Below are 113,501 nucleotides of genomic sequence, written 5' to 3'. Positions count from 1 at the left end.
CCCTCTTCTCCCGCCAGCGTTTTCGCCACTTCGGCAATCATCTGCCGCTGCGGCGGGCGCGGAATAAAGTCCGGGATCTGCTGCTGTAGCGCCTTATACCAGGCGGCGATTTGCGCTTTTTGCGCCGGGGACAAAGCCATGAGCACCACTTCTACTGTATAAACAGCCACTATTGTCCCACTTTTCATCCGCGGACGGCATTATTTTTTGTTTTTAAGTCATCCACCCGGCCTTGACCAATGACAAAGCGGCGGCGCGCGGCCTCTCCCTATAATCACCCGTCTCTCTTCCCACTGGTACAAAACTATGGCTTATCAACTCGCCCTCGACTGGCAAGAATTTCTGGAAAAATACTGGCAAAAGAAGCCGGTTGTCTTAAAGCAGGCGTTCCCGGGTTTTGTCGATCCTATTACGCCGGATGAACTGGCAGGCCTGGCCATGGAGCCCGAAGTGGACAGCCGCCTGGTCAGCCATAGCGCAGACGGGCAGTGGCACGCCAGCAACGGGCCCTTTGCGGATTTCGATAACCTGGGCGAAAAGGGCTGGTCGCTGCTGGCGCAGGCCGTCAACCACTGGCATGAGCCGTCTGCCGAATTAGTACGCCCTTTCCGCGTGCTGCCGGACTGGCGTCTGGACGATCTGATGATCTCCTTCTCCGTGCCGGGCGGCGGCGTTGGGCCGCATATCGACCAGTACGATGTGTTTATTATCCAGGGCATGGGCAGCCGCCGCTGGCGCGTGGGCGATAAGCTGCCGATGCGTCAGTTCTGCCCGCATCCGGCGCTGTTGCACGTCGATCCCTTTACGCCGATCATCGATGAAGATCTTGCGCCGGGCGACATTTTGTATATCCCGCCGGGCTTCCCTCACGACGGCTTTACCCATGAAACCGCCCTTAACTACTCCGTTGGTTTCCGCGGGCCAAACGGCCGCGACTTAATCAGCAGCTTCGCCGACTACGCGCTGGAAAACGATCTGGGCAACGAGCATTACAGCGACCCTGATTTAACCCTGCGCGATCATCCGGGCAAAGTGGAAGACTACGAGCTTGACCGCCTGCGCGGCATGATGATGGAGATGATTAACCAGCCGGAGGATTTCAGGCAGTGGTTCGGACGCTTCGCCACGACGCCGCGACACGAGCTGGATATCGCCCCTGCCGAGCCGCCCTATGAGCCGGCGGAAATTCGCGATGCCCTGATGCAGGGCGATAGCCTGACCCGCCTGAACGGCCTGCGCGTACTGAACGTTGGCGACAGCTTCTTCGTCAACAGCGAGCCGCTCGCCGCGGCGAACCTGAACGCCGCCGACGCGCTTTGCCGGTATACGACAATCGGCCGGCAGGAGCTGGGTTCGGCGCTGCAGGACGAAGTCTTTATGGCAGAGCTGACCGGCCTGGTAAACCAGGGTTACTGGTATTTCGAAGGCTGATCCGGCCGCTTTTCGGGCGGGGCGCGGCGGCGCCCTGCCCTGTCCGAAAAATCCCCCCTGCAGAATTGTTCAAAAAAAATCAGCAAAACTTCCCACAGTCAGGCGCACTGTCTACAGTTATACGGGGACTTTAAGACTGGCTTTGGGGACATCATGGCGCTTTATTCCATCGGCGAAGTGGCTGCGCTCTGCGATATTAATCCCGTGACGCTGCGTGCCTGGCAAAGGCGCTACGGACTCCTTAAACCACAACGTACCGACGGCGGGCATCGCCTGTTTGACGATGCCGATATCGATCGTATCCGCGAGATAAAACGCTGGATTGAAAATGGCGTCCAGGTCAGCAAGGTCAAAGCGCTGCTCAGCGGCGAAGAGAAGGATCTGGATACGGGCTGGCGCGAGCGGCAGGAAATATTGCTGCGCCATCTGCAGGGCGGCAATCCCAACCGGCTACGCGCCTGGGTGGCCGATATGGGGCGCGATTATCCCGCCGAAACGCTTGTCATGCAGCTCTACATCCCGCTGCGTCGCCGCCTGCAATGCCAGCAGATTACGCTCAATACGCTGCTCGGGCTGCTCGATGGTGTTCTGATTAGCTATATTGCGCAGTGCCTCGCCTCGGCGCGCAAACACAGCGGCAAAGATGCGCTGCTGATAGGCTGGAACACGCCGGACACCACGCGTTTGTGGATGGCGGCCTGGATGGCGGTTCAACAAGGCTGGCGCGTCGATATTCTGGCCCACTCGCTCACCTGCGTGCGTCCCGAACTCTTCCCGCAGCAAACGATTCTGGTGTGGTGCGGCGAAACGCCGACCGATCAGCAGCTTAATCAGCTGGAGCAGTGGCGCTGCGCCGGGCTGCCCATTTTTCCGCTCAACGGCGACGGCCGCGAAGCCTCCCGCGGCGCATAAGGCATTTAAAGGTTCATTAACAAGCCTGCTTCGTCTTATAATCGCCCCCGTAACATTGGGAGCGAAACATGAAATTATCTAAAATTGCCGTCGTCGGCGGCATGCTGGTGATGGCCATCGGCGGAATCAGCGGCCTGATGCTGGTAGGCTATATCGTTATCCTTCATGGCGCGTGATATAGCGTAACAGGCGTTCAAACAGGCGGTCGGTGACTATCGCCGCCAGCGCCACCAGGATGGCCCCCTGAATCACATAGGCGGTATTAAAGCCGCTCAGGCCGATGATTATCGGCGAGCCGAGCGTGCTGGCGCCTACCGTTGAGGCGATGGTCGCCGTGCCGATATTAATAATCACCGAAGTTCTCACCCCCGCCAGGATCACCGGGGCCGCCAGCGGCAGCTCAACTTTGCGCAGCGCCTGCCAGCGGCTCATTCCCGCCCCTAAGGCAATTTCACGCGTGGCTTGCGGCACCGCGCCGATGCCGGCAAGGGTGCCCTGCAAAATGGGCAGCAGGCCGTAAAGCACCAGCGCGATAATCGCGGGCTGCTGCCCGAAGCCCATAACCGGCACGGCAATCGCCAGCACGGCAACGGGCGGAAAGGTCTGGCCTGCGGCGGTGATGGTTTCCACCAGCGAGCGAAACTCCAGCCCCGCCGGACGCGTTACGGCGATGCCCAGCCCCACGCCGATAACTATCGCCACGAGGCTTGAAACCGCCACCAGCGTCAGGTGGGCCAGCGCCAGAGACGTAAAGCTGTCCTGCTGATATATCGGCCTTGCAAGCTCCGGGAACAGCCAGCTAAACAGCGGGCCGCTATAGGGCATCAAAAAAAGCAGCGCGATAAACAGCGCCAGCAGCCACAGCAGCGGATCAAAGACCAGACGCATGCTCACCCCGCACCAGATCGCTGAAATGCAGCACGCCGCACGGCGCGCCCTGTTCATCAACCACCGGTAGCTGCTGGCACTGCCGGTCAACAAACAGCGACAGCGCCTCGCGCAGGCTAAGATCGGCCTTAATAGGTTCGCCTTCGATACGTTCGTCGGCGCGCAGGCTGTTGGCAACCTGTCTTAACGACAGCAGCCGCAGGCCAAGCTCGCTGCGGCCAAAGAAATCCCGCGCAAACTCATTGGCCGGGTTAGTCAGCAACGCCAGCGGCGTTCCCTGCTGAACAATCCGCCCGCCGTCCATAAGAACGATGCGATCCGCCAGCCGTAGCGCCTCTTCAATGTCGTGGGTAACCAGCACGATGGTGCGCCCCAGCAAATTATGAATGCGCACAATTTCCTGCTGGAGCGCCGCGCGGGTGACAGGATCGAGCGCGCCGAAGGGCTCGTCCATCAGCAGAACTTCCGGGTCGGCCGCCAGCGCGCGCGCCACGCCGACCCGCTGCTGCTGCCCGCCGGAAAGCTGATGCGGGTAGCGCTCGCGAAATTGCGCGGCCTCAAGGCCGAGCAAATCCAGCAGCTCATCAATGCGCGCGTCGATCTTCGCCTTCGGCCATTTCAGCAGTTGCGGCACGGTGGCGATATTCTGCGCCACGTTCCAGTGGGGAAACAGGCCGATGGACTGAATCGCGTATCCCATACGGCGGCGCAACGCTTTGGCGTCAAAATTACGGATTTCCTCGCCGGCGAAGCGAATTCGTCCTTCGTCGTGCTCCACCAGCCGGTTAATCATTTTCAGGGTGGTGGATTTTCCCGAGCCGGAGGTGCCGATCAGCACCGTGAACTCCCCTTCCCGGATGGTCAACGACAGATCTTTGACCGCCGCTTCCCCCTGGAAGTATTTACTGACATGGTCAAATTCGATCATGGCCGTTTCGCCTCAAGCAATGAGATTAACAGTTTAAAAAGCGCATCCAGCATCACGGCCAGCGCAATCACCGGGATCACCCCCAGCAGCACCAGGTCCAGCGCGCTGCTCAGCAGCCCCTGGAAGATGATCGCGCCAAAACCTCCGGCGCCGATGAGCGCGGCGATAACCGCCATGCCTATAGTCTGTACGCAAACCACGCGCAGGCTGCGCAGCAGAACGGGCGTCGCCAGGGGCACTTCGGCCCGCCAGAATATCTGCCGCCGCGACATGCCCATCCCTTCGGCGCTTTCAATAATATTACGCGGGATCTGCTGCAGGCCTGCGACAACGCCGCGCACCAGCGGCAGCAAAGCGTAAAGCACCAGCGCGATAAGCGCGGGCGTCATGCCAATGCCGCTTACGCCCAGCGCGCCAAGCCAGGGAAATAATTTCGCAAGGCCCGCCAGCGGCGCGATCAGCAGGCCGAAAAGCGCCACGGAGGGAACGGTCTGAATCACGTTAAGCACGGAAAATACCGAGGATTGCCAGGCGGGACGCTGATAGCACAACACGCCGAGCGGCACGCCAATTAGCAGCGCCGGAACAAGCGTCCCGGCCAGCAGAAGCAGATGGCGGCTTAAGGCGTCGTCGAAAACGTCCTGCCGGTTGGCGTACTCCTTAAGTAAAGACAGCTCCGAGAAGAAGCCGCCCAGCAGCAGGGCAACGGGCACTATCCAGATTTGCAGATTAAGCAGCAGACGCCAGAGCGCTTTCGGGGTCAGACGATTAATCGCATCGGCGCAGATGAGCAGGCAGAGCGCAAGCGTCAGCCACAGGCCGCCGCCGGGCGAGGTGCGGGCGACCATGCTTCCTTCCCGGGCGAAATACTCCGCCGTTTTGCCCATCACGACCAGCGCGGCGATAAACATCGCTTCGCCGACAAGCAGCGTCAGAAAAAGCGGGAGCCGACGCGTGGGGGTCAAGGTCAGACCGGCAAGGACGAGCGTAGGGAGGGCGAGCAGTAAAAACGCATGATCAGGTAACTGGCTCAGCGCCAGGGGTTCCCCCGATACCAGCCGGTTTGCGGCGTGATTAATAAAAGGCAGCAATCCGCCCGCCGCCGCCAGCAAAAGCACCAGCAGCAGCAGTACTCGGTTATGGATCTTCAACAAACGTACGTCCTGTCGTTATTGTCGGGCGGCGCGGCGCTCGCCCGACCTACGGAACTTATCTTCGCGGGGGGGAGAAGCGCATGCGCCATCCACCGCCCGGGTTGACCGCGCTTACTTAACAAAGCCTTTTTGTTTCAGGTAATCAGCCGCCACCTTTTTCGCGTCCAGCCCTTCCACCGCAATGCTGGCGTTCAGCTGCTGCAGGGTTTTCTCATCCAGCGACGCAAAGACAGGTTTTAGCCATTCGTCCAGCTGCGGATAGGCTTTCAGCACCGCCTCGCGCACCACCGGCGCAGGGGCGTAAATCGGCTGCACGCCTTTCGGATCGCTCAGCGTCTGCAGGCCGAGAGCCGCCACCGGGCCGTCGGTACCGTAAGCCATCGCCGCGTTTACGCCCGAGGTTTGCTGGGCCGCCGCTTTGATGGTTACCGCCGTGTCGCCGCCCGCCAGCGAAAGCAGCTGTTTTTGATCCAGATTAAAGCCGTAGGCCTTTTCAAAAGCCGGCAGCGCGTCCGGACGCTCGATAAATTCAGCGGAGGCCGCAAGCTTAAACTCGCCGCCTTTTTTCAGGTATGCGCTGAGATCCTCAAGAGAGGCGAGCTTGTTTTTTTCCGCCAGATCTTTGCGAACCGCGATGGTCCAGGTGTTGTTCGCAGGCGCCGGCGTCAGCCATACAAGCTTGTTTTTCTCCGCATCCAGCTGCTTCACCTTGTCATAGCCCTTTTGCGCGTTTTTCCACACCGGATCGTTGTCATCTTTAAAGAAGAAGGCGCCGTTGCCGGTGTACTCCGGATAGATATCCAGCTCGCCCGAGGTGATGGCGCCGCGTACTACGGGCGTGGTGCCCAGCTGCACTTTATTGACGGTTTTTACGCCGTGGCTTTCGAGCACCTGTAAAATGATATTGCCCAGTAAAGAGCCTTCGGTATCAATTTTAGAGCCAACCTTTACCGGCTCGGCCGCCTGTGCCCCCGCCGCGAGCATCAGTAATCCTGCCACGCCCCAACGCGCTGATAAATTCATGGTGATTCCTCATTGTTGTTCTTTGCTTAAAAATCAGGGAGTCACAAGAGTTTAGCTGAGTTTTGCAGCCTTGGGTAAACGAGAGGGGAAGAATAAAAAAAGAGCCGGAAATCCGGCTCTTTAGGCTGAGAATATTATTTCAGTTCAAACTCGCCGCGCTTGACGCGGGCGGAATCGAGGCCGACAAAGACGTTAAATTTACCCGGCTCGGCGTCGTAGCGCATTTCGGCATTCCAGAATTTCAGCCCTTCGATATCAATCGGGAAGCTGACGGTCTGGGTTTCGCCCGGCTTGAGCATCACTTTCTTAAAGCCTTTCAGCTCCTTAATCGGACGGCTCATTGACGCCGTAACGTCCTGCAGATACATCTGCACCACGGTTTCGCCTTCGCGATCGCCGGTGTTTTTCACTTCTACCGAAGCCTCCACCTTGCCGTCGCGCGTCATGGATGGCGCAGACATTTTCACGTCGGAGACGGTAAAGGTGGTATAGCTCAACCCGTAGCCAAACGGATAAAGCGGGCCGTTGGCCTCATCGAAGTAGCGGGAGGTGTATTTGTTTGGTTTTTCCGGGTTATACGGACGACCGGTGTTCAGGTGGCTGTAGTAGGTGGGGATCTGGCCTACGGAGCGCGGGAAGGACATCGGCAGCTTGCCGGACGGGTTGTAGTCGCCAAACAGCACGTCGGCGATGGCGTTGCCGCCTTCGGTACCCGCATACCAGGCCTCAAGCAGCGCATCAGCCTGCTGGTCTTCTTTGACCAGCGCCAGCGGACGGCCGTTCATCAGCACCAGTACCAGCGGTTTGCCGGTCGCCTTCAGCGCGGCAATCAGATCGCGCTGGCTTTGCGGCAGCACCAGATCGGTACGGCTTGATGCCTCGTGGGCCATTCCCTGCGCCTCGCCGACGACGGCGATCACAACGTCGGAGCTTTTCGCCGCGCTAACCGCCTCATCGATCATCTCTTTCGGCGTGCGCGGATCGACCTGCACCGCCGGTTCGTACTGGTTCAGGAAATCGACGATATCTTTCTGGTCGGTAACGTTCGCGCCTTTAACGTGCACGATTTTAGCCCGATCGCCCACGGCGTTCTGAATGCCCTGCAGGACGGTGACGGTCTGATCTGCCACGCCCGCCGCAGACCAGCTGCCCATCACGTCACGCTTGCTGTCCGCCAGCGGACCTACCACGGCAAGGGTGCCGGACTTTTTCAGCGGCAGCGTTTGCAGACGGTTTTTCAGCAGCACCAGGCTTTCGCGCGCCACTTCGCGAGCCTCTTTGCGATGCAGACGGCTTTCGGCATTGGTGTCTTCCGGGTCGGATTCCTTCGGCCCTAAGTGGCTGTACGGATCGTTAAACAGCCCCATGTCATACTTCACGTTCAGCACATGGCGGGCGGCGTCATCCAGCTCCTCTTGCGGAACGGCGCCGCTTTTCACCAGCTCCGGCAGGTACTTGCTGTAGAACTCGTCGCTCATGCTCATGTTGATGCCGGAGTTTAACGCAATGCGCACCGCATCTTGCGGATCGCTTGCCACGCCGTGTTTGATCAGCTCTTTAATCGCGCCGTGGTCGGAAATGGTGATGCCTTTAAACTTCCATTCGTCACGCAGCAGGTTTTTGAGCAGCCAGCTGTTGGAGGAGGCAGGCGTACCGTTAATGGAGTTCAGCGCCACCATCACCCCGCCGCTGCCCGCATCCAGTGCGGCTTTATACGGAGGCATATAGTCGTTAAACAGGCGCTGCGGGCTCATATCCACGGTGTTGTACTCTTTGCCCCCTTCAACCGCGCCATAGGCCGCGAAGTGTTTCACGCTGGTCATCACCGAGTAGCGGTCCGCCGGGCTTTTGCCCTGCATCGCCTCAACCATCGTGCGGCCCATGATCGACGTCAGATAAGTATCTTCGCCAAAGCCTTCAGACACGCGTCCCCAGCGCGGATCGCGGGACACGTCCACCATCGGCGCCCAGGTCATATTCAGGCCGTCGTCCGCGGCTTCATAAGCGGAAATGCGCCCGACCGTTTTCACCGCTTCCAGGTTAAACGAAGAGGCCAGGCCAAGGCTGATAGGGAACACGGTGCGCTGGCCGTGGACCACGTCGTAGGCGAAGAACAGAGGAATTTTCAGGCGGCTGAGATCCATCACCTGATCTTGCATAATGCGGATATCGTGGCGGGTCACGGTGTTGAAAATCGCCCCGACCTGGCCGTTTTTGATCATCTCGCGAATGGCTTCTTTCGGGTTATCCGGCCCGACGCTGATTAAACGCAGCTGGCCGATTTTCTCGTCGTTGGTCATTTTGGTCAGCAAGTCAGTGACGAACGCATCGCGCGCTTCCGGCGTCAGCGGATGGGGGCCAAACATCTCTTCAGCCAGCGCCGGCTGCAGGGCAAGGCTAACCGCGATACCTACAGAACAAAGCCATTTCATGGGGTTTACTCTCTTGCTCAGGCCGCCCGCCCGGGGCAGCACATTATGATAAGAAGAGCAGTGTGCCACATCGTTACGCGGGTAAGAAGAGCGGCCCCGGTGTTAAATGCTGATTTTTCGAACATTTCAGAGTATTGACAGGGGTTTTGCGAGCTATCATTGAAAGCGAGAATTTTTGTGCCATCACAAGGAGTGGGACCATGTCCGTATCTGCACATGCTGATAATCAAACCTTTATAAATGAGTTGCACCGCCTGCTGGGCAGCCAGCACGTTCTGACAGACGCGGCAAAAACCGCGCGCTACCGCAAAGGTTTCCGTTCCGGCCAGGGAGAAGCGCTGGCCGTGGTGTTTCCCGGCTCGCTTAGCGAACTGTGGCGCGTGCTAAGCGCCTGCGTGGCCGCCGATAAAATTATTCTGATGCAGGCGGCCAATACCGGCCTCACCGAAGGCTCAACGCCGAGCGGCAACGACTACGATCGCGATATCGTTATCATCAGCACCCTGCGGCTCGACAAACTGCAGCTGCTGGATAACGGAAAGCAGGTGCTGGCCTTCCCCGGCAGCACCCTTTATCAGCTTGAGAAGGCGCTTAAGCCTTTAGGACGCGAGCCCCACTCGGTGATAGGTTCTTCGTGCATCGGCGCTTCGGTAATCGGCGGCATCTGCAACAACTCCGGCGGTTCGCTGGTGCAGCGCGGCCCGGCCTATACGGAGATGGCGCTTTATGCGCGTATCGACGAACAGGGTAAGCTGACGCTGGTTAACCATCTGGGCATCGATCTGGGCGCCACGCCTGAACAGATCCTCAGCAAGCTCGATGACGAACGCATCAGGCCGGAGGATATCCTGCACGACAACCGTCAGGCTTCCGACCACGACTACGCCGAGCGCGTGCGCGACGTCAACGCCGACACCCCTTCGCGTTTTAACGCCGACCCAAGCCGCCTGTTTGAGGCCTCCGGCTGCGCGGGCAAGCTTGCGGTATTTGCCGTGCGCCTTGATACCTTTGTCGCGGAAAAGCAAAACGAAGTGTTTTACATCGGCACCAATAAACCCGAGGTGCTGACCGAAATCCGCCGTCATATCCTGGCGAACTTCCGCAACCTGCCGGTGGCGGGCGAATACATGCACCGTGATATTTACGACATCGCCGAAGTCTACGGCAAAGACACCTTTATGATGATCGACAGGCTCGGCACCGACAAAATGCCGTTCTTCTTTACCGTCAAAGGGCGCGTGGACGCGGCGCTGGAAAAAGTGCCTTTTATTAAACCGCACTTTACCGACCGCGCGCTGCAGCGCTTCAGTGCCCTCTTCCCAAGCCACCTGCCGCCGCGGATGAAATCCTGGCGCGACAAATACGAGCATCATCTGCTGTTGAAAATGTCCGGCGAGGGCATTGCGGAAGCCCGCGAGTGGCTGGAGAGCTATTTCAAAGAGGCGGAAGGCGCTTTCTTCGCCTGCACGCCTGCTGAAGGAGCGAAAGCATTTCTGCATCGCTTTGCCGCCGCGGGCGCCGCCGTGCGCTACCATGCCGTACACGCCAACGAAGTGGAGGATATCCTCGCGCTGGATATCGCTCTGCGCCGTAACGATCGGGAATGGTTTGAGCAGCTGCCGCCGGAAATCAGCAGCCAGATCAGCCACAGCCTCTATTACGGCCACTTTATGTGTCACGTCTTCCATCAGGATTACATCGTGAAGAAAGGCGTGGACGTGCATGCGCTTAAAGAGCAAATGCTTGAATTGCTTCGTTTACGCGGCGCGCAGTATCCGGCGGAACATAACGTCGGCCATTTATACGAAGCGCCAGAAACGTTAAAACGATTTTATAAGGCAAATGACCCGACAAACAGTATGAATCCGGGCATTGGCAAGACAACCAAGCATAAGTGGTGGGATGAGAGCGTTTGCAGCCATACACATCAACATGATCCGCATTAAAACGCGCTGTCAACTGCCAGAACAGGGGCTATTTTTCGCTCATTTTTAGTACTAAATTAGCGTGAAATAAGGGTGGGGAAACCCTTTCCCACCCGTCTCCCAGCGCAGAGGTTCGAAAATGTCAGTGGTCGAAACATTACCGTTAGCGCGGCTAGATGTTCGGGAAGCTACGCTCGACGATATTCCTGCTATTACCGCCATTTATGAATGGCATGTCCTGCACGGCCGCGGTTCTTTTGAGGAAACGCCCCCTGACGAACTGCAGATGAGAGAACGCTTACACCTCATACAGGAACAGGGGTTACCCTGGCTGGTCGCCCGCTATGGCGGCATTGTGGTGGGCTACTGCTACGCCACCGTTTATCGCTCTCGCCCCGCCTATCGCTATACCATTGAGGATTCCGTTTATATCGACGCCAGCATGACGGGCCACGGTATCGGCGCCGAGCTGTTAAGCGCGCTGATCGCCCGCTGCGAAGAAGGCCCCTGGCGGCAGATGATTGCGGTTATCGGCGACGGAGAGAAAAACACCGGCTCTTACCGCCTGCATAAGCAGTTCGGCTTTGAAACGGTAGGAAATTTGCGCAGCGTGGGGTTCAAGCTGGGAGACTGGCGCGATACGTTAATTATGCAGCGCCCGCTTAACGAGGGAGAGTGGACGCTGCCCAATTAATTTTTTAATCGTCCTGGGCGTTGCCCGCTACGGCATTGCTGGCCATCTGCGCCGCCTTTTGCTTTTTGTAGCTGAGGGCGGATGACGGCACCGGGGTGATTTTACCGGTTTCCATCCAGTTGCGCAGGCGGTTGGCATCCGCGAAGTGGGTGTATTTGCCGAACGCATCCAGCACCACCAGCGACACCGGACGGTTATTAATCATCGTGCGCATCACCAGGCAGTGGCCGGCGTTATTGGTAAAGCCGGTTTTCGTCAGCTGAATATCCCAGTTATTGCGATACACCAGATGGTTGGTGTTGCGGAACGGCAAGGTGTATGGCGGGTTGCTGAAGGTCGCCATATCTTCTTTCGTGGTGCTCAGCTGGCCGAGCAGCGGGTACTGTTTCGAGGCGATGAGCATTTTGGTGAGATCGCGCGCGGTGGAAACGTTTTCTATCGACAGCCCGGTCGGCTCCACGTAGCGGGTGTGGGTCATGCCAAGAGATTTCGCCTTCGCATTCATCGCGCGAATAAACGCGTCGTAGCCGCCCGGGTAATGGTGGGCGAGGCTTGCCGCCGCGCGGTTTTCCGAAGACATCAGCGCCAGCAGCATCATATTTTTACGGCTGATTTTACTGTTCAGGCGCACGCGGGAGTAGACGCCTTTCATCTCCGGCGTGTGGCTGATATCCACGCTCAGCATCTCATCCATCGGTAAATGCGCATCCAGCACCACCATCACGGTCATCAGCTTGGTGATGGAGGCGATGGGGCGCACCAGATCCGGGTGGCTGGAGTACAAAACCTTGTTGGTCTGCAGATCGACAATCATGGCGCTGCCGGATGCGATCTCTTGCCCGGTGCTGGCGGGCGTTACGGTTTTGCTCGCAAGAGCCTGCGGTGCCAGCGGCACGGTTAACATCAGCGCGAGGCTGAACAACGATAGACGAATTTTTGTCGGCATGGTGACACTTCTGTAATTATTTCGGAGTGTGATGTTTTCCACCACTCACGTTCACATGATGAATGAAATAAGTGAGGCGCCAGCATAATACTCTGGCGCCTCGGGAAAGGGCTACTGCAGAATCGTAATCATTTATATGAACAGCCCGGTGCGGGATGCATCAGAACAGCCTGTATCCATAACCCCACAAAATAACCGCCAGCGCCAGCAGCACTTCCAGCACCAGCACGCCGATGGCGAGCGTAGAGCTGGAGAAGCTCATGCCCTCCTCGCTGTTGATGTTCAGGAAGTCAGGAATGCCAACGTAAAGCAGATAGCCGGTATAGACCAGCGCCACGGCGCCCACCGCGACGCACAGCCAGACCAGCGGATAAAGCGCGACCACGCCGCTCAGGAACAGCGGCGTCGCCACATAGCCGGCAAACACCATACAGCGGCTAAGGGAGGGACGCTGAGGATAATTTCTTGCCATCCACCAGATAACGCGGCCCATCACGGCCACGCCCGCCAGCATCAGCGCGTAGAACACTATCCCCAGAGAAAGGCCGGTAAGCCACGAGAGCTGAACGAAGGTACCATCGCCGAAATTCCAGCCGATTTGCGTGGTGCCGATAAAGGCGCAAATGACCGGGATGGCCGCCATAAACAAAACATGGTGCGTGTAGTGATGCGAGACGGTTTCGTTCTCGCGCTTAATTTCCTGCATTTCACGATTGGGATGGGATAGCAATCCCCAGACATGGTTCATAGGGCCTCCTGTCATGCAGATCCAAAGTGTAAGCAGCCCTCTAATTATAATGCACGCCGGTAGATTGTTTTTTAATCGCCATAATTTATCTGCCCGTTTAGCTGCGCGCGAGCCGTGGGGTTGTATGCTTTAAGGGTGTTAACAATAAGGAGAAAAACCTGACCTGATGGATATCAATAATTTAATTGAGCATTACGGCTATGCGGCGCTGGTTTTAGGCAGCATGGCGGAGGGAGAAACCATTACGCTGCTCGGCGGGGTGGCGGCGCATCAGGGACTGCTGAAATTCTCTCTGGTCGTCGTTTCCGTGGCGCTGGGCGGCATGATTGGCGACCAGCTGCTGTATCTCGTCGGCAGGCGCTTTGGCGATTCGCTACTGGCGCGCTTCAAAAAGCATCAGAAAAAAATCACCAAAGCCCAGAAGCTTATCAATCGCCATCCCTATCTTTTTGTCATCGGCACGCGCTTTATGTACGGCTTTCGCGTTATCGGACCGATATTGATCGGCGCAAGCCGCCTGCCGCCGAAAATCTTTCTGCCGCTCAATATCGCGGGCGCGCTGATTTGGGCCACGTTATTCACCTCGCTGGGCTACGTCGGTGGCGAGGTGATCGGCCCCTGGCTGCACAGCTTCGACCAGCACGTTAAGCGCTGGCTGTGGCTGGTGATTGTCGTCGCCCTGGTCTGGCTCGCCCGCTACTGGTTTAAACGGCGTGAAAGCAAGCGGCAGGACTAGCTTTTCGGTTTGAACTGCGGGTTGGCCAGCATAAAGCCCCCGTCAACGATAAAAGACTGTCCGGTGGTGTAGCTGGCGCTGTCCGAGCATAGCCAGGCGACGAGGCTTGCTATCTCCTCCGTCTCGCCAAACCTGCCCAGCGGCACCTCCGGCAGCGCAACGTTTTTGCCCTCCCCCTCCTGCATGTCATTCATCGGGGTGGCAATCGCGCCGGGGGCTACGGCGTTAACCAGAATATTATGCTGTACCAGCTCCAGGGCCATTGATTTGGTCAGCCCGCCCAGCGCGTGTTTGGCGGCGGTGTAGGCGCAGGCTTCCGGCAGCGGCGTATGCTCATGAACGGAGGTGATATTGACGATTTTCCCTCCGCTTCCCTGCCGGACCATGGCTTTCGCCGCCTTCTGGGAACATAAAAACGCGCCGTCCACGTCGACGGTGAACAGCTTGCGCCATTCATCGAGCGTGACGTCAAGAAAAGAACTTTTGCTCATGGCGCCGGCGTTATTCACCAGCGCATCGACTCTCCCGAAGCGGCTTATCAGCTCGTCAATACCCGCCGCGCCGTCCGGAAGCTGCCCTAAGTCGAGCTGCACGGTCTCAGCTCGCCGGCCCAGCCCTCTGACCTGGCGCGCCGTCTCTTGCGCGCCCTGTTCATCGGAATGCCAGGTGATCCCCACGTCATAGCCCTGCTCCGCCAGCATCAGCGCGCATTTTTGGCCGATGCCAGAATCCGACGCCGTTACGATAACCACTTTGTTAGCTGCACTCATCCTCACCTCCTGGACAAAATTAAAAGCCGAAAGCTAAGTATAGGAGGAGATTTATACGCCGACGCCGCGCCTTTACGGCCGAAGCGCGAGGGTTTTAAGGCCGCAACAGCGCAACCAGCGCGTCATGTAATACCGTTAGCGCCGCCTGCGGATTTTCCTCGCGCTGCGCCTTTACGATGGCGCCGTCGATAAGCATGGAGATCGCGGCCGCCTGCCGTTCGCCGCTCTCCCCTTGCGGCAGCCAGGCCGTCAGAGCGTCCGTCATGTCCTGTTTGTGGCTTCTGGCAACGCTGAGGCTTTCAGGCAGCGCATCGGCAAGCTCAACGGCGGTATTGATAAAGGCGCAGCCACGAAAGGAGTCGCTCGCAAACCATTCAGCGAGCGCCGTGCATAAAGCCGCTGCAAGGTCGTTTTTTGCCGACATTTCACGCGACAGCGCGGCGCGGAACCACTTAATCCAGCGTTCGTGTCGATAGCTGAGAAAAGCGCGGATCAAATCGTCTTTTGCCGGAAAGTGACGGTAAAAAGTTACTTTTGTGACTCCCGCTGCTTTAATAATTTTATCAATGCCCGTCGCGCGCACGCCGTCGCGATAAAACAGATCGTGGGCGGCGTGCAAAATGCGGTCGTGGGCGGTGGGCTGAGTGGTCGACATGGTTCCTCCTGGCTGAAGGCCATCATGCCGCATGTAGACAACTCTGTCTACATGGTTTAGGGTAGACATGTAGACAGACCTGTCTACTTACACTCCGGAGACCGACATGACTATTAAAGCCCCCGTCCCGCCCTTTACCCGCGACACCGCCCGCGAGAAGGTTCGTCTTGCTGAAGATGCCTGGAACAGCCGCGATCCGGCGCGCGTTTCGCAGGTCTATTCCCTGGATACCCACTGGCGCAACCGCGCGGAGTTTGTTGACGGGCGCGAAGCCGTAACGGAATTTCTGCAGCGCAAATGGCAGCGCGAACTGGATTACCGGCTGATCAAGGAGCTGTGGGCTTTCGACGGCGCCCGCATCGCGGTACGTTTCGCCTATGAGTGGCACGATGACTCAGGCAGCTGGTATCGCAGCTTCGGCAATGAAAACTGGGAGTTTAACGAGCAGGGGTTAATGATAAACCGCCATGCCAGCATCAACGACCGCCCGATTAACATTGAGGAGCGCGCCTTCTTCTGGCCGCTGGGCCGCCGCCCGGACGATCATCCTGAGCTAAGCAGTTTTGGCTTCTGAGGCAGCAAATCGCCCAAAAAACGGCAGCGGCTGAAGAAAAAGAGCGGGCGATGATTTTCCCGCTCGTCGCCCGTAAACCCTGGGCTGGCTTACGGTAACCCCTTTCTTTATCTCTGCTTTTTGTCCTAAATTCCGTTTACCGGGCGGCAACTTTCCCCGCTTCACCTATCCTTGCCTATACTGATAAAACATCAGCTACAAGACAGGGAGCATTTATGAAAATTATTCTTTGGGCAATTTTAATCATCTTTATTATTGGGTTACTGGTCGTTACCGGCGTATTCAAAATGATTTTCTGATCGTCAGGCGGGTGGCGCAACGCTTACCCGCCCTGCGTCAGCCCGCAGCTGGCGTTATTGCGCTTTAGCGCTGTAGTTAACCGGCACCCAGCGGTATCCGTTTCCTTCCTGCTTCACATGGCCGATGCCCGGGAATGAAATATGCGCCGCCGCGACCCAGTCTCCTTCCTGCGCTACCTGCCTGAGCACCCTTTCTCTGGTTATCACGGCCTGTTTCTGGTCGACGTCAAAATGTATCGCCACCTGCGGATCCGGCATCTGCACCGCCCTGGCGTGAATAATATCGCCCCACAGCATCATGGTTTGCCCGCCGTTGCTGACGCGATAAATAACGCTGCCCGGCGTGTGGCCTGCGGCGGGTACGGCTTCGATACCCGGAACGATTTCCGCTGGCGCATGAAAAGCCTGTAATTTCCCCGCGTCGATAACCGGACGCAGAGACCGCAAAGACTCGGCAAAGGTGTGACGCTGGCTTTCCTCCACCTTGTTGATGTTGGCCGGATTCAGCCACCAGTCGACGTCTTTTTGCTCCACGCGCACCCAGGCATTGGGGAAAGCGGGCCTGCCGTTATGCTGCACGCCGCCGGAGTGGTCGCCGTGAATATGCGTCAGCAGCACCAGGTCGATACTTTCCGGCGGAAAGCCCGCCGCGCGCAGGTTATCGAGCAAATGCCCGCCCGCGTCGCCAAACAGCGGCCCTGCGCCGGTATCCACCAGAATCACCTGCTTGCCGGTATTAATGACAAAGGCGTTGATAGAGGTTTCCGCAGCCGGGGTCATGGCATCGTCCGCCATGCGTTGCTTTAATTTTTGCCCGGAGATGTGGGTCAGCAGCTTATCGAGGGGGACCACCAGGGTGCCGTCGGACACGGCGGTGATCTGCCAGTTTCCCAGCATCATGCGATAGTAGCCTGGCGCCTGCTGCTGGCTGAACGGCAGCGGTTCGGCAAGCGCATCTGTCGTCAGCAAGCGGCCGGCCAGCAGCGCTAAAATTGTCAGGGCTGTTTTCATCTTGTCCTCAGAAGGGTGGTTCAACTTGCGGACAGTATCGGCCAGGCGTTACTATCACTCCAATTGATTGGAGAAATAATGACTATCAAAGAAAATGATTTCCGCAAAATCGATCTCAACCTGCTGATCGCTTTTGCGGTGCTGTTTCGCGAGCAGAGCGTTTCGCTGGCGGCGGATAAGCTGCATCTTGGCCAGCCGGCGGTAAGCGGCGCGCTGGCCCGCCTGCGCGAAATGTTCGACGACCCGCTATTTATCCGCAGCGGCCACCGCATGCAGCCCACCGCCCGCGCCGCTGAACTGCACGCCGAGCTGATGCCGCTGCTCGAACAGCTGCAAAGCGCGCTTTTCCAGCAGGCGGAGTTTAACCCGGCCAGCGCCAAAGCCACCGTCACCCTCGGCATGACGGACTGGGTGGAAATGTGGCTGATGCCGCGTCTGGTTCCCGCTTTGCGCGAGCAGGCGCCGGGCGTGCGCCTGAATATCGTCGCAAGCGACCCCTTCACCGATGCGCAGCGTCTGGAAGGCGGCGAGCTGGATATGGCGATTAGCGTGGCAAACCAGTCCGCGCGCTGGATGGAGCGCGAAATTCTCACGCCGATGGAGTTCGTCACCCTCTGGCATCCGGCGCGGCTGCAGCTTAAAGCGCCGCTAACGCCGGAAAGCTACGCCGCGCAGCAGCACGTGCTGGTAAGCTACCGCGAAGCCACCAGCAGCCATATCGATACCCTGCTGGCAAAGCTTGGGCACCGGCGTGAGATCTGCTACACCACGCCGCACTTCGCCGCCCTGCCCGGCCTGCTGCTGCAGATGCCCGCCCTTGCCACCGTGCCGCAGGGGCTGAGCGATAGCTGGCAGAAGACGTGGGGCTTACAAAGCAGCCCGGTGCCCCTTCAGGTCGCCCCGTTTGAGGTGGCATTGCTGTGGCATCAGCGCCATAACAGCGATGCGGCGCTGATGTGGGTGCGGGGATTTATTAAGCGCCTGCTGCAGTGAACCTGTCCGACCCGGTGACAACGCTTACAGCCCGGGTGGATAAGCGTTAGCGCCATCCACTACCAGGCCGGACGGCGCGGGTTTACTGCTTAAGGCTTGCGCCACGGGTGGCAATCACCTCTTTGTACCAGTAGAAGCTTTTCTTGGGCGTTCTCGCCAGCGTGCCGTTGCCCTGGTCGTCACGGTCAACGTAGATAAAGCCGTAACGTTTGGACAGCTCCGCTTTTGACGCGCTCACCAGATCTATCGGCCCCCAGCAGGTGTAACCGAGCACCTCGACGCCGTCTTCAATGGCCTCTCCCACCTGCACTAAATGGTCGTTCAAATAGTTGATGCGGTAGTCGTCGTGCACCGTGCCGTCTGCTTCCAGCCTGTCTTTCGCGCCCAGCCCGTTCTCCACAATGAACAGCGGTTTCTGATAGCGATCCCACAGCTCGTTGAGCAAAATGCGCAGGCCCGTCGGGTCAATCTGCCAGCCCCACTCGGAGCTTGCCAGATACGGGTTCGGCACCATGCTCAGGATGTTGCCGCGCGCCTTCGCGTTTACCTCTTCATCCGCCGTCACGCAGCCGGTCAGGTAATAGCTAAAAGAGATAAAATCGACGGTATTTTTCAGCGCCTCGCGGTCGGCGTCGGTCATTTTCACCTCGATGCCGTTATCGCGGAAATAACGCAGCATATAGCCGGGATAAACGCCGCGGCACTGCACGTCGCCAAAGAATAACCAGCTGCGGTTCTCCTGCATTGTCTTGAGCACGTCCTGCGGTTTGCAGGTCAGCGGGTACATCAGGCCGCCCAGCAGCATATTGCCGATGCGCGCGTCCGGGACGATCTCGCGGCAGGCTTTTACCACCAGCGCGCTTGCCACCAGCTGGTGATGAATCGCCTGGTAGATCTCTGTTTTCGAGCTGTCCTCCGCCAGCCCTACACCGGTCATCGGCGCGTGAAGCGACATATTGATTTCGTTAAAGGTCAGCCACAGCTTCACTTTGTTTTTAAAGCGCGTGAAGACCGAACGGGCGTAGCGCTCAAAGAAAGTAATCAGCTCGCGACTGCCCCAGCCGCCGTAATTTTTTACCAGCTCCCAGGGCATCTCGTAATGGGACAGCGTCACCATCGGCTTAATGCCGTGCTTCGCCAGCTCGTCAAACAGCCGGTCGTAATACGCAAGCCCCGCTTCGTTCGGCTCCTGCTCGTCCCCCCGCGGGAAGATGCGCGTCCAGGCAATGGAGACGCGCAGGCAGCCAAACCCCATTTCGGCGAACAGCGCGATATCCTGCGGATAGCGGTGATAAAAATCGATGGCCACGTCTTTGATGCCGAAGTCGCCCGGCCTGCGTTCCACCACCTCGCCGAATACGCCCTGCGGCTGCACATCGGAGGTGGAAACGCCCTTGCCGTCCTCCTGCCATGCGCCTTCCACCTGATTTGCGGCAAGCGCGCCGCCCCACAGAAACTTCTCAGGAAATGCTTTCATGTATTTCTCCTTTGCTTAACGGCGTACCGTTAAAAACGGCATGCCAGAACTGATGGTGTGCCCGTCCGTGACGCGCTCGACCGCCGCGTACTCATCGCTATTGCTGATAATGACCGGCGTGGCCAGATCGTACCCCGCCTGCAGAATCGCCTGGCGGTCGAACTCGATAAGCGGGTCGCCGGGCTTAATTTTGTCGCCGACCTTTACGTGGGCGGTGAAGTGCTGGCCGTCAAGCTTTACCGTATCGATGCCGATATGAATCAGGACCTCAATGCCGCTGTCGCTAAGCAGGCCGATGGCGTGGCGCGTTTGAAACAGGGAGGCGACCTCGCCGTGGAAGGGAGCAGTCACCAGATTTGACAGCGGAATAATCGCCGCGCCCTGCCCCAGCAGGCCGCTTGCAAAGGTGGAGTCCGGCACCTGATCCATCGCCAGCAGGGTGCCGCTCATCGGCGCGAGGATGTCGTCTTCGCCCGCCGGCGTCTGCGCCTGGGATGCATTCGCCTGTTTGCGCGGCATGCCCGCGATAAAAGACATCATACAGGCGAGGGAAAAGGCCAGCCCCGTGCCGATAATGGCGCCCCAGACCGTCGCATCCACCCCGCCGGGCGGGATCACCTGGGCGAAGGTGAAAACGCTGACCAGGCCGAAGGAATAGACGCTGGTCTGGCAGTAACCGATAATCACGCCGCCCAGCGCGCCCGCGACGCAGCCAAAGATAAACGGACGGCGGTTGGGTAGCGTCACGCCATACACGGCGGGTTCCGTAATACCGAAGATCCCGGCGGTGAACGCCGAGCCGGCCAGCACCTTAAGCTTCTTATCGCGCGCCCGCAGCAGGATACCCAGCGTCGCCCCCACCTGCCCCATAACGGCAGGCAGCAGCAGGGGCACCAGCGTGTCATGCCCGAGCACGCTCAGATTGTTGATCATCAGCGGCACCAGCCCCCAGTGCAGCCCGAAGATGACGCACACCTGCCAGACCGCGCCCATCAATCCGCCCGCAAGCCAGGGCACCAGGGCGTAAATGGCCTGATAGCCGTGCGCCAGCTGCTGGCTTAGCCAGGTGGCCGCCGGGCCAATCAGCAGGAACGTCAGCGGCACGGTGATGGCAAGGCAGAACAGCGGCGTAAAGAAGTTGCGCACCGCGGAAGGCAGGAGTTTATTGAAATGCTTCTCCAGCCAGCAGCTCACCCAGGCGGCGAAAATAATGGGGATCACCGACGAGCTGTAGTTAATAAAGGTAATGGGGATACCCAGAAAATGCTCGCCGGGCGCGCCGGGCTGGCTGGCCGCCTCAAACGCCTGCAGCGCGACGGGATGGGTAAGCGCGCCGCCAATCGCCATAGTGACAAAAGGGCTGCCGCCGAATTTCTTCCCCGCCGTGTAGCCAAGCACCAAAGGGAAGAAATAAAACAGCCCGTCGCTGGCCGCGAACCAAAGTTTGTAGGTCCCGCCTTCGGTTGCAAGCCAGCCGCAAACCACCGCCAGCGCCAGCAAACCTTTGAGAATACCGGAGGCGGCCATCACCCCAAGGAAGGGGGTGAAAATCGCCGAAACGATATCGATAAGCCGCCCCAGCACGCCGCTCTTCTCCTCCGCCTGCGGCGTTTGCTGCGCGCGATCGTCGCTCAGGGCCCGCCTCGTCGCATACCGCGTTGTAGACGTCGTGAACGTGATTGCCTATCACCACCTGAAACTGGCCGCCGCTTTCCACCACCATGATCACGCCCGGATTTTTCTTCAGCGCCGCCGCGTCCGCAAGCGTCCGGTCCTTCAGCCTGAAACGCAGCCTGGTAGCGCAGTGCACCAGGCCCGCTATATTTTCTCGCCCGCCCGTATGGGCCAGAATATCCTGCGCAAGTTCTTGATACTCCATAAATCATTCCTTTCACTTTTCGCCCGCAGGCGATGTGCGACTGAGTAAAATGCAAAAAAACCTGAGGCCGGCTTCCCGATGGGGAAACCAACGCTCAGGTTTTGCCTGCCGAAGCAGTAGCAATCCTTTTTTAAGAAGCCCTGCGGCCTTCTTTACGCACGCGTTCGATATGAATCGCGAGGAACATAATTTCTTCGGTCGTCAGCTCGCGCTGATATTCGGCGACCAGATGGCGGCCGATCTTTTCAGCGCAGCGCCAGGCGTGCGGGTAGTTATCCTTCACCGCGGCGTGCAGCGTGGCGTCATCGTCCGCCACGACGCGGCGGCTGAGCATTCGCTGGGCGAAAAACTTCAGGTGGGTGACAAACCGCTGATAGCTCAGGCTCTCCTCATCGTATTCAAGCGTAAGCTGGTACTTCACGATAGTGAGAATTTCCTGCATCACGCGCGTCACGTGCATCACTTCGGGCATTTCGCCGTCGAGCTGGGCGGTGACAAGATGCAGGGCGATAAAGCCCGCCTCATCTTCCGCCAGCCGCACGCCGAGGCGCTTTTCGATAATTACCCGCGCCTCCTGCCCCAGCAAAAACTCTTTCGGGTAAAGGCGCTTAATCTCCCACAGCAGCACGTTACGAACCGCCACGCCTTTTTTTTGCCGCTCGATGGCGAAGTGACAGTGGTCGGTCAGGGTGATGTACAGACTCTCCTGCAGCTTGCCCAGCCGCTGGCGCGACAGGTCAATAATGCGATCGCAGGTGGTCATCACCTCCAGCGGGATCTGGCTGAGCAGCTCGCTCAGGCGCGCGACCAGCTCATCGCTTTGCAGGGCAAAGACCTTCTCGATTTTGTCCCTTTCCAGGCTATCGCCGACGCGCCGCTGAAAGCCCAGCCCGCGCCCCATCACCACCTGTTCGCGCTGCTGCTCGTCCAGAATCACCACCACGTTGTTATTGAGTATTTTGGCGATTTTCATGGCTACCCCAGAAACAAAAAAACCTGACCTCCGGCAAGCGCCAGAAAATCAGGTTTTGCCTGCCACAGGCAGTAACAATCCAGTCAGGTGAAGCTATCATAAAGCTTGTATCGCTCAAGCCACGAAGGCGGAAAGCGTGACGGCGATCGCTTCCTTAATGGCCTATCTGGTCGCTGACTGTCCGGCAAAAAGCTGGCGATAGCGATCCTCAAACTGCGGGGCGTTCCATTCGCCGTCAAAAATCGTCCAGGTTATATATCCCCGGTTTAGCCAGCCCGTGTCGGTATCCGTATCCACCGGCGTCAGCACTTTCTCGCTCATGATTTGCTGCGCTTTGCCGTCCGGCAGAAGCCTATAGTAGTGCTGGGGCAGCGGATTACGCTCGTTTTCAACGAATTTTGTGCCGCGAACGTCGCTTTTTGCCAGCGCCGGATAGTTGATGCTTAATCCCGAGCCGGCGGGCATAACCGGCTCTCCCGGGCGCCAGTTTTTAGCCAGCGTATCCACCAGCCCGGCGACATAGTTTACGGAATCCGGCCAGTATTTGTGGGTAGAGGGCCAGCCCGCCTTCATCTCTTCTTCACTAAGGATGTAGCCGATGCTGGCGGCGATCGCCGGATAGCCGTAGCGCACCGCGCGGGCCGCCGCGCCGATGGTGCCGGAGTTAAGCTGCGCCACGCCGGTATTAGGGCCATCGTTTACGCCGGAGATAACCAGATCCACAGGCTGGTCTTTAAGGATGCCGAGCAGGCCGAAATCAACGGCATCCGCAGGCGTGCCCGGGAAGCAATAGCGCTTTTCCGCCACCTTTTTCACATCGAAAATCTTGTTCGGCTTAAAGGTTATCGCCGAACCGATGCCGCTTTGGTTGGTGGCCGGCGCCACCATCCACACGTCGTAGCCTTTCGCCGCGAGCTTATCCTGCAAGGAGGTGGTGCCCACGGATTCGCAGCCGTCGTCGTTGACCAGCAGAATACGCATCGCCCGCTCCGCCGCCTGGGCTCCTGTGGCGCTTAACAGTGCAACCAGCGCTACGGTAAGTTGTTTTTTCATGATTTCGACTCCCTATTATTATCATCAGAACAAGTTAAATTTATATTCCACGCGCACCGCCGCCCCTATGCCCTTAGCGCGATGAAAGGTTCGTTTATCATCCGTAAGCGACGGCGTTTTTTGCGAAGTTAATTTCCAGCCGTAGCTTGGTCCAAAGCCGGCAAAAATATTCAAGCCTTTAATCTGCGCAGGATCCCATGAAAAATAACCGCCATATTCCCATTCGGTTAACGGCACCTTTTCAAATTCCATACCAAAACCGTAATTGCCATAGACGCCCAGTGCTAAATCAGGCGATACGCGATACTGACTGTATAAATAAAGCATCTGCTCGCCGTCGTTGATATAGTCGTTGCCTTCGCCATCTGCCGGACTATTAAAAGCGCCGCGGGTATTCTTGCCTAAATGCCAGTAAAAATGTCCCAGGCCGTTATTAAGGTGCGCCTTCGTTTTTGACCAGCCTAGTCCTGATTCCGCAGCGCCGTACTGATAACCGACGAGCGCGTAAATATGCTGCGCATGGTCGGAATAACCGCGCGCGCCCTCCCATTCGCTGAGCCCTTTATTGTAATAGTACGCGCCGCGCGTCAGCAGGTTGAACTCCTCGGTTAAAGGCCAGGCCGCCGCGGCCTCAAGCCCATGGCGTAAGATATAGTCTTTGCTTTCCCCGGCAAACCAGGTGATTTTGCTGCCCTTAGCGGGCGTCCAGCTGAGTTCCCCGGTCGTAATATAATCAATCTTTTTATTGCTTTTGAGCGTCATAAAGCGGCGCTTTTCCGGTTCGTCCCGCTCCGAGAAACGGTTCACTATCGCGGCCCTGGCTCTGAAGCTGTCCCAGGCCAGCTCCGAGCTGATGCCTTCCCAGCTACTGGGCGCGGCGCGGCTGCGCGTGACGTTCAGGGCGCCGAATTTATAAAGCTGCTTCCAGCCGGCCCACAGGTAGAGATAGCGTTTCTCATCCCCCCAGCGGGCCTTGCCATAAAGCTGGCCGACCTTGTTGAACCCTTCGGCACGGCCGCGGTTGTCGCGCAACAGATCCCTGCCGTAGAAGGCCTCGTTAGCGTAGAGTTTAGCGACCCCGTACCAGGAGGCGTCGAGCCCCACCCGATCCCAGGCCCAGCCGCTTTGCCAGTCAAGGTGCATTGACTGGGCCCAGGCGTTCTGGTCGCCCACGCCCTGGTCGGCAAGCTGATCGGAGGTCATCAGCATCCAGACGTTTTTTAAGGTGAGATCCATGCGGCTGTTTTCCAGCAGGCCGCCGGTAGAAAAGCTCTTTGCGTCCGCAGTTGAAATAACCCCGCCGACGGTGGTTAATATAATCAGAGGTAAGAGTCTGGCGTATGAAAACATAATAAACGTCCTGTTGTTATCGCCCGCCGGTAAATAAAGCACCGGCATTAGCGCCGTCTTATTAGCGGTTCCCTTTACAGCATCACGCGATAAGAAAACTTATCGCTGAAAACAAGAGCCCTGCGCCGTTGGCGTAGTTTGTGAAAAGCAAAAAAAAACCTAACCCTCTTAGACCTTATAAGGTCCGTGAGAATTAGGTTTTGCCTGTTTATACAGTAACAACCCTGGATTTAATTTACCTGCACACCCTAACATCGGGATTATTAGTTAGCCAGTACGAAAAGCGCCCCGCTTCGCAAAATGTGAGCGATTTAACATCCAACGGTAATATTTTTGCCGTGTGTAATTAATTAATCTAACCCATCGCGAATAAATCGGCGCCGATGGGTAAGCTATTATCCTTTCGCTTAATTATAGTGCGGCTATTGCGCGCGCAATCTCGGACGAGGTTTTATAGGCTCTGATCTCGGCGAAGAGATCCGTCGCCTCGGCGTACTCTTTGCGTAAATAGCCAAGCCACTGTTTGATCCGCGCTACGTGGTACATGCCGGTATCGCCCTGCTTTTCGAGCCGGCTGTATTTTTGCAGCAGTCTAACCACCTCCGGCCACGGCATGCGCGGTTCGTTGTATTTAATGACCCTGCTCAGGTTCGGCACGTTCAGCGCGCCGCGCCCGATCATCACTGAATCACAACCGGTTGCCGCAAGGCAGTCCTGCGCGCTTTGCCAGTCCCAGATTTCACCGTTGGCGATCACCGGAATGGACAGCCGCTGGCGGATTTCGCCGATGGCCGCCCAGTTGATAAGCTCGGCCTTATAGCCGTCTTCTTTCGTGCGCCCGTGAACGACCAGCTCGGTGGCCCCGGCCTGCTGTACGGCATCGGCTATTTCAAACTGCCGCGTGCAGCACGCCCAGCCGAGGCGTATTTTTACCGTTACCGGCAGCTGCGCCGGCACGGCTTCACGCATGGCTTTAGCGCCGCGGTAAATCAGCTCCGGATCTTTAAGAAGCGTCGCCCCGCCGCCGCTGCCGTTCACCAGTTTGGACGGACAGCCGCAGTTGAGATCCACGCCCCATGAACCAAGCTCCACGGCGCGCGCGGCGTTTTCGGCCAGCCATTGCGGATACTGGCCGAGAAGCTGTACGCGCACCAGGGTTCCGGACGGCGTGCGGCTGCCGTGCAGCAGCTCCGGGCAGAGCTTATGGAAAGATTTTACCGGCAAAAGCTGGTCGACCACGCGCAGAAATTCGGTGATGCACAGGTCGTAGTCGTTCACTTCGGTAAGCAGTTCACGAACTAAAGAGTCGAGAACGCCTTCCATCGGCGCGAGGAGCACACGCATGAGTTATTCCGGTAAAAAAAAGAGGCGCTATGTTAGCGCCTCAATTTAAGTTGGCAAAGGTTTAGTTAGCCGCGGCGGGCTTGCGAGGCGGGCGACGACGACCGTTCGCACCGGCCGGCTTAGCTGCGCCATCGCCCTGAGGACGAGACTGACGACGCGGCGCGCTGCTGCGTTCGGACGGCGCGCTGCTGCCGTTGCCGCTGCGGCGTTGTCCCTGGCCCTGACCACCGCGACCGCCGCCGCGCTGCTGCTGGCGACCGTTGACGATAGGCTCGGCGGGAATCGACGGATCGACTTCGTAGCCCGGGATCGCCATACGCGGAACTTCGCGCTTCAGCAGACGTTCGATATCGCGCAGCAGCTTGTGCTCGTCAACGCAAACCAGCGACAGCGCCTGGCCCGTTGCAGCGGCGCGGCCGGTACGGCCGATGCGGTGCACGTAATCTTCCGGCACGTTCGGCAGCTCGTAGTTCACCACGTGCGGCAGCTCTTCGATATCCAGACCACGGGCCGCGATATCCGTTGCTACCAGCACGCGAATGCCGCCGTTTTTAAAATCGGCAAGAGCGCGGGTACGCGCGCCCTGGCTTTTGTTGCCGTGGATAGCGGCGGCGGTGATGCCGTCTTTACCCAGCTGTTCAGCCAGATGGTTGGCGCCGTGTTTGGTGCGCGTAAAGACCAGCACCTGCTGCCAGTTGCCCTCGCCTATCATCTGCGACAGCAGCTCTCTTTTACGTTTTTTATCAACGAAGTGAACGTGCTGGGTAATCTGTTCAGAGGCGGTGTTGCGGCGCGCCACCGACACTTCTTCCGGGTTATGCAGCAGCTTTTCCGCCAGGCCTTTGATTTCGTCGGAGAAGGTAGCGGAGAACAGCAGGTTCTGACGGCGGGCGGGCAGTTTGGCCAGCACGCGACGAATATCGTGGATAAAGCCCATATCCAGCATGCGGTCGGCTTCATCAAGCACCAGGATTTCGACCTGGTCGAGCTTCACGGCGTTCTGGTGTTCCAGATCCAGCAGGCGGCCGGGGGTTGCCACCAGCACGTCTACGCCGCTGCGCAGTTTCATCATCTGCGGGTTAATGCTTACGCCGCCGAAAACCACCAGCGAGCGGATATCTAAATATTTGCTGTAATCACGCACGTTTTCGCCGATCTGCGCGGCCAGCTCGCGGGTTGGCGTCAGGATCAGGGCGCGCACCGGGCGGCGGCCTTTGCCATGCGGCTGTTTGTCGACCAGATGCTGCAACAGCGGCAGGGTAAAGCCTGCGGTTTTGCCGGTGCCGGTCTGGGCGCTGGCCATCAGGTCGCGGCCTGCTAACACTACCGGGATCGCCTGGCGCTGGATGGGGGTAGGCTCACGATAGCCCTGCTCTTCCACCGCACGGAGAATATCAGCATTCAGGCCGAGAGAATCAAAAGACATAGGTACTCCAGAATCGCCCTGACCGCGAGGCGCGGTGTAGTTTCCAGGGGTTCATATGACGCCAGTCTCCTGGCGAGTAGAGGGGCACAAACCACGGTGCCGTAAGGGGCGCAGTGTAACATCTTTTGTGATGCTCCGCACAAATTCTCTTTTTTCCTCCGCTTCGCAGGATAAAGCCTTGGCTCTGGACAGGACTATGGTTGCCGCCTACTCTTAGTCAATCGATTGATTAACTTTTTTCAGAGGGCGATATGAACGCCACCCCTGCCCCCGTCACCTCCCGCGGTGAACAGGCTAAAAATACCCTGATTCAGGCCGCCATCGCTCAGTTCGGCGAATACGGGCTGCACGCCACCACGCGGGATATCGCCGCGCAGGCCGGGCAAAACATCGCCGCCATTACCTACTACTTCGGCTCGAAAGAAGAGCTGTATATGGCCTGCGCCCGGTGGATTGCGGATTTTATCAACCACAACTTTCAGCCGCACGTGCAAAGCGCCGAGGCGATTCTTAAACAGCCGCAGCCGGACCGGGCGCAGATCCGCGCGCTTATCCACACGGCCTGCGAACACCTGATTACCCTGCTTACCGCCGATGAAACGCTAAACCTGAGCAAATTCATCTCCCGCGAGCAGCTTTCGCCCACGCCCGCCTACCAGCTTATTCACGACCTGGTGATCGCCCCGATGCATACTCACCTCACCTGCCTGGTGGGCCGCTATAGCGGACGCGATCCCTTTGATACCGAAACCATTTTGCATACCCACGCCCTGTTAGGGCAGGTGCTCGCCTTCCGGCTGGGGCGCGAGACTATTTTATTACGCACGGGCTGGACGACCTTCGATAAGGCCTGCGTGCGGCAAATCAGCGACGTGGTGCTAAGCCAGGTCGATTTTATCCTGCAGGGATTATCCGTTGAGCGAGGGAGAACCTGAGATGAAAAACAAAAGGCCGGTTGTGGTCGGCATAGTGGTTATCGCGCTGCTGGCCGCCTGCGTCGGCGGCTGGCTGTGGTATCAAAGCGAGCGGGAAAAGCCGCTGACCCTCTACGGCAATGTGGACATCCGCACCGTGAATATGAGCTTCCGCGTCGGCGGGCGCCTGGCCGCGCTTGCGGTGGATGAAGGCGACGCCATCAAAGCCGGCGCAACGCTCGGCGAGCTGGATAAGGGCCCGTACCAGAACGCGCTGCAGCAGGCGGAAGCCAACGTGGCGGCGGCGCAGGCGAAGTTCGATCTGGTAATTGCCGGCTACCGCGACGAAGAGATCGCTCAGGCCGCAGCCCAGGTCAATCAGGCGCAGGCGGCATACGACTACGCGCAGAATTTCTATCAGCGGCAGCAGGGCCTGTGGGCGCGACGCGTTATTTCCGCCAACGATCTGGAAAACGCACGCTCTGCCAGCATCCAGGCAAAAGCCACGCTGAAAGCGGCGCAGGACAAGCTCAGCCAGTACCGCACCGGCAACCGGCCGCAGGAGATAGCCCAGGCGCAGGCCAGCCTGCAACAGGCCAAAGCGCAGCTCGCCCAGGCGCGGCTGGATTTACAGGACACCACGCTTATCGCTCCTTCCGACGGTACGCTGCTGACCCGCGCCGTCGAGCCCGGCAGCATGCTCAACGCCGGAAGCACGGTGCTGACGCTGTCTTTGACCCGCCCGGTTTGGGTACGCGCTTACGTCAACGAAGCCAGCCTGGGCCAGGCGCAGCCCGGCGCCGAAGTATGGATTTATACCGACGGCCGGCCGGATAAACCCTACCGCGGCAAAATCGGCTTCGTCTCCCCTACCGCCGAATTCACGCCTAAAACGGTTGAAACGCCCGACCTGCGCACCGACCTGGTCTACCGTTTGCGCATTATAGTCACCGACGCAGACGACTCGCTGCGCCAGGGCATGCCGGTCACCGTCAGCTTTAACGATGGGCGCCAGCATGAGCAGCAATGACGGCATCATCCGCCTGCACGGGCTGATGAAAAGCTTCCCGACGCTGGATAAGCCTGCGGTAGCAAGCCTGGACTGTGAAATTCGCGCGGGGGAAGTGACGGGCCTGGTTGGGCCGGACGGCGCAGGTAAAACCACGTTGATGCGCATGCTGGCGGGCCTGCTTAAGCCCAGCGAGGGAAGCGCGGAGGTTATCGGCCTGGATCCGATTAAAGACGACCGCGCCCTGCACGCCGTTTTGGGCTATATGCCGCAAAAATTCGGGCTGTATGAAGACTTAACGGTGATGGAAAACCTCACGCTGTACGCCGATCTGCGCGGCGTGACGGGCGAAGAGCGCGAAACGACGTTCAGGCGCCTGCTGGAGTTTACCTCTCTGGGGCCTTTCACCTCGCGTCTTGCCGGGAAGCTGTCCGGCGGCATGAAGCAAAAACTCGGCCTCGCCTGTACGCTGGTCGGCCAGCCAAAAGTTCTGCTGCTTGATGAGCCGGGCGTCGGCGTAGACCCGATTTCGCGCCGCGAGCTTTGGCAGATGGTGCACGAGCTGGCGGGCGAAGGGATGCTGATTTTGTGGAGCACCTCGTATCTTGACGAAGCCGAACAGTGCCGCGACGTGCTGCTGATGAACGAAGGCGAGCTGCTTTATCACGGCGCGCCGAAGGAGCTTACGCAAAAAATGGCCGGTCGTTCGCTGCTGGTAAGCCACGGCGAGGAAAACAACCGTAAGCTGCTGCAGCGGGCGCTGAAGCTGCCGCAGGTCAGCGACGGCGTGATTCAGGGGCGTTCGGTACGTTTAATCCTCGCCAAAGACGCCCGCCTCGCAGAGCTGGCCGAAGCGCTGGATTTATCTGCTGAACATATCGTCCAGACCGAGCCGCGATTTGAAGATGCCTTTATCGACCTGCTGGGCGGCGCGGGGGAGCAGGAGTCGCCGCTCGGCGCAATTCTGCATAGCGTGGAAGGCAGCCACGATGAAACGGTGATTGAAGCCAGACAGCTGACCAAAAAATTCGGTGATTTTGCCGCAACCGACCACGTCGATTTTACCGTGCAGCGCGGCGAAATCTTCGGGCTGCTTGGGCCAAACGGCGCGGGGAAATCCACCACCTTCAAAATGATGTGCGGGCTGCTGGTGCCAACCTCCGGTAAAGCGCTGGTGCTGGATATGGATTTAAAAACCAGCTCGGGCAAAGCGCGCCAGCACCTTGGCTATATGGCGCAAAAATTTTCCCTCTACGGCAACCTGACGGTTGAGCAGAACCTGCGGTTTTTCTCCGGCGTGTACGGCCTGCGGGGCAAGGCGCAGGAAGAGAAAATTAGCCGCATGAGCGAGGCGTTTAACCTGCGGCCGATTTTTAACAGCCAGACGGACTCCCTGCCGCTCGGCTTTAAGCAGCGCCTGGCGCTCGCCTGCTCGCTGATGCACGAGCCGGATATCCTGTTCCTTGATGAGCCCACCTCGGGCGTTGACCCCATTACCCGCCGCGAATTCTGGCTGCATATCAACAGCATGGTGGAAAAAGGCGTTACCGTGATGGTCACCACGCACTTTATGGACGAGGCGGAGTACTGCGACCGCATCGGGCTGGTCTATCGCGGAAAGCTTATCGCCAGCGGCACGCCGGACGATCTTAAACGGCAGGCGGCGGGCGACGAGCAGGCCGACCCGACCATGGAGCAGGCGTTTATCACCCTGATAAACCAGTGGGATAAGGAGCATGACCATGAGCGGGCATAATCCTTTTGTTTCATGGCGGCGCGTGCGCGCGCTGTGCGTGAAGGAAACGCGTCAGATTGTGCGCGATCCGAGCAGCTGGCTGATTGCGGTAGTGATCCCCCTGCTGCTGCTGTTTATTTTCGGCTACGGCATCAACCTGGATTCCAGCCGCCTGCACGTTGGCGTACTGCTGGAGCAGCAAAGCGAGGAGGCGCTGGACTTCGCCCATGCCGTCAGCGCCTCGCCCTATATTCAGCCGACCATCAGCGATAATCGCCATGAGCTGATTCAGCTGATGCAGGCGGGAAAAATTCGCGGCATGGTGGTTATCCCCACCGATTTTGCGCAGAACATGGCGCGCGCGGGGGCGACGGCGCCGGTTCAGATTATTACCGACGGCAGCGAACCGAACACCGCCAACTTTGTGCAGGGCTATATGGAAGGCATCTGGCAAATCTGGCAGCAGCAGCGTGCGGAAGACCGGGGAGAAAGCTTTGCGCCGCCGATCGACGTGCAGCTGCGCTACTGGTTTAACCCCGCGGCCATCAGCCAGCATTTTATTATTCCAGGGGCGATAACCATCATTATGACGGTGATCGGCGCCATCCTCACCTCGCTGGTCGTCGCCCGCGAATGGGAGCGCGGCACCATGGAGGCCCTGCTCTCCACCCAGATAACGCGCACCGAACTATTGCTGTGCAAGCTGCTGCCGTATTACGTGCTCGGCATGCTGGCGATGCTGCTGTGTATGCTGGTGTCGGTGTTTATTTTAGGCGTGCCCTACCGCGGCTCGCTGCTGCTTTTGTTTCTTATCACCAGCCTGTTTTTGCTCAGCACGCTCGGCATGGGGCTGCTGATTTCCACCATTACCCGTAACCAGTTTAACGCCGCCCAGGTGGCGTTAAACGCCGCGTTTCTGCCGTCGATTATGCTGTCGGGCTTTATCTTCCAGATTGACAGCATGCCCGCAATTATTCGCGCGGTGACCTATGTTATCCCCGCGCGCTACTTCGTCAGCACGCTGCAAAGCCTGTTCCTCGCGGGAAATATCGCCGCCGTGCTGGTGGTCAACGTGCTGTTTTTGATTGCCTCGGCGGTGATGTTTATCGGCCTGACGGCCATAAAAACCCGGCGTCGCCTCGATTAAGGGAAAGCTATGTTTCATCGACTATGGACCTTGATTCGCAAAGAGCTGCAGTCCCTGCTCAGAGAACCGCAGACCCGCGCCATTCTGATTCTGCCGGTGGTGCTGCAGGTGGTGCTGTTTCCCTTTGCCGCAACGCTTGAAGTCACCAACGCCACCATTGCGATTTACAACGAGGACAACGGCAGCCACTCCGTCGAGCTGACGCAGCGCTTTGCGCGCGCAAAAGCCTTTAAGCACGTGCTGCTGTTAAAGAGCCCGCAGGAAATACAGCCGACCATCGACAACCAGAAAGCGCTGCTGCTGATTCGCTTCCCGGCGGATTTCTCACGCAATCTTGTGGCGGGCCAGCCCGCAAAACTGCAGATTATTTTAGACGGGCGCAACTCCAACAGCGCCCAGATTGCCGCCAATTATCTGCAGCAGGTGGTGAAGAACTACCAGCAGGAGCTGATGACCGGGCGGCCGTCGCCGAACAACAGCGAGCTGGTGGTGCGCAACTGGTATAACCCAAATCTGGATTACAAATGGTTCGTGGTGCCGTCGCTTATCGCCATGATCACCACCATCGGCGTGATGATTGTGACGTCGCTGTCCGTTGCCCGCGAGCGCGAGCAGGGCACGCTCGATCAGCTTCTGGTCTCGCCCCTTGCCACCTGGCAAATCTTTGTCGGCAAAGCCGTGCCCGCGCAGATTGTCGCCATCGGGCAGGCCACTATCGTGCTGGGGGTAGGCATCTGGGGGTATCACATCCCGTTTTCCGGCTCGGTGCTGCTGTTTTACTTCACCATGCTGATTTACGGGCTGTCGCTGGTTGGCTTTGGGCTGCTGATCTCAGCGCTGTGCTCAACGCAGCAGCAGGCTTTTATCGGGGTATTCGTCTTTATGATGCCGGCGATACTGCTGTCGGGCTACGTATCGCCGGTGGAGAACATGCCGGTATGGCTGCAGGATTTAACCTGGATAAACCCCATCCGGCATTTCACCGACATTACGAAACAGATTTACCTGAAGGATGCGAGTTTTGACATCGTCTGGGGAAGCGTGTGGCCGCTGCTGGTCATCGCGGCCGTCACCCTGTCAGCGGCGTACTGGATGTTTCGACGCAAAATTGCCTGATTTATCTTTGGCAAGCAGGGAGTAGATGGCGGGTCCGGCAATCATCACCAGGCCTGCCGCGGCGATCAGCAGATTGCTTTGCACCACGCGCGAAAGCAGCCACAGGGCGATCATCGCCGATCCGAAGTACCAGGTGGTGGTCAGCTCTTCAAGGAAGTCGCCGATATCGCGCAGCCTGCCGCTGTGGAAACGCTGCAGGACGAACATGGCAATCACCGTCACCACATAAAGCAGACACAGGCCCACGCCGACCGGGATAAGAGCCTTCATTTTCCAGCCTGCCAGCAAAGCAACCACGACCATAAAATGCAGCATAATCTGCCAACAAGTCAGGCCGGTTGTCACCTGTACGCGCTGTTGCCACCTCATGTTTTCACTCCTGGCATATTTTTTCCTGTCTTTGAGAGTACGCCAGTGTACGGAAAATTCCGCAAGCCGCCCTCTTTTTGTGACAAAGACTACACTTTATTTTCATCAGGATAACTAAAAGACCGGGAGCGGCATGGCACATCAGACTCCGCGCTTTTCCTTTAAAGTGCTTACGATAAATACACACAAAGGCTTCACCACCTTTAACCGACGTTTTATTTTGCCAGAGCTTCGCGATGCGGTGCGTACGGTAGCGGCAGATATCGTCTGCCTGCAGGAAGTGATGGGCGCGCACGAGGCCCCATTCCGTACGCTTCGAAAACTGGCCGCAGACCAGCCACTATGAATTTCTGGCCGATACGGTATGGAACGATTTCGCCTATGGGCGCAACGCCGTTTATCCGGAGGGGCATCACGGCAACGCCGTGCTTTCCCGTTTCCCTATCACCCAGTTTGATAATCGCGACATCTCCGTGGAAGGCCATGAAAAACGAGGCATGCTGCATTGCCAGATGACGGTGCCGGAGCAGGATATCCACGTGCACGTGATTTGCGTACACCTTGGGCTGCGCGAGGAGCACCGTCAGGAGCAGCTCAACATGCTGTGCGATCTGGTAAACAATTTGCCCGCAGGCGATCCTGTAGTAGTGGCGGGCGATTTCAACGACTGGCGGCAAAAGGCTAATCGCCTGCTGAAAAAAGAAGCCGGCCTCGATGAGGTCTTTACCCGCGCCTACGGCCGCCCCGCGCGTACTTTTCCGGCCGGGCTGCCGCTTTTACGCCTGGACAGAATTTACGTCAAACACGCTCACGTCAGCGCGCCTTCGACCCTCAACCTGCGTCAATGGCGCCACCTGTCCGATCATGCCCCGCTCGCCGTGGAGATACATATATGAAAAATAACTGGCGCGACGGCAACCGCATTGAACTGCTGGAAAACGGCGATCGGTTTTTCCCGGCGGTTTTCGAAGCGATTAGCAATGCCCGCAGCAAAGTGATTCTGGAAACGTTCATCTGGTTTGAAGATGAGGTAGGCAAGCAGCTTCATAAAGCGATCCTCGACGCCGCGCGACGCGGCGTCAGCATCGAGGTGCTGCTTGACGGCTACGGCTCGCCGGATCTCAGCGAGAGCTTTGTCAGCGAACTGACCACCGCCGGGGTAATGTTCCGTTACTACGATCCGCGCCCGCCGCTTTTTGGCATGCGCACCAACGTGTTCCGCCGCATGCACCGCAAAATCGTGGTGGTGGATGGCGAAATAGCCTTCGTGGGCGGAATTAACTACTCCGCCGAGCACATGATTGATTACGGTCCGCAGGCCAAACAGGACTACGCCGTAAAAGTTGAAGGCCCGGTAGTCGAAGATATCTATCAGTACGTGATTTCCAACCTGCCGGGGCACGAAGAGCCCGGAAGCTGGTGGAGACGACGTCGCAACCGGGCGCATGAGAACCTCACGCCGGGTGAAGCGCAGGCGCTGTTCGTCTGGCGCGATAACAACCAGCATCGCGACGATATTGAGCGCTATTACCTGAAGATGCTCAGCAATGCGAAGCAGGAAGTGATTATCGCCAACGCCTATTTCTTCCCCGGCTATCGCCTGCTGCACGCCATGCGCAGCGCCGCGCGCCGTGGGGTAAAAGTGAAGCTGGTGGTGCAGGGCGAGCCGGATATGCCGATTGTGCGAGTCGGCGCGCGCCTGCTGTACAACTATCTGGTGAAATCCGGCGTGGAGGTTTATGAATACACCCGCCGGCCGCTGCACGGCAAAGTGGCCATTATGGATGACCACTGGGCCACCGTCGGCTCCAGCAACCTCGACCCGCTCAGCCTGTCGCTGAACCTTGAGGCGAACCTGATTATTTACGACCAGCAGTTCAATACCACTTTACGCGACAACCTTAACGGCCTTATCGCCCACGACTGCCAGCAGGTGGACGAGTCCATGCTGCCAAAACGCACCTGGTGGAATCTGGGAAAAAGCGTTCTCGCGTTCCACTTCTTACGCCACTTCCCGGCACTCGTGGGCTGGCTGCCCGCGCATACCCCTCGGCTGTCGCAGGTTTTGCCTCCCGTGCAGCCAGAAATCGAGACGCAGGACAGGGTTGAAACGGATAATCAGGGAGTGAAATTCTGATGGCACATGCGCATCCTAAATGGCGAAAAGCCAGGAAGATCCTCACCTGGCTGTTTTTTATCGCCGTCATCGTCCTGCTGGTGGTTTACGCCACCAGGGTTGACTGGGAAGAGGTCTGGAAGGTTATCAGCAACTACAACCGTCTGGTGCTGTTTAGCTGCATCGGGCTGGTGATTTTAAGCTACCTGATTTACGGCTGTTACGATCTGCTGGCGCGCTCTTATTGCGGGCATAAGCTGGCGAAGCGGCAGGTGATGCTGGTGTCCTTTATCTGCTACGCCTTTAACCTGACGCTCAGCACCTGGGTTGGCGGCATCGGCATGCGCTACCGCCTTTACTCACGGCTGGGGCTACCAGGCAGCACCATTACGCGCATTTTTTCCCTCAGTATCTCAACCAACTGGCTTGGGTATATTCTGCTGGCGGGGGTGATTTTCACCATCGGCGTGGTGCAGCTGCCGGAGCACTGGTATATCGATGAAGGCACCCTGCGCATTCTGGGCGTCGTTCTGCTGGCCATCATCGCGGTGTATTTGTGGTTCTGCGCCTTCGCCAAACATCGCCACGCCACCATTCGCGGACAGCGCCTGGTGCTGCCATCGTTTAAATTCGCGCTTGCGCAGATGGCTATCTCCAGCGCCAACTGGATGGTGATGGGGGCGATTATCTGGCTGCTGCTGGGCCAGGAGGTAAACTATTTCTTTGTGCTCGGCGTCCTGCTGGTCAGCAGCATCGCCGGGGTTATCGTGCATATCCCCGCGGGGATTGGCGTGCTGGAGGCGGTCTTTATCGCGCTGCTGGCAGGAGAACATGTCAGTCACGGCACTATTATTGCCGCCCTTCTGGCCTACCGCCTGCTGTATTTTATCGCCCCGCTGCTGCTGGCGATCCTGTGCTACCTGTGGCTGGAGAGCCGGGCGAAGAAGCTGCGGGCGAAAAATGAGAAGACGATGGAGATGAATTAATTTTTCCCCTGATTCTATCTGATACGGTTTTCACTCTGGTTAACATAGCCAGAGTGAAAACAAACAGGTTAAAAATGTTTTTTTCATCGGGTAATACTTACCCCTTCCTGTTTAAAAACATAAATTTTCTTTATTCACTTATCAAATAACAACCTGCGGAGAATATAGCTTTTTTCCCTATTTACGCTTTAAATGACAGCCTGTTGGATCACGCAAGCGTTGAGAATGTCAGCCACTACCTGTGGGCGCACTGCGGTAGATCTGCACCACTACGCTATCTGGCAAAGCGTATGCAGCTAACGTCACAACATCCTTCGAATTCTCAATTCGCCAGCATTCTGCTTCAGCATCACATTGCGCCTGTGGTTTATATCCCACAGAAATCAGATAGTCGCGAATCTTACGGGTATCGGTAGTGCCATAAAATTTCACGGTAAAGACATGAGCCTGTGGGCCGCTGATATTTCCGAACTCAAAAGTATAGTTTTTGGTGATGCGCGGCATTTTTTTTAGCAGTTCGGGCGTGTAATGCTCATACTCCCTTTTATCCTGTTGGGTGTAATGCGCGCTGCTGGCGAATTCCATTTTCAGGTACGGCCCACGCAAAAAAGAACGCCGCGCTAATGACGATAACCGCACAAGCCAGCATCCTGAGAAACTTTTTCAACATCCTGCCCTGCCATTACCCGCGCCAGAGATGACAATTGCTTTATCACGCCCGGGACCAATTATGCTTTCGGGTATATCAACCACTTCGTTGTTCAGGAAAACGGCTTGAGAACCATCCTGTATTTTCCCACCTTTACTCATCCTGAATATCCCTCCATTTCAATAAATAAGCCCAATACCTGGCTAAGAGCGCAGGCTGGCTGCCTCTGAATATGTTTTTATTTGATGAACTTGTAAACAGCGCAAAGGGAGGATCAATCTTAAAATTGCTGGCGGCGCAAGAAGGGAATAAACACCGGGGAAACGGCCTTCATCCTGCGCCCGCTGTGGGAGCAGGATGAAGACGAAATGAAATTAACGACGGTTGCCGAAAATACGCAGCAGCATCAGGAACAGGTTGATAAAGTCCAGATACAGCGTCAGCGCGCCAAGGATGGAGTACTTACGCATATTTTGCGTATCGCGCGCGTCGATCTGCTCGCCGATATTTTTCAGCTTCTGCGTGTCGTAAGCCGTCAGGCCAACGAACACAATCACGCCGATATAGGTTACCGCCCACATCAGCGCGGTGCTTTTCAGCCAGATATTCACCAGCGAAGCCAGCACGATGCCGATTAACGCCATAAACAGCATATTGCCGAAACCGCTCAGGTCACGCTTGGTGGTGTAGCCATACAGGCTCATGGCGCCGAACATGCCGCCCGCCACCACGAAGGTGCTGGCAATGGACGAGTAGGTATAGACGATAAAGATGCTGGAAAGGGTCAGCCCCGTCAGCGCGGAGTAAAGCATAAACAGCGTGGTCGCCATGCCGGCGCTTAGCCTTTGCACCAAGCCGGAGAGCACAAATACCAGCGCCAGCTGGGCGATGATCAGCCCAAAGAAGGTGATTTTGCTGGAGAAGACAAACTCCATCACCGCCGGTGTGTTAGCGGCGTACCAGGCGACAAACGCGGTCAGCAACAGCCCGCAGGTCATCCAGCCGTAAACCTGCGCCATGTATGCCTGCAGGCCGGTACGCGCCTGCTGCACGATTGTGTCATTGGAGCGGGGGAATCGATCCATGATGCTACCTCTGTTAAGTGCGTTAACCTGATTTCAGGCTTAAAAGCCTACCATGCTTAAGATTAACACAACTCCATGAGGGTGCCTCCTACCAGCGTTTAGCCGCCTGCTTATCGCTTTCCCGCGCTTCCACCCAGCGTTCCCCTTCCGGCGTGGCTTCGCGCTTCCAGAACGGCGCGCGCGTTTTCAGATAATCCATAATAAACTGCGCGGCTTCAAACGCCGAACTGCGGTGCGCGCCGGTGACGCCGACAAAAACGATTTCATCCCCCGGCCACAGTTCACCGATGCGATGAATAACCGAAACACGCTGCAGCGGCCAGCGGGCGCGAGCCTCGCCGATGATTTCCGCCAGCGCTTTCTCCGTCATTCCCGGATAGTGTTCAAGGGTAAGCGCGCTGACGCTGTCGCCAAGGTTGTGATTGCGAACCTTGCCGGTAAAAGTGACCACCGCGCCGTCCTCATCGCACTGCGACAGCCAGAGGTACTCATCGCCCACGTTGAAATTTTCATGGCTTACGCGAATACGGGTGTTTTCCATCTCGTCAGCCTCCGGTAACCGGTGGAAAGAAAGCGACCTCGTCGCCGTCCGTCAGAGGATGATCGAAGCTCACCAGCGTCTGGTTAACCGCGGCGAGCAGTTTGCCGGACTCAAGCGCCAGCGCCCAGCGATCGCTTTTAGCCGCCAGCCCGCTACGCAGTTGCTCAACGTTGGCGTATGCCGCGTCGAGCTGCAGGCTGTCGCAGCCCACCAGCTCACGCACCTGGGCGAAAAACAGAACGTTAATCATCGGTTTGCACCTTAAAATCGCCAGATTTGCCGCCGCTTTTCGCCAGCAGGCGAACCGGGCCAATCACCATATCCTTCTGCACGGCTTTGCACATATCGTAGATGGTTAACGCCGCAACGGACGCGGCCGTCAGCGCCTCCATTTCGACGCCGGTTTTGCCCGTCAGGCGGCAGACGGCCTCAATGCGCACGCGATTGTGCTGCGGCTCGGCTTCAAGGGTGACTTCAACTTTGCTCAGCAGCAGCGGATGGCACAGCGGGATCAGCTCCCAGGTACGTTTCGCCGCCTGAATGCCGGCGATGCGCGCGGTGGCGAAAACGTCGCCTTTATGATGGCTGCCCTCGACGATCATCGCGAGGGTTTGCGCCTGCATGGTGACAAAGGCTTCCGCACGGGCTTCACGGACGGTTTCAGTTTTGGCTGAGACATCCACCATGTGCGCTTCGCCGGCGGCGTTAATATGGGTCAGTTGCGACATAGTTTATTTCTTGATGTGTGGATAGAAGTTACAGGGGCGCTGGCGCGCGTCCAGCTGCTGCACGATGATATTTTCCCAGGCGGTGCGGCAGGCTTTCGTCGAGCCGGGCATGGCGAAAATCAGCGTGCGGTTGGCAAGGCCCGCGACCGCACGGGACTGCAGCGTGGAAGTGCCGATCTCTTCATAAGAGAGCATGCGGAACAGCTCGCCAAAGCCTTCGATTTCGCGGTCAAACAGCGGCAGCAGCGCTTCCGGAACCTGATCGCCTTCGGTAAAGCCGGTGCCGCCGTTGATCAACACGACCTGCACTTCCTCGCTTGCGATCCATTGGGAAACCCGGGCGCGGATCGCATAGCGGTTTTCTTTTACGATGGCTTTATCCACCACCTCATGACCCGCTTCGGTTGCGCAGTCACGCAGGTAGTGGCCAGAGGTGTCTTCGTCTTCGCCACGACGGCTGGAGACGGTCAAAATGGCAATACGTGCCGGGATAAACGTTTCGCTTACCTGACTCATACTTTTTCTCCTTGTTGTTGACGCTATCCACCAATATAGGACAGGTTCCGGGTGATGCCGGTATGACCGTCATGCAGGAAATGGGTTTGTTTCTTCCGGGCGAGCGCCGAGGAAATACGCGCTTTGAGCTCTTCACCTTGTTCATCGTTCGCCAGCAAATCACGCAGCGAGATGCCGCCGTCGCCGAACAGGCACAGATGAAGGTTGCCTACGGACGACACGCGCAGGCGATTACAGCTTGCGCAGAAGTCTTTTTCATACGGCATGATAAGGCCGATTTCGCCTTCGTAGTCCGGGTGGCAAAAGACCTGCGCCGGGCCATCGCTGCGGCCACGAAGCTTGTGCACCCAGCCGCGCCGCACAAGCTGGTCGCGGATGGTGGTGCCGGAAATATGGTATTTACGGAAGAGTTCGCCGCCGTCGCCGGTTTCCATCAGCTCGATAAAGCGCAGTTGGACAGGACGAGGCTTGATCCATGCAAGGAAGGTGTCCAGCTCATGGCTGTTAACGCCGCGCATCAGCACCGTATTGACCTTAACGCGCTCAAAACCGGCGGCGAAAGCGGCGTCGATGCCGTCCATTACCTGGCGGAATTTATCCTGGCCGGTGATGGCGTGAAACTGACGGGCGTCCAGGCTGTCAACGCTGACGTTCACCGCGCTAAGGGCCCGCCTCCTTCCACTGCTGAATATCTCTTGCCAGGCGGTAGCCGTTCGTCGTTACGGCAAGCTGGCGAATCGCCGGGTTTTCACGCACGGCGGCGATGATTTCCGTAAAGTCGCGGCGCAAAGAGGGCTCGCCGCCGGTCAGGCGTACCTTTTCGGTGCCCAGAGCGGCAAAGGCGCGGGTAACGCGGCGAATTTCATCGACGTTAAGGAAGCTTTTGTTCGCCACGCCGTGCGGTTTATAGCCATCCGGCAGGCAATAGTTACAGCGAAAATTGCAAACGTCGGTGATCGACAGGCGCAGATAGAAAAACTTGCGTGCGAACGCATCGGTCAGTTGAGGAGCCATATACACCTTTCCAAATACGGGAGATGCAGGCATTTCTTTCTGCACCCTGGTGACCGGGAGGGTCACGGCCAAAGCACCCTATCTTGCGACTTAGGTCCGAAGGCTTAGTGTGTGTTCGAACGATAGTAGCGCGTGATGGCAGCGCACGCCATAGCAGCTTTCGTTATATAAATCTATACATAACGAACTAATCGCTCAATTTCGCCACAGAGTACGCGAAAAGCGAACTTTTACCTTGATATATATCATTATCGCCGGTCCCCGCATCGTCTTTTCGGCGCTTTTACGCTACCTTAAGCCGGAAAGTTCGTCATAAGGAATAGCTATGCGCAGTCGCACCTTTGCGGATCTCGATCGGGTGGTGGCCCTCGGCGGCGGCCACGGTCTCGGCCGGGTCATGTCTTCCCTCTCCTCTTTAGGATCCCGCCTGACAGGCATCGTGACCACGACCGATAACGGCGGGTCGACCGGCCGTATTCGGCGTTCTGAAGGCGGCATCGCCTGGGGGGATATGCGTAATTGTTTAAACCAGTTAATTACCGAGCCCAGCGTCGCTTCGGCCATGTTTGAGTACCGTTTCGGCGGTAACGGCGAACTTTCCGGGCATAACCTTGGAAATCTGATGTTAAAGGCGTTGGATCACCTGAGCGTGCGGCCGCTGGAAGCCATTAATCTGATTCGTAACCTGCTGAAAGTCGACGCGCTGCTTATTCCCATGTCGGAGCAGCCGGTCGATTTGATGGCCACCGACGCAGACGGCCATTTTATCTACGGAGAGGTCAACATCGACCAGCTTTCCTCTCCGCCTCAGGAGCTGATGCTGTATCCGAAAGCCCCCGCCACCCGCGAAGCGGTGGAAGCCATTGCCGAAGCGGATCTTATTCTGATTGGCCCGGGCAGCTTTTACACCAGCCTGATGCCGCTTCTGCTGCTGGAAGATATGGATCAGGCGCTCAGGCGCACGCCGGCGCCGGTGGTTTACATCGGCAACCTGGGGCGTGAGCTTAGCGTAGCCGCAGCCAGCCTGACGCTAAAAGAGAAGCTGGAAATCATGGAGCAACGGGTGGGAAAAAGAATTATCGATGCGGTAGTGGTAGGCCCCCACGTTGATGTTTCAAGCGTTATCGGGGATCGGGTGGTGATTCAGGAGCAGCTGGAGGCCAGCGATATTCCCTATCGCCATGATCGGGTCCTGCTGCGCCAGGCGCTGGAAAAAGCGGTGCAGAAACTGGGTTAACGGAAGGGAAAGCCCGTGGAGGGGGACAGGCGGAGGGCGCTTATCCCCTACAAGAGCTTTCACTTCGGTAATAATTGCGCAGGTCGGGTAAGCGCCCGCGTCCAGGCCTACGACGCGGCGATAAACAAGTCGCGCAGCTGGTGCAGCTGGTCGCGAACCAGCGCGGCCTGTTCGAACTCCAGGTTCTGGGCATGCTCCAGCATCTTCGCTTCCAGCTGATGAATTTTCTGCTGCAGCGCTTTGGGCGTAAGCAGCACTTCATCTTCCTCAACGATTTTCGCCTTGCCGCGGCCTTTGGTTTTCATTTTCGAGACCGACTCGCCCAGCGCCAGAATATCGACCACCTTCTTGTTCAGGCCCTGCGGAGTAATGCCGTTCTCTTCGTTATAGCGCTGCTGCTTCTCGCGGCGACGCTCCGTTTCGCCAATCGCTTTCGCCATTGACGGCGTAATTTTGTCGCCGTACAGAATGGCTTTACCGTTCACGTTACGCGCCGCACGGCCGATGGTCTGAATCAGCGAACGTTCGGAACGCAGGAAGCCCTCTTTGTCGGCGTCCAGAATCGCCACCAGCGAGACTTCAGGCATATCCAGCCCTTCGCGCAGCAGGTTAATGCCCACCAGCACGTCGAACTCGCCAAGGCGCAAATCGCGGATGATTTCCATACGCTCTACCGTGTCGATATCCGAGTGCAGATAGCGCACCCGCTCGCCGTGCTCTTCGAGGTATTCCGTAAGATCCTCGGCCATGCGTTTGGTCAGCGTCGTCACCAGCACGCGCTCGTTGATTTCGACGCGTTTACGGATCTCGGAAAGCAGATCGTCAACCTGGGTGCCGACGGGGCGCACTTCGATTATCGGATCCAGCAGGGCCCGTTGGGCGCACGACCTGATCGACGATGTCGCCGCCGGATTTTTCCAGCTCGTAATTGCCAGGCGTCGCCGAAACATAAATCGTCTGCGGCGCCAGCGCTTCGAACTCTTCGAACTTCAGCGGGCGGTTGTCCAGCGCGGAAGGAAGACGGAAACCGTACTCCACCAGCGTCTCTTTACGCGCCCGGTCGCCGCGATACATGCCGCCTATCTGCGGAATGGTGACGTGGGATTCGTCCACCACCAGCAGCCCGTCCGCCGGCAGGTAATCAAACAGCGTCGGCGGCGGCTCGCCCGGCCCGCGGCCGGAGAGGAAGCGCGAGTAGTTTTCCACCCCCGAGCAGTAGCCCAGCTCGTTCATCATCTCTAAATCGAACTGCGTACGCTGGGTTAAGCGTTGCTCTTCGAGCAGTTTGTTGTTGGCCAGCAGGATTTTTCGCCTGTCCGCCAGCTCGTCTTTGATCTCTTCCATCGCCTGCAGAATGCGTTCGCGCGGCGTAACGTAGTGCGTTTTCGGGTAGACGGTGAAGCGCTGGATAGCCTGATCGACCTGGCCGGTCAGCGGATCGAACAGCGACAGCCGCTCCACCTCTTCGTCAAACAGCTCCACGCGCAGCGCCATATCGTCCGACTCCGCCGGGAAGATATCGATGACTTCGCCGCGCACGCGGAAGGTGCCGCGCTGGAATGCCTGATCGTTGCGGGTATATTGCAGTTCGGTAAGGCGACGCAGAATGGAGCGCTGATCGATAATCATCCCCTTGGTGAGATGCAGCATCATTTTCAGATACAGATCGGGGTCGCCCAGGCCATAGATCGCGGACACCGACGCCACGACGATAACGTCGCGGCGCTCAAGCAGCGCCTTGGTGGCCGACAAACGCATCTGTTCAATATGTTCGTTAACCGAGGAGTCCTTTTCGATAAAGGTATCGGAGCTGGGTACGTACGCTTCCGGCTGATAGTAGTCGTAGTAAGAGACAAAAAATTCCACCGCGTTGTCAGGGAAGAACTCTTTCATTTCGCCGTAAAGCTGCGCCGCAAGCGTTTTGTTCGGCGCCAGCACCATGGTCGGGCGCTGCAAATCCGCAATCACGTTTGCCACGGTAAAGGTCTTACCTGACCCGGTCACCCCCAGTAACGTCTGATGGGCAAGTCCGTCTTCCAGACCCTCTTCAAGACGCCGTATGGCATCGGGCTGATCGCCGGAGGGTTTGAATGCAGAATTAAGTTTGAACGCTTTACTCATTGAGTTGCTACCTGAGGAAGAAACTAGCGGGCCGGAGGATAATTTTACTCCGCACGGGGATTTTTGCCAGTAAATAATACTGGATGAAAAACCAGTATGTTATAAACTGACGGTGGTTATCGACCAAAATCTCGCGCTGGCCTGCGCGCAATTTCGCCAAAGACGGAATTAAACGCCAGGTGCTGGCGGTTATCCCCAGATTTTTTTGGTTCTTTAACTTTGTCAAGCAGCGTAATGAAAGTGAGACATTCTTCTGTGTCACTTTCATTACACGGATTGATTTTATTTAACTAACTAATTTAAAAGGGATATTTCCAAAAGACCGGTTTCGCGTCAATTTGCGCGCAGGCCGCGCCCGCTCTCGCTTACGGTTAGTTTTCTAACTCTAATGCACAAGGTTATCCACAGGAATAGTGGATAAGTGCATCCAGCCCTTGAGGGTCGCCGCCCGCAAATAACCCCTTTTTTAATATGCGCGCCCTGAAAAAAATTTTTCCCATCTATTTTTGATTTTTATCGCCTTATTCTGCTTTGTCCCGGCAAGGGTGAAGACGCTCACAAAACGGTCATTTTCCCCGGCTTTTTTGCCGTTTTGTGCACCAAAAACGCGAGCGCAAAAGCACTGACAAAGTGCAGCGCGGCGGCAAAGCTGTGCGTATCAGATTTTTTTCATGCTTATTTATGAGGCTATTCTCAAATTTGCCATCTTCCTGCTACCTGTGCATGAGATGGCAAGGGAATTGCACAATCCCTCAGAAGAACCTCGCCCCGGTGTCGGGAGCAGGCTGGATGCCGCAGCGAATGGGGGTTTATTGCAGGCAAAAGCGCGCAAAGTGGCTTCAGATATTTAACCCTGTCGTGAGGAGAGGACATATGTTGAGTTTACGCGCCGTGAACCAGTTTTATGGTGAGAGCCATATTTTATGGAACCTCGATCTGGAACTGAAGAAAGGAGAATGCACCTGCATCCTGGGGGCGCCGGGCATGGGCAAAACCACGCTGGTGAACTGCATTACCGGCTACCTGCCCGTGCAAAGCGGCAGCATGATCTGGAACGAAGCCGGCCGCCCGCCGCAGAATTTACTCACCAGGGCCGTTGAAGATCGCGCCGCGCTGGGGATGAGCTACGTCGCGCAGGAACGGCGTATCTTTTCCCAGCTTACCGTTGAAGAAAACCTCCAGATCGCCCTGCTGGCCGGGAACGAACGGGCGCGGGCCATTCCCGCCATGGTATACGACCTGTTTCCGGCGCTGTACTCCCTGCGGCACGCGCGCGGCGGCGAACTCACCGGCGATATTCAGCAGCAGCTGGCGCTGGCCAGAGCGCTGGTCACCGAACCCAAACTGCTGATCCTTGATGAGCCAACGCTTGGCAGCGGGCAGCGTTTTATCCATGATATGGGAAATATTATCCGCCGCCTGAACCGTGATTTTGGCCTCACGATCTTACTGGTCGAACAGCGGCTGTCCTTCATCCGCCGCGTGGCGGACCGTTTTTGTCTGCTGCACCGTGGACGTAACGTCGCGCAGGGAAAGGTGGATCTGCTCGACGACAAGCTGATAGCAAACTGGATGACGCCATGAATTTATCTACGGTGGCGGCCAGTTTTTGACCGTCACGCTACCGCAGTTGCCCAATCTGCTTTTGCAGCTCGCTGTCCAGCGCCGCCAGCTCGCGTTGCAGATTACATTGTCTCGTCACCGCCGAAAGCTCCAGCAGCGGTAAAGGGACTTTGCTTACTCCCGTCTCACGCAGCCAGCGCAGCACAGATTCAAGATGCCAGATAGCCGTTTTACCCTCATGCACCGGGGCGGGAAAAGCCTGACGGCTCACCATTAATTTGCGCATATATTGCCGGGAAAACCCCATTAATTCGGCTATATCCGTTAACCCAACCAAATCTGGCGTGACCTCCACGAGACCCGCGCCGGGAATAATTCGTTTAACATCCTGAATGGCGGAAACCACAGCCTGTCTCGCGGTTTGCGCTTCACGGATAAAATGCAGCGCGATTCTGCCCGTTACGCCTGTGCCCGCCAGCGCATCATCGCAGCCATTTTCGCCCAGCGCCTGAAGCCAAAGCGCCGGATCCTGGCGGCTTTGCGGCAAGGTGAATATCAGGGTGAAGCTAAATTCCGACATACCCTCCTCCTTACTTAATGTCGCCCCGGCCCGGCCGTATTCTGATAGCAGCCGTCTACCACGCGTCTTATCTGTCTTGCGTGATTCCCTGCATTGCGTGGCGTATTCCAGATGCAGCTGATACAGAATTCGCCGCATCGGCAGGCTTTGTCATTCCACGGGCAATACATTTTTCCCCAGCACTGGGAACCAGCGGATTTTATCTGCCAGCCCTGGCATTCCGCATAGCTCAACGCGGCTTCAATCTCCTTATCCGGATGCACTCGGCGCACCATAAATCCTCCTGATTATCCTTTCACAAAGGGTTGTCATGTGACAACAAAAGGTGCGGATAATTTAGCCTGTATTGAAGCATTGCGACAGGGTTTGCTTTAACGAATGCGTCGTTATGGAAAAACGCCCGAAGTAAATTTCGGGCGTTGCAGTTATGCAGAGAAAAAACGCGGCCTAAGCCGCAAGACGGGATAAATCGAGATAGCTACCGAGTAAGGTTTTTTCGTCCAGCTCCGGCAGCCAGGGAATTTCGCCGAGCATCGGCGCGGGCAGCACTTTCCTGAGCGTCGCGATATATTCAGCGTGCCGTTTGCCCGGCGGCAGAACGTCGTTTGCGATCCAACCCGCCAGCGGCAGGCCGGCGCTTTTTACCGCCTGCGCCGTCAGCATCGCGTGGTTAATGCAGCCCAGCTTAACGCCCACCACCAGAATGACCGGCAGCTTTTCGGCCGCCGCCCAGTCGGCAAAGGTGGAGGATTCGGAAAGCGGGGTAAACCAGCCGCCGGCGCCTTCCACCTGAATCCAGTCTCCGTACTGCGAAAGGGCCGCCAGGCCCGCAGAGAGCGTTGCAAAAGCTATCGGACGGCCCTCCTCCGCGCTGATAATGTGCGGAGAGGTCGGCTCAAGAAAGGCCAGCGGATTAACCTGCTCATAGCTTAGGGGGACGTTGCTGTTGCGCTGGAGGGCCAGCGCATCGCTATTGCGAATACCCTGCGGCGTCATTTCGCTGCCGGAGGCCACGGGCTTGTAGCCTACGGCCTTAAAGCCCGCCTGCGCCGCGGCCTGCAGCAGGGCGCAGCTGGCGACGGTTTTCCCGACTTCAGTATCGGTTCCGGTAACAAACCATTTTTTAATCACGTTCAATAACTCCACACACAAGTTGCCAGCTAAGCGGAAAAGCGCCGTCACGCTGCGGCCAGGCAAGGCTCAGGCGCTGCAGCTGCCGACGCGTCATCAGCGAGCTTTTACGCCCTTCATGAAGATGCGTGGCCCCCACGCCTTTAAGCGTGCGCATCGCGCTCATCACATCCGGAAAACGCTGGGTCACCCGCTCAACATAAAGCGATGCGCGCCAGCCTTCGCAGGCGGCTTCAATTTCTTCCGGCGACAAAAATTCATTGGCGTGCGCCCTTGCATCCACGGCCTGCCAGGCGGCATGCAGCTCCGGGAGCGAGCCTGCGGCTACGGTGGTGAAAGCGACGCATCCGCCCGGACGGGTCACCCGGTAAAGCTCGCTTAATCCCCGGCGTAAATCGCCGCACCACTGCACCGCAAGATTGCTCCAGGCCAGGGACACGGCTTCATTGCCCAGCGGCAACGCCTCGATATCGCCCGCGAGATAGCTGTCTGCCGCCTGCTGCTCGCGGGCGTGGCTTAACATTTTCGCCGAAAGATCGAGCGCCGTAACCCGGCTGCCCTGCTCTTTCCAGCGGCGGCTGAACCAGCCGGTGCCGCAGCCGGCGTCTAACACCTGCCCGAACTCGCGTCCGGCCAGGCGGCTTAGCAGATAATCGCCGCTGATACGCTGGAGGGCGGAAAAATTGTCATAGGTGGCGGCCGCCCGCCCGAAGGCTTGCGCCACGGCCAGTTTATTCACGAGTTTCGTCATGCAGAGCCTCCAGCAGCGCGTCGACATCTTCGCGGGTATGTTCTGCGGTAAGCGTCACGCGCAGACGGGCGCTGCCGACGGGGACGGTTGGCGGACGGATGGCGGTCAGCCAAAAACCACGCTCCCGTAGACGGGCCGCAAGGCCGAGCGTGCGGGCGTTCTCACCCACAATCAGCGGCTGAATGGCGGTTTGCGAATCGATTAATCCCAGCGGCAGCCGCGCCGCGCCGCGCCGGAAAGCTGCGATATTGTCGCGTAGCCGGGCGCGTTGTTCGTCGCCGTGGCGGATCGCCTCCAGCGCCGCGGACAGCGCACAGGCCTGGGCGGGAGGCATCGCCGTGCTGTAAATCAGATGGCGGGCAAACTGGAGCAGATAGTCCGCCACCTCGTCGCTGCACAACACGGCCGCGCCGCTCACGCCGAATGCCTTGCCGAAGGTGACGATCAGCAAATCTGGTTTAACCCGCAGCTGATGGCAGCTTCCCCGCCCTTCTTCGCCCGCCACGCCGATGCCGTGGGCATCGTCCACCAGCAGCCAGCCGCCCCTCGCGCGGGCGGCCGCGGCAATCGCGCCGAGGGGAGCCTGGTCCCCGTCCATGCTGAATACGCCTTCGGTGATAACCAGCTGCTGGCCTTCGCAGGCGGCGGCCAGCAGCTTCTCCAGCGCCCGCACGTCGTTATGCGCGAAGCGCCGCAGCTGCGCCGGGCTTAACATCGCCGCTTCCAGCAGGGACGCATGGCTGAGCCTGTCCGCCAGAATGCGATCCTGCTTTTGCGCAAGCGCGGTAATCACGGCCTGATTGGCCGCAAAACCGGAGATAAACAGCAGCGCGCGCGGATAGCCAAGCCACCCGGAAAGGGCTTCTTCCAGCTGCTGATGGGCCCTGCTGTAGCCCGTCACGTGCCCCGAGCCGCCGCTGCCGACGCCGTACTGCTCCGCGCCCTTCTGCCAGGCGCGAATGATACCGGGATGCAGGCTTAGCCCCAGGTAATCGTTGCTGGAAAAGTTCAGGTATCGCCTGCCGTTGCTTATCAGCAGGCGCCCGCTGCCGCGTTCGTTGGCCTGCCTGACGCGAAAGCTGTCGTCGGCGCGCCTTTGGGCAAGCTGCTGCTCGATGCGCTGCTGCCAGCTCATACCGCCGCCGCGTTGTAATACTTGTCCGTATCCGCCGTCAGCAGCCGGGAGGCCAGCTGCTGTTGCTGCTCGTTATCGCCCGCGTCGGTGGTGGTCTGCTGCGGATTGAGCCCCAGCTTGCGGAACAGCTGTAAATCTTTGTCTTCTTCCGGGTTTGGCGTGGTGAGAAGCTTGCAGCCGTAGAAAATAGAGTTCGCCCCGGCCATAAAGCACATCGCCTGGGTCTGCTCGCTCATCTGCTCGCGGCCGGCAGAGAGGCGCACGAAGGAGGTCGGCATCATGATGCGCGCAACGGCGATAGTGCGGATGAAATCAAACGCGTCCACGTCGTCGTTATCCGCAAGCGGCGTGCCTTTCACCTTCACCAGCATGTTAATCGGCACGCTTTCCGGCGGCGTTGGCAGATTAGCGAGCTGCAGCAGCAAGCCTGCGCGATCCTTCACCGTTTCGCCCAGCCCGACGATGCCGCCGGAGCAAACCTTGATGCCCGCATCGCGCACTTTATCGAGCGTATCCAGACGCTCCTGGTAAGTCCGCGTGGTGATGATATTGCCGTAGAATTCCGGCGAGGTATCGAGGTTGTGGTTGTAGTAGTCCAGCCCGGCCGCCGCCAGGCGCTGCGCCTGGGCCTCGGTTAAGGTGCCGAGCGTCATGCAGGTTTCCAGCCCCATTTCGCGCACGCCCTGCACCATCTGCTCAAGGTAAGGCATATCGCGATCGTTCGGGTTCTTCCAGGCGGCCCCCATGCAGAAACGGGTCGAACCCGCGTTACGCGCCTTGCGGGCGGAGTCCAGCACCTGTTCGACCTCCATCAGGCGCTCCGATTCCAGGCCGGTTTTATAGCGCGCGCTTTGCGGGCAATATTTACAGTCTTCCGGACAGGCGCCGGTTTTTATCGACAGCAGCGTACTGACCTGCACGTGGCGGGGATCGAAGTGCTGACGGTGAACCTGCTGCGCTTCAAACAGCAGTTCGAGGAAAGGTTTTTCAAATAAAGCAGTGACCTGCGACATTGTCCAGCGAGCGTGGTGAGCCATGGGGCGTCTCCAAAAGGGGTGTTGTTAGCCGTTGATTGACGTTATACTTGTAAACCTAAATCTTTTTAAAATGGTTTACAAGTCACCTTATGACGCCTGCTGATTTAACATTCGACCAACTCCATATCTGGCACCCCTACACCTCCATGACCCAGCCGCTGCCGGTTTATCCGGTCGTTTCGGCAGCAGGCTGCGAGCTGAATCTCGCCGACGGCACGCCGCTGGTTGACGGCATGTCTTCCTGGTGGGCCGCGATCCACGGCTACAACCATCCGCGCCTGAACCAGGCGATGAAACGCCAGATCGACGAGATGTCGCACGTCATGTTTGGCGGCATCACCCATCCCGCCGCGGTGGCGCTTTGCCGCAGGCTGGTGGCGATGACGCCTGAGCCGCTCGAATGCGTTTTTCTGGCAGATTCAGGCTCCGTCGCGGTAGAAGTGGCGATGAAAATGGCGTTGCAGTACTGGCACGCGAAAGGCGAGCCGCGCCAGCGCTTCCTTACTTTCCGCCACGGCTACCACGGCGATACTTTCGGCGCCATGTCGGTATGCGATCCTGACAATTCCATGCACTCTTTGTGGCAGGGTTATCTTCCGGAACATCTGTTCGCCCCCGCTCCGCAATGCGGGTTTGACGACCAATGGGATGAAATGGATATCGTGCCCTTCGCGCGGCTGATGGCGGCGCATCGGCAGGAAATTGCCGCGGTGATTCTCGAACCCATTGTGCAGGGCGCGGGCGGGATGCGCTTCTACCACCCGGAGTGGCTGCGCCGTATTCGCCGCATGTGCGATCGCGAAGGAATTTTGCTTATCGCCGACGAAATCGCCACCGGCTTTGGCCGCACCGGCAGGCTGTTTGCCTGCGAACACGCGGGCATCGCGCCGGATATTATGTGCCTGGGTAAAGCGCTGACCGGAGGAACCCTGACCCTTTCAGCGACCCTTTCCACCCGGCACATCGCCGAAACCATCAGCAACGGCGAGGCGGGCTGCTTTATGCATGGCCCCACGTTTATGGGCAACCCGCTGGCCTGCGCGGTAGCCAGCGAAAGCCTCGCGCTGCTGGAGGAAGGCGGCTGGCAGCAGCAGGTGAAGGATATCGAACGGCAGTTGCAAACAGGGCTGCAGCCCCTGCAGGACTGCGGGCAGGTAGCGGACGTGCGCGTGCTGGGCGCGATTGGCGTAGTGGAAACCCGTCAGCCGGTGGATATGGCCGCGCTGCAGGCTTTCTTTGTGCAGCAGGGCGTGTGGATCCGCCCCTTCGGGCGTCTTATTTACCTGATGCCGCCGTACATCATCAGCCGCGAACAGCTGGCAAAGCTTATCGCCGCGGTGGCAAAAGCCGTCGAAAACCCGGCTTTCTTCAAAAGCTAGCCGCCTGCAGGCCGTGCAAGGATGCACTACACTACGAAGATCTTTTCATGCGCCTGACAGGAAGAAGCTAATGAAAATTCTTATGGTACTCACCTCGCACGACCGGCTCGGCGATACCGGCAAATCCACGGGCTTCTGGCTTGAAGAGTTTGCCGCGCCCTGGTACGTTTTCCAGGATGCCGGGCTGGACGTAACCCTTGCATCCCCCAAAGGCGGGCAGCCTCCGCTGGATCCCAAAAGCGACGAGCCGGACGCGCAAACCGACGCAACCCGCCGCTTTCGCAGCGATACAACTGCCCAACGGCTGCTTGCCAGCACCCATAAGCTTGCTTCCGTAAACGCCGAAGATTTTGACGCCGTCTTCTATCCCGGCGGCCACGGTCCGCTGTGGGATCTGGCCCAGGACGCCAACTCCATCAGGCTGATTGAAACATTTTGGGCCAGCGGCAAGCCGGTTGGCGCGGTGTGCCATGCGCCGGGCGTGCTGCGCGAGGTGAAAACGCCGGATGGCGTTGCGCTGGTGAAGGGCAAACGCGTCACCGGCTTTACCAACAGCGAAGAAGAGGGCGTGGGCCTGACGGCCGTGGTGCCGTTTCTGGTCGAAGATGAGCTGAAAAAAGCCGGCGGCCTGTTCGAGCGTACCGACGACTGGGGCGAATATGCCGTCGTCGACGGCCATCTGGTTACCGGGCAAAACCCCGCCTCTTCCACCATCGCTGCCGAAGAGCTGCTGAAACTACTCGATCTCTAATCACAAGGAGCGGTTATGAAACTGATTAGCCAGGACATTAAAGAGGGTGAAAAGCTCCCTTCCCGCCACGTCTTTAACGGCATGGGCTACGAAGGCGACAACATTTCCCCGCATCTGGCCTGGGACGATATTCCGGCCGGGACGAAAAGCTTTGTGGTGACCTGCTACGATCCGGACGCGCCAACCGGCTCCGGCTGGTGGCACTGGGTGGTCGCCAACCTGCCCGCCGGTACCCGCGTCCTGCCGCAGGGCTCCGGTTCTGATTTAGTGGAGCTGCCTGAACCCGCGGTGCAGACGCGCACGGACTTCGGCAAAGCCGGCTACGGCGGCGCGGCTCCGCCGAAAGGCGAAACGCACCGCTATATTTTTACCGTTCACGCGCTGGACGTCGAAAAGCTGGATGTCGATGAGAACGCCTCGGGCGCCATGGTCGGCTTTAACGTCCACTTTCACTCGTTAGGAAGCGCCTCTATTACCGCTTTGTTTAGTTAATCCCACCTTTTATGAAGCCGATTGTGCAAATCGGCTTCCCGTTTCGCTCAACTTAGTATAAAAATGCAGGCCTTGAGGACACCCCTTTTTCAACCGCACAGCAAGGAGCAACCCTTGAACACATTATCGGTTACTCGTCGGGCCGCCGCGCTCGCTTTTGCCGTTGCCTTGAGCGCCTGTAGCTCAACGCCGCCAGAAGACCGTCCATCCACGCAGATGGCGCCGGGAACCCAGTCTCGTCCGATTTTATCGGCGGAGGAAGCGCAGAACTTCGTTCAGGCGCGTTACTTCTCATCCATGAATAAAGATGAAGCGCCGTGGACGCCTTCCTCCATTCGCCTGCCGCAGCAGCCAGACTTCGTGGTGGGAGCCGCGGGCGGCCAGGGCGTAACCCATACCTCCATCCAGGCAGCGGTTGACGCGGCGATTGCGAAGCACAGCAGCGCGCGTCAGTACATCGCCATTCAGCCGGGCGAATATCCGGGCACCGTCTACATCCCTGCCTCTTCCGGCAGCGTGACGCTGTACGGCACAACGGATAACGCCGACGACGTGAAAATCACCATGCCGCTGGATTCGGAAATCGATGTCGCGACCTGGCGTCGCGCGGTGAACCCATCAGGCAAATACATGCCGGGTAAACCAGCATGGTATATGTTTGACAGCTGTCAGAGCAGCCGCGCCGCCACCGTCGGCATCATGTGCTCCGCCGCGGTTTGGTCGCAAAACAGCGGCCTGCAGCTGCAAAACCTGACCATCGCCAATACCCTGGGCGACGGCGTCGACGCCGGCAACCACCAGGCCGTGGCGCTGCGTAGCGATGGCGATAAGGTCCAGCTGAACAATGTGCATCTTCTTGGCCGCCAGAACACCTTCTTCGTGACCAACAGCGATGTGCAGAACCGTCTGTTAGACAACCGTCAGCCGCGCACGCTGGTAACCAACAGCTATATTGAAGGCGATGTGGACGTGGTGAGCGGCCGCGGCGCCGTGGTGTTTGAAAACACCGACTTCCGCCTGGTTAACAGCCGCACGAAAGAAGGCTCGGTCTTCGCGCCAGCGACGCTGCCAAACGTGTTCTACGGCTTCCTTGCCGTCAACAGCCGCTTTACAGCCGCAGGCGACGCGCAGCTGGGCCGCGCCTGGGACGTTGAAGCGTCTGAAAACGGCTATGCCGCGGGCCAGACCTCTAACGGGCAGGTGGTTATCCGCGATAGCGTGATCAACGAAGGCTTCAATACGGCAAAACCATGGGGCGACGCCATCGGCTCTAAACGTCCGTTTACCGGCAATATCGGTACGAAAGACGAAAAAGAGAATGTTCAGCGCGATCTCAACGATAACAACGCTAACCGCCTGTGGGAGTTCAACAACCGCGGCGCAGGCAGCCAGGTCGTTGCCGAAGGCAAGTAAGTCCATTAAAAAACCTCGCATTCGCGAGGTTTTTTTTTATTGCCCGAACGCGGCATCAGTGAGCGTTAACCACTACCCACATTGGTCCCTGCCCTACCGCATAGCGCCCTTTCTCTTCCAGCAGCCCCTGCACGCCGTTGATTTGATACACCGCGATGTGGTGAGATTTCTGACCCGCTGCGATCAGATATTTACCGCTGTGATCGACGTTGAAGCCGCGCGGCTGGGTTTCCGTGGGCTGGAAGCCCTCCACGGACAGCACGCTGCCGTCTTCAGAGACGCTAAAGATGGTGATCACGCTGGCGGTGCGATCGCAGGTATAGAGGTGACGTCCGTCCGGCGTGATATGAATGTCCGCCGCCCAGCGGGTATCCGAAAAGTCCGGCGGCATGATATCGAGCGTCTGCACGCATTCGATTTTGCCGTATGGATCTTTTAGCTCCCACACGTCAACGGAGCCGTTCAGCTCATTCACGCAATAGGCATATTGTTGGTTAGGATGGAACGCCATGTGACGCGGACCCGCGCCTTCTACCGTCGTGACTTCGGCCGGACTTTGCGCAACCAGCGCGCCGTCGTCGGACAGCGTAAACAGGCAAATGCGATCCTGTTTTAGCGCCGGCACCCACAGGGTGCGGTTGTCAGGAGAGATATTGGCGGAGTGGCAGCCTTCAAGACCTTCCACCACGGATACCGTCTCGCCCGGCAGGCCGTCATTGCGCAGGCTTATCACGCTGACGCTGCCGGCGTTATAAGATGCGCTAAAGAGGAAGCGGCCCTGATGGTCGGTGGAAATATGCGTCGGGCTGCCCGGCAGCGCGGCCGTGCCCGCTTCGCTAAGGGTGCCGTCATCGGGCGAAATACGCCAGGCAATCACGCGAAACTCCGGGCGCACGCCAACGTACAGGTAGCGCTTATCCGGGCTGATAACCATCGGCTGGACCTGGCCTGGCACGTCGACGACCTGCACCAAAGTGAGCTCGCCCTGCGCATTCAGAGACCAGACGTGGATCTGCTGGCTTTCGGGGCTGGCGGTATAGACTGTTTGTTTCATGAAATCTCATTCCTCCCAACGTATCGAGTGATAGTCACAAGGGTAGCCCGTTTTGCCGCTTCGGGGCGCTATTTTGAACAACGTCCCGGGCGGTGTACTATCGGCGCAGACCCTGTGACTTGAATTTGACTGGAACCTGAAATGACGTATCGAGTAATCGCCCTTGATCTGGACGGCACCCTGCTGACGCCACAAAAAACCATTCTTCCTGAATCACTAAGCGCATTGCAGCGCGCCCGCGAAGCCGGGTTCAAAGTAGCGATCGTCACCGGCCGCCATCATGTCGCCATCCATCCTTTTTATCAGGCACTGGCTTTAGATACACCTGCAATTTGCTGTAATGGCGCTTATTTGTATGATTATCATGCGAAAAAGGTTCTGAGCGCCGATCCGCTTAGTTCACAACAGGCCGTTCAGCTTATTGATTTACTCGATGCTCATGACGTTCACGGGCTGATGTACGTCGATGACGCCATGCTGTATCAACGGGCGACGGGCCATATTATGCGCACTGAAAACTGGGCGCGTTCGCTGCCGGAAGCGCAGCGGCCGGTCTTCCGCCACGTGAATTCTCTGCGTGAGGCGGCCCATGAGGTTGAAGCCATCTGGAAGTTCGCCCTCACCGATGAAAACATTCCCCAGCTGCAAAACTTTACCAAAAAGGTGGAACAGCAGCTGGGGCTTGCCTGTGAATGGTCGTGGCACGATCAGGTGGACGTCGCGCAGAGCGGCAACAGCAAAGGCAAACGCCTGGCGCAGTGGGTGGAGTCTGAAGGGTTAACGATGGATCAGGTGATTGCCTTTGGCGATAACTATAACGACCTGAGCATGCTGGAAGCCGCCGGGCTTGGCGTGGCGATGGGCAACGCCGACGAGGCCATTAAGGCCCGCGCCGACCTGGTAATCGGCACCAACCTCGAAACAAGCATCGCCGAAACGATTTATAAACACCTGCTGTAGCGGACAGAAAGCGGTGGATGGCGCTACGCCTGTCCACCCTCTGTTTGCGGACCGCGCCGACATAATCAGGTCGTTATCGACACGCTTTTGATTTGTGCATACAGCCACTGGCCGGGTTTTATCGCCAGCTCATCCCGCGCCCATGGGCTGATGCGCGCCCACAGCGTTCTGCCGCCCACTTCCAGCTGCACTTCAACCTGCCCGTTATCGTCAAAACACTGCGCCACTTTTGCGCGCAGCACGTTACGGATGCTGCTGTTTACCGGCGGCTGCAGAATCAGCGAAACATCCGAAGCCTGAATGCGAATGCGCAGCGGCGCCTGCAGCGGCTTATCGAGCTTATTCACCCACAGATGCTGGTCGCCCAGCGCCAGGGCGGTCATCGCGTAATGGGGATGATGCTCAAGCACCGTGACCTTCAGCACGCTGCTCTGCTGCTCTTTCGGCAGCCAGGGATGCATAACGCTGCTGCCCCACACCTCTTCGAGATTGCCAAAAGCTTTCACGTCGCCGCCGTCAAGCACCAGCACTTTATCCGCAAGGTGCAGGATTTCCTCCAGCGAGTGGCTGACGTAGAGCATGGGGATATTGATTTCCTTCGCCAGCCGCTGCAGGTAGGGCAACAGCTCGCGTTTGCGGGGAATATCAAGCGAGGCCAGCGGTTCATCCAGCAGCAGCAGTTCCGGCGAGGTCAGCAGCGCACGGCCGATAGCCACGCGCTGTTTTTCACCGCCCGAAAGGCTCCATGGAAAACGCTCCAGCAGCTCCCCGATGCCAAGCAGCGCCACCAGCTTGTCGAACTGCCCGGCCATGTTTCTGTTCATACCGTACTTAAGGTTGCCGCGCACGCGATAGTGCGGGAAAAGACGCGCGTCCTGGAAGACGTAGCCAATGCGGCGTTTTTCCGGCGCCAGGAAAATTTTGCTCCCGGCATCGCTCAATATGCGATCGTTGAGCACGATTCTGCCCTGCTGGGGACGGGTCAGGCCGCTAATCGCGTTTATTAACGACGTTTTGCCCGCGCCAGAAACGCCAAAGACGGCCGTAATCCCCTGGCCCGGCAGGGTTTCGTTAATGGTCAGGCGGTGTTCGCCAAGCGTCTGGACGAAATTAAGCTCCAGCATCACATCAGCCCTATACGTTTACGGCTCTGGCGGGCGAGCCATTCGGCCACCAGCAACGACGCCAGCGCAAGGACGATGGAGATCATGCACAGCCGGGCCGCGGCGCTTTCGCCGCCGGGAGTCTGAATTAAGGTATACATCGCGGAAGGAATGGTGCGCGTCTCGCCTGGAATATTGGAGACGAAAGTAATGGTCGCGCCAAACTCGCCCAGCGAGCGGGCAAACGCCAGCACCGTTCCGGCGATAATTCCCGGCAGGGTAAGCGGCAAGGTGATGGTGCAAAAGACCCGCCAGCGCCCGGCGCCCAGCGTGCGGGCCGCCTGCTCAAGCTTCATGTCCACGCCTTCGAGCGCCAGGCGAATAGCCCGCACCATCAGCGGGAAGGACATGACCGCGGCCGCCAGTACCGCGCCGCGCCAGCTGAAGGCGAAGGTGATGCCGAACACGTCGTAAAGCCACGCGCCGATAAAACCGCGTCGGCCCATGGCTATCAATAACAAATAGCCGACCACAACGGGCGGAAGTACGAGTGGAAGATGGATAAGACTGTCGAGCAAGGCTTTGCCCGGGAAGCGGCATCGCACCAGCACCCAGGCAAATAAGATCCCAAACGGAAGACTAAACAGCACGGCAAGAGTTGAAACTTTCAGGCTCAGTAATACCGCCTGCCATTCGGGATCGGTCAATATCATTATTTGGTCGTAAATCCGTAACGTTGGAAGATAGCTGCCGCTTCCGGTCCTTTCAGATAGCCATAGAATGCGGTAACGGTTGGGTTATCGTGGCCTTTGACAATCGCAATAGGGTATTCCACCTTTTCGTGGGAGTCTTCAGGGAAGGTTCCTACTACCTTCACGCCCTTGCTGGCTACGGCATCGGAGCCGTACACAATGCCCAGCGGTGCCTCTTCGCGCTCAACCAGCGCCAGCGCGCCGCGCACGTCTTCTGCCGGAGCAAGTTTAGGCGATAATGTCTCCCAGGCGCCCAGCTTCTGCAGCGCGCCTTTGGCGTAAATCCCCGCCGGAACATGGTCAGGGTCGCCGACCGCCAGACGTCCGCCCTTGAGCAAATTAGCCCAGTCGGTTTTGGCGTTAATCGCCACATCGTTCAGCTTGCTGTCTTTCGGCGCCACCACGACCAGGCTATTGCCGAGCAGCGTTTCGCGGCTGTCTGTTTTAATAGCGTCTTTGCTGACCGCGTAATCCATCCATTTCTGGTCGGCAGAAATAAACAGATCCGCAGGAGCGCCCGCCTCAAGCTGGCGCGCTAAAGTGGAGGAAGAGGCGAAGGAAGACGCCACCTCGACCTTTTTGTCTTTTTGATACTGCGCGGCAATATCCTGCATCGCATTGGTTAACGACGCTGCGGCAAACACGGTGATTTTGCTGTTATCGGCAAAGGCCCTGACCGGCAAGGCTGACGCTTAATGCCGCGCCAAAAGCGAGACGTACCCACTGCTTCATCATAATATTTCTCCACTGACTTTCGTTATGTACGCAGGAATATAACGAAAACAAACAGAAAGATACAGATATTATCGGCAGAAAAAGAAAGGACTTTAAAGAGAAAAGCCCGCGGAAGCGGGCTTTCGGAAATCAATGGTGCTGTTTTGGCTGGTCGCGATGGCCAACTTTTGAGAAGACGTTGAAGACTTCACCCAATCCGTAGATCAGACCGAGGATCACTGCCATCACTACCGGCACCATGATTACGGCAAATACCAAACTTTTCAATAACTCTAACATGATTGCCTCAGGTGAAAAGTGAGAAGGACTATTCTAACCAGCCGCCAGAAAAACGCACTGTCCTTTTGTGCCATTTGCCCGCATCGCCGCAATAGAGGAAAATAGCCTTTTTTCTTGTCCGGAGAGGGTATGCAGGCCGAAATACTACTTACGCTAAAGCTCCAGCAGCGGCTGTTCGCCGATCCGCGCCGCATCGCGCTGCTGAAACAAATACAACATACCGGCTCAATTAGCCAGGGCGCTAAGCTTGCGGGCATCAGCTATAAAAGCGCCTGGGACGCCATCAACGAGATGAACCAGCTCGCCGAAGAGACGCTGGTTGAGCGCGCCACCGGCGGCAAGGGCGGCGGCGGCGCTATCGTCACCCGCTACGGTGAACGCCTTATTCAGCTCTACGAACTGCTCGCGCAAATCCAGCAGAAGGCGTTTGACGTGCTGCGCGACGACAACCTGCCGCTCGACAGCCTGCTTGCCGCCATTTCCCGTTTCTCTTTGCAAACCAGCGCCCGCAACCAGCTGTTTGGCACGGTTTTGCATCGCGACAGCGAACAGGTTCAGCAGCATATTGATATTTTGCTCGCGGATGGCTCAACGCGCCTGCGCGCGGCAATCACGCGCCAGAGCGCGGAGCGCTTAACGCTTAGCGAAGGCAAAGAAGTGCTGGTGCTGATCAAGGCGCCGTGGGTGGAGATCGCCACCGATGAAAGCCGGGCAAGCCATGCGGATAATCGTCTGCCGGGCATTGTGCAAAGCGTGCAGCAGGGCGCCGAACAAAGTGAAGTGCTGGTTCATCTTCCGGATGGGCAAACGCTGTGCGCAACCGTGCCGAACAGCGTGGTGGAACATCAGCAGCTGGCAGAAGGCTCTGAGGTCGTAGCATTTTTTAATGCCGACCGCGTGATTATCGCCACACTGTGCTAAATGATTGCGGCGAATTGACAAGCGCGCGGACAATCCGTAATGCTGGGTTATCACTGCAAAAAATGGGATAACACATGGCTGCGTTGCAAATTTCGCAAGGTATCTTTCGCATTAGCGATACACGAACCCTGACCCTCAATGACTTAACCATTCGCTCAGGCGAGAGCTGGGCGTTTGTCGGAGCGAACGGCAGCGGGAAATCCGCGCTTGCGCGCGCGCTGTCAGGCTCCCTGCCGCTGCTGAAAGGGGAACGAACGTGCAGCTTCTCCCGCCTTGCCCATCTCTCCTTTGAACAGCTGCAGAAGCTGGTCAGCGATGAATGGCAGCGCAACAATACCGATCTGCTCAGCCCCGACGAAGAGGATACCGGGCGCACCACCGCAGAAATTATCCAGGAAGAAATCCGCGACCCGGCGCGCTGCGAAGCGCTGGCGACGCTGTTTGGCATCGCCCCCCTTCTGACGCGCCGTTTTAAATATCTTTCCACCGGCGAGACGCGCAAGACGCTCCTTTGCCAGGCGCTGATGCCGCAGCCGGATTTACTGATTCTGGACGAACCCTTCGACGGGCTGGATGTAAAATCCCGCGAACAGCTGGCTGGCTTACTGGGCGAGCTTAGCGCGCAGGGCTATACGCTGGTGCTGGTGCTCAATCGCTTTGATGAAATTCCGGATTTCGTTCAGCACGCGGGCGTGCTCGCCGACTGCACGCTGATTGAAACCGGCGAGAAGAAAACGCTGCTTGAGCAGGCGTTAATCGCCCAGCTGGCGCACAGTGAAAAGCTTGCGGGCGTGGCGCTGCCGGAGGCCGACGACCCGAGCGCCCGCTATACGCTGCCGGAAGGCGAGCCGCGCATCATCCTGCGTGATGGCGTGGTGGAATATAACGACCGCCCTATTCTGCATAAACTTTCCTGGACCGTGAACCCCGGCGAACACTGGCAAATTGTCGGCCCCAACGGGGCGGGAAAATCCACCCTGCTAAGCCTGGTGACGGGCGATCACCCGCAGGGCTACAGCAACGACCTGACGCTGTTCGGCCGCCGTCGCGGCAGCGGCGAGACCATCTGGGATATTAAAAAGCATATCGGCTACGTCAGCAGCAGCCTGCACCTGGAATACCGCGTCAGCACCTCGGTGCGCAACGTTATTCTCTCGGGCTTCTTCGACTCCATCGGCATTTACCAGGCCGTTTCCGATCGCCAGCAGAAGCTTACCCGCGAGTGGCTGCATATGCTCGGCATGGACAACGCCGTCGCCGACGCCCCTTTCCACAGCCTGTCATGGGGCCAACAGAGGCTGGCGCTTATCGCCCGCGCGCTGGTTAAGCACCCGACGTTGCTGATTCTTGATGAGCCGCTGCAGGGCCTGGATCCGCTAAACCGCCAGCTGGTGCGCCGTTTCGTGGATATTCTGATTGGCGAGGGTGAAACCCAGCTGCTGTTCGTTTCACACCATGCCGAAGACGCCCCGGAGTGTATTACGAAGCGGCTAAGCTTCGTGGCCGACGGCGATGTGTATCGCTATGAATTTGAGGATTTGTCGCCCCGTTAAGCTCTTTACCAGGCGGCGCGCGACCTTGCGCCGCCACCCCGCCGTCACTTTCAGACAACCTGCAAAATCATTTCGCCTTATAGTTGTTTTATAATCATTTTTTACTGCGCAAAACCCTGAGAAACAGTCAGTGTAAACGATTCCACTATTTTATCGCATGTCACACTTTTCGCATCTCTGTTATGCTATGTTTAATACATACCATAGCCGTAATGGAGCGAAAAATGAGAGTTCTGGTAACAGGTGGTAGCGGTTACATTGGCAGTCATACCTGCGTGCAGCTGCTGCAAAAGGGTCATGACGTTGTCATTCTGGATAACCTGTGTAACAGCAAACGCAGCGTGCTGCCGGTAATTGCGCGTCTCGGCGGCGGTAAACAGCCGCTGTTTATCGACGGCGACATTCGCGACGAAGGCCTGCTGGCTGAAATTTTCCACGATCACCAGATCGACGCCGTTATCCACTTCGCCGGGCTTAAGGCCGTGGGCGAATCGGTCAACAAGCCGCTGGAATACTACGACAACAATGTGACAGGTACGCTACGCCTCATTACCGCGATGCGCGCCGCCAACGTGACCAACTTTATCTTCAGCTCCTCGGCTACCGTTTACGGCGACCAGCCGCAAATTCCTTACGTAGAAAGCTTCCCGACCGGCACGCCTGCCAGCCCTTACGGCCGCAGCAAGCTGATGGTCGAGCAGATTCTGACCGACCTGCAAAAAGCCCAGCCGAACTGGAGCGTTGCGCTGCTGCGTTATTTCAATCCGGTGGGCGCCCATCCGTCAGGCGATATGGGCGAAGATCCGCAGGGCATCCCAAATAACCTGATGCCCTATATCGCCCAGGTCGCCGTTGGCCGCCGCGATTCGCTGGCCGTTTTTGGCAACGACTACCCGACCGAAGACGGCACCGGCGTGCGTGATTACATTCACGTCATGGATTTGGCCGACGGCCACGTTGCCGCAATGCAGACGCTTGAGAACAAGCCCGGCGTGCATATTTACAACCTCGGCGCAGGTATCGGCAGCAGCGTCCTGGACGTGGTCAACGCCTTCAGCAAGGCGTGCGGCAAACCGGTAAATTACCACTTCGCTCCGCGCCGCGACGGCGATTTGCCGGCTTACTGGGCCGATGCAAGCAAAGCAGATAAAGAACTTAACTGGCGTGTCAGCCGTACGCTGCAGGAAATGGCAGATGATACCTGGCGCTGGCAGTCCCGCCATCCTCAAGGCTATCCGGATTAAGGAAAAGTGATGGAGCAGTTTAACCCGGTGGATCATCCACATCGTCGTTATAACCCACTAACGGGCCAATGGATTCTGGTTTCTCCGCATCGCGCCAAGCGCCCCTGGCAGGGCGCCCAGGAAACCCCTTCTCAGGAAACATTACCGGCGCACGATCCGGACTGTTTTTTGTGTCCCGGCAATACCCGCGTCACCGGCGATAAGAATCCGCAGTATACCGGCACCTTTGTCTTTACTAACGATTTTGCCGCGCTGATGACGGACACGCCGGATGCGCCAGAAAACGCCGACCCCTTGATGCGCTGCGAAAGCGCGCGCGGCACCAGCCGGGTGATTTGCTTCTCTCCCGATCACAGCAAAACGCTGCCGCAGCTTTCCGTTCCCGCCCTTGAAGAAGTGGTGAAAACCTGGCAGGAGCAGACGGCCGATCTCGGCAAAACCTACCCCTGGGTGCAGGTTTTTGAGAACAAAGGCGCGGCGATGGGCTGCTCCAACCCGCATCCGCACGGACAGGTTTGGGCCAACAGCTTCCTGCCTAATGAAGTGGCGCGTGAAGACGCGCTGCAGCGCGAATATTTTGCCCGCCAGGGTTCAGCGATGCTGGTGGACTACGCGCAGCGCGAGCTAAATGACGGCAGCCGTACCGTAGTGGAAACGGAGCACTGGCTGGCGGTGGTTCCTTACTGGGCCGCCTGGCCGTTTGAAACGCTGCTGCTGCCAAAGGCGCACGTGCTACGCATCACCGATCTGAGCGCGGAACAAAGCGGCGATCTGGCGCTGGCGCTGAAAAAATTGACCAGCCGCTACGATAACCTTTTCCAGTGCTCTTTCCCTTACTCCATGGGCTGGCACGGCGCCCCCTTTAACGGTGAGCAAAACGACCACTGGCAGCTGCACGCGCACTTCTATCCGCCGCTGCTGCGTAGCGCGACGGTGCGCAAATTTATGGTCGGCTATGAAATGCTGGCCGAAACCCAACGTGATTTAACCGCAGAGCAAGCCGCAGAACGCTTGCGTGCCGTCTCCGACGTGCACTTTCGCCAATCAGGAGTTTAAAATGAGTCTGAAAGATAAAACCCAACAACTCTTCGCCGACAGCTTCGGCTACCCTGCTTCGCTGACCATTCAGGCTCCCGGTCGCGTCAACCTGATTGGCGAGCACACGGACTATAACGACGGCTTCGTGCTGCCGTGCGCCATCGACTATCAGACGGTGATCAGCTGCGCGAAACGTGACGACCGTACGGTACGCGTCATCGCCGCGGACTACGACAATCAGAGCGACGAGTTTTCTCTGGATAAGCCCATCCTTTCCCATGATACCCAGCAGTGGTCGAACTATGTGCGCGGGGTGGTAAAACACCTGCAGCAGCGCGATAAAAACTTCGGTGGCGCGGACCTCGTTATCAGCGGGAATGTGCCGCAGGGCGCCGGTCTTAGCTCATCTGCCTCGCTGGAAGTCGCGGTCGGCAAAGTATTCCAGCAGCTTTACCACCTGTCGCTCGACGGCGCGCAGCTCGCGCTCAACGGCCAGGAAGCCGAAAATCAGTTCGTGGGCTGTAATTGCGGCATCATGGACCAGCTGATTTCCGCGCTGGGCAAGAAAGACCACGCCCTGCTTATCGACTGCCGCTCGCTTGGCACCAAAGCCGTTTCAATGCCAAAAGGCGTGGCGGTGGTTATCATTAACAGCAACTTCAAACGCACGCTGGTAGGCAGCGAGTACAACACTCGTCGCCAGCAGTGCGAAACCGGCGCTCGCTTCTTTACGCAAAAAGCGCTGCGCGACGTGGAGCTCGATAAGTTTAATGCCGTTGCGCACGAGCTCGACCCGGTCGTCGCCAAACGCGTGCGCCACGTGCTGACGGAAAATATCCGTACCCTTGAAGCGGCCGACGCGCTGGCGAAAGGCGACCTGCTGCGAATGGGTCAGCTGATGGCCCAATCCCATGCCTCTATGCGCGATGACTTTGAAATCACCGTGCCGCAGATTGATACGCTGGTTGAGATAGTCAAAGAAACCATCGGCGATAAGGGCGGCGTGCGCATGACCGGCGGCGGCTTCGGCGGCTGTGTCGTTGCCCTGCTCCCCGAAGATCTGGTGCCCGCCGTGGAAAAAGCGGTGGCCGAGCAGTACGAAGCGAAAACCGGTATCAAAGAAACCTTCTATGTCTGCAAACCTTCAGAAGGAGCTGGACAATGCTAAAAGAGACGCCTCAGCTCGCCCCGGACGGGCAGCCGTACCGCATCTCCACCCTGCGCAACAGCGCAGGCATGGTAGTGACCATGATGGACTGGGGAGCAACCCTGCTTTCCTGCCGCGTGCCGATGAAAGACAACAGCGTGCGTGAGACGCTGCTTGGCTGCGCTTCCCCGGAAGACTATCTCAACCAGACGGCCTACCTTGGCGCAACCGTTGGCCGCTATGCGAACCGCATCGCCAACAGCAGCTTTACGCGCGACGGTGCGACCATCAACGTTACCGCCAACCAGGGCGAGCATCAGCTACACGGCGGGCCGGAAGGGTTCGACAAGCGCCGCTGGCGCATCGTGCGTCAGAATGAGCAGGAAGTACTTTATACGCTCGATTCCGTGGATGGCGATCAGGGCTTCCCCGGTGAGTTTCGCGCCACGGCTCGCTACTCGCTGACCGAAGATAACCGCATCGCCATTGAGTTCCGCGCAAAGGTTGATAAGGCCTGCCCGGTGAACCTCACCAACCACGCCTACTTCAATCTTGACGGCGCGCAGAACGACGTGCGTCAGCATAAGCTGCAGCTTTTTGCCGACAGCTACCTGCCGGTGGACAGCAGCGGCATCCCGCAGCGCGGTCTTAAAAGCGTTGAAGGCACCAGCTTTGATTTCCGCCGTGCGAAAACTATCGCCGATGATTTTCTGAGTGATGAAGACCAGAAGCTGGTGAAGGGCTACGATCACGCGTTTCTTCTGCAGGCTAAGGGCGATGTCACCCGGCCCGCAGCGCACGTCTGGGCCAGCGATAACAAGCTGCAGATGACGGTTTATACCTCGGCTCCGGCGCTGCAATTCTACAGCGGCAACTATCTGGAGGGCACGCCGGCCCGCGAACAGGGAACCTATACCGCCTGTCAGGGCCTGGCGCTGGAAAGCGAATTCCTGCCGGACAGCCCGAACCATCCCGAATGGCCGCAGCCGGACTGCTGGCTGCAGCCGGGTGAAGAGTACCTTAGCGTAACGGAATATCAGTTTATCCCGCAGTAACGCTGACGCCCTCCCTCTACGGGAGGGTAATTCTTATGCCGATCGCTGAATATCCCACCGAAAAGCGACAAAAAATAACGCCAGATTCACATCAACCTTACACTTGGCGCTCTTTTTCGCTATGTTAAACGTTTAGATTGCCGCAGGTCGTCCCACGGCAATATAATGATAATCGTTATCATTAATCGCAGGCTTATTAAGGAGTAAACTATGGCTGTTACTAAGCTGGTACTGGTTCGTCACGGCGAAAGCCAGTGGAACAACGAAAACCGTTTCACCGGTTGGTATGACGTTGATCTGTCCGAGAAGGGTAAAACCGAAGCGAAAGCCGCAGGTCAGCTGCTCAAAGACGAAGGCTACAGCTTCGATTTTGCTTATACCTCCGTGCTGAAACGTGCCATCCATACGCTGTGGAATATTCTCGATGAACTGGATCAGGCCTGGCTGCCGGTTGAAAAATCCTGGAAGCTGAACGAACGTCACTACGGCGCGCTGCAGGGTCTGAACAAAGCTGAAACCGCAGAAAAATACGGTGACGAGCAGGTTAAACAATGGCGCCGCGGTTTTGCCGTAACGCCACCGGAACTGACCCGCGATGACGAGCGTTTCCCGGGCCACGACCCGCGTTATGCATCGCTGAGCGATAAAGAGCTGCCGACCACTGAAAGCCTGGCGCTGACCATCGATCGCGTAATCCCTTACTGGAATGAAACCATTCTGCCACGCATGAAAAGCGGCGAGCGCGTGATCGTTGCGGCTCACGGTAACTCCCTGCGTGCGCTGGTGAAGTACCTTGATAACATGAGCGAAGAAGAAATTCTTGAGCTGAATATCCCAACCGGCGTGCCGTTGGTGTATGAGTTTGATGAAAACTTCAAGCCGCTGAAACACTACTACCTGGGCAACGCTGACGAGATCGCAGCTAAAGCCGCGGCTGTTGCGAACCAGGGCAAAGCGAAGTAATTCGCAGGATGTGAAAAAGGCGTGGAGTAATCCACGCCTTTTTTTATAGCGAAATCAGGCTTAACCGCGACGCGTTTTTACCGCCGTGGCCAGCTGGCGCAGCAGGGTTTCGGTATCTTCCCAGCCGATGCAGGCATCGGTGACGCTTTTGCCGTACACCAGCGGTTCGCCGCTCTCAAGGCTCTGGTTGCCTTCCACCAGGTGGCTTTCGATCATCACGCCGGTAATGGCCTTATCGCCGCCGGCGATTTGCTGGCAAACGTCCGCGCCCACTTCCATCTGTTTTTTGAACTGCTTGCTGCTGTTAGCGTGGCTGAAGTCAATCATCACCTGCGCAGGCAGACCGGCCTTCACCAGATCCTGTTTTACCTGGGCTACGTGGGCGGCGCTGTAGTTCGGCTCTTTACCGCCGCGCAGAATGATATGGCAGTCGCCATTGCCGCTGGTGTTGACGATAGCGGAATGGCCCCACTTGGTGACCGACAGGAAGCAGTGAGGCGCGCCCGCCGCGTTGATGGCGTCGATAGCGACTTTCATCGTGCCGTCGGTGCCGTTTTTAAAACCGACCGGGCAGGACAGACCGGAAGCCAGCTCGCGGTGTACCTGAGACTCGGTGGTGCGCGCGCCAATCGCCCCCCAGCTCATCAGGTCCGCCAGATACTGCGGCGTAATCATATCCAGGAACTCGCCCGCGGCTGGCAGGCCGGAGTCGTTGATATCAAGCAGCAGCTTGCGGGCGATGCGCAGGCCGTCGTTAATCTGATAGCTGCTGTCCATATGCGGATCGTTAATCAGCCCTTTCCAACCTACCGTGGTGCGCGGTTTTTCAAAGTAAACGCGCATTACCACTTCAAGCTCGCCCTGTAACTCTTCACGCAGCGCCAGCAGGCGCGCGCCGTATTCTTTAGCGGCTTTAACATCGTGAATGGAGCACGGGCCCAATGACCACCAGCAGGCGATCGTCGTTGCCTTTAAGGATTTTGTGAATGGCCTGCCGGGCATGGGAAACCGTCTGGGCAGCTTTTTCGGTGGCCGGGAATTTTTCAAGCAGCGCTACGGGAGGCAGGAGTTCGTTGATCTCTTTGATGCGTAAGTCGTCGTTCTGATAATTCATGATATTTCCGGAAGGTTTTTACATTTTTGCCGAGTTGCAATCCCCTCAATCTATATCTTCGTCGTCGAAGTGTAAACGGGCTTTTACACTGCGGGCGGATTATTCCTGGAGTTGATTTTAAAATCAGCAAAATATGGCAAAAAGTGAGATCGACGCTACAATTTTTACTGTTAACGCTGAAAAATATCAGTTTTCCAAAATTGTATTCTGATCACATTTCCATTGCCGATACTTTTTTCTGTTAAAACCGGTTCGATCAGCATAATTTTGCAGCGCTGGAGGCAATTATCCAGCAATAACGACCAGAACAGGAGCATAAGATGAATAAATTAGCCATGCTTTTCCTCACAGCTTCACTTTCTGCCGCAAGCGGTGCGGCTATGGCCGTTGATACTCCGGCTGGCGGCGACAATAACGGACAGGCGAACTCAAGCGCTGAAGCCGGACAGGTCGCGCCTGATGCGCATCAAAACATCGCCCCTAAAGGGACCGACGGCAGCGATGTAAATAATTCCGGCACCATGCTTCACCCGAACGACAAGGGTAACAGCGCTTCCGGCGAAGGAATGACTTCCGAAGACGTCCATAAAAACACCATGTGTAAAGACGGACGCTGCCCGGACATCAACAAAAAAGTTGAAACGGGAACCGGTAGCGATGTAGACACTAAAACAGACGGTACTTCACAGTAACCCGCGTGTTAGTGAAAAAGGAGAGCTCAGGCTCTCCTTTTTTTATTTCGCAAATTCCCAATAACTTGAATAAGTTGCTGGTTATAATTAACGCATTCTTGTTTTTTGCCCGCGGGAAATTATGGCTCACTCACATTCGCATCAACCTGCCTCCCAGGATACTAACGCTAAAAGGCTGCTGTGGGCTTTCGCCATCACCGCATTGTTTATGGTAGCGGAAGTTATCGGCGGCGTCCTTTCCGGCTCGCTGGCGCTGCTTGCCGATGCCGGGCATATGCTTACCGATGCCGCCGCGCTGCTCGTTGCGCTGGTCGCCGTTAATTTCGCTCGGCGCCCGCCTAACGCCCGCCATACCTTTGGCTGGCTGCGCTTAACGACCCTGGCCGCCTTTGTGAACGCCATCGCCCTGGTGGTGATTACCATTTTGATCGTCTGGGAAGCCATACAGCGTTTTTATCATCCCCAGCCTGTCGCCGGCCTTGCGATGCTGGTCATCGCTTTTGCCGGGCTGCTGGCAAACATCGCCTCGTTCTGGATACTGCATCGCGGCAGCGAAGAGCAGAATCTCAACGTGCGGGCGGCGGCGCTGCATGTTTTAGGCGATTTACTCGGCTCGGTGGGCGCTATTATCGCTGCGCTGGTGATCCTCTGGACGGGCTGGACGCCTATCGACCCGATACTTTCCGTCCTCGTTTCCTGCCTGGTTTTGCGAAGCGCGTGGAATTTGCTTAAGGAAAGCGTCAACGAGCTGCTTGAAGGCGCGCCCGGCGCTATTGATATTGAGGCGTTGAAAAGAAAGCTGTCACGGAGCATTCCGGAGGTGCGCAACGTGCATCACGTGCATATCTGGCTGGTGGGGGAAAAACCTTTGATGACGCTGCATGTGCAGGTGGTGCCGCCCCACGATCATGACGCCCTGCTCGGCCGCATTCACCATTTCCTTGAGCACGAATATCAGATTGAGCACGCGACGGTACAGATGGAATATCAGCCCTGCGGCGGGCCGCAGTGCGATTTAAACGAGCATGGCCATCCGGGCCATGCTCATCACCACTGATCAGGACAGCGCGCGCGAGCCCCGCTCGCGTGCGCTTTTAATCCACATGCGGCTGCCGTTAAGCGCAATAAACGTCAGAATCAGGTATTCAAGCGACATCGCATAGACGCCCTGCCGCGCAAAAATAACCACGCTGATAACGTTAATAACCACCCACAAAAGCCAGTTTTCCACGTACTTGCGCGTCATCAAAATCATCGCCACGATCGAGAGCACCATCATGCAGGAATCCCAGAAAGGGAAAGCATCCGGCTGCAGCTCCGGCATGGCGACGTTCAGGCCGAGCGCCTGCATGAGGGAGACCGCGATGCGCGTCAGGTACGCAAAGACCGGATTGATAAAGACCGTCATCAGGCCGATTGCGCCGACGCAGACGGCAAGCCAGGCTAGCGCCTTCGGAAGCGGCAGCCACCTGATGCGCAGCGCGGCTTCGTTATCGCTGGTCTGGCGCGACCATGCGTACCAGCCATAAATATTGGCGGCGAAGAAGAACAGCTGCAGCAGCAGGCTGGCATACAGCTGGATCTGGAAGAAGATAATGGCGAACAGCGTGACGTTGATTAACCCAAACGCGTAGTTGCTGATTTTCTCAAGGCTTGCAAGCCAGATGCATAACAGCCCGGCAAGCGTGCCGACGGCCTCAATCCATGATAAATCGTAGCCACCTGCCCCAACAGGTATGTGGACCAGAATGTTTTGCGTGCTAAAAAAATCCATATTATCCCCTGAGCGTAATTCCTTACGCGTTGCCTTTTATCGAACGACGTAATTCAGCGGCAAAGTCCAGCATCCGATTAAGAGGCACCAGAGCGCCCTCACGCAGCGCGGCGTCCACATGAATCTCGTGAGCCGCTCCGCCCTGCTCCAGGCCCTCAGCGATGGCTTTAAGGCCGTTCATCGCCATCCACGGACAGTGGGCGCAGCTGCGGCAGGTTGCGCCTTCGCCGGCGGTCGGCGCTTCAAGAAGCTCTTTATCCGGACAGGCCCTGCTGCATTTTGTAAAAGATGCCCCGGTCGGTTGCGACGATCAGCTGCTGATGCGGCAGCGTTTTAGCCGCGGCGATCAGCTGGCTGGTGGAGCCGACCGCGTCAGCCATATCGACCACGGCCTGCGGCGACTCCGGATGAACCAGCACCGCCGCGCCGGGATAGAGCGCCTTCATGCGCGCCAGCGCCTGGGTTTTAAATTCGTCATGCACGATGCAGGCGCCCTGCCAGCACAGCACGTCGGCGCCGGTTTGTTTTTGCACGTAGCTGCCCAGATGACGATCGGGCGCCCAGATAATTTTCTCGCCCAGGCTATCAAGGTGCTCGATAAGCTCAACGGCAATGCTGGAAGTCACCACCCAGTCGGCGCGAGCTTTAACCGCCGCTGAAGTATTAGCATAGACCACGACCGTGCGATCGGGGTGCTGGTCGCAGAAGGCCGTAAACTCATCGATTGGGCAGCCTAAATCCAGCGAGCACTCCGCGTTGAGGGTAGGCATCAGAATGGTTTTCTCAGGGCTGAGAATTTTTGCCGTCTCGCCCATGAAACGCACGCCCGCCACCAGCAGCGTGGAGGCTGGATGGTTGGCTCCGAAGCGCGCCATCTCCAGCGAGTCAGAGATACAGCCGCCGGTTTCTTCAGCCAGCGCCTGGATTTCGGGATCCGTATAGTAATGCGCGACCATCACCGCGTTGCGCTCTTTTAGCAGACGCTTGATTTTTTCGCGATAGAACTGCTTTTCATCCCGGCTTAACGGCAACGGCTTCGGCGGGAAAGGATAAATGGCTGTTTCTGGATCGAACATAACGCTCATAAATGCTATCTCGTTTGCTTAGCTTAACGAAACTAGCGCGATTCTGGTAAATAAAGGCCAGAGACGGCTAAGGATGTTTTATATGCTAAACAAGATAGCGAATTATGGGGAAGTTGTCGTGTGGAATTTTACGGCTGCGGATACAACAAAGGCGCCTTCAGGGCGCCTTTGTCTAAATAAGGTGGGTCGTGCAGGATAATTCGGCCTCAGGCCTCACTCTTCGGGTCGTCGCTTTGCAACGCTGTTTCGCTTGCGCGCAACTCGAACCTACAGCTTCAAACCCTTCACGATTCACAAATCGTCTTTCTGGTCGAAAATTGGTGGGTCGTGCAGGATTCGAACCTGCGACCAATTGATTAAAAGTCAACTGCTCTACCAACTGAGCTAACGACCCGCTGTGCGGTTACTGCATTCTTCTACAACATGTGACATCGAAATTGGTGGGTCGTGCAGGATAATTACTCGTCTTATCCTCAGACTCGCCCTGCGGGCCGTCGCAAGAGACGTTCAAAATCGTTCCCGACGATTTTGTCGACCTGCAGCAGGTTCAAATCCTTCACGATTCACAAACCGTCTTTCTGTTCGAAAATTGGTGGGTCGTGCAGGATTCGAACCTGCGACCAATTGATTAAAAGTCAACTGCTCTACCAACTGAGCTAACGACCCGCTGTGCGGTTACTGCACTCTTCTACAACATGTGACATCGAAAACTGGTGGGTCGTGCAGGATGACTACTCGTCCCATCCTCAGACTCGCCCTGCGGGCCGTCGCAAGCGACGTTCAAAATCGTTCCAGACGATTTTGTCGACCTGCAGCAGGTTCAAATCCTTCACGATTCACAAACCGTCTTTCTGTTCGAAAATTGGTGGGTCGTGCAGGATTCGAACCTGCGACCAATTGATTAAAAGTCAACTGCTCTACCAACTGAGCTAACGACCCATTTTCGCGTCACTGCCGGTTAGTTACTTATCCCCCGGCAACGGCGGCATATATTACTGATTTAAGATTTTGACGCAACAACAATTTTGACACGGATCGCTCAACTGCTTAGTAATCGTGCGGCAAGACCAGAAAAACAGCGTTATCTGGTCATGCCGCAAGCATTACATCGCATTCAGACGTTTTTGCGCCTGCTTTGCGCCGTCGGTATTGGGGAACTGTTTGATGACCTGCTGATACACGGCTTTCGCTTTTGCGGTATCGCCTTTGTCCTGCATGATCAGGCCGACTTTGAACATCGCGTCCGGCGCTTTAGGTGACTTAGGGTAATTTTTTACCACCGAGGCAAAATAAAACGCCGCGTCGTCCTTTTTCCCTTTGTTGTAATTCAACTGACCAAGCCAGTAATTCGCATTAGGCTGATAGGTTGAATCCGGGTACTTCTTCACGAAGCTCTGAAAAGCGGCCATCGCTTCGTCCTGGCGAGACTTATCCTGCACCAGCGCAATTGCCGCGTTGTAATCGCTGTTCGCATCTCCGCCCTGTACGGGGGCGGCAGCCGGCGCTTCTGTAGAAGCACCGGCGTCAGGCGTTGCCGTAGCCGCACCCTGATCGTTACCGGTAGCCTGCCCTGCCGCGGCGCCGCCGTTGCTGAGGCCGTCTATCTGCAACAAAATTTGCTTCTGGCGTTCCACAACCTGATTGAGCTGATACTGGCTTTCCTGAATCTGACCGCGCAGGGAATCAATATCATTCTGGTTATCGGAGAGCTGCTGCTGGAGCTGAGTTAAAAGCTGGCTGTGAGCGTTAGAAATACGCTCGAGTTGGGTGACGCGGTCTTCGACCGAGCCTGAGCCGACACTACTGATTGGCGCCTGAGCATTAGCGGCCCAGGGGGCCGCTATGCCAACCAGTAACGACAGACTCAACAAGTGATGTCTGAAGTTACTGCTCATGCAATTCTCTTAGTAAACCAGTACGGCACGACGGTTTTTAGCGTAAGCCGCTTCGTCATGACCCAGTACTGCTGGTTTTTCTTTACCGTAAGAAACGATGGAGATCTGGTCTGCAGAAACGCCTTTACCCTGCAGATACATCTTAACGGCGTTAGCACGACGCTCACCCAGGGAGATGTTGTATTCCGGGGTACCACGTTCGTCCGCATGACCTTCTACGGTCACTTTGTAAGACGGGTTGCTACGCAGGAAGTTTGCGTGCGCATCCAGCATCGCTGCGAATTCAGAGCTCACATCGTATTTGTCCAGACCGAAGTAGACGATGTTGTTCTGCTGCAGCTGCTGCATCTGCAGACGAGCCTGCTCTTCGGAAGACATGTTGCCTTGACCGTTAGCGTCCATGCCAGTGCCAGCACCCAGCATGCCTTCGCTGCCGTCATTGCTGGCGTTCTTGTTAGAAGAACATGCCGCGATAGCCATAACAGGCAGAGCAATCATCAGCCCTTTCAGCACTTTGTTCAGTTGCATTTCTTTGATCCTTTATATTTTATTATCACAGATACGGCGACCAGGCAGGAGATTTAACCTGACCATCGGTTGCCGGAAGACGCGCTTTGAAACGCCCATCTGTTGAGACCAGATTCAGCACGGATCCCATCCCCTGAGAAGAGCTGTAGATTACCATAGTGCCGTTAGGTGCCAGACTTGGCGTTTCATCCAGGAACGTTGACGACAAGGTTTGTACGCCACCCGCTACCAGATCCTGTTTGGCAATGTGCTGCTGACCGCCTGCGGAGCTCACCATTACCATAAACTTACCGTCGGAACTTACATCAGCGTTCTGGTTCTGGCTACCTTCCCAGGACAGACGCTGCGGAGCACCGCCGTTGATATTGACTTTATAAATCTGTGGACGGCCCGCCTGGTCGGAGGTATAGGCCAGGTTCTGGCTATCCGGGAACCAGGTTGGTTCTGTGTTGTTGCTGCGGCCGTCGGTAACCTGACGAATCTGGCCGGAACCGATGTCCATAACGTACAGGTTCAGACTGCCGGTTTTAGACAGCGCGAAAGCAAGCTTGGTGCCGTCCGGAGAGAAGGATGGCGCGCCGTTGTGGCGTGGGAAAGAAGCCACCTGACGCACGGCGCCGTTAGCCAGCGTCTGAATAACCAGCGCGGAACGTCCGCTTTCAAAGGTTACATAAGCCAGTTTGCTGCCGTCCGGAGACCATGATGGAGACATCAGTGGCTGCGGAGAACGGTGTACCAGGAACGTGTTGTAGCCGTCGTAATCGGAAACGCGCATTTCATACGGGAACTGGCCGCCGTTGGTCTGCACCACGTAAGCGATACGGGTACGGAACGCGCCTTTAATACCGGTCAGCTTTTCAAAGACTTCATCGCTTGCGGTATGGCCGGCATAGCGCAGCCACTGTTTGTTCACCTTATAGGAGTTCTGGGCAAGAACCGTGCCCGGCGCCCCGGAGGTGTCAACCAGCTGATAAGCCACGGTATAGCTACCGTCGCCGTTCGGCGTAACCTGTCCTACCACCACCGCATCGATGCCTAAAGCGGTCCAGGCCGCCGGCTGCACTTCCTGAGCGGAACCAGGCTGCTGAGGCAGACGGGCTCTGTCCAGCGGGTTGAATTTACCACTGTTGCGTAAGTCAGCTGCGACAATGCCGCCGATATCTTCAGGTGCCGCACCCGGGCCTGCCCATTTAAACGGCGCCACACCAATTGGCCGCGCTGAATCCACACCCTGTGTGATTTCAATACGAACCTCTGCGTGCAGCACCGCTGCCCACAGCATCAAGAAACTTAATGCTACTCGAAATGCCTGCTTCATCATATCTCCCTTATCCGGACCCAAAGTCCACGATAATTTAGCAGAATTTTAACAAACCCAAATATACAAAACTACCAAAACCCTTTGACACAGCTTAGTCAGGTTTTCCCTATTTTCATGGGGAAATTCCGTTAGGGTTTGAAGTCCAGCGGCGCGTTTTTAAAGACTTCATAAACGTCCTGGCTGGGTGGCTTTGGAATCTTCGCCAGCCGCGCTGCCGCAACAGCCGCCTGACAAAGCGCCGGATCACCGCCTTCCGATTTGATATCAAGCAACAGGCCATCGGGCGCCAGCTTGACGCGCAATGAACAGGTCTTACCGGCAAACGAAGGATCGTTGTAGAACTTGCTTTCGATCGCCGATTTTATCTGGCCCGCATAGTTGCTGATATCGGCACCGGAAGCGCCATTATTTTTATTATTCCCTTTCCCGGCCGCGGCTGCGCTATCTCCTTTCGCTCCGCCGCCGGTTTTCGGTGCATTCTTACCTGAGCTCAGGTCGCCGAACAGATCGTCAACGCCCTGGGCTGCGGCTTTATCGGCAGCGGCTTTCTCCGCTGCGGCCTTTTTCTTAGCATCCGCGGCCGCTTTTTTATCAGCGGCGGCTTTTGCAGCAGCAGCCTTATCGGCAGCGGCTTTTTCTGAAGCGGCTTTCTCCGCTGCAGCCTTCTCCGCTGCGGCTTTTTCAGCCGCTGCTTTTTCAGTTGCAGCTTTTTCGGCGGCTTCTTTTTTGGCAGCCTCAGCGGCCGCTTTCTTCTCGGCATCCTGCTGGGCTTTTTTCGCAGCGGCGTCTGCGGCTTTCTTCTCGGCGTCCTGCTGAGCTTTCTTCGCTGCGGCTGCGGCTTCAGCAGCCGCTTTTTTCTGGGCGTCCGCCGCTTGTTTCGCAGCTTCGTCAGCGGCTTTTTTCTGCGCGTCCGCCGCAGCTTTCTTCGCCGCCTCTTCCGCCGCCTTCGCCTGAGCATCAGCCTGGGCTTTCGCGTCTGCTTTAGCTTTCGCCGCAGCCGCTTCGGCCTGTTTCTGTTGTTCCTGCGCTTCTTTCGCCGCTTCCTGAGCCTGCTTTTGCTGCTCGGCCTGCTGCTTCGCCTGCTCCTGCGCTTCCAGGCGCTCCTTCTCGAGGGCTTTCAGACGCTGTTGTTCAGCAGCCTGCTTTTCCTGAAGCTCTTCAGCCTGCTGCTGCGCCTGTTTTTCGCGCTGCTCCGCCGCCCGCTTGCTGCTCGCCTGTTGATTCTGCTGGCGGTTGTACTGCTGCACCACGGCACCCGGATCGACCATGACCGCGTCAATGGACGATCCACCGCCGCCGCCCGCACTGGCTTCTATGTGCTCGTCAAACGAACTCCATATCAGGATCGCAATCAAGATGATATGCAGGATCACTGAGACGATTATCGCGCGTTTGAGCTTATCGTTTTCTGTGGTTGCCTTTGACACTATCAGTTCCCAAATATAGCGAGATGGATCAGATTGGCTGCGTCATCAGACCGACGGACTTCACCCCTGCGCTGTGCAGCAGGTTAAGCGCCTTAATGATTTCCTCATACGGCACATCCTTCGCGCCACCGATCAAAAAGACCGTTTTAGGGTTTGCCTGCAGGCGGCGCTGGGCTTCAGCAACAACCTGTTCGGACGGCAACTGTTCCATACGGTCCTTTTCCACCACCACGCTGTACTGCCCTACCCCGGACACTTCAATAATCACCGGAGGCTCATCGTTACTGCTTACCGTTTGCGAGTCTGTCGCATCCGGCAGGTCCACCTCAACGCTCTGGGTGATGATGGGCGCCGTGGCCATAAAGATCAGCAGCAGCACCAGCAGCACGTCCAGCAAAGGCACGATGTTGATTTCTGACTTTAGTTCACGACGACCACGTGTACGTCTGGCCATGACTTACCCCTTACTGCTTATCGCTGCTGGTAAAAGCCTGACGGTGCAGGATAGCCGTGAACTCTTCCATAAAGTTGTCGTAATTCAATTCCAGTTTGTTCACGCGCTGGTTTAAGCGGTTATACGCCATTACCGCTGGAATGGCGGCAAACAGACCGATCGCCGTGGCGATCAATGCTTCTGCGATGCCTGGCGCCACCATCTGCAAGGTTGCCTGTTTCACCGCGCCCAGTGCGATAAAGGCGTGCATAATCCCCCATACCGTACCGAACAAGCCGATATACGGGCTGATGGAACCTACGGTACCGAGGAAAGGAATATGCGTTTCAAGCGTTTCGAGCTCACGGCTCATGGAAATACGCATTGCTCGCGCCGCGCCGTCCACCACCGCTTCCGGCGCATGGGTATTAGCACGGTGCAGTCGGGCAAACTCTTTGAAGCCCGAATAAAAAATCTGCTCGGAACCGACAAGATTGTCACGGCGGCCCTGGCTTTCCTGATAGAGACGGGACAGTTCGATGCCCGACCAGAACTTATCTTCAAACGCTTCCGCTTCGCGGGTGGCGGCATTGAGGATTCGCGTTCGCTGAATGATGATTGCCCATGATGCAATGGAAAAACCAATCAAAATCAACATGATAAATTTGACCAGAAGGCTTGCCTTCAGGAACAAATCAAGGATATTCATGTCAGTCACTGCTTGAACTCCGCGACAATAGACTTGGGAAGCGCACGAGGCTTCATTGAGAGAAGATCGACACAGACGATTAGGACCTCAGCTTCGTTGAGTACCCGCCCGTCGGCATTGACTATTCGCTGCGTAAACACCATAGACGTGCCTCGCATCGATGTAATTTCACTTTGGATTTCGAGTAAATCGTCGAGTCGGGCAGGCGCAAGATAATCGACTGTCATCCTGCGTACGACAAAGGCGATGCGCTCCGCCAGCAAATCCTGCTGGTTAAAGTGGTGCTGGCGCAGCATCTCAGTGCGTGCTCTTTCATAGAAAGCAACATAACTGGCGTGATAAACCACACCACCGGCATCGGTGTCTTCGTAATAGACGCGAACCGGCCATCGAAACAGCGTTGTACTCACTTTACATCCCGGTAATGCAATTAACCGCTGCTACTATACGCAAGAGGATGAGGGTTGGGAATGGGTTGTATTAAACGTTAGGTAAAAATTTATGGGCCTGTTAAAACCCATAAATTTTAAGTAAATCAGACCAGGCTCATGTAAGCGTCAGAAGAAGAAAAAGAGCAGCCCGGCCAGCAGCACGAGTTGAGCAATTAAAGGGCAGAAAATGCCCTGCCAGAGCACCTTTTTCGGACGAAATCCCACGCCGTGAATCACGCCGGCGCACACCGCCCACATCAGTAAAAAGCCGTGCCAGATTTCCAGCGCGCTGGTCTTCGCGGCAAAGCGCGACGGGTCCCAGAAGATACAGCCGGCCAGCACTAGCGCCATGATTAAGGAAAGAGCCCGCAGGGGGCTCTTATCCATTACCGCATACAGCTTTGCGATAATCGCTTCCATCAGTGTTCTTCTTTACCGGCTTTCGCTTCCACGTGCTCAAGCGCAAGGGCGGTAATAATGCCAAACGCACAGGCAAGAAGCGTTCCTAAAATCCATGCAAAGTACCACATAATCAGCTCCTTACTTAGTACAGCGAGTGGGTATTGCTTTCAATATGCTCTTTGGTGATGCGTCCGAACATTTTCCAGTAGCACCACGTCGAGTAGGCCAGAATAATCGGCACGAACACCAGCGCCGCGTAGGTCATCACGTTCAGCGTCAGCTGGCTGGAGGTCGCATCCCACATTGTCAGGCTCGCATTCAGCACGGTGCTGGACGGCATGATGAACGGGAACATCGCAATGCCCGCCGTCAGGATGATGCAGGCCAGCGTCAGGGACGAGAACAGGAATGCCCACGCGCTGCGGTTCATACGCGCCGTTAACACGGTCAGCAGCGGCAGCACAACGCCCAGCGCCGGGATAGCCCACAGAGCCGGCATATTGTTGAAGTTGGTAAGCCAGGCCCCCGCTTCGCGCACCACTTCTTTAGCCAACGGGTTAGACGGCGCATGATGGTTCATGACCGAGGTCACCGCATAACCATCGATGCCGTACATCACCCAGACGCCGGCCAGAGCGAAGCACACCATCGTCACCAGAGCGGCAACCTGCGAGGTGACGCGGGAGCGCAGATAAACTTCGCCCACGGTACGCATTTGCAGATAGGTTGCGCCCTGCGTCAGGATCATCGCGACGCTCACCACGCCCGCCAGCAGCCCGAACGGGTTGAGCAGCTGGAAGAAGTTGCCGGTGTAGAACAGGCGCATGTACTCGTCCATATGGAAAGGTACGCCCTGCAGCAGGTTGCCAAAGGCTACGCCGATGACCAGCGGCGGCACAAAGCTGCCGACGAAAATGCCCCAGTCCCACATGTTGCGCCAGCGCGTATCTTCGATCTTGGAGCGGTAGTCAAAGCCGACCGGACGGAAGAACAAGGATGCCAGCACCAGGATCATCGCTACGTAAAAGCCGGAGAACGCCGCCGCGTAGACCATCGGCCAGGCAGCAAACAGCGCGCCGCCGGCGGTGATAAGCCACACCTGGTTACCGTCCCAGTGCGGGGCGATAGAGTTAATCATGATACGGCGTTCGGTGTCGTTGCGGCCCAGGAAGCGGGTCAGCATCCCTACGCCCATATCCCAGCCGTCCGTGACGGCAAAACCAATCAGCAAAATGCCAACCAGCAGCCACCAGATAAAACGTAATACTTCATAATCGATCATTTCACGACTCCTGTCTTAGCGTGCCGGCTGAGAAGATACGGAGGACTGCTCGTAGTGGTAGCGACCCGTCTTCAGACTGCTCGGCCCAATGCGAACAAATTTGAACATCAGGAACAGCTCCGCCACCATAAACAGCGTGTACAGCCCGCAAATCAGTATCATAGAGAACAGCAGATCGCCCACGGTCAAAGAGGAGTTGGCGACTGCGGTTGGCAGCACCTCACCAATCGCCCAGGGTTGACGACCGTATTCAGCCACGAACCAGCCGGATTCAATCGCGATCCACGGCAGTGGAATGCCGTACACTGCCGCACGCAGCAGCCATTTTTTCGAGCCGATAGCGTTACGAGTCACGGTCCAGAACGACGCGGCGATAATAAACAGCATCAGGAAGCCGCAGCCCACCATAATACGGAACGCGAAGTACAGCGGCGCAACGCGTGGGATAGAGTCTTTTGTCGCCTGTTGAATTTGCGCTTCCGTCGCGTCGGTGACGTTCGGGGTATAGCGTTTCAGCAGCAGGCCGTAGCCCAGATCTTTTTTAACGTTGTTGAAATTATCACGCACGTTCTGGTCCGTGGACCCGGCGCGTAACTCTTCGAGCAGGCTGTAAGCCTTGATGCCGTTACGGATACGCTCTTCGTGCTGCACCATCAGCTCTTTCAGACCGGTAACCGGCTTATCGACGGAGCGTGTGGCGATAATGCCCAGCGCGTAAGGGATTTGAATCGCGAAGCGGTTTTCCTGGCGGTCCTGGTCGGGAATGCCAAACAGCGTAAAGGAGGCCGGCGCCGGTTGAGTTTCCCACTCGGCTTCGATAGCGGCCAGTTTGGTTTTCTGCACGTCGCCCATCTCGTAACCGGACTCATCGCCCAGCACGATAACGGACAGGATGGCCGCCATGCCAAAGCTTGCCGCAATGGCGAAAGAGCGCTTCGCGAAGGCGAAGTCGCGCCCTTTGAGCATGTACCAGGAGCTGATACCCAGAATGAACATCGCGCCGCAAACGTAGCCGGAAGCCACGGTGTGAACAAATTTAACCTGCGCGACCGGGTTGAGGACCAGCTCAGCGAAGCTGACCATCTCCATACGCATGGTTTCAAAGTTGAAGTCCGAAGCGATTGGGTTTTGCATCCAGCCGTTCGCCACCAGAATCCACAGCGCGGAAAGGTTAGAGCCAAGCGCTACCAGCCAGGTCACCGCCATGTGCTGCACTTTACCGAGGCGATCCCAACCGAAGAAGAACAGACCAACGAAGGTGGATTCGAGGAAGAACGCCATCAGGCCTTCAATGGCCAGCGGCGCACCAAAAATGTCACCAACGTAGTGAGAGTAATAAGACCAGTTGGTCCCGAACTGGAACTCCATGGTCAAACCGGTGGCCACCCCCAGCGCAAAGTTGATACCAAACAACTTGCCCCAGAACTTGGTCATATCTTTATAGATTTGTTTACCCGACAGGACGTAAACCGTTTCCATAATGGCCAGCAGGAACGCCATACCGAGCGTCAGTGGCACAAACAGAAAGTGGTACATCGCGGTCAAGGCAAACTGTAAGCGCGACAGTTCGACAATATCAAACATCTTGACTCCTTGCTCTTCGCATGAAGACTCCGACCGTGGAACGCCCCGCAGGCTTTCCACAACGCATGCCCTAATACAAAAACATTCGCTTCCAGACTTCTTCGCCGACGCATTTTATTCAAATGTGACAGCAAAAGGGGAAAGGTTACAAATACGTTAATAAAAGCCTAAAATAATCCGCAAATATATTACCCTGCAATTTCCTTACAATAAATAGGTATTTGCTTAGCGTTTTTTGCGTTTCTCGACGGTGATCAATTTATAGCGAAAATATCGCTATACAGCCAGTTTGATCTACGGCAATTTTCCTCTTTTTGCGGCCATTAAGCCAGCCTTAGGGATTGATCTGGCGCATATAAAATCGCTTTTGTTAATCAGGTTTGTTTTAACAACCAATGGTGAATATATTGTTAACAAAGTGTTTTTAATCATAGCGCTAAGTTAACTAAAGCCGGCTAATTCTAAATAAACAGCGGCTATTTAAACTATGTATGGGAAATCTATTTTTGCCACCGCTGCGCTCTTTTGTATTAATCACCTCACGTTATTTAAAAGCGGCCGCGGCCGGACGGCGCGAAATTCACAATTAATTTACTTTTGATAATAATTAAATTAACAAATCATTATTTTTTAAAAGGTTACCTGGAAAAATATAAAAAAAGAAGGCGCAAAGGCGCAGAGGAAGGATTACGCAAAATTGTGGGACATTTCGTCAAAGTCTGCTTTACCCTCTGTTATGCGAAAGTGGTAGACAACTGCCGCCATAAAAAAGGCCGCCCACAGGGGCGGCCAACCATGTCGAACGTTTATTATTAGTTCTTACGCTCTCCCCATCTTAGCGGGAAAAACGACTACTGCGGCAGAATCGCCTTCAGCGCTTCGCCGATGTCGGCGAGGCTGCGAACGGTTTTCACGCCTGCGGCTTCCAGCGCTGCGAATTTCTCATCCGCCGTGCCTTTGCCACCGGCAATGATGGCGCCCGCGTGGCCCATACGTTTGCCTTTAGGCGCGGTAACGCCAGCGATATAGCCCACTACCGGCTTGGTAACGTGATCTTTAATAAAGGCCGCGGCTTCTTCTTCCGCGCTACCGCCGATTTCACCGATCATGACGATGGCTTCAGTTTTCGGGTCTTCCTGGAACATCTTCAGGATGTCGATGAAGTTGGAGCCTGGAATAGGATCGCCGCCGATACCCACGCAGGTGGACTGGCCCAGGCCGATATCGGTAGTCTGCTTAACGGCTTCATAGGTCAGGGTGCCTGAACGGGAAACGATGCCCACTTTACCCGGCAGGTGGATGTGGCCTGGCATGATGCCGATTTTGCACTCGCCCGGCGTGATAACGCCCGGACAGTTTGGCCCGATCATGCGCACGCCGGCTTCGTCAAGCGCGACCTTCACGGTCAGCATATCCAGCGTCGGGATACCTTCGGTGATGGTGATAATCAGCTTAATGCCCGCATCGATAGCTTCCAGAATGGAGTCTTTGCAGAAAGGAGCCGGAACGTAGATAACGGACGCGGTAGCGCCTGTTGCTTCTACTGCTTCGCGCACGGTGTTAAAGACCGGCAGGCCGAGGTGCTCGGTGCCGCCTTTGCCCGGCGTTACGCCGCCAACCATTTGCGTACCGTATGCAATCGCCTGCTCGGAGTGGAAAGTCCCCTGGCTGCCGGTGAAGCCCTGGCAAATTACCTTGGTGTTTTTATCGATCAAAATGGACATTATTTCCCCTCCACGGCAGCAACAACCTGCTGTGCTGCATCCGTCAGACTTGTCGCTGCAATGATGTTCAGACCGCTATCGGCCAGTTTCTTCGCGCCCAGTTCAGCGTTGTTCCCTTCCAGGCGAACCACGACAGGAACGTTTACGCCCACTTCTTCAACCGCGCCGATGATGCCGTCCGCGATGAGATCGCAACGCACGATGCCGCCGAAAATATTAACCAGAACGGCTTTTACTTTGTCGTCGGACAGAATGATTTTAAACGCTTCGGTTACGCGCTCTTTGGTGGCGCCGCCGCCAACATCAAGGAAGTTAGCCGGTTCGCCGCCGTGCAGCTTAACGATGTCCATGGTGCCCATCGCCAGGCCCGCGCCGTTAACCATACAGCCGATGTTGCCGTCCAGCGCTACGTAGTTCAGTTCCCACTGCGCAGCCTGAGATTCGCGGGCATCTTCCTGGCTTGGGTCGCGCATTTCACGCAGCTCCGGCTGGCGGAACAGCGCGTTGCCGTCGGCGCCCAGTTTGCCGTCGAGGCACACCAGATCGCCCTGCTTAGTGATAACCAGCGGGTTGATTTCGATCAGCGCCAGGTCGCGCTCGAGGAAAATGTTCGCCAGTCCCATAAAGATTTTGGTGAACTGCTGAACCTGTTTACCTTCCAGACCCAGTTTGAACGCCAGTTCGCGTCCCTGGTAAGGCATCGGGCCTGCCAGCGGATCCAGCGCAACTTTGTGGATCAGGTGCGGAGTCTCTTCCGCCACCTTTTCGATTTCCACGCCGCCTTCGGTGGAAGCCATAAACACCACGCGACGCGAGCTGCGGTCTACCACCGCGCCAAGGTACAGTTCTTTATCAATATCGGTCGCCGCTTCTACCAGAATCTGGTGCACGGGCTGGCCGCCGGCGTCAGTTTGGTAGGTTACCAGGCGTTTGCCCAGCCAGTGTTCAGCAAAGGCACGAATGTCTTCTTTGCTGTTAACCACTTTCACGCCGCCCGCTTTACCGCGGCCACCGGCATGAACCTGACATTTCACCACCCACGGGCCTGCGCCGATTTTAGAGGCCGCTTCTTCCGCTTCACGCGGCGTGGTGCAGGCGTAACCGACGGGCGCCGGTAAGCCATACCGAGCAAACAGCTGTTTCGCCTGATATTCGTGTAAGTTCATGTGTTCTATCCATCCTTCATCAATACAGACAGGCCATCAACCACGTCGCATGACGCTTCGCTTATCTGACCTGCAAGTCAGGTGATATTTGTAGGGCGGGTAAGCAAACTGCCGCCCGCCAGAGGTTACTACACGTCCAGCAGCAGACGAGTCGGGTCTTCAAGCAGCTCTTTAATGGCTACCAGATAACCTACGGACTCGCGGCCATCGATCAGACGGTGATCGTAAGAGAGCGCCAGGTACATCATCGGCAGGATCTCAACTTTACCGTCGACCGCCATTGGACGATCTTTAATCGCGTGCATACCCAGGATCGCGCTCTGCGGCGGGTTAATTATCGGGGTGGACATCAGGGAGCCGAACACGCCGCCGTTGGTAATGGTGAAGTTGCCGCCGGTCAGGTCTTCAACGGTCAGCTTGCCGTCACGGCCTTTTACCGCCAGCTCTTTGATGCGTTTTTCGATGTCAGCCATGCCGATGGTATCGACATCGCGCAGCACCGGCGTCACCAGGCCGCGCGGGGTGGATACCGCGATGCTGACGTCAAAGTAGTTGTGGTAAACCACATCTTCGCCGTCGATAGAAGCGTTCACTTCCGGATAGCGTTTCAGCGCTTCAACAACCGCTTTAATGTAGAAGGACATAAAGCCCAGACGCACGCCGTGACGTTTCTCGAAGGCTTCGCCGTACTGCTTGCGCAGCTCCATGATAGGCTTCATGTTCACTTCGTTGAAGGTCGTGAGCATGGCGGTGGAGTTTTTCGCTTCCAGCAGGCGTTCCGCAACGCGTTTGCGCAGGCGGGTCATCGGCACGCGTTTTTCGCTGCGGCCGGCCAGAGGGGCCGCCGGCGCTTTCACTTCGTCCGCCGCTTTCGCCTGGGCAGGCTGAGCCGCTTTCGCCTGAGTCAGATGCTTATCGATATCTTCGCGGGTGATACGGCCGCCAACGCCGCTGCCTTTAATGGCATTAGCGTCCAGCGAATGCTCGGCAATCAGGCGGCGAATAGCCGGGCTAAGCGCGTCGTTACTTTGTTCTTCTAAAGAGGCCTGCTGGCGCTGCGCCGGGGTGGACTCTTTGCTGTCCGCTTTCGCAGAGGTTTCTTTGCCGGAGCTGTTGCCTTCACGCAGGCGGCCCAGAATCTGACGGGAGGTTACCGTCGTGCCTTCATCTTCCAGAACAGCATCCAGGACACCATCTGCGGACGCCGGTACTTCCAGTACCACTTTGTCAGTTTCGATTTCTACCAGCACTTCGTCACGGGTTACGGTATCACCCGGTTTTTTATGCCAGGTGGCAACGGTCGCATCGGCAACGGACTCAGGCAGGTCAGGAACTAGAATATCTACGCTACTCATTTTTTATCCTTTAATTAATCGACGTTCAGCGCGTCATTAACCAGATCTTGCTGCTGTTTCTGGTGAACGGACATATACCCTACCGCCGGAGAGGCGGAGGCCGGACGGCCTGCATAACGCAGAGCGGATCCAAATGGAATCACTTCGCGGAAGTGGTGTTGGCTACAGTACCACGCGCCCTGGTTAAGCGGCTCTTCCTGGCACCAGACAAAATCATGCACGTGAGCAAACGGCTTCAGCGCTTCCTGCACCGCCTGGTGCGGGAACGGATACAGCTGCTCGATGCGCACGATTGCCACATCTTTTTGATCGCGTTTACGACGCTGCTCAAGCAGATCGTAATAAACCTTACCAGAACACATAACCACGCGTTTCACGCCGGCCGGATCCAGCTCGTCTACTTCGCCGATCGCCGGCAGGAAGGTGCCGTTCGCCAGCTCATCAAGCGTGGAAACCGCCAGCGGGTGACGCAGCAGGGATTTAGGCGACATGACCACCAGCGGACGACGCATACCGCGCAGCGCCTGGCGACGCAGCATGTGGTAAACCTGCGCCGGAGTGGACGGTACGCAAACCTGCATGTTCTGTTCAGCGCAAAGCTGAAGGTAACGTTCCAGACGCGCCGAGGAGTGCTCAGGGCCCTGGCCTTCGTAGCCGTGCGGCAGCAGCATCACCAGACCGCACATCCGGCCCCATTTCTGCTCGCCGGAGCTGATGAACTGGTCGATAACCACCTGTGCGCCGTTGGCGAAGTCGCCGAACTGGGCTTCCCAGATGGTCAGCGTGCGCGGCTCGGCGGTGGCATAGCCGTATTCAAAGGCCAGAACCGCTTCTTCAGACAGCACGGAGTCCCAGACTTTGAATTCGCCCTGGCTGTTGTGCACATGCTGCAGCGGCGTGTAGGTGGAACCATTTGTCTGGTTGTGAATGACGGCGTGACGGTGGAAGAAGGTGCCGCGGCCCGCATCTTCACCGGAAAGACGTACGGAAACGCCTTCGTCAACCAAAGTTGCGTAGGCCAGGTTTTCCGCCGCGCCCCAGTCGAATTTCTTGGCGCCGCTCGCCATTTCCAGACGGTCGCTGTAGATTTTCGCCACGCGGGACTGCATTTCAACGGATTCCGGCGCGGTGCTGATGCGCTTAGCCAGCTCCTGCAGACGCTTCATCTCAACCTTGTTCGGGTAGCTTTCGTCCCACTCGTGGTTGAGGTACGGCGACCAGGTGAATGAATGCATGTTCATCGGACGGTACTCTTTCACCACGCATTCGCCGGCATCCAGCGCGTCGCGGTAGAGGTTCACCATTTCGGTGGCGTCTTCAAGGGTTGCCAGTTTTTCTTGCTCCAGACGGTCGGCGTAAATCTTACGCGGCGTCGGGTGCTTTTTGATTTTCTGGTACATCACCGGCTGAGTTGCGCTTGGCTCATCGGCTTCGTTATGACCGTGACGACGGTAGCAAACCAGGTCGATAAACACGTCGCGCTTAAAGGTGTTACGGAAGTCCAGCGCCAGGCGGGTGACGAAGGCTACCGCTTCCGGGTCATCCGCGTTCACGTGGAAAATCGGCGCCATCACCATCTTACCGATATCGGTACAGTACGGCGTGGAGCGCGCATCCAGCGGGTTAGACGTGGTGAAACCAATCTGGTTGTTGATAACGATGCGTACGGTGCCGCCCACTTCGTAACCGCGGGCCTTGGACATGTTCAGGGTTTCCTGAACGACGCCCTGCCCGGCCCACCGCTGCGTCGCCGTGAATGGTGATCGGCAGAACCTGGTTGCTGCCAGGCTTGTCCAGACGGTCCAGGCGCGCGCGCACGGAACCGATAACCACCGGGCTGACGATTTCCAGGTGCGACGGGTTAAACGCCAGCGCCAGGTGAACCAGGCCGCCTTCGGTTTCTACGTCCGAGGAGAAGCCCATATGGTACTTCACGTCGCCGGTGCCCAGATGTTCTTTATGCTTGCCCGCGAATTCGTCGAACAGATCCTGCGGCTTCTTGCCCAGGACGTTAATCAGTACGTTGAGACGGCCGCGGTGCGCCATGCCCAGTACCACTTCGCGCGTGCCGCTCTTGCCCGCGTGGCGGATCATCTCTTTGAGCATGGGCACCAGCGCGTCGCCGCCTTCCAACGAGAAGCGTTTCGCGCCCGGGAACTTCGCGCCCAGATAACGCTCCAGGCCTTCAGCGGCGGTCAGCTCGCTGAGGAAGCGTTTTTTCTCTTCGGCCGTAAAGGTAGAGTGCCCCACCACGGATTCGATACGCTGCTGAATCCAGCGTTTCTCTTCGGTGTTGGTGATGTGCATGTATTCCGCACCTATTGAGCCGCCATAGGTTTGTTTCAGCGCGTCAATCAGGTCGGCAAGCTTCATGGTTTCTTTGCCGCCGGCAAAAGAACCCACGTTAAAGGTTTCCTGAAGATCGGCCTCGGTCAGGTTATGGAAAGCCGGATCGAGATCGGGAACCGCATCCTGTTTCCACAGGCCAAGCGGATCGAGATTGGCCGCCTGATGGCCGCGGAAGCGCCATGCGTTGATAAGCTGCAGCACTTTGACTTGCTTAACATCGGTGTCAGGGTCGGTAATCGCGGTGGAGTAACGTGAGGCATCCTTCGCCAGACGACGGAAATAATCACGTGTTTTGGAATGGAATTGATCCGGTCTGGCTCCGGTTCCAGGAAGCTGCTGGAACATTGAGCGCCAGTGCGCATCAACAGAGTCAGGATCGGTTAAGAAGTCTTCATAGAGCTGCTCTATCCAGGACTGGTTCGCACCCGCCAGGTAAGAGGAATCCAGCCAGGCTTTCATTTCGCCGTTCTGCATCGTGATCCCTTAAGCATTTATCTGCTTAAATCGCGTGGATAACTATAGCGTACACCTTTGGTACACATTCCAGGGTTCACTTTCAGCGGACCGGTTGCCGTAGATAGACGGCCCGCGAAGGAACCTTTAAAAACTGTCTACACGGCAGTTTTTAAAGGTTTCCTGCATGGCTCCCGTCCCGGGAGCCGTGTGGTGGAGGGCTCTTCGTTTATCCACCCTACCTTTCTCGTAGGGCGGATAAGCCTGCGCCATCCGCCAACGCTTCGCTTCTTAAGCGCTTCTTTGCAGCAGCATCGACTTAATATGGCCGATGGCTTTCGTCGGGTTCAGTCCCTTAGGACATACACTGACGCAGTTCATAATGCTATGGCAGCGGAATACGCTGAAAGCATCGCTCATCCCGTCAAGACGGCTGGCGGTTTCCGTGTCGCGGCTGTCGATCAGGAAGCGATAGGCAGCCAGCAAACCTGCCGGACCAATGAACTTATCCGGGTTCCACCAGAACGACGGGCAGGAGGTCGAACAGCAGGCGCAAAGAATGCACTCGTACAGACCATCAAGTTTTTCCCGCTGCTCGGGCGACTGTAAATGTTCGCGAGCCGGTGGATTTTGTCCATTATTCAACAGGTAAGGCTTAATCTTCTCATATTGAGCATAGAATTGCCCCATGTCTACCACCAGATCCCGCACAACCGGCAATCCCGGCAGCGGACGGATAACGATTTTCTGTTTTCCGTTGCCCAGCGCCGAGATTGGCGTGATGCAGGCGAGGCCGTTTTTGCCGTTCATGTTTACGCCATCGGAGCCGCAAACCCCTTCGCGGCAGGAGCGGCGAAACGCCAGCGTCGGATCTTTTTCTTTTAGCTGAATAAGCGCGTCGAGCAGCATCATATCGCGCCCTTCTTCCCCTTCCAGGGTGTACTCCTGCATACGCGGAGCATCGTCAACGTCCGGGTTGTAGCGATAAATAGAGAATTCGAGTTTCATCACTTTGCTCCGCTATTAGTAAGTACGCACTTTTGGTGGGAATGCCGGACGCAGTTTCGGCTGCATGTTCACCTCGCGGCGAGTCATGCTTTCCGACTCTGGCAGATACAGGCTGTGGCACAGCCAGTTTTCATCGTCGCGGTCCGGATAGTCGAAGCGGCTGTGCGCGCCACGGCTTTCAGTGCGGAAGTTAGCGGAAACGGCGGTCGCATAAGCGGTTTCCATCAGGTTATCCAACTCCAGGCACTCAACGCGCTGGGTGTTGAATTCGCTGGAGGTATCGTCCAGACGAGCGTTTTTCAGGCGTTCGCGGATTTGTTTTAGCTGCTCAAGCCCTTTGGCCATCGCGTCTCCTTCGCGGAATACCGAGAAGTTATGCTGCATACATTCCTGCAAGGCTTTGCGGATTTGCACCGGGTCTTCGCCGTCACGGTTGCCGTTCCAGCGGTTAAGGCGTTCCAGAGCCGCATTTACCTGCTCTTCGGTGGCGTCGCGCAGTTCGCCCTGCTCGGCGATAGATTCCAGCAGATGCAGGCCAGCCGCACGGCCGAACACCACCAGGTCAAGCAGCGAGTTGCCGCCCAGGCGGTTAGCGCCGTGTACCGATACGCAGGCGATTTCACCTACCGCGAACAGGCCCGGGATCACCACGTCTTCACCCTGCTCATTCACCGTCAGCGCCTGACCGGTTACTTTGGTCGGAATCCCGCCCATCATATAGTGGCAGGTTGGGATAACCGGGATAGGCTCTTTAACCGGATCTACGTGTGCGAACGTGCGGGACAGCTCCAGAATGCCCGGCAGGCGGGACTCAAGGACTTCTTTGCCCAGGTGGTCGAGCTTCAGCTTGGCGTGCGGGCCCCATGGACCGTCGCAGCCGCGGCCTTCGCGAATTTCAATCATGATGGAACGGGCCACCACGTCGCGACCCGCGAGGTCTTTAGCGTTTGGCGCATAGCGTTCCATAAAACGCTCACCGTGCTTGTTCAGCAGGTAGCCGCCTTCGCCACGGCAGCCTTCGGTGACCAGCACGCCCGCCCCGGCGATGCCGGTTGGGTGGAACTGCCACATTTCCATATCCTGTACCGGCACGCCTGCGCGCAGCGCCATGCCGACGCCGTCGCCGGTATTAATGTGGGCGTTAGTCGTGGACTGATAGATACGGCCCGCGCCGCCGGTCGCCAGCACGGTAGCTTTAGCCTTGAAGTAAACAACTTCACCGGTTTCGATACACAGGGCGGTACAACCTACCACCGCGCCATCGTCGTTTTTCACCAGATCCAGCGCGTACCATTCGGAGAAAATCGTCGTTTTGTTTTTCAGGTTCTGCTGGTAAAGGGTATGCAAAAGGGCGTGGCCCGTACGGTCGGCCGCCGCGGCGGTACGCGCCGCCTGCTCGCCGCCAAAGTTCTTCGACTGGCCGCCGAACGGACGCTGGTAAATTTTTCCGTCATCAAGACGGGAGAACGGCAGACCCATATGTTCCAGCTCCAGAATCGCTTCCGGACCGGTTTTACACATATATTCAATGGCGTCCTGGTCACCGATATAGTCGGAACCTTTTACCGTGTCATACATATGCCATTCCCAGTTGTCTTCATGGGTGTTGCCAAGGGCTACGGTAATACCGCCCTGCGCAGACACGGTATGGGAACGGGTTGGGAAAACTTTAGACAGCAAGGCGCAGCTTTGGCCCGCCTGGGAAATTTGCAGCGCGGCGCGCATGCCTGCGCCGCCGGCACCGATGACGACTGCATCAAACTCTCTGACTGGTAAATTCATTACACACCCCACACCACAACAAATCCATAAATGACGTACACCAGCAGCGCGACAACAATCACTAATTGCAGCCCAAGACGCATCGCTACCGGTTTAACGTAGTCGGTCAACACCTGCCACATGCCAATCCAGGCATGGATTAAAATCGAAAACAGAGCCAGCAGGGTGAAGACTTTGGTGAAGGCGGAGGCGAAGAACGCGCGCCAGACCTCGTAGGTTAAATCGCCGGTGACGGCGAAAAAACCGACCATATAGATGATGTACAGGGTGAGTACGATGGCGGTGGCACGGACCAGCAAAAAGTCATGCACGCCATTGCGACCTAACGCGGAGGCATTGCTTACCATACGAGGACTCCTGCGAGAATTGAAAGCACGACAGTTAATACAAAGCAGATGTTTGCGGATCGTTTGCCCGCTATAAATGTTTCTTCCAGATAACCGACATCCATCATCATGTGCCGAATCCCGCCGACGGCGTGATAGGCAAGCGCGGTGAGAATGCCCCAGATGATGAATTTAACAAAGAAGCTGCTCATTATTGATGAAGCAGAGAGAAAACCTTCCGGGGAGGAGAGTGACAGACCCAGCAGCCAAAGCAGAATGCCTACAGCCACAAAGGTGATCACGCCGGATACACGATGGAGGATGGAAGCGATGGCAGTCACGGGAAACCGGATCGTGGTGAGATCCAGATTGACAGGTCTTTGTTTCTTCGCATTTTTTATCATGAATAGCGCCCACATGCTGTTCTTATTGTTTCCTTCCTCCGGATCTGCAGGCGGGGTCAGACAGCGTGAACTTTCTATAACTGTGCGTCATGCAAAAACAGCTACGTCCAGATGCCAAAAAAGCTGGCTACAACGCTGGGTGGCGCCCGGTGGCAGGGTATTCCGGAGACCTGGCGGCAGTATAGGCTCTTCACAAAATCATTACAATTAACCTACATATAGTTTGAAGGGTTTTGCTCTGAACAGTGAGCAGGATCACGATAACAACATTATTTTAAAATTTAATCATCTGATTTGACAAAAGTTAAACATTATTGTTACAAACAAGGCCAGAAAAGCCGTATAATTCGCAAAAGTTATAGGGTCAGCCTTTCACCTGAGAATAAGTTATGTAACAGTGTGTCGGTCTTGACCCAGTCAATCAGGACAGTTATTAGTGGTACACAGGTTTGAATGATATGGACTGCTAACACCCTGGTTTGCTGTTTTTCGCCTGCGTGGCTAAGTTACCTGCAAGCGCCCATCGCTCTGTACCCTGGCTGTATCCCTTTCGAAACAGAGCCGAGAGCCAAATAAAAAACTGGTAATGACCACGGCGGTCTGAATGCAAATCGGGCGCCCGGCAGTCTTATGAAATAAGGCGCTAAGGAGACCGTAAATGGCTGATAAAAAAGCAACTCTCACCAGCAAGGGTGAAGATGCTATCGAACTGGATGTGCTACAAGGCACGCTCGGTCAGGATGTAATTGATATCCGTAGTCTTGGTTCTAAAGGTGTGTTTACTTTTGACCCGGGTTTCACCTCCACCGCATCATGCGAATCAAAAATCACCTTTATCGATGGTGATGAAGGTATCCTGCTGCACCGTGGTTTCCCGATCGATCAGCTGGCGACCCACTCCAGCTATCTCGAAGTATGCTACATCCTGCTGTACGGCGAGAAGCCGACCCAGGAAGAGTTCGACGAGTTCAAAACCACCGTTACCCGCCACACCATGATCCATGAGCAGATTACCCGTCTGTTCCACGGTTTCCGTCGTGACTCGCATCCAATGGCCGTTCTGTGCGGCGTGACCGGCGCGCTGGCCGCGTTCTATCACGATTCCCTGGATGTGAATAACCCGCGTCACCGCGATATCGCCGCCTTCCGTCTGCTGTCTAAAATGCCGACCGTCGCCGCGATGTGTTACAAATACTCCATCGGCCAGCCGTTTGTGTACCCGCGCAACGACTTGTCCTACGCCGGTAACTTCCTGAACATGATGTTCTCCACGCCGTGCGAGAAATACGAAGTTAACCCAATTCTGGAACGCGCCATGGATCGTATCCTGATCCTGCACGCCGACCATGAGCAAAACGCTTCCACCTCTACCGTTCGTACCGCAGGTTCTTCCGGCGCCAACCCGTTCGCCTGTATCGCTGCCGGTATCGCTTCCCTGTGGGGACCTGCGCACGGTGGCGCTAACGAAGCCGCGCTGAAAATGCTCGAAGAAATCAGCAGCGTTGAACACATTCCGGAATTCATCCGCCGCGCGAAAGACAAGAACGACTCTTTCCGCCTGATGGGCTTTGGCCACCGCGTGTACAAAAACTACGACCCGCGCGCCACCGTAATGCGTGAAACCTGCCATGAAGTATTGAAAGAGCTGAATCTGAAAGATAACAGCCTGCTGGAAGTGGCGATGGAACTTGAACATATCGCGCTTAACGACCCGTACTTCATCGAGAAGAAACTCTACCCGAACGTGGACTTCTATTCCGGCATCATCCTGAAAGCGATGGGCATTCCTTCTTCCATGTTTACCGTTATCTTCGCGATGGCGCGCACCGTGGGCTGGATTGCGCACTGGAACGAAATGCACGACGACGGCATCAAAATCGCCCGTCCGCGCCAGCTGTATACCGGCTACGACCAGCGTGATTTCAAATCCGATTTGAAAAAATAAGCTCCAGGCGGCGGATGGCGCACTGCTTATGCGCCCTACGATTGTTCAGGCGAACGTAGGGCGCATAAGCTGCGGCGTTATCCGCCAGATTTAAAGCTGGCAGCCGGGACACCAGTAAAAAGGCCGCGAAGACAGCATCGTTTTCTCTATCACCCCACCGCAGCGCTCGCACTTCTTCCCTGCCCGATGAAACACCTTAAAGCTAAAGATCGCCCCGTGATGCTTGTTCTCATCCACGCGACCGCGCGTAGTGTACGAAAGGCGCGGAATATCCAGCAGCGCGTTTGCCAGCCTGTCGAGCTGTTCATCGGTGAGATCCTGCGCCTTATGATGCGCGGCAAGGCCTGCGTACCAGAGAATCTCCACCCGCAGATAGTTGCCTAACCCGGCGAGAAAAGCCTGGTCGAGGAACAGACCGCTGAACTGCCGCTTGCGAAATTTGGCGGAAAGCAGGCGGGCTTTCACCTCCTGTGCCGTCAGCGTTAAATCCAGCACGTCCGGCCCGACGCGCAGCAAAAAGGGATGCTTTAACAGCTGCTCATCGTCGAGCATGAGAATCTCCGAAGCGCTGTAGAGCAAAATCGCCTTGTCCGCCGTCTGCAGCTTTACCCGCAGCACGCGCGTCGTTTGCGGCGCTTCGCCCGCATTCACCACGCGCCAGACGCCGTAAAGCTGATTATGGCTATACAAAGTTTTTCCGTTGGAAAATCGCGTCAGCAGGGCTTTTCCGCGGGTTTCTATGCGCTCGACCCGCTGTCCGATCAGCGTTTCCTCAAAGGCTTTCAGTTCGGGAAAAGCGAACCAGACTTCGGTTAAGGGCTTATTTAAGACGGCGGCTTCAAGGGCGTCCGCCGCGCGTCTGATTTCCGGTCCTTCAGGCATGCTCACTCCAGAATCAAATTAATCGCCGTCATTCAGCCGCCAGGCCAGCTGCTCAAGGTAGACCTGCTGCTCGTGACGCGCTTTAAGCGCCTCTTCCAGCGTGCACTGGACAAAGTGGATCGGCTCGCCCAGGCGCAGCTGCGCGAGGTGGAACATATCGGCCTCAATCACGCAGGCGATTCGCGGATAGCCGCCCGTTGTCTGCGCATCGTTCATCAGCACGATCGGCTGTCCGTTGTGCGGCACCTGCACGACTCCCGGCAGTAAGCCGTGAGACAGCAGCTCACGGTCGGTGGTGCGTTCCAGACGCTGCCCCTGAAAGCGATAGCCCATACGGTTACTCTGCGGGCTTAGCTGCCAGGGCAAACGCCAGAAGCTCTCCTGCGCGGTCTGGCTGAATTCGCGATACTCCGGGCCGGGAAGCGCGCGAATGCGGTTGCCCCACAGCAGCTGTTTTACGCCGCGGGCCTCGCGGAAATGGCGCTTTGCAGGCAGCAGCGGGAGGGTATCGCCGTCCTGTAACAGGCGGCCGGAAAAACCGCCGACCTGCGCTTTTAAATCGGTGCTGGCCGATCCCATCAACAGGGGGATGTCCAGCCCGCCCGCCACGGCGACATAGCTGCGCATGCCCCGTTCCGGAGACTTAAGCCGCAGCTGCTGCCCGGTTTTTACCGGCAGCCGCCATCCCGTCCACACCGCATGGCCGTCCAGATCCGCATGACAGCTCGCCCCGGTTAAAGCAAACCAGCCGTCCTGCGTAAACTCAATCACGCACTGGCCAAGCGTAATTTCTAACGCGGCGCTTTCAGGCTCGTTGCCCACCAGCAAATTGGCGATGCGCAATGCGGGGCCCGTCCAGCGCGCCGCAGCGGCTAACGCCTAGCTGGCGATAGCCATAACGCCCGCCGTCCTGCACGGAAGTGTGCATCCCGGCACGAATAATCTTCAGCACAAACCCTCCTTCTGAGGCACAAAACGCACGGTATCACCCGGCGTTAACAGCGTTGGCGGTTCAGCCCGGGGGTTAAATAGTTTGACCGATGTCTGGCCGATAATCTGCCAGCCGCCGGGCGTCGCCAGGGGATAAATTCCCGTCTGGCTGCCGCCGATGCCGACGGAGCCCGCGGGCACCAGCAAACGAGGTTCGGCGCGGCGCGGCGTATGTAACCTCGGCGCAAGCCCTCCAAGGTACGCAAACCCGGGCTGAAAGCCGAGAAAATAAACGACGTACTCGCCGCAGGAATGCAGCTCCACCACCTGACGCGGCGTCAGCCCGCTGTGTTCTGCCACCACGCCCAGATCCGGCCCCGCATCGCCTCCGTAAATTACCGGGATCTCAACGCGATGCGGTTCAGGAATTATCGCTTCGCTCTCTTCCCACCAGCGCTGGATCCTTTCAATGCCGTCCAGCGCCAGGCTGCCCGGCTCGCGCAGCACCACCGTGATGTTATTCATGCCCGGAATCACCTCCCGGACAGCATCCGCCTCCTCCAGCCGACGGGTCAGTCCCCAGATACGCTGCTGGCTTTCAAGGGATATCGGCGGTTCGAGCTCCAGAACCACCGCGCTTTCACCCAATAAATAACACCGCGCTCTTTGCACTTTTCCTCCTGAATACCGCGTTATGCCGGGTTAGGAATATCGATAAAGGTCACGTCCAAATCCGTTTCGCTGTTGAGCCAGTCGCTCAGCGCCTGGATGCCCCCGCGTTCGGTGGCATGGTGCCCTGCGGCATAAAAATGCAGGCCTTGTTCACGCGCCGAATGAATGGTTTGCTCGGAAACCTCGCCCGTAATAAAGGCGTCCACGCCAAAACGCGCGGCGCTGTCAATAAAGCTTTGCCCGCCGCCGGTGCACCAGGCGATGCGCCGAACCTGGTCAGGCCCGGTATCGCCGCACCACAGCGGCGTGCGCCCAAGCCGCATTTCAATCCATGAAGCAAGCTCCACGCCAGAAAGCGGCGTGGAAAACTCGCCCCAGGGCACCAGCGGCTCGATTTCACCTTTAGTTTCGATGCCCAGCAGCGAGCCCAGCTGCGCGTTATTGCCCAGCTGCGGATGCGCGTCCAGCGGCAAATGCCAGCCGTAAAGATTGATATCGTTCGCCAGCAGCGTTTTCAGCCGGTTACGCTTCATGCCGCGAATAACCGGCGGCTCGCCTTTCCAGAAATAGCCATGATGGACGATCACCGCATCGGCGCCCTGGCGTACCGCCTCGTCCAGCAGCGCCTGGCTTGCCGTTACGCCGGTAATAATTTTACGGATCTCTTCGCGTCCCTCAACCTGCAGGCCGTTTGGCGCATAGTCGCTTATCGCCGCGCTGTTGAGCTTTTCGTTGATCAGGCGTTCCAGTTCGCTATTTTTCATCTTGTTTATCTTCCGGTTTTCGCGCCGCCTCATAGGCGGCAAGTGTGGCAATGCGTGCCTGCTTATGGTCGACAATCGGGCGCGGATAGTCCAGCGTCTGCGGCTGTTTATCCGCCCAAACCCATGGCGCATGAATATGTTTGCCCGGCACGGCCTGCAGTTCGGGCACCCAGCGGCGAATAAATTCGCCTGCGGCATCAAATCGTTCCCCCTGCGTGGCGGGATTGAAAATGCGGAAGTAAGGCGCAGCATCGGTGCCGGTGGACGCCGCCCACTGCCAGCCGCCATTATTTGCCGCAAGATCGCCATCGATCAACCGCGTCATAAAGTAGCGCTCCCCCGCCCGCCAGTCGATGAGCAAATCCTTTACCAGAAAGCTGGCGACGACCATGCGCAGGCGGTTGTGCATCCAGCCCGTCGCATTAAGCTGGCGCATCGCCGCATCCACAATCGGGTAGCCGGTTTGCCCCTGCTGCCAGGCCGTGAGCAGCTTTTCATCCTGCTGCCAGCGCACGCTGTCGGTCCAGGGAATAAAGGGCTGATAGCGGCACAGCTTTGGATAAGCCACCAGCAGATGACGATAGAATTCACGCCAGACCAGTTCGTTTAGCCATGTCGAACCCGCCCCGCCTTCCAGAGCCCGGGGATGCTCTTTGAGCAAACGATGTAAGCACTGGCGGGGGGAAATCACCCCGAGCGCCAAATATGGCGACAGGCGGCTGGTGCCATCAACCGCCGGAAAATCTCGTCGCTCAGGGTAGTCAGCCGCAGGCGTCAGGCAGAACTCCCGCAGCTTTGCGATGGCCGCGCGCTCGCCGAACGGGAACAAGGCGGTATCGACTTCATCGCGTGGATAATCAAAAGGCGCGGCTTGAGTCATTACAAGCGGCTCGCCACGAGCTCCCGGAGCCGAAACACATTCCGGCAGCCCCTCCTGCAGCCGTTTGATAAATGCCTTGCTGAACGGCGTGAAGACCTTGTACATCTCGTGATTGCCGGTAGTCACGCTGCCCGGCGGCAAAAGCACGCTGTCATCGAAGCCCTGACATATCACGTCGCGCCCCAGGTTTTTTTCCACCGCCGCGTCGCGCTCGCGCTCATTGAGTTCGTACTGATAGTTATAAAACAGCGCATCGACGTTTCGGCTGGCGCAGAACGCTTTCAGGCACTCGATGGAGGCCGCGAAATCCTTCGCCTGCTTGATGCAAAGCTCGATTCCTCTTTCGGCCAGAGAAGTTTGCAGCAGGCGCAGGTGCTGCCAGAGAAATTCAGCCTGTCGGGGCGCCATATTGTGCTGTCGCCACTGTTCGGGCGTGGCGATAAAAATTCCCGTGACTTTAGCCCTGGGATCGCGGCAGGCCGCCGCGAGCGCCAGGTTATCGCAAACGCGTAAATCGTTGCGAAACCAGACCAGATGAGTGGTCATACAACTCCCTGAATTAATTGCCGTAGCGCAAACGCAAAGCTTCCGGATAGGGTTCAAAATAGCGCTGCTGCGCCAGATACTGGTCAGGATATTCCGCCATGTAATGTTTCAACAGGGTGAGAGGCGCCAGCAGCGGCTGGGTGCCCTGCCGATAGCGGTCAATCAACCCCGACAGCTCCTGGCGCTGTCGGGCGCTCAGCTGGCGGCGGAAATAGCCCTGAACGTGCATCAGCACATTCGTATGATTGCGGCGCGTGGCCTGATGTTCAAGCAGGGTCATTAAGCGCCGCCGGTATTCGACAAAGAACTCATCCAGCGAGCTCCAGCTCTCAATACCCGCAACAAAGCGGCCCAGCTCGCGATACTGCGGCTGGGAATGGGCCAGCAAAAGCAGCTTATAGCGGCTGTGAAAACCGATAAGCCCGCCTCTGGTCAGCCCTGTTTTGCGCAGGTTATTGAGTTCAAACAGCGTGTAAATCCGCTCGACGAAATTCTCGCGAATGGCGGGGTCCTGTAAACGTCCGTCTTCTTCCACGGGCAGCCAGGGCATCTGGCGCTTTAGCTCAGCGGTGAAAATCCCGGTTCCGCTTTTACGGTTATTGTTTCCTTCGGGCTCATACACCCGCACTCTTTCCAGGCCGCAGCTCGGCGATTTGGCGCAAACGATATAGCCGCAAAGATGCTCCAGCCCGGCGATTCGCCTGGCCGAAAACTGCCGCATCGCCTGGGTTAAATCCCCTTCGGCGTGGTTGCTGAAACGTAGCGCAGTTTCGCCGTCATCCGTTTTAACTAAACGCAACGCCGGGCGCGGCGCAGGCAAGCCAATCGCCATTTCCGGACAGACCGGCTCGAAACGCACCCAGGGCGCCAGCTCGTTAACCGCAAATGCAAGCCGCTTGTGGCCGCCGTCAAAACGGACGTTCTCGCCGAGTAAACAGGCGCTGATACCGATTGGAATATTGTCGCTCATGGGCTTGTTCCTTTATGTTGAATACTAAGTGTAGCAAGCCGCCATAACAAAAAAGGCTACCCCTTCGGGTAGCCTTTTAGCTTTCATTCAGTTCGGGCTTCAGTAGAAATCGCCGGAGGCGGCTTCCGCCTGGGCCATCCAGACCGGCTGCTCGCTGGTCTTCGACCAGACCCGGTGCAGATAGCTGTAAAAACGTGCGCGGTCTTTCCAGAACAGCATCACCGGCAGCGCCAGTACGCCGACGATTACCGCGAGGGTGCGACGCAGGATAACCTGATGCGCAGGATATTCTTTGTATAAAGACATAGGCTTCTCCCTTATTTTTGTGACCGGCAACAAATGCCGGGAATTCAGAACTTGTCATCTGGCTAAAATAGTATCGCATTGGCTGAAAGTTTACTACTCATCCGACCACTAAAATGCCCCGGTTGCGGGGAAATTTACAATTCACCGCGTAAGTAAGTTACAAAACAGTTAAATAAATACTAATCATTAGTTAATTGATGGGTTTTTATTTTTATGCCGGCCCCTCTGTGCGGCTGGAAAAAAGAAGGTCTGCCGTTTTATGCTGTAAGCGGACGACAGGCGTAAAAAAGGCGCCTTGCGGCGCCTTTTTTTGATTTCTTTTTTACTATGCGTTCTTCAGCACTTCGCTGACGATCTCTACCGCTTCTTTCTCAATTTGCTGGCGGTGTTCGGCGCCCAGGAAACTTTCACAATAGATTTTGTACGCATCTTCCGTACCGGACGGGCGAGCCGCGAACCAGCCGTTTTCGGTCATCACCTTCAGGCCGCCGATAGAAGCGCCGTTGCCCGGCGCCGCCGTTAAGCGCGCGGTGATTGGGTCGCCCGCCAGGGTATCCGCGCTGACCATTTCCGGGGACAGCTTCGAAAGCGCCGCTTTTTGCGCAGAGGTTGCCGGGGCCTGCAGACGGTTATAGCTAGGCGCGCCGAAGCGTGCTGCCAGCTCGTCATAGTGCTGCTGCGGGTTCTTACCGGTAACTGCGGTAATTTCCGCCGCCAGCAGGCACATGATGATACCGTCTTTGTCGGTTGACCACGGCGTGCCGTCGAAGCGCAGGAAGGAGGCGCCGGCGCTCTCTTCGCCGCCGAAGCCGAAGCTGCCGTCAAACAGGCCGTCGACGAACCATTTAAAGCCAACCGGCACTTCCACCAGCTTACGGCCCAGGTCGTTGACCACGCGGTCAATCATTGCGGACGAGACCAGCGTTTTACCTACCGCCACATCTTTGCCCCACTGCGGACGATGCTGGAACAGATAATTAATGGCGACGGCCAGATAGTGGTTAGGGTTCATCAGGCCGGCCGGGGTAACGATGCCGTGACGGTCGTAGTCCGGGTCGTTGGCAAAGGCCAGATCGAATTTGTCGCGCAGCGCCAGCAGCCCCGCCATTGCGCACTCGGAGGAGCAGTCCATGCGGATTGCGCCGTCTTTATCGAGGTGCATAAAGCGGAAAGTCTGATCGACATGGTCGTTGACGATGGTCAGATCCAGATTGTAGTGCTTCGCGATACGCTGCCAGTATTCGATGCCGGAGCCGCCGAGCGGATCAACGCCCAGCTTCAGGCCCGCTTTCTGAATGGCGGCCATATCGATGATATCCACCAGCCCTTCGATAAACGGCTGCACCAGGTCCTGCTCTTTCACGCGGCCGCAGGCCCAGGCCTCGTCAAGAGACAGACGCTTCACCTCTTTCAGACCGCCGGCCAGCAGCGCGTTTGCGCGCTCTTCGATAACCTTAGTGACGTTAGTATCAGCCGGGCCACCGTTAGGCGGATTGTATTTGATTCCGCCGTCTTCAGGCGGGTTATGGGAAGGCGTGATAACAATGCCGTCCGCCTGCACGCCGCCCTTTTTGTTGTGCACCAGAATCGCGTTAGAAACCGCAGGCGTTGGCGTGTAGCCATTCGCCTGCTGGACAATGACATCCACACCGTTGGCCGCCAGGACTTCCAGCACGGAGATAAACGCAGGCTCAGACAGGGCGTGAGTGTCTTTACCGACATAGCACGGGCCGGTGATGCCGTTTTTAGCACGATCTTCAGCAATCGCCTGAGCAATCGCCAGAATATGTGGTTCGTTAAAGCTATGACGAGCCGCACTGCCGCGGTGGCCGGAGGTGCCGAACTTCACCGCGTGTTCGCTATTGCCCGCTTCTGGTTTCAGCACGTAGTACTGGGCCGTTAGCTGGGCTACGTTAATCAAATCGCTCTGTTGCGCAGGTTGACCTGCACGGTTGTGGTTAGCCATTGGCCCTTCCTTTTGACGCAGATTAAATAGTGCCGCAAACCTTCTCAATCAATTCCGCCGGGAACTGCATTGATTGCATGATGTGTTCAATCATGCTGCATTTGCGGCCCGTATTAGTATTGGTGATAACCCAGTATGGCGTACCCGGAACGTGTTTTGGCTTGGTCTGATTGCCATTAGCCAGCAGCGTTTGCTCGTTGCCGGCAAAGTAGACGCGGGTACGGCCGTGCAAAGACTCGGTGGCTTCGCCAAAGGTTTTTGCATCCAGCTGATAGAGCGTTGAAAGCACCATCATGAAACGATTAACGGCTTTCTTTTGCTCCGCATACTCATCAGAGAGTAGCAACTCACGCACGGCGCGCACGCGATCGCGCGCCCGATTCACGGGTTTCTCTTCGGAAGCAGGTGTTGCCGCAGAGGGTGCGGAGTTCGCCGTCGGGGAAGTGGTCGCTGCGGGAGTCTGACCGGCGGTAAATTTCAACATACGCCGTAAAATATCGGACGCGCTCTCGCCAATGTGTTGCGTGTGGCTGGCAATATAGCGATACAGCTCGTCATCAACTTCAATCGTTTTCATCTTCATCCAGTGCGATATCTTATTCTGAATACAAGTCGTTGGGATTATAGGAGCAAATCCCAACAGCGGGTAGCGCCAAACAGGTGCCGCCTGATAAAGCCAGATTAAACTGAATGTTTGCGGCACTGCGGCAGGAATAGCTTCATGATACCCTAACCCTACGAATCAAAAAAAAGAACTTTGCCATGAAATTAAACGCTCGCCTGCAAACTGCGCAACAATCGACTAGCAATTCCCCTATCGTTCTCATTCACGGCCTGTTTGGCAGCCTTGACAACCTCGGCGTGCTCGCCCGGGATCTGGGGCAGGATCATACGCTGCTGCAAATCGATCTGCGTAACCACGGCCAGTCTCCCCGCAGCGATGAGATGAATTATCCTGCGATGGCGCGCGACGTGCTGGAAACCCTGGACGAATACGGTTTTGAGCAGGCGATAATTATCGGCCATTCCATGGGCGGTAAAGTGGCTATGGCTTTAACCGCTATCGCCCCTGAGCGCATTGATAAGCTGGTGCTGATTGATATCGCGCCGGTTGACTACCAGGTGCGGCGCCACGATGAAATTTTTGCCGCTATTAACGCCGTGAGCCGCGCCGGTGCGAAAAGCCGCCAGCAGGCCGCCGCGTTAATGCGCGAGCATATAAAGGAAGAAGGCGTGATTCAGTTTCTGCTGAAATCCTTTGCCGAAGGCGAATGGAAGTTCAACGTGCCGGCGCTGTGGCAGCAGTATGAGCATATCGTCGGCTGGCAGCCTGTTCCCGCCTGGGACGGTCCCGCCTTATTTATCCGCGGCGGCGCTTCGCCTTATGTAGATGAAACGCACCGGGACGCGCTGCTGGCCCAGTTCCCGCAGGCGCGGGCGCACGTTGTTGCCGGCGCAGGACACTGGGTTCACGCCGAGAAACCGGAAGCGGTTTTACGCGCCGTTCACCGTTTTATCGATGATTGCGCCAAAAACTGATTAAAAACAGACCGACCGGCCGCAAGATGCGGCTAACGCGTTGGCGCGCCGGACTCCCTGATGTATGATGGCGCGCTTAAATGCGCCGGAGCATTCTGCTCGCAGCATCCCGAATTTCCTGTCAGTACTCTAATCATGGCAAAAGAACAAACGGACCGTACTACAATAGATCTGTTCGCGGACGAGCGTCGCCCGGGGCGGCCAAAAACCAATCCGCTAACGCGAGATGAGCAGCTGCGCATCAACAAACGTAACCAGCTCAAACGCGATAAAGTACGCGGCCTGAAGCGCGTTGAGCTGAAACTCAACAACGAAGCGGTGGATGCCCTTAACCAACTTGCTGAAGCCAGAAACATCAGCCGCAGCGAGCTGATTGAAGAGATGTTATTAGCCCAGCTAAAGCAGCATCTGAGCTAGCCGTTCGCTATTTCGCCCCGTCATCAAATAAAAAACGGCGCTTAAAGCGCCATCATGTTGCAGACTGTGCACAGCGCTGTGATAGCTGTTTCCGCACCCTGACCTGTTCTGCTATCATTGCCCCATCTGTGGGCAATTCTCCGCCACCATACCATTAAGTTTCAAGAGGTTATTTAACTCATGGCAATCGTAGGCATTTTTTTCGGCAGCGATACCGGTAATACCGAAAATATCGCAAAAATGATTCAAAAACAGCTCGGTAAAGATGTTGCTGAAGTGCGTGACATTGCAAAAAGCAGCAAGGAAGATCTCGAAGGGTTCGACATTCTGCTGCTGGGCATCCCTACCTGGTACTATGGCGAAGCGCAGTGCGACTGGGATGACTTCTTCCCGACTCTTGAAGAAGTGGATTTCAACGGCAAGCTGGTTGCGCTGTTCGGCTGTGGCGATCAGGAAGATTACGCGGAATATTTCTGCGACGCGCTGGGCACCATTCGCGACATCATTGAACCACGCGGCGCGGCAATCGTAGGCCACTGGCCGACGGCGGGCTACCACTTCGAAGCGTCGAAGGGTCTGGCTGACGACGACCACTTTGTAGGCCTGGCCATTGATGAAGACCGTCAGCCGGAGCTGACCGCCGAGCGCGTGGAGAAATGGACCAGGCAGGTTGCGGAAGAGCTCAACCTGGCCGATATCCTCAACGCCTGATGCGTAACGGCGCAGGCCAAGGTTTGCGCCGTATTGATAGGCATTACCAATGAAAATAATCGCTACATTTTTGTAACTTTTTTGTCTATCCCTGTACAATACCCCACAGGTCGCGTTTGCTGCACCGCCAGCAAAGGGTGACTCAGCCACGATTTTTTAGCTGTTATGCTTTAACTTACAGTTTCTATTTAGACGTGGCTGTACTATACCCTCAAAAGAAGGGTATATAATGAAACGCATTCACTTAACGCTCAACGAGTCCGAGCATAACGTTAAGCAACAGGACAATTTCCGCATGACTGACAACAACACCGCATTAAAGAAGGCCGGCCTGAAAGTCACGCTTCCGCGATTAAAAATCCTTGAAGTGTTGCAGGGACCGGTTAACCATCACGTCAGTGCGGAAGACTTATACAAACGTCTGATTGATATGGGTGAAGAGATTGGTCTGGCCACGGTTTACCGCGTGCTGAACCAGTTTGACGACGCGGGTATCGTTACCCGCCATAATTTCGAAGGCGGCAAGTCGGTTTTTGAACTGACTCAGCAGCATCATCACGACCACCTGATTTGCCTGGACTGCGGCAAAGTCATTGAATTCAGCGATGATTCAATCGAAGCCCGCCAGCGTGAAATCGCGACCCGCCACGGGATTCGGCTGACTAACCACAGTCTTTACCTGTATGGCCACTGCGCCGAAGGCGACTGCCGTACCGACGAAAACGCCCACGAAATCAGCGAGAAGTAATCCGCACTCTTGCTTTCCCTTCGGGAAAGCAGAGACAAAAAACCGGTGAGGAAACTCACCGGTTTTTTTATGGGCCAGAGAAACTTAACAAGCCGGGCGCTTTTGCGCCCGGCTGCCCATCAGAAGATAGTGAAAGGTGCGATAACGAGGAACTTCACGTCGCGCTCATCCTGGAAGATGTTGCCGTAGCCGCCGCCCCAGCTTGGGATATCGGAATGGTTGTCATACTGGGTAAAGTGCAGCTTAAACAGCGTGCCTTTCGCTCGGCCATCCTGAACGGTATATGACGCATCGAGGCTGTAAGAGGATTCCTTCAGACGGCGATCGGCGTCGTAGTAGCCATCGGTCGTTGGCGTGGAGCTGGGTTTTGCATCCCAGGCGTAAACGTAAGATGCGCCCACCGCCCAGCCGGCCAGATCCCAGTTGCTCAGGTCATACATCGCGCCCGCGAACAGCGCTTTTTCGCCGTTGGCGTTAAAGTCGGAGCGGTTATCCCACCATACATCAAGACGCCCGTTTGAGGAGGCATAGGTTGGGGTCATACGCTGCAGGAAGAACCCCTGCTGCCCTTCGGCCTTCACCATGGTTCCTTCCAGACGCAGGTCGACCTGACCAATTTTGTAACCGAGGGTTAGCGCCTGCAGCCAGGCTGTGCCGTCGTAAATATCGTTAATGCCGCCGTCTGAGACTTTGTCCCTGGTCCCGTAGAACTGGTAGCTGGTGGTCAGCGGGCTGCCAGCGATATCAAATTTGTAGCTTGCTTTGGTAAAGTACTGGTCAATGTACCCTTCTGCCTGACCGAAGGCCGCCTCAAGCACCAGATCGTTTTTGAAGTCATACTTTGCGCCGATTGAATGCAGGTAGTCGACTTTGGTGTGCCTGTCGTTCTGATAGAACTTGTCCATCTCCAGATGCCATGGCGCTTTATATTCGTTCGTCCACATATAGGAGAAGCTCAGCGCGCCCGCATCGCCGTAATCGAAACTGGCGCCGGCTTCAGCGCCCTGATAGGTGCCCGGCATAAAGCTCCAGTGCGGAGCCAGCAAAGTCTGGCCGGTTGGCTGAATGTAGCCCGCCCGCGCCCAAACCGGCCCGTATTTAAATTTCGCCGCCGCCTTATAAAGGCTGATTCCGCTCTTGTCGCCGGAATAGTCTTCGTCATAGGCTTTATTTTTTGATGAGAATGCGATTTCGTTCGGGTGCCCGCTGTCGCCATTTTCCGCCATTTCAATCGCGGTAAAGGCCGCAATATCCAGACCAAACATATCGGCCACATAGCCGGACTGGAAATCCAGGTTGGCGTTCCAGGTCGAATGGGAAAGGTTGGTTTCGTATTTACTGGTATTAACGTCTTTACGGTCACGCTCACGCTGCCAGTAATAAATACCGCCGGTGAGGGTTGAATCATCGATAAATCCCGCGGCCGCCGCCTGCGGAACGGTAACCATACCTGAAAGCGCCGTGACGCCTGCAATTGCAAGCGCCAGCGCGCTACGTTTGCCCTTAAACGTACGCATATTGAAATCCTCTTTGACGTATAAATAATCACCCGGCGTAAAAACGCCTGACGGCGAAAAATAAAAAATGCCTGACGGCTAAAAGCGGTTAAGAATATTTCCCCCGCATGACTGCTAAGCAACAGACTATTTTTCGCGACGCGAATTATCAACGACTTTGTAAGAGTTAATTTCCATATTATGACGAAGAGCACATAATCTATGTGCATTTGTAACAAGTTGCTTTATCAGCGTTTTATAGCGCAAAATTAAATTTAATTACTATATTCGCAAAAATGAAAGCGCTCCCATAAACGCTAATGATAATTTTTCCAGATTAAGGTCAAGGGCAGACAATTATTAAATAAGGCGTCGATGCCAATTAATTCGCACCGCGAATGTTAATAACTATTTAAATCGCTGATCGTTAAGCGAAAAAAAACGCCGCATAAAGCGGCGTTGAATACAGGGGCTCAAGCGATTAATCGCCTATTTTTGCCCAGGTGTCACGCAGGCCAACGGTGCGGTTAAAGACCAGTTTGGTAGCGGTTGCATAACGGCTGTCGAGGCAGAAATACCCTTCGCGCTCAAACTGATACGCTTTACCCGCCTGGGCGTTTTGCAGGCCTGGCTCAACGAAACCTTGTTTGATAACCAGCGACTGCGGATTGATGGTCGCAAGGAAATCTTCCGCGCTGCCCGGGTTTGCTACGCTAAACAGGCGATCGTAGAGACGAATCTCCACCGGCAGCGCGTGGGATGCGCTTACCCAGTGAATAACGCCTTTCACTTTACGGCCGTCCGCCGGGTCTTTGCTCAGGGTTTCGGCGTCGTAGGTGCAATACAGGGTGGTGATATTGCCTTGTTCATCTTTCTCTACGCGTTCAGCTTTGATCACATACGCGTTGCGCAGGCGTACTTCTTTGCCCAGCACCAGACGCTTGTACTGCTTGTTAGCTTCTTCGCGGAAGTCTGCGCGGTCGATGTAGATCTCACCGCTGAAAGGCACCTGGCGGCTGCCCATTTCAGGCTTGTTCGGATGATTTGGCATGGTGACCATTTCTTCCGCGCCCTGCGGGTAGTTTTCAATGATGACTTTTACCGGATCCAATACCGCCATCGCGCGCGGAGCGTTCTCGTTCAGATCGTCACGAATGCACGATTCCAGCGCCGCCATCTCGACGGTGTTGTCCTGCTTGGTGACGCCGATGCGTTTGCAGAACTCACGGATGGAAGCGGCGGTATAACCACGACGACGCAGGCCGGAGATGGTCGGCATGCGCGGGTCGTCCCAGCCTTCGACAATCTTCTCGGTCACCAGCAGGTTCAGCTTACGCTTGGACATGATGGCGTATTCAAGGTTCAGGCGAGAGAACTCGTACTGGCGCGGATGAGCCGCAATGGTGATGTTGTCTAACACCCAGTCGTACAGACGACGGTTGTCCTGGAACTCCAGCGTACACAGCGAATGGGTGATACCTTCCAGCGCATCGGAAATGCAGTGGGTGAAGTCATACATCGGGTAAATGCACCACTTGCTGCCCGTCTGATGGTGCTCGGCGAACTTAATGCGGTAGATCACCGGATCGCGCATCACGATGAAAGGCGAGGCCATATCAATTTTCGCGCGCAGGCAGGCGGTGCCTTCGGCGAATTCGCCGTTGCGCATTTTCTCAAACAGGGCGAGGTTTTCCTCGACGCTGCGATCGCGGTAGGGGCTGTTTTTGCCCGGCGCCGTCAAAGAGCCGCGATATTCGCGGATCTGCTCAGGCGTCAGCTCATCGACATACGCCAGGCCTTTGTTAATCAGCTCAACGGCATAGTTAAACAGCTGGTCGAAATAATCAGAGGAGTAGCGCACGTCACCGGACCAGTGGAAGCCCAGCCATTCTACGTCGTGCTTAATAGAATCAACGTATTCGATATCTTCTTTTACCGGGTTGGTGTCATCGAAACGCAGATTGCACAGCCCCTGGTAATCCTGTGCGATACCAAAGTTCAGGCAGATAGATTTTGCATGGCCGATGTGCAGATAGCCATTTGGCTCCGGCGGGAAACGAGTGCAGATACGGTCATGCTTACCGTTGGCCAGATCTTCATCAATAATCTGGCGAATAAAGTTAGTTGGGCGGGCTTCAGCCTCACTCATCGCGGATTCCTCAAGACAAAACTTTCGTTAACGGTGCATGATCTAATAAGCAGGCGCGGGAAACAACCTTTAGTTGCACAAATTACGGCGGCCAGGCTTAAAGAGAAGAAGGGATTAATTCGGGAGAATAAAAAAGCGGCTGGGGAAGGTCCCCAGCCGCTTAAGGCACAATGCTACTCAGGAGCAATTATTTGCCTTTAATTTCATACAGCGGCGTCTGACCCGCAACCACTGACCCCTGCGCCTGCAGAATCAGGCCGCTGAAGTCATCGATGTTGCTGCAAACTACCGGGCTTATCATGGAGCGCGCGTTAGCGTTCAGGAAATCAAGATCCATTTCCAGAACCGGCTGGCCGGCGACCACTTCAGCGCCCTCTTCCACCAGACGGGTAAAGCCCTGTCCGTTAAGCGCTACGGTATCGATACCCATATGGACAACGATTTCCGCGCCCTTTTCCGTTTCCAGGCAGAACGCATGGTTGGTGTTAAAGATTTTCACGATGGTGCCGGCCGCCGGCGATACAACGGTTTTATCCGTTGGCTTCACCGCTACGCCGTCACCTACCGCTTTGCTGGCGAAGGCTTCATCAGGCACCTGCTCCAGTGCCACTACTTCACCGGTTACCGGCGAAACCAGCGCCGCGATGGTGACCGCATTTGGCACCGCCTGCGGTTTAGGCGTAGTAGTGACGGCAACGGGGGCCGTAGGCGCTTGCGCCGCAGGAACGTCGCCGGTGGTTTTCATGGCGTTAGCAATTTTCTCTGCCACGAAGCCCACGATAATCTGCACGCTGGTTTTGTTCAGGCGAATCACGCCGGTTGCGCCAAGACGTTTTGCCAGCGCTTCGTTCACTAAAGAAGAGTCTTTCACGTTCAGGCGCAGACGAGTGATGCAGGCGTCGATACCGGTCAGGTTAGCTGAGCCGCCAACCGCTGCGATGTACTGACGAGCCAGAGCGGAAACGTCCTGATTTGCCGTACCGCTAACGTTCACATCCTGGCCATCAGCCTCATCACCTGCCACCGCCAGCTCGCGGCCCGGGGTTAACAGGTTGAATTTGGTGATGGTGAAACGGAACACCACGTAGTAAATCACGAAGAACACGAGACCTTGCGGAATCAGCATCCACCAGTGGGTCGCCAGCGGGTTACGGGAAGAAAGCACCATATCCACCAGGCCTGCGCTGAAGCCGAAACCGGCAATCCAGTGCATGCTTGCTGCGATGAATACGGAAATACCGGTCAGAACGGCGTGGATAACGTACAGAACCGGCGCAACGAACATGAAGGAGAATTCCAGCGGTTCGGTGATGCCGGTAAAGAACGCGGCGAAGGCAGCCGCCAACATGATACCTGCCACTTTCGCTTTGTTTTCCGGACGAGCGCAGTGGTAGATAGCCAGCGCTGCACCCGGCAGGCCGAACATCATGATTGGGAAGAAGCCAGCCTGGTAACGACCGGTGATGCCAACAACGGCTTTACCTGCTTCGATGGACTGCGCGCCGCCCAGGAAGTTAGGAATATCGTTAATGCCGGCAACGTCAAACCAGAATACGGAGTTCAACGCGTGGTGCAGACCAACCGGGATCAGCAGACGGTTGAAGAACGCGTAAACGCCGGCGCCAACGGAGCCCAGCTTCTGAATGTGCTCACCAAAGTTCACCAGGCCGTCGAAGATCATCGGCCAGACGTACATCATGATGAAAGCGACAACGATCATCACAAAGGAGGTGAGGATCGGCACCAGACGACGGCCGCTGAAGAAGGACAGCGCCTTCGGCAGCTCAACGCTGCTGTAGCGATTGTACAGTTCCGCAGAGATGATCCCCACCAGAATACCCACGAACTGGTTGCTGATTTTACCGAACGCCGCCGGAACCTGGTCCGCCGGAATTTTCTGGATCATGGCAACCGCTGCCGGAGAACACAGGGTGGTCAGTACCAGGAAGCCAACAAAGCCGGTCAGCGCTGCGGCGCCGTCTTTGTCTTTGGACATGCCGTAAGCCACGCCGATGGCGAACAGTACGGACATATTATCAATAATGGCAGAACCAGATTTAATGAAGAACGCCGCAAGCGCGTTGTCTCCACCCCAGCCAACCGGGTCAATCCAGTAACCTACCCCCATCAGAATTGCTGCTGCAGGAAGTGTAGCCACGGGCACCATAAGTGCGCGGCCAACTCGTTGTAAATAACCTAGAATACTCACTTTATTCCCCCTATGAGACCCTGTTAAGGCTCGCTCAAAGCAGTGTTTTTATTGTCTTAACAACCTTAAAGAAACGGCGACGCTTCACATCACACACCGGAGTGTGAAAAAATTTAATTCGTATCGCAAATTAAACGCGCACTTTTTGTGACTACAGTCACCAAATATCGCTATAGCACCCCCCTTCAGCTGGCTATCATGCAAAACTTATTTTATCATTCAAAAAATCAGGACGGATTGCCCCCTCAGGCACCAGTATAAAACTGGTTTACCCTTAGAGGGTGGATTATCAATCTGGCCAAACCCGTTTTCTATTAACTCCTAAGAGGTGAATGATGAGACTGATTCCCCTGGCTACCCCGGCTCAGGTCGGCAAATGGGCAGCTCGCCATATTGTTAAGCGCATCAACGCGTTTAATCCTACTGCAGATCGTCCTTTCGTGCTGGGTTTACCTACCGGCAGCACGCCGCTTGAAGCCTATAAGGCGCTGGTAGAGATGCATAAAGCGGGCCAGGTTAGCTTCAAAAACGTCGTGACCTTTAATATGGATGAATACGTCGGCCTGCCGAAAGAGCATCCGGAAAGCTATCATACCTTCATGCATAAGAACTTCTTCGATCACGTTGATATTCCGGCGGAAAACATCAACCTGCTGAACGGTAACGCCGAAGACGTTGACGCGGAATGCCGCGCTTACGAAGAAAAAATTCGCTCCTACGGTAAAATCCACCTCTTTATGGGCGGCGTGGGCAACGACGGCCATATCGCGTTCAACGAGCCGGCCTCATCCCTTGCTTCCCGTACCCGTATTAAAACCCTGACTCATGACACCCGCGTGGCAAATTCTCGCTTCTTTGGCGGCGATGTGAACCAGGTTCCAAAATACGCCCTGACCGTAGGCGTCGGTACGCTGCTTGACGCAGAAGAGGTGATGATTCTGGTGCTCGGCCACGTAAAAGCGCAGGCTCTACAGGCTGCCGTAGAAGGCAACGTCAACCACATGTGGACCATCAGCTGCCTGCAGCTGCATCCAAAAGCGGTGGTGGTGTGCGACGAACCTTCTACCATGGAGCTGAAAGTGAAAACGTTGAAGTACTTCAACGAACTCGAAGCAGAAAATATTAAAGGCCTTTAAGCACTTCTTTTTTACCGGGGGTAATTATGTTTGCACTAACCCAGGGTCGGA

The 113,501-nt window shown here is 56.7% G+C and carries 102 protein-coding genes, 3 tRNA genes, 1 other RNA gene, 10 pseudogenes and 1 riboswitch (2 of these 117 running past the window's edge); of the genes and pseudogenes, 40 read left to right on the top strand and 76 right to left on the bottom strand.

Going from position 1 to position 113,501, the window contains the following annotated elements; all coding sequences use genetic code 11:
• A protein-coding gene (dinG, locus tag WLO32_RS06650) for an ATP-dependent DNA helicase DinG (RefSeq protein ID WP_435948256.1) crosses the window boundary here: on the bottom strand, positions 1-140 show its 5' portion. It extends 2,032 nt beyond the left edge of the window; 140 of the gene's 2,172 nt are visible here — the first part of the coding sequence; it begins with the start codon at positions 138-140; its stop codon lies beyond the left edge, outside the window.
• 166 nt (positions 141-306) lie between these two features.
• Between dinG and WLO32_RS06645 the strand changes: the two genes are divergently transcribed.
• On the top strand, positions 307-1,431 hold the full coding sequence (locus WLO32_RS06645; RefSeq protein WP_435947666.1) for a JmjC domain-containing protein: 1,125 nt from the start codon (positions 307-309) through the stop codon (positions 1,429-1,431).
• A 153-nt stretch (positions 1,432-1,584) separates the two neighbouring features.
• Positions 1,585-2,343, top strand: a complete 759-nt coding sequence (locus WLO32_RS06640) for a MerR family transcriptional regulator (protein ID WP_435947665.1) — start codon at positions 1,585-1,587, stop codon at positions 2,341-2,343.
• Positions 2,344-2,499: 156 nt separating this feature from the next.
• Here the strand turns inward: WLO32_RS06640 and WLO32_RS06635 are convergent, their stop codons facing one another.
• The 5 genes from WLO32_RS06635 to bglX all read right to left on the bottom strand — a co-directional run bounded on the left by WLO32_RS06635 (position 2,500) and on the right by bglX (position 8,768).
• The gene (locus WLO32_RS06635) at positions 2,500-3,231 is read right to left on the bottom strand and encodes an ABC transporter permease (protein WP_435947664.1); all 732 of its coding nucleotides are present in this window, start codon (positions 3,229-3,231) and stop codon (positions 2,500-2,502) included.
• A complete protein-coding gene (locus tag WLO32_RS06630; RefSeq protein ID WP_435947663.1) occupies positions 3,215-4,159 on the bottom strand; it encodes an ABC transporter ATP-binding protein in 945 nt (314 codons plus the stop codon). Before WLO32_RS06630 ends, WLO32_RS06635 begins: the two co-directional genes overlap by 17 nt.
• Positions 4,156-5,313 (bottom strand): ABC transporter permease, encoded by a 1,158-nt coding sequence (locus WLO32_RS06625; protein ID WP_435947662.1) that lies wholly within the window; start codon positions 5,311-5,313, stop codon positions 4,156-4,158. Before WLO32_RS06625 ends, WLO32_RS06630 begins: the two co-directional genes overlap by 4 nt.
• A gap of 111 nt (positions 5,314-5,424) precedes the next feature.
• Positions 5,425-6,336, bottom strand: coding sequence for a glycine betaine ABC transporter substrate-binding protein OsmF (gene osmF, locus WLO32_RS06620; protein ID WP_121267206.1), 912 nt, complete (start codon positions 6,334-6,336; stop codon positions 5,425-5,427).
• 134 nt (positions 6,337-6,470) lie between these two features.
• A complete protein-coding gene (gene bglX / locus WLO32_RS06615; protein WP_435947661.1) occupies positions 6,471-8,768 on the bottom strand; it encodes a beta-glucosidase BglX in 2,298 nt (765 codons plus the stop codon).
• Between the two features lie 200 nt (positions 8,769-8,968).
• On the opposite strand from bglX, the gene dld reads away from it, so the two are divergent.
• Entirely contained in the window at positions 8,969-10,714 is a 1,746-nt protein-coding gene (dld, locus tag WLO32_RS06610) for a D-lactate dehydrogenase (RefSeq protein ID WP_435947660.1), read from the top strand.
• A 118-nt stretch (positions 10,715-10,832) separates the two neighbouring features.
• Positions 10,833-11,387 carry an N-acetyltransferase family protein gene (locus WLO32_RS06605; protein ID WP_435947659.1) on the top strand — a complete coding sequence of 185 codons (555 nt, stop codon included), beginning with the start codon at positions 10,833-10,835 and terminating at the stop codon, positions 11,385-11,387.
• Positions 11,388-11,391: 4 nt separating this feature from the next.
• On the opposite strand, the gene pbpG is transcribed toward WLO32_RS06605, so the two are convergent.
• Together pbpG and WLO32_RS06595 are read right to left on the bottom strand one after the other, a co-directional pair.
• Positions 11,392-12,333, bottom strand: coding sequence for a D-alanyl-D-alanine endopeptidase (pbpG, locus tag WLO32_RS06600; RefSeq protein ID WP_121267202.1), 942 nt, complete (start codon positions 12,331-12,333; stop codon positions 11,392-11,394).
• A gap of 160 nt (positions 12,334-12,493) precedes the next feature.
• Positions 12,494-13,081 carry a Yip1 family protein gene (locus WLO32_RS06595; protein WP_435947658.1) on the bottom strand — a complete coding sequence of 196 codons (588 nt, stop codon included), beginning with the start codon at positions 13,079-13,081 and terminating at the stop codon, positions 12,494-12,496.
• Between the two features lie 166 nt (positions 13,082-13,247).
• On the opposite strand from WLO32_RS06595, the gene WLO32_RS06590 reads away from it, so the two are divergent.
• Positions 13,248-13,817: a DedA family protein gene (locus WLO32_RS06590; protein ID WP_121267200.1), complete on the top strand. Its 570-nt coding sequence runs from the start codon at positions 13,248-13,250 to the stop codon at positions 13,815-13,817.
• Here the strand turns inward: WLO32_RS06590 and WLO32_RS06585 are convergent.
• Positions 13,814-14,587 carry an SDR family oxidoreductase gene (locus tag WLO32_RS06585; RefSeq protein ID WP_435947657.1) on the bottom strand — a complete coding sequence of 258 codons (774 nt, stop codon included), beginning with the start codon at positions 14,585-14,587 and terminating at the stop codon, positions 13,814-13,816. The genes WLO32_RS06590 and WLO32_RS06585 overlap by 4 nt on opposite strands.
• Before the next feature lie 94 nt (positions 14,588-14,681).
• Positions 14,682-15,242 (bottom strand): TetR/AcrR family transcriptional regulator, encoded by a 561-nt coding sequence (locus WLO32_RS06580; RefSeq protein ID WP_435947656.1) that lies wholly within the window; start codon positions 15,240-15,242, stop codon positions 14,682-14,684.
• A gap of 106 nt (positions 15,243-15,348) precedes the next feature.
• Between WLO32_RS06580 and WLO32_RS06575 the strand changes: the two genes are divergently transcribed.
• Together WLO32_RS06575 and yohP are read left to right on the top strand one after the other, a co-directional pair.
• Complete coding sequence (locus WLO32_RS06575; RefSeq protein WP_435947655.1) at positions 15,349-15,816, top strand: DUF1348 family protein; 468 nt, start codon at positions 15,349-15,351, stop codon at positions 15,814-15,816.
• Positions 15,817-16,031: 215 nt separating this feature from the next.
• A complete protein-coding gene (gene yohP, locus WLO32_RS06570) occupies positions 16,032-16,115 on the top strand; it encodes a small membrane protein YohP (RefSeq protein ID WP_072011146.1) in 84 nt (27 codons plus the stop codon).
• A gap of 54 nt (positions 16,116-16,169) precedes the next feature.
• Here yohP and WLO32_RS06565 read toward each other — a convergent pair whose 3' ends face one another.
• A complete protein-coding gene (locus WLO32_RS06565) occupies positions 16,170-17,126 on the bottom strand; it encodes an MBL fold metallo-hydrolase (protein ID WP_435947654.1) in 957 nt (318 codons plus the stop codon).
• A 78-nt stretch (positions 17,127-17,204) separates the two neighbouring features.
• Between WLO32_RS06565 and WLO32_RS06560 the strand changes: the two genes are divergently transcribed.
• Complete coding sequence (locus WLO32_RS06560) at positions 17,205-18,119, top strand: LysR family transcriptional regulator (protein WP_435947653.1); 915 nt, start codon at positions 17,205-17,207, stop codon at positions 18,117-18,119.
• 82 nt (positions 18,120-18,201) lie between these two features.
• On the opposite strand, the gene WLO32_RS06555 is transcribed toward WLO32_RS06560, so the two are convergent.
• The 7 genes and pseudogenes from WLO32_RS06555 to rhlE all read right to left on the bottom strand — a co-directional run bounded on the left by WLO32_RS06555 (position 18,202) and on the right by rhlE (position 27,621).
• Positions 18,202-19,596, bottom strand: a complete 1,395-nt coding sequence (locus tag WLO32_RS06555) for a glycoside hydrolase family 1 protein (protein WP_435947652.1) — start codon at positions 19,594-19,596, stop codon at positions 18,202-18,204.
• A 15-nt stretch (positions 19,597-19,611) separates the two neighbouring features.
• A pseudogene (bglF, locus tag WLO32_RS06550) lies at positions 19,612-21,475 on the bottom strand (PTS beta-glucoside transporter subunit IIABC).
• Between the two features lie 130 nt (positions 21,476-21,605).
• Positions 21,606-22,448 carry a transcriptional antiterminator BglG gene (bglG, locus tag WLO32_RS06545; protein WP_435947651.1) on the bottom strand — a complete coding sequence of 281 codons (843 nt, stop codon included), beginning with the start codon at positions 22,446-22,448 and terminating at the stop codon, positions 21,606-21,608.
• Between the two features lie 162 nt (positions 22,449-22,610).
• On the bottom strand, positions 22,611-23,501 hold the full coding sequence (gene surE / locus WLO32_RS06540; RefSeq protein ID WP_435947650.1) for a 5'/3'-nucleotidase SurE: 891 nt from the start codon (positions 23,499-23,501) through the stop codon (positions 22,611-22,613).
• 24 nt (positions 23,502-23,525) lie between these two features.
• Positions 23,526-24,851, bottom strand: coding sequence for an OprD family outer membrane porin (locus WLO32_RS06535; RefSeq protein WP_435947649.1), 1,326 nt, complete (start codon positions 24,849-24,851; stop codon positions 23,526-23,528).
• A 411-nt stretch (positions 24,852-25,262) separates the two neighbouring features.
• Positions 25,263-26,195 carry a tRNA dihydrouridine(16) synthase DusC gene (gene dusC / locus WLO32_RS06530; RefSeq protein WP_435947648.1) on the bottom strand — a complete coding sequence of 311 codons (933 nt, stop codon included), beginning with the start codon at positions 26,193-26,195 and terminating at the stop codon, positions 25,263-25,265.
• 61 nt (positions 26,196-26,256) lie between these two features.
• Entirely contained in the window at positions 26,257-27,621 is a 1,365-nt protein-coding gene (gene rhlE, locus WLO32_RS06525) for an ATP-dependent RNA helicase RhlE (protein WP_435947647.1), read from the bottom strand.
• Between the two features lie 251 nt (positions 27,622-27,872).
• Between rhlE and cecR the strand changes: the two genes are divergently transcribed.
• The 5 genes from cecR to WLO32_RS06500 are packed head-to-tail and all read left to right on the top strand — an operon-like array spanning position 27,873 to position 33,542.
• Positions 27,873-28,556, top strand: a complete 684-nt coding sequence (gene cecR, locus WLO32_RS06520) for a transcriptional regulator CecR (protein ID WP_435947646.1) — start codon at positions 27,873-27,875, stop codon at positions 28,554-28,556.
• A 1-nt stretch (position 28,557) separates the two neighbouring features.
• Positions 28,558-29,565, top strand: coding sequence for a secretion protein HlyD (gene hlyD / locus WLO32_RS06515; RefSeq protein WP_435947645.1), 1,008 nt, complete (start codon positions 28,558-28,560; stop codon positions 29,563-29,565).
• Positions 29,552-31,300: an ATP-binding cassette domain-containing protein gene (locus tag WLO32_RS06510; protein ID WP_435947644.1), complete on the top strand. Its 1,749-nt coding sequence runs from the start codon at positions 29,552-29,554 to the stop codon at positions 31,298-31,300. Before hlyD ends, WLO32_RS06510 begins: the two co-directional genes overlap by 14 nt.
• Positions 31,287-32,426 (top strand): ABC transporter permease, encoded by a 1,140-nt coding sequence (locus WLO32_RS06505; protein ID WP_435947643.1) that lies wholly within the window; start codon positions 31,287-31,289, stop codon positions 32,424-32,426. Before WLO32_RS06510 ends, WLO32_RS06505 begins: the two co-directional genes overlap by 14 nt.
• 9 nt (positions 32,427-32,435) lie before the next feature.
• A complete protein-coding gene (locus tag WLO32_RS06500) occupies positions 32,436-33,542 on the top strand; it encodes an ABC transporter permease (RefSeq protein ID WP_435947642.1) in 1,107 nt (368 codons plus the stop codon).
• Here WLO32_RS06500 and WLO32_RS06495 read toward each other — a convergent pair.
• Positions 33,504-33,911 carry a YbhQ family protein gene (locus tag WLO32_RS06495; protein WP_435947641.1) on the bottom strand — a complete coding sequence of 136 codons (408 nt, stop codon included), beginning with the start codon at positions 33,909-33,911 and terminating at the stop codon, positions 33,504-33,506. The genes WLO32_RS06500 and WLO32_RS06495 overlap by 39 nt on opposite strands.
• A gap of 133 nt (positions 33,912-34,044) precedes the next feature.
• Between WLO32_RS06495 and WLO32_RS06490 the strand changes: the two are divergent.
• The 3 genes and pseudogenes from WLO32_RS06490 (at position 34,045) to WLO32_RS06480 (ending at position 37,013) form a co-directional block, all read left to right on the top strand.
• Positions 34,045-34,807: pseudogene (locus WLO32_RS06490) on the top strand (endonuclease/exonuclease/phosphatase family protein).
• Complete coding sequence (gene clsB, locus WLO32_RS06485) at positions 34,804-36,048, top strand: cardiolipin synthase ClsB (RefSeq protein WP_435947640.1); 1,245 nt, start codon at positions 34,804-34,806, stop codon at positions 36,046-36,048. Before WLO32_RS06490 ends, clsB begins: the two are co-directional and overlap by 4 nt.
• The gene (locus tag WLO32_RS06480; protein WP_435947639.1) at positions 36,048-37,013 is read left to right on the top strand and encodes a lysylphosphatidylglycerol synthase domain-containing protein; all 966 of its coding nucleotides are present in this window, start codon (positions 36,048-36,050) and stop codon (positions 37,011-37,013) included. Before clsB ends, WLO32_RS06480 begins: the two co-directional genes overlap by 1 nt.
• A 228-nt stretch (positions 37,014-37,241) precedes the next feature.
• On the opposite strand, the gene WLO32_RS06475 is transcribed toward WLO32_RS06480, so the two are convergent.
• From WLO32_RS06475 to moaA, 7 genes and pseudogenes are all read right to left on the bottom strand, one after another.
• A complete protein-coding gene (locus WLO32_RS06475) occupies positions 37,242-37,598 on the bottom strand; it encodes a hypothetical protein (RefSeq protein WP_435947638.1) in 357 nt (118 codons plus the stop codon).
• A 438-nt stretch (positions 37,599-38,036) separates the two neighbouring features.
• Positions 38,037-38,747, bottom strand: coding sequence for a Bax inhibitor-1/YccA family protein (locus WLO32_RS06470; protein ID WP_121267184.1), 711 nt, complete (start codon positions 38,745-38,747; stop codon positions 38,037-38,039).
• An 88-nt stretch (positions 38,748-38,835) separates the two neighbouring features.
• Positions 38,836-39,288, bottom strand: a complete 453-nt coding sequence (gene moaE, locus WLO32_RS06465) for a molybdopterin synthase catalytic subunit MoaE (RefSeq protein ID WP_435947637.1) — start codon at positions 39,286-39,288, stop codon at positions 38,836-38,838.
• Between the two features lie 4 nt (positions 39,289-39,292).
• The gene (gene moaD / locus WLO32_RS06460) at positions 39,293-39,538 is read right to left on the bottom strand and encodes a molybdopterin synthase sulfur carrier subunit (RefSeq protein ID WP_435947636.1); all 246 of its coding nucleotides are present in this window, start codon (positions 39,536-39,538) and stop codon (positions 39,293-39,295) included.
• Positions 39,531-40,016: a cyclic pyranopterin monophosphate synthase MoaC gene (gene moaC / locus WLO32_RS06455; protein ID WP_435947635.1), complete on the bottom strand. Its 486-nt coding sequence runs from the start codon at positions 40,014-40,016 to the stop codon at positions 39,531-39,533. Before moaC ends, moaD begins: the two co-directional genes overlap by 8 nt.
• Before the next feature lie 3 nt (positions 40,017-40,019).
• A complete protein-coding gene (gene moaB, locus WLO32_RS06450) occupies positions 40,020-40,532 on the bottom strand; it encodes a molybdenum cofactor biosynthesis protein B (protein WP_435947634.1) in 513 nt (170 codons plus the stop codon).
• Between the two features lie 23 nt (positions 40,533-40,555).
• Positions 40,556-41,546: pseudogene (moaA, locus tag WLO32_RS06445) on the bottom strand (GTP 3',8-cyclase MoaA).
• A riboswitch (molybdenum cofactor riboswitch) is annotated at positions 41,534-41,665 on the bottom strand. It overlaps the preceding pseudogene by 13 nt.
• Before the next feature lie 206 nt (positions 41,666-41,871).
• On the opposite strand from moaA, the gene yvcK reads away from it, so the two are divergent.
• Positions 41,872-42,783 (top strand): uridine diphosphate-N-acetylglucosamine-binding protein YvcK, encoded by a 912-nt coding sequence (gene yvcK / locus WLO32_RS06440; protein WP_435947633.1) that lies wholly within the window; start codon positions 41,872-41,874, stop codon positions 42,781-42,783.
• A gap of 107 nt (positions 42,784-42,890) precedes the next feature.
• Here the strand turns inward: yvcK and uvrB are convergent.
• Positions 42,891-44,904, bottom strand: a pseudogene (gene uvrB, locus WLO32_RS06435) (excinuclease ABC subunit UvrB).
• 873 nt (positions 44,905-45,777) lie between these two features.
• Here uvrB and WLO32_RS06430 point away from each other — a divergent pair.
• Positions 45,778-46,488 (top strand): ABC transporter ATP-binding protein, encoded by a 711-nt coding sequence (locus tag WLO32_RS06430; RefSeq protein WP_435947632.1) that lies wholly within the window; start codon positions 45,778-45,780, stop codon positions 46,486-46,488.
• 37 nt (positions 46,489-46,525) lie between these two features.
• On the opposite strand, the gene WLO32_RS06425 is transcribed toward WLO32_RS06430, so the two are convergent.
• The 6 genes from WLO32_RS06425 to bioB all read right to left on the bottom strand — a co-directional run bounded on the left by WLO32_RS06425 (position 46,526) and on the right by bioB (position 51,101).
• A complete protein-coding gene (locus tag WLO32_RS06425; RefSeq protein ID WP_435947631.1) occupies positions 46,526-47,047 on the bottom strand; it encodes a DNA-binding protein in 522 nt (173 codons plus the stop codon).
• Between the two features lie 14 nt (positions 47,048-47,061).
• Entirely contained in the window at positions 47,062-47,322 is a 261-nt protein-coding gene (locus tag WLO32_RS06420; RefSeq protein WP_435947630.1) for a hypothetical protein, read from the bottom strand.
• A gap of 172 nt (positions 47,323-47,494) precedes the next feature.
• Positions 47,495-48,178 (bottom strand): dethiobiotin synthase, encoded by a 684-nt coding sequence (gene bioD, locus WLO32_RS06415; protein ID WP_435947629.1) that lies wholly within the window; start codon positions 48,176-48,178, stop codon positions 47,495-47,497.
• Entirely contained in the window at positions 48,171-48,929 is a 759-nt protein-coding gene (gene bioC / locus WLO32_RS06410) for a malonyl-ACP O-methyltransferase BioC (protein ID WP_435947628.1), read from the bottom strand. Before bioC ends, bioD begins: the two co-directional genes overlap by 8 nt.
• The gene (bioF, locus tag WLO32_RS06405; protein WP_435947627.1) at positions 48,910-50,064 is read right to left on the bottom strand and encodes an 8-amino-7-oxononanoate synthase; all 1,155 of its coding nucleotides are present in this window, start codon (positions 50,062-50,064) and stop codon (positions 48,910-48,912) included. Before bioF ends, bioC begins: the two co-directional genes overlap by 20 nt.
• Positions 50,061-51,101, bottom strand: a complete 1,041-nt coding sequence (bioB, locus tag WLO32_RS06400; protein ID WP_435947626.1) for a biotin synthase BioB — start codon at positions 51,099-51,101, stop codon at positions 50,061-50,063. The genes bioF and bioB overlap by 4 nt, the downstream gene beginning before the upstream one ends.
• Before the next feature lie 89 nt (positions 51,102-51,190).
• Here bioB and bioA point away from each other — a divergent pair, with 89 nt between their 5' ends.
• From bioA to WLO32_RS06380, 4 genes are all read left to right on the top strand, one after another.
• On the top strand, positions 51,191-52,480 hold the full coding sequence (gene bioA, locus WLO32_RS06395; RefSeq protein WP_435947625.1) for an adenosylmethionine--8-amino-7-oxononanoate transaminase: 1,290 nt from the start codon (positions 51,191-51,193) through the stop codon (positions 52,478-52,480).
• A gap of 70 nt (positions 52,481-52,550) precedes the next feature.
• The gene (locus WLO32_RS06390) at positions 52,551-53,231 is read left to right on the top strand and encodes a type 1 glutamine amidotransferase domain-containing protein (RefSeq protein WP_435947624.1); all 681 of its coding nucleotides are present in this window, start codon (positions 52,551-52,553) and stop codon (positions 53,229-53,231) included.
• A gap of 15 nt (positions 53,232-53,246) precedes the next feature.
• Positions 53,247-53,723 carry a kinase inhibitor gene (locus WLO32_RS06385; protein ID WP_435947623.1) on the top strand — a complete coding sequence of 159 codons (477 nt, stop codon included), beginning with the start codon at positions 53,247-53,249 and terminating at the stop codon, positions 53,721-53,723.
• Between the two features lie 114 nt (positions 53,724-53,837).
• The gene (locus tag WLO32_RS06380) at positions 53,838-55,136 is read left to right on the top strand and encodes a putative acyl-CoA thioester hydrolase (RefSeq protein ID WP_435947622.1); all 1,299 of its coding nucleotides are present in this window, start codon (positions 53,838-53,840) and stop codon (positions 55,134-55,136) included.
• Between the two features lie 55 nt (positions 55,137-55,191).
• On the opposite strand, the gene pgl is transcribed toward WLO32_RS06380, so the two are convergent.
• Entirely contained in the window at positions 55,192-56,190 is a 999-nt protein-coding gene (gene pgl / locus WLO32_RS06375; protein WP_435947621.1) for a 6-phosphogluconolactonase, read from the bottom strand.
• 141 nt (positions 56,191-56,331) lie between these two features.
• Here pgl and WLO32_RS06370 point away from each other — a divergent pair, with 141 nt between their 5' ends.
• On the top strand, positions 56,332-57,150 hold the full coding sequence (locus tag WLO32_RS06370; protein WP_435947620.1) for a pyridoxal phosphatase: 819 nt from the start codon (positions 56,332-56,334) through the stop codon (positions 57,148-57,150).
• 65 nt (positions 57,151-57,215) lie between these two features.
• On the opposite strand, the gene modC is transcribed toward WLO32_RS06370, so the two are convergent.
• The 4 genes and pseudogenes from modC to WLO32_RS06350 form a co-directional block, all read right to left on the bottom strand.
• The gene (gene modC / locus WLO32_RS06365) at positions 57,216-58,274 is read right to left on the bottom strand and encodes a molybdenum ABC transporter ATP-binding protein ModC (protein WP_435947619.1); all 1,059 of its coding nucleotides are present in this window, start codon (positions 58,272-58,274) and stop codon (positions 57,216-57,218) included.
• Positions 58,274-58,966 carry a molybdate ABC transporter permease subunit gene (gene modB / locus WLO32_RS06360; RefSeq protein WP_435947618.1) on the bottom strand — a complete coding sequence of 231 codons (693 nt, stop codon included), beginning with the start codon at positions 58,964-58,966 and terminating at the stop codon, positions 58,274-58,276. The genes modC and modB overlap by 1 nt, the downstream gene beginning before the upstream one ends.
• Positions 58,966-59,740: pseudogene (gene modA, locus WLO32_RS06355) on the bottom strand (molybdate ABC transporter substrate-binding protein). Before modA ends, modB begins: the two are co-directional and overlap by 1 nt.
• A gap of 129 nt (positions 59,741-59,869) precedes the next feature.
• The gene (locus tag WLO32_RS06350) at positions 59,870-60,019 is read right to left on the bottom strand and encodes an AcrZ family multidrug efflux pump-associated protein (RefSeq protein ID WP_121265095.1); all 150 of its coding nucleotides are present in this window, start codon (positions 60,017-60,019) and stop codon (positions 59,870-59,872) included.
• A gap of 129 nt (positions 60,020-60,148) precedes the next feature.
• On the opposite strand from WLO32_RS06350, the gene modE reads away from it, so the two are divergent.
• From modE to gpmA, 7 genes are all read left to right on the top strand, one after another.
• Entirely contained in the window at positions 60,149-60,940 is a 792-nt protein-coding gene (modE, locus tag WLO32_RS06345) for a molybdenum-dependent transcriptional regulator (RefSeq protein WP_435947617.1), read from the top strand.
• A gap of 74 nt (positions 60,941-61,014) precedes the next feature.
• On the top strand, positions 61,015-62,493 hold the full coding sequence (gene modF, locus WLO32_RS06340; RefSeq protein WP_435947616.1) for a molybdate ABC transporter ATP-binding protein ModF: 1,479 nt from the start codon (positions 61,015-61,017) through the stop codon (positions 62,491-62,493).
• Between the two features lie 224 nt (positions 62,494-62,717).
• Entirely contained in the window at positions 62,718-63,737 is a 1,020-nt protein-coding gene (gene galE, locus WLO32_RS06335; protein ID WP_435947615.1) for a UDP-glucose 4-epimerase GalE, read from the top strand.
• A gap of 9 nt (positions 63,738-63,746) precedes the next feature.
• Complete coding sequence (gene galT, locus WLO32_RS06330; protein ID WP_435947614.1) at positions 63,747-64,793, top strand: galactose-1-phosphate uridylyltransferase; 1,047 nt, start codon at positions 63,747-63,749, stop codon at positions 64,791-64,793.
• 1 nt (position 64,794) lies between these two features.
• Positions 64,795-65,943: a galactokinase gene (galK, locus tag WLO32_RS06325; RefSeq protein ID WP_435947613.1), complete on the top strand. Its 1,149-nt coding sequence runs from the start codon at positions 64,795-64,797 to the stop codon at positions 65,941-65,943.
• Positions 65,937-66,977, top strand: coding sequence for a galactose-1-epimerase (gene galM / locus WLO32_RS06320; RefSeq protein WP_435947612.1), 1,041 nt, complete (start codon positions 65,937-65,939; stop codon positions 66,975-66,977). Before galK ends, galM begins: the two co-directional genes overlap by 7 nt.
• A 210-nt stretch (positions 66,978-67,187) precedes the next feature.
• A complete protein-coding gene (gpmA, locus tag WLO32_RS06315) occupies positions 67,188-67,940 on the top strand; it encodes a 2,3-diphosphoglycerate-dependent phosphoglycerate mutase (RefSeq protein ID WP_121265083.1) in 753 nt (250 codons plus the stop codon).
• Positions 67,941-68,000: 60 nt separating this feature from the next.
• Here gpmA and aroG read toward each other — a convergent pair.
• Positions 68,001-69,054 (bottom strand): annotated as a pseudogene (gene aroG, locus WLO32_RS06310) (3-deoxy-7-phosphoheptulonate synthase AroG).
• Between the two features lie 320 nt (positions 69,055-69,374).
• Between aroG and WLO32_RS06305 the strand changes: the two are divergent.
• The gene (locus WLO32_RS06305) at positions 69,375-69,746 is read left to right on the top strand and encodes a YbgS-like family protein (RefSeq protein WP_435947611.1); all 372 of its coding nucleotides are present in this window, start codon (positions 69,375-69,377) and stop codon (positions 69,744-69,746) included.
• 121 nt (positions 69,747-69,867) lie between these two features.
• Positions 69,868-70,803, top strand: coding sequence for a CDF family zinc transporter ZitB (zitB, locus tag WLO32_RS06300; protein ID WP_435947610.1), 936 nt, complete (start codon positions 69,868-69,870; stop codon positions 70,801-70,803).
• On the opposite strand, the gene pnuC is transcribed toward zitB, so the two are convergent.
• The 25 genes and pseudogenes from pnuC to sdhC form a co-directional block, all read right to left on the bottom strand.
• Positions 70,804-71,520, bottom strand: a complete 717-nt coding sequence (gene pnuC / locus WLO32_RS06295) for a nicotinamide riboside transporter PnuC (protein ID WP_435947609.1) — start codon at positions 71,518-71,520, stop codon at positions 70,804-70,806. It lies immediately after the preceding gene.
• Between the two features lie 22 nt (positions 71,521-71,542).
• Positions 71,543-72,605: pseudogene (gene nadA / locus WLO32_RS06290) on the bottom strand (quinolinate synthase NadA).
• Between the two features lie 179 nt (positions 72,606-72,784).
• A non-coding RNA gene (locus WLO32_RS06285) (RtT sRNA) lies at positions 72,785-72,907 on the bottom strand.
• Between the two features lie 16 nt (positions 72,908-72,923).
• Positions 72,924-72,999: transfer RNA gene (locus WLO32_RS06280), tRNA-Lys, on the bottom strand.
• Between the two features lie 196 nt (positions 73,000-73,195).
• Positions 73,196-73,271 (bottom strand) — tRNA-Lys (locus tag WLO32_RS06275).
• Positions 73,272-73,468: 197 nt separating this feature from the next.
• Positions 73,469-73,544: transfer RNA gene (locus tag WLO32_RS06270), tRNA-Lys, on the bottom strand.
• Between the two features lie 164 nt (positions 73,545-73,708).
• Complete coding sequence (gene cpoB / locus WLO32_RS06265; protein WP_435947607.1) at positions 73,709-74,500, bottom strand: cell division protein CpoB; 792 nt, start codon at positions 74,498-74,500, stop codon at positions 73,709-73,711.
• A 9-nt stretch (positions 74,501-74,509) separates the two neighbouring features.
• A complete protein-coding gene (pal, locus tag WLO32_RS06260) occupies positions 74,510-75,028 on the bottom strand; it encodes a peptidoglycan-associated lipoprotein Pal (protein WP_121267098.1) in 519 nt (172 codons plus the stop codon).
• Positions 75,029-75,053: 25 nt separating this feature from the next.
• Entirely contained in the window at positions 75,054-76,346 is a 1,293-nt protein-coding gene (gene tolB, locus WLO32_RS06255; RefSeq protein WP_435947606.1) for a Tol-Pal system beta propeller repeat protein TolB, read from the bottom strand.
• Positions 76,347-76,477: 131 nt separating this feature from the next.
• On the bottom strand, positions 76,478-77,776 hold the full coding sequence (gene tolA / locus WLO32_RS06250) for a cell envelope integrity protein TolA (protein ID WP_435947605.1): 1,299 nt from the start codon (positions 77,774-77,776) through the stop codon (positions 76,478-76,480).
• A gap of 28 nt (positions 77,777-77,804) precedes the next feature.
• Positions 77,805-78,230 (bottom strand): colicin uptake protein TolR, encoded by a 426-nt coding sequence (tolR, locus tag WLO32_RS06245; RefSeq protein WP_121267100.1) that lies wholly within the window; start codon positions 78,228-78,230, stop codon positions 77,805-77,807.
• A 10-nt stretch (positions 78,231-78,240) separates the two neighbouring features.
• Positions 78,241-78,927 carry a Tol-Pal system protein TolQ gene (tolQ, locus tag WLO32_RS06240; protein ID WP_435947604.1) on the bottom strand — a complete coding sequence of 229 codons (687 nt, stop codon included), beginning with the start codon at positions 78,925-78,927 and terminating at the stop codon, positions 78,241-78,243.
• Positions 78,924-79,328 carry a tol-pal system-associated acyl-CoA thioesterase gene (gene ybgC, locus WLO32_RS06235; protein ID WP_367594026.1) on the bottom strand — a complete coding sequence of 135 codons (405 nt, stop codon included), beginning with the start codon at positions 79,326-79,328 and terminating at the stop codon, positions 78,924-78,926. Before ybgC ends, tolQ begins: the two co-directional genes overlap by 4 nt.
• 147 nt (positions 79,329-79,475) lie before the next feature.
• Entirely contained in the window at positions 79,476-79,769 is a 294-nt protein-coding gene (ybgE, locus tag WLO32_RS06230; RefSeq protein ID WP_435947603.1) for a cyd operon protein YbgE, read from the bottom strand.
• Entirely contained in the window at positions 79,769-79,879 is a 111-nt protein-coding gene (gene cydX / locus WLO32_RS06225) for a cytochrome bd-I oxidase subunit CydX (RefSeq protein ID WP_121267104.1), read from the bottom strand. The genes ybgE and cydX overlap by 1 nt, the downstream gene beginning before the upstream one ends.
• 14 nt (positions 79,880-79,893) lie before the next feature.
• Positions 79,894-81,033, bottom strand: a complete 1,140-nt coding sequence (gene cydB / locus WLO32_RS06220) for a cytochrome d ubiquinol oxidase subunit II (protein WP_435947602.1) — start codon at positions 81,031-81,033, stop codon at positions 79,894-79,896.
• 15 nt (positions 81,034-81,048) lie between these two features.
• The gene (gene cydA / locus WLO32_RS06215) at positions 81,049-82,617 is read right to left on the bottom strand and encodes a cytochrome ubiquinol oxidase subunit I (RefSeq protein ID WP_435947601.1); all 1,569 of its coding nucleotides are present in this window, start codon (positions 82,615-82,617) and stop codon (positions 81,049-81,051) included.
• An 851-nt stretch (positions 82,618-83,468) separates the two neighbouring features.
• Entirely contained in the window at positions 83,469-84,341 is an 873-nt protein-coding gene (gene sucD, locus WLO32_RS06210) for a succinate--CoA ligase subunit alpha (RefSeq protein WP_121267107.1), read from the bottom strand.
• Positions 84,341-85,507, bottom strand: coding sequence for an ADP-forming succinate--CoA ligase subunit beta (gene sucC / locus WLO32_RS06205; protein ID WP_121267108.1), 1,167 nt, complete (start codon positions 85,505-85,507; stop codon positions 84,341-84,343). The genes sucD and sucC overlap by 1 nt, the downstream gene beginning before the upstream one ends.
• 128 nt (positions 85,508-85,635) lie before the next feature.
• Positions 85,636-86,862: a 2-oxoglutarate dehydrogenase complex dihydrolipoyllysine-residue succinyltransferase gene (gene odhB, locus WLO32_RS06200; RefSeq protein ID WP_435947600.1), complete on the bottom strand. Its 1,227-nt coding sequence runs from the start codon at positions 86,860-86,862 to the stop codon at positions 85,636-85,638.
• Between the two features lie 14 nt (positions 86,863-86,876).
• Positions 86,877-89,685: pseudogene (gene sucA, locus WLO32_RS06195) on the bottom strand (2-oxoglutarate dehydrogenase E1 component).
• A gap of 270 nt (positions 89,686-89,955) precedes the next feature.
• A complete protein-coding gene (locus WLO32_RS06190; protein ID WP_435947599.1) occupies positions 89,956-90,672 on the bottom strand; it encodes a succinate dehydrogenase iron-sulfur subunit in 717 nt (238 codons plus the stop codon).
• 15 nt (positions 90,673-90,687) lie between these two features.
• Positions 90,688-92,454: a succinate dehydrogenase flavoprotein subunit gene (gene sdhA / locus WLO32_RS06185; protein WP_435947598.1), complete on the bottom strand. Its 1,767-nt coding sequence runs from the start codon at positions 92,452-92,454 to the stop codon at positions 90,688-90,690.
• Entirely contained in the window at positions 92,454-92,801 is a 348-nt protein-coding gene (gene sdhD / locus WLO32_RS06180; protein ID WP_435947597.1) for a succinate dehydrogenase membrane anchor subunit, read from the bottom strand. Before sdhD ends, sdhA begins: the two co-directional genes overlap by 1 nt.
• Complete coding sequence (sdhC, locus tag WLO32_RS06175) at positions 92,795-93,199, bottom strand: succinate dehydrogenase cytochrome b556 subunit (RefSeq protein ID WP_435947596.1); 405 nt, start codon at positions 93,197-93,199, stop codon at positions 92,795-92,797. The genes sdhD and sdhC overlap by 7 nt, the downstream gene beginning before the upstream one ends.
• Before the next feature lie 279 nt (positions 93,200-93,478).
• Here sdhC and WLO32_RS06170 point away from each other — a divergent pair, with 279 nt between their 5' ends.
• On the top strand, positions 93,479-93,637 hold the full coding sequence (locus WLO32_RS06170) for a hypothetical protein (RefSeq protein ID WP_435947595.1): 159 nt from the start codon (positions 93,479-93,481) through the stop codon (positions 93,635-93,637).
• Positions 93,638-93,842: 205 nt separating this feature from the next.
• Positions 93,843-95,129 carry a citrate synthase gene (gltA, locus tag WLO32_RS06165; protein WP_121267113.1) on the top strand — a complete coding sequence of 429 codons (1,287 nt, stop codon included), beginning with the start codon at positions 93,843-93,845 and terminating at the stop codon, positions 95,127-95,129.
• Positions 95,130-95,219: 90 nt separating this feature from the next.
• Here gltA and nei read toward each other — a convergent pair whose 3' ends face one another.
• The 9 genes and pseudogenes from nei to seqA all read right to left on the bottom strand — a co-directional run bounded on the left by nei (position 95,220) and on the right by seqA (position 103,622).
• Positions 95,220-96,011, bottom strand: a complete 792-nt coding sequence (gene nei, locus WLO32_RS06160) for an endonuclease VIII (RefSeq protein WP_435947594.1) — start codon at positions 96,009-96,011, stop codon at positions 95,220-95,222.
• 18 nt (positions 96,012-96,029) lie between these two features.
• Positions 96,030-96,963, bottom strand: a pseudogene (pxpC, locus tag WLO32_RS06155) (5-oxoprolinase subunit PxpC).
• Positions 96,957-97,613: a 5-oxoprolinase subunit PxpB gene (pxpB, locus tag WLO32_RS06150; protein ID WP_435947593.1), complete on the bottom strand. Its 657-nt coding sequence runs from the start codon at positions 97,611-97,613 to the stop codon at positions 96,957-96,959. Before pxpB ends, pxpC begins: the two are co-directional and overlap by 7 nt.
• A gap of 20 nt (positions 97,614-97,633) precedes the next feature.
• Complete coding sequence (locus WLO32_RS06145) at positions 97,634-98,377, bottom strand: type 2 GTP cyclohydrolase I (RefSeq protein ID WP_435947592.1); 744 nt, start codon at positions 98,375-98,377, stop codon at positions 97,634-97,636.
• Complete coding sequence (gene phrB, locus WLO32_RS06140; RefSeq protein ID WP_435947591.1) at positions 98,367-99,803, bottom strand: deoxyribodipyrimidine photo-lyase; 1,437 nt, start codon at positions 99,801-99,803, stop codon at positions 98,367-98,369. The genes WLO32_RS06145 and phrB overlap by 11 nt, the downstream gene beginning before the upstream one ends.
• 13 nt (positions 99,804-99,816) lie before the next feature.
• A complete protein-coding gene (locus WLO32_RS06135) occupies positions 99,817-100,773 on the bottom strand; it encodes a YbgA family protein (RefSeq protein WP_435947590.1) in 957 nt (318 codons plus the stop codon).
• Positions 100,774-100,872: 99 nt separating this feature from the next.
• Entirely contained in the window at positions 100,873-101,079 is a 207-nt protein-coding gene (locus WLO32_RS06130; RefSeq protein WP_435947589.1) for a YbfA family protein, read from the bottom strand.
• Between the two features lie 325 nt (positions 101,080-101,404).
• Entirely contained in the window at positions 101,405-103,045 is a 1,641-nt protein-coding gene (pgm, locus tag WLO32_RS06125) for a phosphoglucomutase (alpha-D-glucose-1,6-bisphosphate-dependent) (protein WP_435947588.1), read from the bottom strand.
• Positions 103,046-103,067: 22 nt separating this feature from the next.
• The gene (seqA, locus tag WLO32_RS06120) at positions 103,068-103,622 is read right to left on the bottom strand and encodes a replication initiation negative regulator SeqA (protein ID WP_121267121.1); all 555 of its coding nucleotides are present in this window, start codon (positions 103,620-103,622) and stop codon (positions 103,068-103,070) included.
• A 185-nt stretch (positions 103,623-103,807) separates the two neighbouring features.
• Between seqA and ybfF the strand changes: the two genes are divergently transcribed.
• The 4 genes from ybfF to fur all read left to right on the top strand — a co-directional run bounded on the left by ybfF (position 103,808) and on the right by fur (position 106,460).
• A complete protein-coding gene (gene ybfF / locus WLO32_RS06115) occupies positions 103,808-104,584 on the top strand; it encodes an esterase (RefSeq protein ID WP_435947587.1) in 777 nt (258 codons plus the stop codon).
• A 135-nt stretch (positions 104,585-104,719) separates the two neighbouring features.
• Complete coding sequence (ybfE, locus tag WLO32_RS06110; protein ID WP_183042628.1) at positions 104,720-105,001, top strand: LexA regulated protein; 282 nt, start codon at positions 104,720-104,722, stop codon at positions 104,999-105,001.
• 180 nt (positions 105,002-105,181) lie between these two features.
• Entirely contained in the window at positions 105,182-105,712 is a 531-nt protein-coding gene (gene fldA / locus WLO32_RS06105) for a flavodoxin FldA (RefSeq protein WP_435947586.1), read from the top strand.
• Positions 105,713-106,007: 295 nt separating this feature from the next.
• Positions 106,008-106,460, top strand: a complete 453-nt coding sequence (gene fur, locus WLO32_RS06100) for a ferric iron uptake transcriptional regulator (RefSeq protein ID WP_121267171.1) — start codon at positions 106,008-106,010, stop codon at positions 106,458-106,460.
• Between the two features lie 119 nt (positions 106,461-106,579).
• Here fur and chiP read toward each other — a convergent pair whose 3' ends face one another.
• The 3 genes from chiP to nagE form a co-directional block, all read right to left on the bottom strand.
• The gene (gene chiP / locus WLO32_RS06095; protein WP_435947585.1) at positions 106,580-107,977 is read right to left on the bottom strand and encodes a chitoporin ChiP; all 1,398 of its coding nucleotides are present in this window, start codon (positions 107,975-107,977) and stop codon (positions 106,580-106,582) included.
• Positions 107,978-108,437: 460 nt separating this feature from the next.
• On the bottom strand, positions 108,438-110,105 hold the full coding sequence (glnS, locus tag WLO32_RS06090) for a glutamine--tRNA ligase (RefSeq protein WP_435947584.1): 1,668 nt from the start codon (positions 110,103-110,105) through the stop codon (positions 108,438-108,440).
• Between the two features lie 187 nt (positions 110,106-110,292).
• Positions 110,293-112,314 carry an N-acetylglucosamine-specific PTS transporter subunit IIBC gene (nagE, locus tag WLO32_RS06085; RefSeq protein ID WP_435947583.1) on the bottom strand — a complete coding sequence of 674 codons (2,022 nt, stop codon included), beginning with the start codon at positions 112,312-112,314 and terminating at the stop codon, positions 110,293-110,295.
• Between the two features lie 335 nt (positions 112,315-112,649).
• On the opposite strand from nagE, the gene nagB reads away from it, so the two are divergent.
• Positions 112,650-113,450 (top strand): glucosamine-6-phosphate deaminase, encoded by an 801-nt coding sequence (gene nagB / locus WLO32_RS06080; protein WP_121267128.1) that lies wholly within the window; start codon positions 112,650-112,652, stop codon positions 113,448-113,450.
• A 26-nt stretch (positions 113,451-113,476) separates the two neighbouring features.
• Positions 113,477-113,501: pseudogene (nagA, locus tag WLO32_RS06075) on the top strand (N-acetylglucosamine-6-phosphate deacetylase) (it continues 1,125 nt past the right edge of the window).

This window comes from Dryocola mayonis, assembly GCF_051307045.1.
In the GTDB taxonomy this organism is placed as follows: Bacteria; Pseudomonadota; Gammaproteobacteria; order Enterobacterales; family Enterobacteriaceae; genus Dryocola.
Note: the sequence above shows the minus strand (reverse complement) of the source record. Positions and strands in the feature narration are given on the sequence as shown.

What these genes read in the sequence shown, in the direction of transcription:
- WLO32_RS06645 (WP_435947666.1), top strand. Translation starts at nt 307, where the DNA reads ATGGCTTATCAACTCGCCCTCGACTGGCAAGAATTTCTGGAAAAATAC.
- WLO32_RS06640 (WP_435947665.1), top strand. Translation starts at nt 1,585, where the DNA reads ATGGCGCTTTATTCCATCGGCGAAGTGGCTGCGCTCTGCGATATTAAT.
- WLO32_RS06635 (WP_435947664.1), bottom strand. Translation starts at nt 3,231, where the DNA reads ATGCGTCTGGTCTTTGATCCGCTGCTGTGGCTGCTGGCGCTGTTTATC.
- WLO32_RS06630 (WP_435947663.1), bottom strand. Translation starts at nt 4,159, where the DNA reads ATGATCGAATTTGACCATGTCAGTAAATACTTCCAGGGGGAAGCGGCG.
- osmF (WP_121267206.1), bottom strand. Translation starts at nt 6,336, where the DNA reads ATGAATTTATCAGCGCGTTGGGGCGTGGCAGGATTACTGATGCTCGCG.
- bglX (WP_435947661.1), bottom strand. Translation starts at nt 8,768, where the DNA reads ATGAAATGGCTTTGTTCTGTAGGTATCGCGGTTAGCCTTGCCCTGCAG.
- dld (WP_435947660.1), top strand. Translation starts at nt 8,969, where the DNA reads ATGTCCGTATCTGCACATGCTGATAATCAAACCTTTATAAATGAGTTG.
- WLO32_RS06605 (WP_435947659.1), top strand. Translation starts at nt 10,833, where the DNA reads ATGTCAGTGGTCGAAACATTACCGTTAGCGCGGCTAGATGTTCGGGAA.
- pbpG (WP_121267202.1), bottom strand. Translation starts at nt 12,333, where the DNA reads ATGCCGACAAAAATTCGTCTATCGTTGTTCAGCCTCGCGCTGATGTTA.
- WLO32_RS06595 (WP_435947658.1), bottom strand. Translation starts at nt 13,081, where the DNA reads ATGAACCATGTCTGGGGATTGCTATCCCATCCCAATCGTGAAATGCAG.
- WLO32_RS06590 (WP_121267200.1), top strand. Translation starts at nt 13,248, where the DNA reads ATGGATATCAATAATTTAATTGAGCATTACGGCTATGCGGCGCTGGTT.
- WLO32_RS06585 (WP_435947657.1), bottom strand. Translation starts at nt 14,587, where the DNA reads ATGAGTGCAGCTAACAAAGTGGTTATCGTAACGGCGTCGGATTCTGGC.
- WLO32_RS06580 (WP_435947656.1), bottom strand. Translation starts at nt 15,242, where the DNA reads ATGTCGACCACTCAGCCCACCGCCCACGACCGCATTTTGCACGCCGCC.
- WLO32_RS06575 (WP_435947655.1), top strand. Translation starts at nt 15,349, where the DNA reads ATGACTATTAAAGCCCCCGTCCCGCCCTTTACCCGCGACACCGCCCGC.
- yohP (WP_072011146.1), top strand. Translation starts at nt 16,032, where the DNA reads ATGAAAATTATTCTTTGGGCAATTTTAATCATCTTTATTATTGGGTTA.
- WLO32_RS06565 (WP_435947654.1), bottom strand. Translation starts at nt 17,126, where the DNA reads ATGAAAACAGCCCTGACAATTTTAGCGCTGCTGGCCGGCCGCTTGCTG.
- WLO32_RS06560 (WP_435947653.1), top strand. Translation starts at nt 17,205, where the DNA reads ATGACTATCAAAGAAAATGATTTCCGCAAAATCGATCTCAACCTGCTG.
- WLO32_RS06555 (WP_435947652.1), bottom strand. Translation starts at nt 19,596, where the DNA reads ATGAAAGCATTTCCTGAGAAGTTTCTGTGGGGCGGCGCGCTTGCCGCA.
- bglG (WP_435947651.1), bottom strand. Translation starts at nt 22,448, where the DNA reads ATGAAAATCGCCAAAATACTCAATAACAACGTGGTGGTGATTCTGGAC.
- surE (WP_435947650.1), bottom strand. Translation starts at nt 23,501, where the DNA reads ATGAAAAAACAACTTACCGTAGCGCTGGTTGCACTGTTAAGCGCCACA.
- WLO32_RS06535 (WP_435947649.1), bottom strand. Translation starts at nt 24,851, where the DNA reads ATGTTTTCATACGCCAGACTCTTACCTCTGATTATATTAACCACCGTC.
- dusC (WP_435947648.1), bottom strand. Translation starts at nt 26,195, where the DNA reads ATGCGTGTGCTCCTCGCGCCGATGGAAGGCGTTCTCGACTCTTTAGTT.
- rhlE (WP_435947647.1), bottom strand. Translation starts at nt 27,621, where the DNA reads ATGTCTTTTGATTCTCTCGGCCTGAATGCTGATATTCTCCGTGCGGTG.
- cecR (WP_435947646.1), top strand. Translation starts at nt 27,873, where the DNA reads ATGAACGCCACCCCTGCCCCCGTCACCTCCCGCGGTGAACAGGCTAAA.
- hlyD (WP_435947645.1), top strand. Translation starts at nt 28,558, where the DNA reads ATGAAAAACAAAAGGCCGGTTGTGGTCGGCATAGTGGTTATCGCGCTG.
- WLO32_RS06510 (WP_435947644.1), top strand. Translation starts at nt 29,552, where the DNA reads ATGAGCAGCAATGACGGCATCATCCGCCTGCACGGGCTGATGAAAAGC.
- WLO32_RS06505 (WP_435947643.1), top strand. Translation starts at nt 31,287, where the DNA reads ATGAGCGGGCATAATCCTTTTGTTTCATGGCGGCGCGTGCGCGCGCTG.
- WLO32_RS06500 (WP_435947642.1), top strand. Translation starts at nt 32,436, where the DNA reads ATGTTTCATCGACTATGGACCTTGATTCGCAAAGAGCTGCAGTCCCTG.
- WLO32_RS06495 (WP_435947641.1), bottom strand. Translation starts at nt 33,911, where the DNA reads ATGAGGTGGCAACAGCGCGTACAGGTGACAACCGGCCTGACTTGTTGG.
- clsB (WP_435947640.1), top strand. Translation starts at nt 34,804, where the DNA reads ATGAAAAATAACTGGCGCGACGGCAACCGCATTGAACTGCTGGAAAAC.
- WLO32_RS06480 (WP_435947639.1), top strand. Translation starts at nt 36,048, where the DNA reads ATGGCACATGCGCATCCTAAATGGCGAAAAGCCAGGAAGATCCTCACC.
- WLO32_RS06475 (WP_435947638.1), bottom strand. Translation starts at nt 37,598, where the DNA reads ATGGAATTCGCCAGCAGCGCGCATTACACCCAACAGGATAAAAGGGAG.
- WLO32_RS06470 (WP_121267184.1), bottom strand. Translation starts at nt 38,747, where the DNA reads ATGGATCGATTCCCCCGCTCCAATGACACAATCGTGCAGCAGGCGCGT.
- moaE (WP_435947637.1), bottom strand. Translation starts at nt 39,288, where the DNA reads ATGGAAAACACCCGTATTCGCGTAAGCCATGAAAATTTCAACGTGGGC.
- moaD (WP_435947636.1), bottom strand. Translation starts at nt 39,538, where the DNA reads ATGATTAACGTTCTGTTTTTCGCCCAGGTGCGTGAGCTGGTGGGCTGC.
- moaC (WP_435947635.1), bottom strand. Translation starts at nt 40,016, where the DNA reads ATGTCGCAACTGACCCATATTAACGCCGCCGGCGAAGCGCACATGGTG.
- moaB (WP_435947634.1), bottom strand. Translation starts at nt 40,532, where the DNA reads ATGAGTCAGGTAAGCGAAACGTTTATCCCGGCACGTATTGCCATTTTG.
- yvcK (WP_435947633.1), top strand. Translation starts at nt 41,872, where the DNA reads ATGCGCAGTCGCACCTTTGCGGATCTCGATCGGGTGGTGGCCCTCGGC.
- WLO32_RS06430 (WP_435947632.1), top strand. Translation starts at nt 45,778, where the DNA reads ATGTTGAGTTTACGCGCCGTGAACCAGTTTTATGGTGAGAGCCATATT.
- WLO32_RS06425 (WP_435947631.1), bottom strand. Translation starts at nt 47,047, where the DNA reads ATGTCGGAATTTAGCTTCACCCTGATATTCACCTTGCCGCAAAGCCGC.
- WLO32_RS06420 (WP_435947630.1), bottom strand. Translation starts at nt 47,322, where the DNA reads ATGGTGCGCCGAGTGCATCCGGATAAGGAGATTGAAGCCGCGTTGAGC.
- bioC (WP_435947628.1), bottom strand. Translation starts at nt 48,929, where the DNA reads ATGACGAAACTCGTGAATAAACTGGCCGTGGCGCAAGCCTTCGGGCGG.
- bioF (WP_435947627.1), bottom strand. Translation starts at nt 50,064, where the DNA reads ATGAGCTGGCAGCAGCGCATCGAGCAGCAGCTTGCCCAAAGGCGCGCC.
- bioB (WP_435947626.1), bottom strand. Translation starts at nt 51,101, where the DNA reads ATGGCTCACCACGCTCGCTGGACAATGTCGCAGGTCACTGCTTTATTT.
- bioA (WP_435947625.1), top strand. Translation starts at nt 51,191, where the DNA reads ATGACGCCTGCTGATTTAACATTCGACCAACTCCATATCTGGCACCCC.
- WLO32_RS06390 (WP_435947624.1), top strand. Translation starts at nt 52,551, where the DNA reads ATGAAAATTCTTATGGTACTCACCTCGCACGACCGGCTCGGCGATACC.
- WLO32_RS06385 (WP_435947623.1), top strand. Translation starts at nt 53,247, where the DNA reads ATGAAACTGATTAGCCAGGACATTAAAGAGGGTGAAAAGCTCCCTTCC.
- pgl (WP_435947621.1), bottom strand. Translation starts at nt 56,190, where the DNA reads ATGAAACAAACAGTCTATACCGCCAGCCCCGAAAGCCAGCAGATCCAC.
- WLO32_RS06370 (WP_435947620.1), top strand. Translation starts at nt 56,332, where the DNA reads ATGACGTATCGAGTAATCGCCCTTGATCTGGACGGCACCCTGCTGACG.
- modC (WP_435947619.1), bottom strand. Translation starts at nt 58,274, where the DNA reads ATGCTGGAGCTTAATTTCGTCCAGACGCTTGGCGAACACCGCCTGACC.
- modB (WP_435947618.1), bottom strand. Translation starts at nt 58,966, where the DNA reads ATGATATTGACCGATCCCGAATGGCAGGCGGTATTACTGAGCCTGAAA.
- WLO32_RS06350 (WP_121265095.1), bottom strand. Translation starts at nt 60,019, where the DNA reads ATGTTAGAGTTATTGAAAAGTTTGGTATTTGCCGTAATCATGGTGCCG.
- modE (WP_435947617.1), top strand. Translation starts at nt 60,149, where the DNA reads ATGCAGGCCGAAATACTACTTACGCTAAAGCTCCAGCAGCGGCTGTTC.
- modF (WP_435947616.1), top strand. Translation starts at nt 61,015, where the DNA reads ATGGCTGCGTTGCAAATTTCGCAAGGTATCTTTCGCATTAGCGATACA.
- galE (WP_435947615.1), top strand. Translation starts at nt 62,718, where the DNA reads ATGAGAGTTCTGGTAACAGGTGGTAGCGGTTACATTGGCAGTCATACC.
- galT (WP_435947614.1), top strand. Translation starts at nt 63,747, where the DNA reads ATGGAGCAGTTTAACCCGGTGGATCATCCACATCGTCGTTATAACCCA.
- galK (WP_435947613.1), top strand. Translation starts at nt 64,795, where the DNA reads ATGAGTCTGAAAGATAAAACCCAACAACTCTTCGCCGACAGCTTCGGC.
- galM (WP_435947612.1), top strand. Translation starts at nt 65,937, where the DNA reads ATGCTAAAAGAGACGCCTCAGCTCGCCCCGGACGGGCAGCCGTACCGC.
- gpmA (WP_121265083.1), top strand. Translation starts at nt 67,188, where the DNA reads ATGGCTGTTACTAAGCTGGTACTGGTTCGTCACGGCGAAAGCCAGTGG.
- WLO32_RS06305 (WP_435947611.1), top strand. Translation starts at nt 69,375, where the DNA reads ATGAATAAATTAGCCATGCTTTTCCTCACAGCTTCACTTTCTGCCGCA.
- zitB (WP_435947610.1), top strand. Translation starts at nt 69,868, where the DNA reads ATGGCTCACTCACATTCGCATCAACCTGCCTCCCAGGATACTAACGCT.
- pnuC (WP_435947609.1), bottom strand. Translation starts at nt 71,520, where the DNA reads ATGGATTTTTTTAGCACGCAAAACATTCTGGTCCACATACCTGTTGGG.
- cpoB (WP_435947607.1), bottom strand. Translation starts at nt 74,500, where the DNA reads ATGAGCAGTAACTTCAGACATCACTTGTTGAGTCTGTCGTTACTGGTT.
- pal (WP_121267098.1), bottom strand. Translation starts at nt 75,028, where the DNA reads ATGCAACTGAACAAAGTGCTGAAAGGGCTGATGATTGCTCTGCCTGTT.
- tolB (WP_435947606.1), bottom strand. Translation starts at nt 76,346, where the DNA reads ATGAAGCAGGCATTTCGAGTAGCATTAAGTTTCTTGATGCTGTGGGCA.
- tolR (WP_121267100.1), bottom strand. Translation starts at nt 78,230, where the DNA reads ATGGCCAGACGTACACGTGGTCGTCGTGAACTAAAGTCAGAAATCAAC.
- ybgE (WP_435947603.1), bottom strand. Translation starts at nt 79,769, where the DNA reads ATGGAAGCGATTATCGCAAAGCTGTATGCGGTAATGGATAAGAGCCCC.
- cydX (WP_121267104.1), bottom strand. Translation starts at nt 79,879, where the DNA reads ATGTGGTACTTTGCATGGATTTTAGGAACGCTTCTTGCCTGTGCGTTT.
- cydB (WP_435947602.1), bottom strand. Translation starts at nt 81,033, where the DNA reads ATGATCGATTATGAAGTATTACGTTTTATCTGGTGGCTGCTGGTTGGC.
- cydA (WP_435947601.1), bottom strand. Translation starts at nt 82,617, where the DNA reads ATGTTTGATATTGTCGAACTGTCGCGCTTACAGTTTGCCTTGACCGCG.
- sucD (WP_121267107.1), bottom strand. Translation starts at nt 84,341, where the DNA reads ATGTCCATTTTGATCGATAAAAACACCAAGGTAATTTGCCAGGGCTTC.
- sucC (WP_121267108.1), bottom strand. Translation starts at nt 85,507, where the DNA reads ATGAACTTACACGAATATCAGGCGAAACAGCTGTTTGCTCGGTATGGC.
- odhB (WP_435947600.1), bottom strand. Translation starts at nt 86,862, where the DNA reads ATGAGTAGCGTAGATATTCTAGTTCCTGACCTGCCTGAGTCCGTTGCC.
- WLO32_RS06190 (WP_435947599.1), bottom strand. Translation starts at nt 90,672, where the DNA reads ATGAAACTCGAATTCTCTATTTATCGCTACAACCCGGACGTTGACGAT.
- sdhA (WP_435947598.1), bottom strand. Translation starts at nt 92,454, where the DNA reads ATGAATTTACCAGTCAGAGAGTTTGATGCAGTCGTCATCGGTGCCGGC.
- sdhD (WP_435947597.1), bottom strand. Translation starts at nt 92,801, where the DNA reads ATGGTAAGCAATGCCTCCGCGTTAGGTCGCAATGGCGTGCATGACTTT.
- sdhC (WP_435947596.1), bottom strand. Translation starts at nt 93,199, where the DNA reads ATGTGGGCGCTATTCATGATAAAAAATGCGAAGAAACAAAGACCTGTC.
- gltA (WP_121267113.1), top strand. Translation starts at nt 93,843, where the DNA reads ATGGCTGATAAAAAAGCAACTCTCACCAGCAAGGGTGAAGATGCTATC.
- nei (WP_435947594.1), bottom strand. Translation starts at nt 96,011, where the DNA reads ATGCCTGAAGGACCGGAAATCAGACGCGCGGCGGACGCCCTTGAAGCC.
- WLO32_RS06145 (WP_435947592.1), bottom strand. Translation starts at nt 98,377, where the DNA reads ATGAAAAATAGCGAACTGGAACGCCTGATCAACGAAAAGCTCAACAGC.
- phrB (WP_435947591.1), bottom strand. Translation starts at nt 99,803, where the DNA reads ATGACCACTCATCTGGTCTGGTTTCGCAACGATTTACGCGTTTGCGAT.
- WLO32_RS06135 (WP_435947590.1), bottom strand. Translation starts at nt 100,773, where the DNA reads ATGAGCGACAATATTCCAATCGGTATCAGCGCCTGTTTACTCGGCGAG.
- WLO32_RS06130 (WP_435947589.1), bottom strand. Translation starts at nt 101,079, where the DNA reads ATGTCTTTATACAAAGAATATCCTGCGCATCAGGTTATCCTGCGTCGC.
- pgm (WP_435947588.1), bottom strand. Translation starts at nt 103,045, where the DNA reads ATGGCTAACCACAACCGTGCAGGTCAACCTGCGCAACAGAGCGATTTG.
- seqA (WP_121267121.1), bottom strand. Translation starts at nt 103,622, where the DNA reads ATGAAAACGATTGAAGTTGATGACGAGCTGTATCGCTATATTGCCAGC.
- ybfF (WP_435947587.1), top strand. Translation starts at nt 103,808, where the DNA reads ATGAAATTAAACGCTCGCCTGCAAACTGCGCAACAATCGACTAGCAAT.
- ybfE (WP_183042628.1), top strand. Translation starts at nt 104,720, where the DNA reads ATGGCAAAAGAACAAACGGACCGTACTACAATAGATCTGTTCGCGGAC.
- fldA (WP_435947586.1), top strand. Translation starts at nt 105,182, where the DNA reads ATGGCAATCGTAGGCATTTTTTTCGGCAGCGATACCGGTAATACCGAA.
- fur (WP_121267171.1), top strand. Translation starts at nt 106,008, where the DNA reads ATGACTGACAACAACACCGCATTAAAGAAGGCCGGCCTGAAAGTCACG.
- chiP (WP_435947585.1), bottom strand. Translation starts at nt 107,977, where the DNA reads ATGCGTACGTTTAAGGGCAAACGTAGCGCGCTGGCGCTTGCAATTGCA.
- glnS (WP_435947584.1), bottom strand. Translation starts at nt 110,105, where the DNA reads ATGAGTGAGGCTGAAGCCCGCCCAACTAACTTTATTCGCCAGATTATT.
- nagB (WP_121267128.1), top strand. Translation starts at nt 112,650, where the DNA reads ATGAGACTGATTCCCCTGGCTACCCCGGCTCAGGTCGGCAAATGGGCA.